Source organism: Pseudogemmobacter humi (genome assembly GCF_900609055.1).
Lineage (GTDB): Bacteria > Pseudomonadota > Alphaproteobacteria > Rhodobacterales > Rhodobacteraceae > Pseudogemmobacter > Pseudogemmobacter humi.
In genome coordinates, this window is the sequence record NZ_UXAW01000034.1 from 1 (window position 1) to 111,663 (window position 111,663).

Consider the following 111,663-nt stretch of genomic DNA (forward strand, 5'->3'; position numbering starts at 1 on the left):
GAAATTCGTTGTAAGGATGGGATGCCATCACTAAAGTATGTATAGAACGTGATTATGGCTGTATGTCAATCACCACCCCCCGGTCTGCTCTGCCCGCACAGCGGCGGAGGGTGCGGATTTGTGACGATATTTTCGGAAAATCCGCCGGGACCACCCCGGGCCGCAGCCTTGAAACCGCGATTTCGTGTCTCTCGCCAAAAGCAACACAACAAATGGAAACACTCCCGCGATAGTGGCTGGAAGATGGAAGCAATCCTGAGCAAAGATCATCCGCGCCCGCCCTGCGAGCGGACGGGCGATATGTTGAAGTGGCGCAGCCAACAGGGCACTGTCCTGCCGCAACCCGAAGGAGCCTGATGTGATTCCTGCTCAACGAGAGCGTCCCCACGCCGGAGCTGCGGATAACGACCCTCTGGCGCTGCTTGCGGCAATCCTGGCCACCGACAGCCGCGGCACGATCGTCTTTTCCGCCAAAGGGGAATTGCTGCTGGCCAATGCCGCCGTGGGCGCGGCGCTTGTGGCGCAGTGGCATGGTTTCGGATCCTCTGCCGACTGGGCCCGGGCCCGCGATCAGGCCCGGCGGACGGGCAGCGCGCCGGTCGCGCTTACGCCGGGTCTTTCGGGCGAGCTGAGCCTTGTCGCCCCCGACGACTCCCAGGCCGGGTGGTATCTGCTGCGTCTGGCCGAAGATGCGGGCGAAAGCGAAGCGGCCCTGCGCGCGGGGCGGATCGCGGCCATGGCGCATGATCTGCGCGCGCCGCTGCAATCGCTGATGATCGCGGCGGATACCCTGGCCGGGCAGCCGGGCGGCGATGCCCGCGCGGCAGAGATCGGCGCGCTGGCGCAACTGGCGCTGGATCAGATGCGCAATCTGCTGGAAACCGCGCGGATGGACGAGGTTTCGGCCCATGTCGAGCCGGTCGAGACCTTCGATCTGACTGCGCTGGTGCGGGACATGGCGCGGCTTCTGGATCCGATCTGCCGGCGCAGCGACAACCATATCGTGCTGGAAATCCCCGAGCGGCCGCACTGGCACCGCGGCGCCCCGCATCTGATCCGCGCGGTGTTGCAGAACCTGATCACCAATGCCAACCGCTTCAACATGAACGGGCCGGTGACGGTGCGGCTGCGGCTGGATCCCTCGGAAAGCGAGGCCGAACCCGTGGTCACGCTGGAGGTCGAGGATGTCGGCCCCGGGTTGTCGGACGCCGAGCGCCAGCTTCTGCTGAAGCCGCGCCGCAGCCTGTCTCCTTCGGCCAGCGCCGGCGGCTATGGGATGGGCCTTGGCATCGTGTCGCGCGCGGTCTCACGGCTGCGCGGCAAGATCACCGCCGAACCCGGAGAGGAGCGCGGCACCCTGTTTCGCATCTCTTTCCCGCTGGGGATCGCGCAGGGGCCCGACGACACCGCGGCCCCCGCAGCCGGCAATCCGGTCAGTCTGGCCGGGCTGAAGATCCTCGTGGTCGAGGACAATCCGGTCAACCTCGCGATCCTGTTGCGCACGCTTGCCGATGCCGGGGCCGGAGCCGAAGGCGTGACCAGCGGTCAGGATGCGCTGAACCGGATCACCGCCACCGGCAGCGGTTTCGATCTGATCCTGCTGGACATCACCCTGCCCGATATCGACGGGATCGAAGTGGCCCGGCGGGTGCGCGCGGCCGAGACCGGCGACGAGTCCATCCTGATCGTCGGGCTGACGGCGCATGTCCGTGCGGTCGTGCATGGTTCGGGCCTTGCCGCCGGGATGAATCACATCCTGATCAAGCCGGTCAGCCCGTCGGAACTCCGCCGGGCGTTGCGCGCGCTGTGGGACGGTGTGCGCCCGCGGCAGCAGGATCATAAACAGGGGCGCGAAGTCGATATGATGCTGAACGAGAGGCTGGTCGAGGAACTGGTGGACGAAATGGGGCGCGAGGCCTCGCTGTCCTTCATGCGCCAGGCGCTGGCCGAGGCGCGCGAAGTGCTTGCCGTCTTCCGTTCGGGCGGAGACGATGCGCATATCCGCCACCGCATCCATTCGGCGATCGGCTCGGCCGGGCTAACCGGGCTGGCCGGGGTGGAATACGGGCTGCGGCGGTTGCAGGGCGATGCCCGCGCGGGCACCCGCAGCGACGAGGCGGCGGCGCTGGCCGCCGATATGATCGACAAAACCGGCGCACAACTGGAAAAGCTGGCCTCGGCCGCGGGCTGACGGCCGGGGCGTCGGCGGCTCAGCCGTCGCCCTCGTTCTCGGGCCGCGAGAAGAACTCGTCCGCCAGCCCCTTGAGCTGGGCGAAGCTGAGCGGCTTTTCCAGCGCGTAATTGGCGCCGGCCTCTTCCAGATCGCGGCATTCCGAGCCCATGGTCGAGGCGGTGATGCCGATGATCGGCAGATCCTTGTCGGTCCGGCGGATCTCGCGCACCAGTTCGCTGCCAACGAGACCGGGCAAGAGCTGATCGACCACCAGCATGTCGTATTGGTTGGCCCGGAACATCGCCAGCCCGTCGTCGCCGGTCTCGGCCCAGTCCACCTTCTGGAACAGTTTTCGCAGCCGGGCGCAGGTGATCTCGCCCACCAGCTTGTTGTCTTCGACCAGCAGCACGCTGCGGCTGGCATAGGCGGGGGTTACGTCACTCATCGTTGCGTTTTCCTGTTCTGCGTTGCGGGACGCCTGTTCCGCCCGCGCCGGATGGGTCAGGACGAACCTGCACCCCTTGCCGTCGCTTTGCAGAACCAGATCGCCCCCCATCAGCCGGATGGCCTTGCGGGCCGTGTAAAGTCCGAGGCCCGGGCGTTCCTCGGGGTTTTCGCCGCTGGTCTCGAACGGCTCGAAAATCCGGCGCCGGTGCTGTTCCGCGATCCCGACCCCATTGTCCGAGACCTGCCAGGTGACGGTCAGCTCGCCCCCGCTTCCCTTCATGACCAGGGCGCTGAGAACCACATCGGTGCCTTTGGAATGCACGATGGCATTGTGAACCAGCTTGGACAAGGCGATGAACACCCGGCTGTAATCGCAGCGGATCGACAGATCGCTGTGTTCGCTGGGGGCGGTGTGGATCACGATGCCGTTCGCCTCGGCGGCCGGGCGGAAGATGTCCAGGATCTGCTGCGAGATTTCCCGCACCGTAAAGCCGCCGCCGGCGCTCTGGCCGCCCTCGGCGCCGCTGCCGGCGCGCAGATCGTCGAGAATGGCGACGATGCGTTGCAGCGTCTTGTCGAAACTGGCGCTGACATCCTGCCAGTCCATGCCGGATTGCAGTTCCTCGGCCAGCATCGACAGGATGGCAATCGGTGTGCGCAATTCATGCGAGGCGATGGACAACAGCCTTTCCTCGCGCAGGACCGCCTCGCCCAGCAGTTTCTCGTAGCGCGCCAGGCGGGCGGCCAGCGCCTCCTCGCGGCGCAGCCTGACCAGTGCCAGCCAGGCGGTGGGGGGATCGTTGCGCAGGACATGGGCCTCGAACGTCTCTACCCGGGCCGCGTTCGTCTCGTCCTTCACCGTCAGTTGCAGGCGGACCGGATCCTCGCCCGCCTGCCCGGTCTGAAGCGCCTGGAGCAGATCGAGCACGCCGGAAAAGGCGGAATCGCGGAAAAGCTCGGCGAAGCTGGCGCTGTGATCGAAGCCGAGCGAGCGCCCCGAGCCCTGGGGGAAGCGCATGATCCGTTCCTCCAGGTCGAGCTGAACGATCCAGCAGCCCGCGGCCTCGTGGAAGCGCAGCGTCGCCTCGGCCGGCGGGGTGCCGATGCGGGTGATCGGATCGCCGCCGGGGACGCGCCGGTTGCCGCTGATCAGCACGGTTAGCATCAGGGCGACGGCGATGGCCTGGGCTCCGGCCACCGCCTGCGAAGCGGTGACGGCGAAGGCCAGTGCGGCGCCGGCCAGCGCCATGCCAAGCCCCATCAGCAGCGGCGGCTGGCGGATCAGCACGGTGCAGATCATCGTTCCCGCCAGCAGCAGGATCACGGCCGCGCCGGTCGTGCCGAGCACGCTGATGGCCGGAACGGTCTCGATCACGGCAGTCGCCGCCAGTGCGGCCACCGCCGCCAAGAGCGGCAGCGAGGCCGGGGCCGGATCCTGCGCCGGGTCCTGGAGCGCGGCCAGACCCTGAAGCAGCAGGCTGGCGGCGGTCAGGGCGTATAGTGCGCCAAGCAGCGGCGCGACCGGCGGCGCAGGGACGACACCCTGCCCCGTCAGCAAGGGCAGGGCGGATGCGGTCAGCCAGAAGCCCCCGCCCAGAATGATGCCCGCCAGTACCAGATGCGCGGGATGCGACAGAATCCGCGGATCGGTGTCGCTGCGCAGGCGCAGCAGATGCCGTGCCGCGCGGCAAAGCGCGGCAAGCCCGGCCCCGGCGACCCAGGCCAGCGCCACGGCCAGCGGGCTGACGGTTTGCACCGTCACCGCAGGGGGCCAGAACAGGCCCGACATCAGCGGCATCCCCGGCAGCAGAAACAGACCGAGGCCCGAGGCAAGCAGGAATGGCGTGGAGCTTCGCCCCGGCGTGGCGGCATGCAGTTCGGCCAGCACCAGATGGACCGCCACCGACCAGATCAGCGCGGCCAGAGGCATCGCCTCGCCCAGCCCCATCCCCGGAAACCCGCTCAGCACAAGCTGCGCCCCGAAGGTCGGGATCAGCACCGCGCAAAGCGCGGTCACGATGCGAAAGGTGTGGCGGGCGGATCGGATGGCTTGGGTTGGCATGGCCGGTATTTTCTTCGCGGATCAGAACGAGGTAGCGATGCGGTATACCGCCGGCGCCAGAAGCAGGATCAGCAGCGGGGGCACGGTGAACATCATCGTGCCCAGGGTCATCTTCGTCGGCAGGACATTCGCGCGCTCTTCGATCTTGCGCACCCGCCGGTCGCGCAGATCGGCGGCGAAAACCCGCAGGGTCTGGGCGATCGGCGTGCCCATCGAGGTGGATTGCACGATCACCGAGGCAAGCTGGCGCAGATCGTCGTTGTCGGTCTCCTGCGCCATCTTCAGCCAGGAATCCTGGCGCTCGGCCCCGGCCGCCAGCGCCTCGGTCAAAGCGGTGAAGCGGGCGGCCAGATCGGGATGCACCGGGCGCAGTTCGTCGGCGACCCGCATCACCGCCATATCGGTGGATTGCCCGGCCTCGACGCAGATCAGCATGAAATCCAGCGCATCAGGCAGCGCCAGCTCGATCCGCTTCATATAGGCCGCGCGGCGCTTGTCGATCACCACCACCGGCAGGAAATAGCCCATGACGCAGACGATCAGCATGACGCCAAGCCGGAAGGGCGGCGCAAGTTCCTCCAGCGCGGGCACGAGGCGGATCAGGATCAGCCCGGCGATCAGCCCGGCCAGCGCGCATCCCGCCTTGGCATAGAGAAACAGCCGCACCGCCGCCGGATGCTGGAATCCCGCCTGATACAACTGCTTGCGCAGTTCCGATGCGGCGGGCTGTTCGTCGGCCGAGACCAGTTGCAGATCCGGCGCGGCGGATTTCTTCCGCCCTGCCCAGGCCGAGGCGGGCGCGCGCTGGACGATCACCAGCGCCAGCGCCAGCATCAGGGCCGAGGCGATGAAGCCCCCCAGCAGAAGCCAGGCGCTCAGGGCCGTCATGCTGCACCCGCCTTTCGGATCATTCGATTTTCACCAGCCAGCGCATGAACAGGATATTCAGCGTCAGAAGCCCGCCCACCACCGCCAGCATCGGCAGAAAAAACGGCTTGTCGGAGATCTCTTCGAAATAGCCGGGGTTGATCGCCAGCAGCATGGTGGTGGCCAGCAGCGGGAAGAAGGACAGGAAGCGGCCCGACCATTTGGCCTCGGCGGTGATCGAGCGCACCTTGCGCCGCATCTGCTGGCGCCCGCGCGCGATGGCGCAGAGCCGTTCGATCACCTCGGCCAGATTGCCGCCGGATGCCGACTGGATCGAGACGGCGGCGGCGAAGAAACGCAGGTTCTGGTTCTGGCAGCGTTCCGCCATATCGCGCAAAGCCCGGACCGGATCCTGGCCATAGCTGATCCGGCGCGAGGTCTCGGCGAATTCGTCCGACAGGGGGGCGGTCAGCTCCTGCCCCACCGACTGGATGGCCGAGGCGACCGGCAGGCCGACCCGGAGCGAGCGCACGATCATGTCCAGCGCCTCGGGCACGGCGTCGTCGATTGCCGCCAGGCGGCGCCGGAAGCGCAGCCCGGCCCAGAAACGCCAGATCACGGCCGAAACCAGCAGCCCCGCCAGCGCCCCCAACAGAAGATTGGTGCCGGTGGCGGCATTGGCCAGGATCGCGACCAGCGTCGTCACCGACAGCACCAGCACCAGAGTGATCCGGCGCATCTCGGTGCCGAAAGCGGCCAGATTGTCCCGCCCCGGCGCCACCTTGATGACCCGCGCCCACCAGCGGGGCGGATCCTCGCGCCGCAGCGCCTGCTGCCCGGCGGCGCGGTCGCGGTCCTCGGGGCCGGCGGTTTCGACCGAGCCCGAGAACCGCCGGATCACCGCCCGTTGCAGCTTGCGGTAATTCTCGGACAGCGCCATCCCTGCGGCGGCGGTCAGCAGCAGCAGACCGAAGCCGAGCATGAGCGAGAGGATATGCGACAGCACCATCGCCTCAGATCCCGTAAAGATCGGCGGGCAGGTTGATGCCCCAGCGGCGGAAGCGGTCGGAATAAGCAGAGCGCACGCCCGAAGCGGCGAAATGGCCTTCGACCTTTCCGTCGGGGGCCACGCCGGTGTGCTCGAAGAAGAACAGCTCCTGCATGGTCAGCACATCGCCCTCGCAGCCGGTGATCTCGGTGATCGAGGTGATCTTGCGGCTGCCGTCCTGCAACCGGCTGACCTGGACGATCAGATTGACCGCGCTGGCCACCTGGCGGCGCAGCGCGCCGAGCGGGATCTCGATCCCGGCCATGGCGACCATGTTCTCCAGCCGGCTGGTGGCGTCGCGGGCGGAATTGGCGTGGATCGTGGTCATCGAGCCGTCATGCCCGGTGTTCATCGCCTGGAGCATGTCGATCACCTCGTCGCCGCGGGTCTCGCCCACGATGATCCGGTCGGGCCGCATCCGAAGCGCATTGCGCAGGCAGTCGCGCTGCGTCACCGCGCCCTTGCCTTCGATGTTCGGCGGCCGGCTCTCCATCCGCCCGACATGGGTCTGTTGCAGCCGCAGCTCGGCGGTGTCCTCGACGGTGATGATCCGCTCGCGCTTGCCGATATAGGCCGACAGCGCGTTCAGCAGCGTGGTCTTGCCCGAGCCCGTGCCGCCCGAGATGATGACGTTCAGCCGGCAGGCCACGGCCGCGCGCAGATAGGTCGCCATCCGGTCGCTGAGCGCGCCGAGGAAGGTGAGCTGGTCGAGGCTGAGCTTGTCCTTGCGGAACTTGCGGATCGAGACCAGCGTGCCGTCGAGCGCGATCGGCGCGATCACCGCATTGAGGCGCGAGCCGTCGGGCAGCCGCGCATCGACATAGGGCGTGGATTCGTCCAGCCGCCGCCCGACCGAGCCTACGATCTTTTGCAGGATCCGCCGCAGATGCGCCTCGTCCTGGAACTGCACGTCGGTCAGTTCCAAAAGCCCGCCCTGCTCGACGAAAACCTGCTCGGGCCCGTTGATCAGGATGTCGGAGACGGTTTCGTCGTTGATCAGGATCTCCAGCGGGCCAAGCCCCATCACCTCGTAATACAGATCCTCGACCAGCCCGTCGCGGTCCGAGCGGCTGACGGCGATGTTCTGCCGCGGAATCAGGTTCTTCAGGATGTTCGAGATCTCGGTCTTGATCTCGGCCTCGCTGGCCTGGATCAGCGCCGAAAGGTTCAGCGTCTCAAGCAGTTGCTGATGCGCCTGCTGGCGCAGCTCGGTCAGCTTGCGGCGGCGGTTGCGCGCGGCCCGGTTCTCGCCATCGGCCTCGGCTGCGGGCAGATCGGCGGGCAGGACGGGGCTGTCGGGCTTTGCCACGGCCGGATCGGCGGCCCTGTTCTGACGGAATTTGTCGAACATCAGGTGAGTCCTCCCACCGCGGCGGGCCGCTGGCCGGCATGTTCGCGCAGAAGCCGGGCCAGATCGCGGATCGCCAGCCGCAGCGGATTGTTCGGTGCGTGATCGGCCAGCGGCGTTCCGGCGTTGCAGGCTGCGGTGATTTCCTCGCCCGCCTCGGGCAGCAGTTGCAGAAAGCCCGGGCCGCAGCTTTTCGCGAATTCGTCGCGGGCCTCGCACCAGGCTTTGCCGGGTTTGCGCGGGGTGTGGTTCAGCAGCCAGAAAAGCCGGGTCGGCGCGATGGCTTCGGACCGGATCAGGTCGCGCAGCTTGGCCGCGTTCTGGGCCGAGCGCACATCCAGGGTGCAAAGCGCGAAAACCGCATCCGCCCCGGTAAAGGCGGCCTCGCTCCAGTCCAGGATCTGATGCGGCAGGTCCAGGATCACCAGATCGGCCTTTTCCCGCGCCAGCGCCAGGATGCGCCGCAGATCCGCGCCGGTGATGCCGTCCGCGGGCAGGATCTCGCCCGGTCCCGCGAAGACCAGAAGATTGTCGTCCCGCCGTTGCAGGCACAGATCGAAAGCCTCGGAATCCATCGTCGCGATATTGCGATAGGCGTCGAGCACCCGGGAATTGGCGGCAAGGTTCAGATAGGTGGCGACATTGCCGAACTGGAGGTTGAGGTCGATCAGGCAGACGCTGAGCTCAGGCATGTCGCGCGCCAGTTCCACCGCCAGATTGACCGCGAGCGCGGTTCCCCCCGCGCCGCCCGACAAGGGCTGGATCGCGAAGGTGCGGGCAGGGCCGGAAAGCGCCGCCGCCAGCGCCGTGGCCGGGGTCTCGGCGGGCTCCGCCGGTTCCGTCTGCGGCTGCTTTGCCGGGAACAGGCGCCGCCAGGAAAAGCCGCGCGCGGGCTTTTCCGTGCCAGACGAGGTTTCGGACGGCGCCGGGACCGTCGCGGCCGTCCTGAAGGGCGGGCCGTAAAGCACGGCGATCCCGGGATCCGGCTCCAGCCGCAGCCGCGATTTGGGCGGCAGCAGCACAGTGATCTTCGGCGAATGGCGTTTCGCCTCGGCGATGATGGCTCCGACCAGCCGCGGCGTCGCCTCTTTGCCCGCATCGGGTGCGATCACGATCTGATCGAAGGCGCCGCCATGATGGGTTTTCAGGAAATCGAACGCCTCGGCCAGGGTCAGATCGGTGCGCGCGGTTTGCCGGGGAAGCTGGGCGATCCAGGCCGAAAGCCGCAATACCGCGTCGATTCCGTCGCAGATCGAGCAGATCCGGCCCCCGTCCGCCGGTTCGGATGCGGCGCTTTCGCGGCCGTTCAGCATGGCACTTCCATCACCGAACGGCTGCCGGCGCGCACCACGGCCGTCGCGCAGGTCCTGCGCTCCTCACCGCCGGTGATGGTGGCGACCAGAGCGCCCGCGGGGCTGGCGGCAGAGCCGGAGGTGCCGCGCACCACCAGCGGCAGATCCTCAAGTTCGCCGGGTTCGAGCACCACTTCGCCGGTGGCGGTGTTGCGGCTGCCGTTCGCGGGCAGAATGTGGAAATAGCCGGTCTGGTCGGCCTGAAGCATCCGCAATGCCTCCTGTCGGGCTCCCTCAACGATCAGCTTGCCGCCGAGCGGCCCCTCGCCCGCCACGATGCCTTTCACCGCCGGATCGCCGGTTCCCCTGGACGCCGGCAGGGCAAGCACCCTGAGCGAGGCGCCGATCAGCCGGCTGTCGGTCAGCCCGCCGCCGAGGTTGCGGGTCCAGATCACGTCGACCTTGCTGCCCACCTGAAGCATCCCGTCGAAATCCGCTAGGTTGCGCGGGGCGATGGCGAAGGCGCGGGCATCGGCCGCCAGGATCAGCCCCGAGTCGTTCCCGCCGCCGGGCAAGGCCAGATCGCCGGCGAAGATCAGATCTCCCGCCGCGATATCGGTCAGGGCGACAAACGTGCCGGCTTCGCCCGGCTCGGGCAGCAGGGTCAGCACATTGGCGGGAAGGTAGTCGGCCGGAAGCCGCAGGCTGGTGAAATCCGCCGCCCGGATCACGGCGCCGCGCGCGATATCGGCTTTGGGCACCGGCACCGGCACGGTCTCGCCGAAGGCGCGCAGGCTGGTCCTGACGGCCGCAAGCTCGGTTTCCAGCGCGCGGGTGTAATGGAACGTGCCGAAGCCCGCGGCCAGTGCCAGCGCGATACCAAGCGATATCAGTGCGATGATCTTGAACCGCATGGATGCAACCCAGAGTTTAATGAGCGGGCCTAATCATCGCCTCCCCGCCCGACACCGTCAACCGCATCGGAGATGATGGTTTCAAGTTTAGTCGTGACATTCCGCGCGATGCTTCCGTTCAGGATGGCCGCAACCGTGGTGGCAAAGGCCACCACCGCCGCGGTCAGCACCACCCAGTCCACGGTAACCGCAGCGTTTTCATCCCGAAGGAAAGCAGCGGGAGCGAAACGAACGGGGCTTTTCACGCCTTCCTCCTGATGATCATGCGTCCAGGAGTGATTACACCCCTTTGTCGCATGATTACATCAAAAAGAGTATACCATACCCGCGGCGGTTACTGGAAAATCATAAAGCCTATGGGCTTGCCGGCCAGCCAGGCCTCACGCGCGGCGGCGTAATGGCGCAGAGTCGCGTCGATCTCGGCATCCGACATCATCCCCTGCAACATGGTGCGCGCATCCCGGCTGCGCCCGTCCAGCGCATAGGCGATGGCCATATTCGCCCGCACCGTATCTCCATGCGAGGGGTCGCGCAGCAGCTCCTCCATCAGCTTGATGCCGTTGCCGATGTCGCGCGACAGCACCTGCGACAAGGCGTAGTTGCTGAGCAGCGGGAAATTCGTCGGATAAGTCCGCAAGGCGCGGCGGTAAACCTCCTGCGCCTCGGTATGGCGGGACAGATAGTCCAGCGACACCGCCTTGCCGGTCAGCGCGGTCAGATTGTCACGGTCCAGCTTCAGCGCCTGGTCGAAATGCTCGATCGCGACCTTCGGATGCATTTCCTGAAGCGCCAGATTGCCAAGCTGGTTGTGCACCTCGGGATCGCGGCGGTTCAGCTCGCGCGCCCGGATCAGCGCATTCTGCGCCCGGCTGAACTGGCCCAGGGCGGTGTAGGATTTACCCAGCCCGATCAGCGCGGGAACGGATTTGGTATCCCGCGCGGCGGCAAGTTCGTAAAGACGGGCGGCTTCCCCGTAATCACCGATGGAATAGGCCGCCTCGGCCACCTGTCCGGTTTCCGAGGACTGCGGATTGTCCCCCGGCCCCGGCATGACGCAGCCGGCAAGAAACAGCGACAAACCCAGTGCCACCGCTGGCGCGACCCGGCGCGAACGCATTTTGCCCTCTTTCGCTTGGTGTAACGGGGGCACGATATCTCCTGTCGGCGGTAGGGTCTACAGGGGGATCAACCCTGGAGTGTTGCAGAACTGCCAGTCTAGTTCATACTCTAAAGAATTAACATACATACGAATGTTGATATTCTTTTACTTTAGTCTTATCAGCCCCACCGAAGCCTGCTGTGCCGCTGACGGTGGCATGCAGGAGGATTTGCGGGCCCGGCCCGGTTTTCCGGCGGATCTGCATCTTCGCCCGAAACCTGCCGGGCGATCAACCGGAGTAGTGCCGCCTTACTGCTTCGGGACTTGCTGTCGCCCTGTGCGACAGCTTTTTTTTTTGGCTGAGGGGGCCTCTTGGCAGGGGCCGTGCGCGGATGATATGGCATCAGGGAATCAGCCCGCAGCCCAGTGCCGCGACACCACTTTCCCGGGAGAATCGCGCAAATGGTTGAGATATTTACTGTTTCCGGCGGTCAGCAGGGGGATGCCACCCGTGCTGTTTCCAATGACATCCGTCTCTCCGGCCCCTCCGACGTGTATTTCGGTGCGGCGGCGGCGGGAATCGCCTATTACGAGAAATCCGGTTCCGACCTTCGGGTGACGCTGCTCGACGGCCAGGAGGTGATGGTCCGCAACTTCTTCGTAATCGGCGCGGACGGGGAATACAGCCGGCTGCTCGATGGCGGTGCGGGGGGCGAGGTCGAGGTCACCGGGCTGATTGCGCCCGAGCCCTTCATTCCGTCCGAGGCCGTGGTGCCTGCCGTTGCGGCGGTGGAGGACGAAAAACCCGTCGAGGTTGCGCCCACAGGCGCGCTGGCGGGCGGCGAAGAGATCGTCGCCGTTTCGGTCGATGGTGAGGCGCCCGCAGGTGGCGGCGGTGCCGCGGTCGGCACCTTCGGGGGGATGTCGCTGGATCGCGCGTTCTTCGGCGCGGCGATGATGCCGGTTATGGTGACGATGATCCGCGGCGGCGGTGACGACGACGCGACCCCCGTGCCGGTGCCACAGGCCCAGGCCGCGGCAGTGCAAGAGACGGTCGCCGAAGCGTCGGCGGATACGCCGATGGAGGCGGATACCGCGCTGCTGCTGGTCTCGATCTACGATGACGCCGCGCCGGCGGATACCGCGTCCGAAGCCGCTGGTTTCGCGCCGGAGGCCGCTGCGGATTCGTCCCTGACGGATTTCATCGCCTCGGGCTTCGATCTGACTTCCGCGCTGCTGGATGATCTCGCCATCCTTGCCATCGACGGATGAGCCGTCCGGGCGCTCTCATGTCCTTTGGCCCATTCCGTCTTGCCGGGATTCTGGCGTTGCTGCTGGCTGCGGGACAACCCGCTGCCGCCCAGTCGCTGAAAGAGGCGGTCCGGCTGGGGGCAGAGCGCGACCCGACCGTGGAATCGCTGCAACAGGCGGTGGCGCGCGAAACCACCAATATCGAGATCGCCAAAGACGGCAAACGCCCGCAATTCAGCGTCTCGGGCGCCACCAGCAGCACCGATGACGATCCGGCGCTGACCGTGACGGTCTCGCAGGTGCTGGTCGACTGGGGCCTGGTCAAAAGCCGGATCGCCGCCGCCTCGCATGCGCGGGTGAAGGTGGTGGCCGAGCTGAAGATGGCGGTCGAGGATCTGACGCTTCAGATTTCGGAACTCTATCTCGAACTGGAAATCCTCGATCAGAAGATCGCGGCAACCCAGACCTATATCGACTTCGCCACCCGGATCGAGGGTTTCTCGCGCAGCCGCGTGGCGGCGGGCCTGTCCGACAGCGCCGAGATCGCCCGCGCCCGGCTGGAGATCGCCCGCGCCGAACAGCGGATGGAGCAGTTGCGGGCCGACCAGATGATCACGCTCTCGCAGCTTGAGTTCATCCTGGGCAAGCCGGTCGCAAGCCCCGGCGTGCCGCCCGCGCTGTCGTTCACCGACCGTTTTTCCTCCAGCGCCAATGTGATCGCGGCCATCGTCATCGCTCCGGCCTATGTCGATGCGAAGGCCGATCTCGACATCGCGCTGGAAGGGATCAAGGCGGCCAAAGCCTCGAACAAGCCGAAGATCGTGCTCCAGGCCCAGGGCCGGCAGGATCTGACCGGCGGTCGCGGCCGCAGCGGCGCGATCGGGCTGACGGCGGGCGTCGATCTGAACAGCAGCTCCTTCAGCGGCCGTGCGGTGGTCGCCGCCGAGCAGGACCGCGCGGCGGCGGAATCACGGCTGAAGGCGGTAGAGCGCGATCTGCAAAACACCGTGCGGGTCTATGTCGAACAGATCCAGGTGCTGAAGGCCAATGAGGTCTCGCAGCGACGCCAGCTTGAACAGGCCCGCGAGGTGCTGGAGGCTTACGAACAGCAATTCGTGGGCGGCAGGCGCGAACTGATCGATCTGCTGACCACCGGCCGCGATCACTACGAAGCAGAAATCGACGAAATTGAGACATATAAAGAACGAAAATATACGGAATATGCTGCCGCACACTCCGTTGGTATGCTAGGCTCTCTTTTGTTTGAGGCCCGGCAGTAGAGACGGGCATAGAGTCTGCAACCGGAACGGGACCATGGCCGCCAGGGAAAACAGCGATCCGCTTGTTCTCGGACTGATCGAGATCTGCCGCGCGAACGGGATCGCGGCTTCGGCCGAGCGGCTGAGCGACGGGCTGCCCCGGGATGAGAACGGCCATCTCAGCCTGAACGCCACCGCCCGCGCCCTGCGCCGGGTGAACATGAGTTGCCGGATCGCCGGAGCCGACAGGCTGGATGCGATCCCGCCCGAGGCGCTGCCCGTCCTTCTGTTCCTGAAAGACGGCGCCACCGCGATGCTGGAGGCGCTGGAAGGCGAAAGTGCCACGCTGGTGCTGCCGCAGACCGGCGGCGGACGGGTGCAGCAAAGCCGGGCGGAACTGGCCGCCGCCTGGGACGGCCGCTTTCTCGCGTCAAAGCCGGTGGACGTGGTCTCTGCCCGGCTGGACGGGAGCGACCCCGACCGGCAGCACTGGATCCTCGGGCCGATCCTCGGCAATCTGACGATCTACCGCGATGTCTTCCTCGCCTCTTTCGTGGCCAGCCTGCTGGCGGTCTCGACGGCGATGTTCTCGATGCAGGTCTACGACCGCGTGGTGCCGAATCAGGTGTTCGACACGCTGTGGATCCTTGCCAGCGGCGTGGGCCTCGCCATCGCGCTGGAATTCGTGCTGCGGATGATGCGCGCCCGGCTGATCGACGTTTCCGGCCGCGATCTCGATCTGACGCTTTCGGCCCGGCTGTTCGAGCATGTCGCCAATCTGCGGCTGTCGCATCAGCCGCGCTCGACCGGGGTCTTCGCCAACCAGGTGCGCGATTTCTCGACCGTGCGCGAATTCTTCACCTCGGGCACCGTGGCGGCGATCTGCGACATTCCCTTCGTGCTGATCTTCATCGGCATCATCGCCTTCATCGGCGGGCCGGTGGCGCTGGTGGTGCTGGTGGGCGGCGTGCTGATGATCGGGCCGGGGCTGCTGATGCAGCGCAGCCTGGCGAAAGCCTCGCGCCAGAACACCCGCGAAAGCGCGGCGCTGAACGGTCTGCTGCTGGAGACGGTGTCCAATCTGGAAACCGTCAAGGCGGCCCGGGCCGAGGGGCGGCTGCACCGCGCCTATGTGCAACTGACCGCGACCATGGCCGAAACCGCCATCAAGGCGCGCGAGCAGACGACGTTCCTTGGCCAGATCTCGGCCTCGACGCAGCAGCTCTGCTACGGGCTGGTTGTGGTGGTCGGCGTCTATCAGATCGCGGCGGGCAGCATGACCACCGGCAGTCTGATCGCCTGCACGCTGCTGACCAGCCGGACGCTGGCGCCGCTGGCGCAGGTGGCGGGGCTGCTCGCGCGCTGGCAACAGGTGCGCGCGGCGATGGAGAACCTCGACAACATCATGGAAATGCCGGTCGAACGCCCGGCCGACCGCCATTACCTGCGCGCCTCGGACATCCGTGGCGCCTATACGGTCCAGGACGTGACCTACGCCCATGACAAAGAGGGCGGCCAGGTCCTGAACATCCACGCCCTCTCGGTGCGACCGGGCGAGCGGATCGCGCTTCTGGGCGGCAACGGCGCCGGGAAGTCCACCTTCCTGCGGCTGATGGCGGGGCTGACCGATCCGGCGGGCGGAACCATCCTGCTCGACAACCTGGCGCTGGCGCAGATCGACCCGATCGACCGGCGCCGCCAGATCGGCTATCTGCCGCAGACCGCGGCTTTGTTCCAGGGCACCCTGCGCGAGAACCTCTTGCTCGACCATGGCCTTCACAGCGACGAGGAACTGTTCGAGACGCTGGACGCGGTGGGTCTGGGCCGCCACGTGCGCAAACATGTGCGCGGGCTGGACATGCAGCTTTACGGCAATGCCAATGTATCGGGCGGCCAGCGCCAGGCCATCGGGCTGGCGCGGATCATCCTCCAGGATCCGCGGGTGGTGATCCTGGACGAGCCGACCTCGGCCTTCGATCACGCGACCGAGCAGCATGTGGTGCAGTTCCTGAAGACCTGGCTCGAAGGCCGCACCGCGATCATCGCCACCCACAAGCGCGAGCTGCTGGCGCTGACCGAGCGCGCGGTGGTGCTGAAGGACGGCGCTGTCGCCCATGACGATGCGCTCGGCAAGATCATGGAACTGGCGCGCGCCACGGCCACCCAGCAGGTGAAGGCGGTGAAATGAGCCAGACCGATTTCAGCCCCGACTACCTCGACGGCAGTTTCCGCCGCAGATCGCTGATCACCGCGCGCCGCACCGTCTGGCTGGTGGCGGCCTCGCTCTTGGTGGCGCTGCTCTGGGCGGCCATCGCCCAGATCAACGAGATTACCCGCGGCGACGGCACCGTGATCCCCTTGCGGCGGATGCAGACGATCCAGAGCCTCGAAGGCGGCATCCTCTCGGAACTTCTGGTGCATGAGGGCGATCTGGTGAAAGAGGGCCAGATCCTCGCCCGGATGGATGCGACGCGGTTCCGCTCGGCCTGGCTGGAGACCCGGGCCGAGATCGACACGCTCCAGGCCGAAATCGCCAGGCTGGAGGCCGAGGTGATGGAAAGCGACACCATCGTCTTCGACGGCGCCGACAGCGATCTGCGTGCCAACGAGCAGCGCCTGTTCAACGCGCGCCGCACCAAGCTGAACGAATCCATCGCCGCCGCCGAGGCCGAACGCGCCGCCATCGTGGCCCAGGTCGAGATCACCGCGCCCCTGGCCGAACAGGGCTCGGTCAGCAAGGTCGATCTTCTGCGCCTGCGCCAGCAGGAGGCCGCCCTTCAGGGCCGCATCAGCGAATTGCGCAACAATTACGTACAGGAAGCCTACAGCGATCTGGTGGCCAAGAAGGGCCGTTTGGTCGCGCTGGAGCAGCAACTGATCCAGAAACAGGACCAGCTCGACCGGACCGAGATCCGCTCGCCGGTGTCGGGGCGGGTGAACACCGTCAAGATCACCACGCTCGGCGGCGTGGTCCAGCCCGGCGAGGCGATCATGGAGGTCACCCCGGTCGACGACCAGCTGATGATCGAGACGAAGGTCTCGCCGCGCGACGTGGCCTTCATCGCGCCCGGGATGCCTGCCAGCGTGAAGATCACCGCCTATGATTTCTCGATCTATGGCGACCTGCGCGGCACGGTGACCCAGATCAGCGGCGACACCGTGGAAGAGGAAACCGTGAACGGCGTGCAGGCTTTCTACCGCGTCATGGTGACGACCGAGAAAAGCTATCTCGAACGCAATGGCGAGCAGCTGCCGATCCGGCCCGGCATGGTCGCCCAGGTCGATATCGAATCCGGCACCCGGTCGGTGCTGAGCTACCTCACCCGGCCCATCCTGCGGGCCCGGTTGCGTTGAGGTTGTTGCGCAAACAACTACGGGTGGTATTGATGGGTTATGAGCCTCGGGCGGAAGCGCCCGGGAGGGAAGGAATGAACTGATGCCCGGGAAGATTATCGCCGCGCTGGCGCTGTTCCTTTTGCTGTCGCTGGCCGGTCTGACCGAGGCGCAGCAGGTCTGGAGCGTGGGGCGCGGCAAGCTGGAGCTGAACGTCACCGAAGCCAAGTTCATCAAGCTGGAACAACCTGCCACGGCGGTGTTCCTGTCCAACCCCGCTGTGGCCGAGATCGACCTGCAATCGGCGCGATATCTTTACATCGTCGGCCGCAGCATCGGGGAGACCAACCTTTTCGTGCTGGGCGAAAACGACGAAGAGATCCTCAGCACCACGATTTCCGTCGGCATCGACGCCGACCGGCTTGCCGCCGCAGCGAAAAGTTCGGTCAGCGGCGGCTCGGTTTCTGTCAGCACGGTCGAGGGTGCGGTTTTCCTCAGCGGCCGGGTGCGCAGCGAAGACGATGCGGCGACCGCAGGCGATGTGGTGGCGGCGCTGCTTGGCGAAAATGCGGTGATCGTCAACCGGCTTGAGGTCGAAACCGCAGCCCAGGTCAATCTGCATGTGCGCATCGCCGAGGTGTCGCGCTCGATCAGCGAAGACCTGGGGATCAGCCTGTCCGCCTCCAGCAGCAACGGGCGGCGCAGTTTCACCCCGCCCGCCTCCGCCGGTGGCGGGTTCGAGATCAGCATCGGCAGCGGCTCGCGCAACGTCAATCTGGTGCTGGATGCTTTGGCGAAGAACGGGCTCGTCACCATCCTGTCCGAGCCCAATCTGACGGCCCGCTCGGGCGAGACCGCGACCTTCCTCGCCGGCGGGCGCTTTCCCTATCCAAGCGAGAACGACGAGGGCAAGGTCAGTTATCAGCTCGAACCGATCGGGGTAGAACTGGAATTCACCCCGACGGTGTTCGATCAGAACAAGATCCGGCTTAAGATCGACACGCGGGTGCGCGACATCGACCCCGCCACTTCGGTCGATGCCGCGGTGCCCGCCCTGTCCGAGCGCAGCGCCACCACCACGGTGGAACTGGGCAGCGGCCAAAGTTTCGCCATCGCAGGCATGTTCCATACCGACAGCGTGCAGACGCTGAGCGGTCTGCCGGGGCTGGTGAACCTGCCGATCATCGGCGCGCTGTTCCGTTCGTCGAAGTTCGCGCGCGGCGAGACCGAACTGGTGATCATCGTCACCCCCTATCTGGTCGAGCCGACCAGCCCCGACAATCTGCGCACCCCCGTCGATGGGGTAAGGCCGGTCTCGGGCGGGATCGAGCAGATGGTGACGGGCCAGATGTCGAAAACCATCCGCCCGGGCGAAAAGGGCCAGTCCAAAGTCCGGCGCGGCGGATTTCTTCTGCAATAGGACAAAGCGGTGAGCCAGAGACTGACGAGAATCCTTTTGCCGCTGATGGCCGCGGTTCTGCTTGCGGCCTGCGCGGCCGACCGGCCCCTCGTGCCCACCGAACGGATCAGCCCGCAGACGCATGAGGCGGTGCTGTCCTATTCCTTCCTGTCCTGTTCCGCCGAGATCGGCGCCGCCGAGCAGAAGCGGATCCGCGACTTCCTGAACCGCCTCGGACTGACGGCGCAGGACAGGCTGGTGGTCTCGGTGCCGAAGAACCGGCTGCCGGCCCGCGATGCCGAACGCAGGCGCACGCTCAGCCAGATCTTCGCCGCCTGGCCCGCGCAGGTGCGTTTCGTTCAGGACGAGGATTTCCGCGAACTGCCGCAGTCCGAACCCACCGGCATCATCCGCGTCGTGCGCACCCATGGCGTCGCGGTGCATTGTCCCGATGGCCAGGGGGCGACCGGCTGCGCCGGGGCGCATAACCTGGCCGCAATGATCGCCCATCCGGCGGATACGTTCATGCCCGCGCACGGGCGGCGCTATCTGCCCGCTTCCGGAGCCCGGCCATGACAGAGCGGATGCGGCGGTTCCTTCGGCCCGAGGAGGGGGCGGTGACGGTGGAATTCGTCATCATCTTTCCGCTTGTCCTGCTGCTGTTCTTCCTGATCGTCTTCGCCAGCATGGGGATCTCGACCGCCAGCGATGTGCAGCAGGTGGCGCATGAACTCGCGCGTCAGTCGATCGGGCGGCTCAGCCGCAGCGCGCCGGTGGAGGATGTCTGTCAGGATCTGGCCTCGGATACCGCGCTGATGAACCATCTGGTGGACCAGAGCCTGCTGCTCAACCCGGCGAAACTTGCGGTGCAGCCCTGCCCGACCATGCCCACGGCAGATGGTTTCGTGACCGTCACCGTCACCTATAATTTCGCGGGCAGCCTGGTTCAGGCACTGGGCAAGAACTTCGGGCTCAATCTGGGGATCATCACCCGAAGCTCGACGGTCAAGCTCTGACGCTCAGAGCGCCAGCTTGCCCGTGCAGGAGAAATCGTGAACCACCAGCTCGGCCGGGAGGATCTGAACACCCAGGATCTGCAACAGCCCCATCACGATCCCGTCGAGCGCGCCCGCCAGCAGCGACAGAACCGGCACCAGCACCAGATTGGTGATGAGGCCCAGCACAGAATTGAGCAGGATGTTCAGCAGCGGCCCGAGCAGGCCGCCAAGCAGCGTCACCTTGATTTCCAGCCCGTTGATCAGTTGCCGGACGGCATCGCGCAACGGCGCGAACAATGAGGTCAGGCCGACCGTCACCCCGTCACCCGCCAGAAACTGCTGATGGCTGATCGCCACCCGTTGCGGTGTGCCCACCAGGTTGCGCCCGGCCAGGTGCGATTCGATGGTGATGGACACCAGCCCGCGCAGCGCGGCCGAGATATGGCTGTCCACCCGGCTTTGCAGCACCCGCGCCGAAAGCCCCAGATCCGCGAGACTGGGGGTGACGGTGAACTCGGCCAGGGTCTGGCTGCCGGTGGCATTGCAATACAGTTTCTCGGGCACGGCCCGAGCCCGGATCGCGCCCAGATCGAGATCGAGGCCGATCAGCGTCGGCAGACCTGCGGCGCCCAGATCCACGACATCCGCACTCACATCGACATTGGCCTGTTCGATCGTCGCTGCGGGTAGGGGGGAATCGCTCATCCGCGCGACCACCGTCACCGGCTGCGACAACAGACCCACCGTCAGACCGACATTCGCCACCGGCCCGAGATTGAGGCCCAGACCGATTGTGAGCCGCTCGTCGTCGGGCAGCTTCGCCCCCGCCAGCCCCAGCATCGCGGTCACCAGATCCAGCGCGTTCACCGAAATATCGGGCAGCACGTCGCCGATATGCGCCTCGGCCAGCCCGGGCGACAGTTTCAGCAGATCGCCAAGCCGCAGCGATGCCGGTGCGGAACCGGTCCCCACCGGCGTCAGCAGGCTGCCGAGCGGGTCCAGCCCCAGAAGCGAGCTCAGCCGGATCGGCGCGTTCAGCACATCGTTGAAGGTCACGAGCCCGGCGTCGATCCCGAGGTTCAGCGCCTCGGCCCCCAGACCGAGCAGGTTGTTCAGCCCGACCCGCGCATCGGCCAGCCCGCGGTATCCGGCGACATGGGTGGCCAGCCGCAGCCCCAGCACGTTTTGCAACAGCGGATCCAGCATCGAACGGCTGGTGTTCACGCTCAGCAGCGAATTGCGCAGGGAAAAGACGATGATGTCGTTCTGCACAGCCACCGCGGCGCGGCGGATGGTGATGTTCTCGTCTTGCAGCACCGGCCGCAAGAGCAGCGGCGAGAAGGGCGAGGGCACCTTCACCCGCACCGCATTGCTGCCCACCGGATTGTTCTGGTTCGGATGCGGCGTGAATATCCCGTCCTCGGGATCGTAGCTGCCCAGAAGAATGTCGGTGTCGGCCAGAGTGATCTCGCCATAGCGGTCGTTGCGCACGACCACCGCGCGCGCGGTGCTGCGCACCTTTGCCACGTCCGGCAGATACCGCGCGGCGCTTTGCGCCGCCAGGTCGGCCTGAGACTGCACATAGCGCTTTTGCGCGTTCAGCAGCGTCACATCGGTCGCAAGGCCCCCGATCAGCAGTAAAAGCGGAAACATGATCACGAAGAACACCGTGACCGCGCCCTGACTGTCGCGCAGAAAACTTGTGAAAGGCCGGGCTTTGGTCATGTCATTCTCGTCAGGGCGGCATGTTCCGGAGGCGGATCGCCCCCCGGATGAGTCATTCCAGGATAGGATGTATACAAAAGATGGCAAGAATCGGGTGCGCGCAACATCCGGTTGCGATATCACCCTGTTTGTCGTGATTCCGTCCGGCGTTTCCTGTCTCAGCTGCCACTGAGGAGATCAAGACTTGGCTGCCCGTCTGCTCCGGCAACATGCGTTGCCCGTTTCCGTCTTTTTTGCCGCTGCGGGTTTCGCCCTGACCGGCGGGCTTCAGGCGCGCACCTATAATGCGGTCGAAGTGCGCGGCGCCCAGTTCATCCCGCAGGAGAACATCACCGCCGCCTGCGAGATCGTCCCCGGCGTCAGCTACACCGCCGGAGACATGCGCGCGGTGCAGGATTGTCTGATGAACAGCGGCCAGTTCCGCAGCGTCCGGGTCGCGGGCGAGGGCGAGACGCTGGTCGTCTCGGTCGAGGAACTGAACGACCGCCCCGGCCGGATCGAACTGGGTCTCGCTTATGACAGCCGCGACGGCGCCGCCGCCAGCATCTATTTCGAGCGCTACAACCTGTTCCCCGGCACGTTCGGCGCGGTCGAGCTGAAATTCTCCGAAGAGGTGCGGTCGATCCAGACCCATCTCTATACCGCCGACGCCTTCGGCAATGTCGATTTCGGCCTCGATACCGGATTGCGCACCACCGAATACGGCGATCAGGGCTTCACCACGAAGCGCGCCCTGATCGAGCCCTATCTCGCCTGGCCGTTCGACAACGGCGCCCGGGCCGAGTTCGGTCTGGGCTACCGCCGTGACGAGATGTCCGACGTGGTGCCGGGCGCCAGCGCGCTTTTCAGCACCGAGGCCGGCGTGGTCGATGCGCCTTATATCCGCATCGGGCTGAGCTATTCCGGCAACCCGGCCGAGAGTGGCGGCGGCGGCCTGGTGACCGGGCTCTCGCTGTCGCTGGACCAGTATTTCTGGGGCCTCGGCACCGATCAGCGCACCGCCGAGACCCGGGTCGAGGCCGATGCGCGGTTCGCGCTGTCGGACAATACCTCGTTCCTCGTCAGCCTGCGCGGCGGGTTGGTTTCGGCCGAAAGCGGGCAGAGCACCCGGGCGGTGGACCGCTTCTTCATCGGCGGCGCTGATTTCCGCGGCTTCGCCCCGCGCGGCATCGGCCCGAAGGACGGCAATTACTTCGTCGGCGCCAACAAATATTACGTCACCAGCCTGGAATTGCAGCGCGAGATCGATGAGATCCTGGGCACCGAGCCCCGCGTGGGCCTGTTCGCCGATGTCGGCTCGGCCTGGGGGCTGGACGATACCCTCGGCGGCACCATCGACGACAGCCGCCAGATCCGCAGTTCGGTCGGCCTGTCGCTGACGCTGGACATCGGCTCGGTCCCGGTATCGCTGTTCGTGGCGAAGCCGGTGGATTCGCTGCCGACCGATGACCGGCAGAGCTTCGGCGTCAGTTTCAGCACGTCTTTCTGAACCTGATTGCCCGCCCGTTCAGAACACCGATGGCTAAGCCATCGGTGTTTTTCTTTGCGTGCCGCCCAGGTGGCTGCCACGAAAATACCTTATTCTAAAGATTGTTTTGCCAACTAAAGTATGTATTTAATGAGCCATACCCATTGTTGGATGGAGGCCGTGGTGTTCAGATCCTGGCAGTCGCACGAGGCGCCGAAAACCATGCCGGACTCTGCTCTGGTGGTCCGCGTTCCCCCGCGCGACGATCCTCCGGCGGCCGAGGCGATGAGCCTCAAGGCCGACCGGCTTATCGACGCGCCGCTGTGCCCCAAGGGGCTGATCCTGATGTGCGGCGAGATGGGCAGCATGTCGCGCGATCTGTCGGAATGGGCAGACCGGATGCGCGCCGTGGTGATGGTGGTGTCGGAAAAGCGCATGACGATGGACTGGCTGCGCGAATACGCGCCGCGGCTGGATTTCATCCTGGTCGACTCGGATTACCTGGGCGACACCGAGACGACGATCGACTTCTGTCTCCAGGTGCGCCGGGCGGTGCCCTCGCTGCCGGTGGTGCTGGTTTCCAGCGAGGTGCGCTCGCATGATTTCACCTGCGAGCGGATGATGGCCTGCGACGTGACGCTGAAGCCGCCCTTGTTGCAGACCGCGCTGACCATGGGCGTGCAGGCGGCCTATCAGAACAACGAGTATTACAACAGCGCGCTGGCCTGATCAGACCAGTTTCAGATCCCGCGCGGTGATCACCGCCTGGGTGCGGTTGCTGACCCCCAGCTTGCGGCAGATCGACTTGACGTGCATCTTGACCGTGGCCTCGGCGAGCTTCAGCTTCTCGCCGATCTCGCGGTTGGGCTTGCCGTCGGCCAGTTCGTTCAGCACCGAGATCTCCCGCTCGGACAGCGGCGAGACGAAGGCGTTGCGGGCCTTTTGCTCCTGCATCAGCTCCAGCGGGAAATAACGCTCGCCCGCGGCCATGAAACGGATCGCATTGGTCAGGCTTTTCATCGAGGTGGTCTTGGGAATCACCCCCGCCGCGCCGTGTTTGGTCATTTCCTCGACCACGCGCGGCGTCGGCCCGCCGGTGATGATGCCGACCGGGCGGCCGCTGTTCATCTCGGCGATCTGTTTCAGGGTCTCGACCCCGTGCATGCCGGGCATGTCCAGATCCAGCAGGATCAGATCGAAACTGCCGTTCTTCTTCAGCTGCTCGACGGCGCCATCGACCGATACGGCCGTGCTGAGTTTGATGTCGGGCGTGTGTTCCAGCACCATGCCGATGATTTCAAGGATCAGCGTGTGATCGTCGGCGATCAGCACGTGAAGGTCAGGGGCCGTGGGGGGTGCATCCGTCATCGCGCTGTTCTGTGCCCTGTGCTCTTCGGCATGTCGTAACTAAATAAATTCAACGTAAAGAATGTCGTCCAAATGTCGGCACTGTCAAGACATCCGGGCAGGCGGGCAAGCCGAAGGCGGGCCTGATCCGCACCGGAGTAAGGCGAAGCCAGACCTTCGGCCGCATGACGTGCAGCCCGGGGCGGCTGACCTGTCCGTTCGTCTGGCGCTCCGGGTCAAAGGTCGGTGGGTCATTCCGAAGCCGTGGGGGTGACCCGCACCTTGTCGATGGCGCGGCCGTTCATCGCCACGATCTCGAAGCTCAGCCCGTCGAAAACGGTTTTCTCCCCCTCGACCGGCATATGGCCGAGCCGCCACAGGATATAGCCCGCCAGTGTCGAATAGCGCTCGGTGTCGTCCTCAAGATCCGCTTGCAGCAGTTGCGAGGCGCGGCGGATGTCGATCCAGCCGTCCAGCAGCCAGGACCCGTCCTCGCCGCGTTCCTCGGTCAGCGGATCCTCGTCCTCGTCGGGGAAATCGCCGGCGATGGCCTCCAGCACGTCGGTCGGGGTGACGATCCCCTCCAGCGAGCCGAATTCGTCGACGATCACCGCAAGCTGCACCGGCGAGCGGCGAAGCTGCTCCATCATCCGCAGCACCGAGACGCTTTCATGCAACACCAGCGGCTCGCGCACCGAGCGTTCGGGGTTGATCTTCCCCTCGGTCAGCAGGTCGCGCATCAGATCGCGCGCCAGCGCCACGCCGGTGAAATCGTCCAGGTTGCCGCGCCCCACCAGAAAGCGCGAATGCTTCTGATCGAGGATCTGGTCGCGGATCTTCGCCTCGTCGGCATCGAGGTCGATCCAGTCGATCTCGTTGCGCGGGGTCATCACCGAGGTGCAGGGCCGGTCGGTCAGGCCAAGCACGCCCTGGATCATGTCTTTCTCCTCGCGCGCGAACAACTCCTGCTCGGCGGCGCGGTCGGCGATCACATCGGCGGTGCCGCCCAGATCCACCTCGCCGCGCTTGCCGCCCAGAAGGCGCAGCACCGCCTCGGCGGTGCGGTCGCGCATGTCGCCCGAGGTGATGTATTTCTCGCGGTTCCTGCGGCCGATCTGGTTCAGCGCCTCGATCCCGACCGAGAAGCCGATGGCGGCATAGAGATAGCCTTTGGGGATATGGAACCCGAACCCTTCGACGATCAGCGAGAAGCCGATCATCATCAGGAAGCCGAGGCAGAGGATCACCACCGTCGGATGGCGCGAGACGAAGGCCATCAAGGATTTCGCCATCAGGAGCATCACCGCCATGGCGACGATCACCGCGATATACATGATCGACAGATGCTGAACCATGCCGACCGCGGTGATCACGCTGTCGAGCGAGAATACCGCATCCAGCACCACGATCTGCAAGAGAACCTGCCAGAAGGCGACCTGGACCACGCCGGTCTGCTTGCGGCTCTGGTGGCCCTCAAGCCGTTCGTGCAACTCGACCGTGCCCTTGAACAGCAGGAACAGCCCGCCGAAGATCAGGATCAGATCGCGCCCCGAGAAGCCGTGGCCGAAAATGCTGAACAGGTTTGTCTGAAGCGTGACGATCCAGGCGATCGAGGCCAGCAGGATCAGCCGCATCCCAAGCGCGAGTCCAAGCCCGGTGATCCGCGCCCTGTCGCGCTGATGGGCGGGCAGCTTGTCGGCCAGAACCGCGATAAACACGAGGTTGTCGATGCCCAGCACGATCTCAAGCACGATCAGCGTGGCAAGACCGGCCCAGGCGGCCGGGTCGGACATCCATTCAAAGAACACGGGTTCTGGCTCCGGAATGAGAAAGCCGCGCGGGCAGGGGCGCCGCGCGGCGGAAAAGGCATGGGGCTGTGACGGCCGCAAAGGGGCCGGATCGCCGGTTCAGGAAAAGAGAGGGCGGGCGCGCAGCCCTACATCGGCTGGCGGGACCGGCACTTTCGCCGGGATCTTCCGCCGCGGCGGCAGGTGCGGGGCGTTCTGCGCGCGGGCGGGCGCCGGGCATGGCCGCAGGTGCCGGAGAGGCTCCGGTCTTTCTGCTGCATAAGCTGCCGTCGCCGCGTTGCACCGTTTCACCATGTTTCGCCGGCAGCACCGGCATGTCGGGGAAATATATTCGCCATCCCGGCCTGCCCGCAACCCTTTCGGGAAGAGGAAGTTCCCGCGCCGCGATGGAAAAGGGGGCCGCTGGCCCCCTTTCCGGTCAGTGCGAGGCCGAGGCCGATGGCCCGAACTGCCGTTCCACATCGCGTTTGTGCAGCGCGAAGGACGCATCCGAGCGCGAGATCAGCGTGTAGAACATCGGCACCACGAACAGCGTGAACAGCGTGCCGATCAGAAGCCCGGTGAAGATCACCAGACCCATTGCCTGCCGCGCGGCGGCGCCCGCGCCGTCGGCGATGATCAGCGGCACCACGGCCAGCGCCATGGCGGCGGTGGTCATCAGGATCGGCCGCAGACGGGTCTTCGCCGCCGCGACGATGGCCGCGCGGCGGGACAGCCCGTGCTCCTCGCGCTGCTGGTTGGCGAATTCCACCATCAGGATCCCGTGTTTGGTGATCAGCCCGATCAGGGTGATCAGCCCCACCTGCGTATAGATGTTCAGGGTCGAGACCCCGAAATACAGCGGCAGGATCGCGCCGAAGATCGACAGCGGCACCGACATCATGATGACGAACGGGTCGCGGAAGCTCTCGAACTGCGCCGCCAGCACCAGGTAGATCACCACGATGGCCGCGCCGAAGGCCAGCAGGATCGTGTTGCCCTCGGATTTCTCCAGCCGCGACTGGCCCGAATAATCGACGAAGAAGCCGTCGGGCAGCACTTCGGCGGTGATCCGCTCCAGCTCGGCCAGCGCGACGCCGGTCGAAAGCCCGGGCATCGGCATCGCCTGAAGCGTGGCCGAGTTGAGCTGGTTGAACTGCTCGATCGAGGCCGCGCTGACGCCCGGGTTCAGCGTCACCACCGAGGAAAGCGGCAGCATCGCCCCGGTCGATGAGCGCACGAAGAATTCGCTCAGCCGCTCGGGGTTGTCGCGCCATTCGCGCGGCACCTGGGTGATGATGTCGTAGCTGTTGGAATCGCGGTCGAACTGCGCCACCGCACCGCCGCCGACCAGAAGGCCCAGCGTCGTGCCGATGTCGCTGACCGAGACGCCCAGATTGGCGGCGCGGTCGCGGTCGATGGTCAGCCGCACCTGGGGCGCGTCGAAGGACATGCTGTTCTGCACCACGATGAACATGCCGCTCTGCATGGCGCGGTTGCGGATCTCGTCGGCGATCTCGACCACGCGCTCGGGCGGATAGATGGTTTGCAGCACCAGCGCGATCGGCAGCCCGCCCCCCGCGCCCGGCAGCGAGGGCGGCGAGAAGACGTAGCTTTGCAGGCCCGGCGTGCCGTCCAGCGTGGCCTGGATTTCGGCCTGGATCTCGGCCTGGCTGCGGTCGCGCGCGGCCCAGTCCTTCAGCGCCCAGATGTAGAAGCCGGTGTTCGCCGCCCCGCCCATCCCGGCGACCGAGAAATAGGTCTCCAGTTCGGGGATGTCCTTGGTGCGGGTGGTCACTTCGTCGGCGAAGGCCTGGGTGTAATCCAGCGTGGCGTAGCGCGGCGCGTTCATCAGCGCGAACAGCGCGCCCTGGTCTTCCTCGGGCGCGAGTTCCGACGAGGTGTTGAGGAACATGAAGCCGGTGCCGCCCAGAAGCGCCACCACCATCAGGAAGGTGACGGGCCGATAGTCGAGCGACGAGGATACCCGCCGCTCATACCAGTTGGAAATCCCGTTCAGCGTGCGGTCGACGATCTTCTGGAACCGCCCCGGCTCGTCATGGCTGAGCAGCCGCGCCGACATGGTGGGGGTGATGGTCAGCGCGACCACGCCCGAGATGACCACCGACCCCGCCAGCGTCAGCGCGAATTCGGTGAACAGGGATCCCGTCAGCCCGCCGGTGAAGGCAAGCGGCGCCAGCACGGCGGCCAGCGTGATCGTCATGGCGATCACCGGGCCGGTGATCTCTTTCATGCCTTTGATCGCGGCCTGCGGCGGCGTCATGCCCTCGTCGATATGGCGGTGGATGTTTTCCACCACCACGATGGCGTCGTCCACCACCAGGCCGATGGCCAGCACCATGGCCAGCAGCGTCAGGAGGTTGATCGAATAGCCAAGCGCCAGCATCACCGCGCAGACCCCGATCAGCGACAAGGGGATCGTGATGATCGGCATGACCACCGAACGGAACGAGCCGAGGAACAGCAGGATCACCACCACCACGATCAGCACGGCCTCGGCGATGGTCTTGAACACCTCCCAGATCGAGGCCGAGATGGTCTCGGTGCTGTCGTAGACCATGGTGATGCTCATGCCGTCGGGCAGCGTTGCCTGAATGCCGGGCAGGGCCTCCAGCACGTTCGAGGCCACGTCGAGCTGGTTCTCGCCCGGGGCAGGGATGATGCCGATGAAGGTGCCGGGCTGGCCGCGGAAGGTCACGATCCCGTCCGGCTCGCCCGAGGCCAGTTCCACCCGCGCCACGTCGCGCAGCCGCACGGTGCCGTTCTCGCCCTGCATCAGCGGCAGTGCGCCGAAGGCCTCGGCGGTCTGGATGGTGGATTCCAGCGTCAGCGCATAGGCGAAATACTCGTTTTCGGTCTTGCCCGGCGCCGACAGGAAGTTCGAGGCGCGCACCGCCCCCAGCACCTCGGCCGGGGTCACGCCGCGCGCCGAGAGTTGCAGCGGATCCAGCCAGATCCGCATGGTGAACTCCTGGCCGCCCAGGATCTCCATCTGCGCGACGCCCTGGATGTTGGTCACGCGCGGGCTGATCACGCGCTCAAGATATTCGTTCAGCTGTTCGGACGACATATTGGGGTTCTGCACCGCCAGATACATCAGCGCGAACGTCATGCCAGTGCCTTTCAGGATCACCGGATCCTCGGCGTCCGAGGGCAATTGCCCGCGCACCTGGTTGACCTTGGACATCACCTCGGTCAGCGCGATGTCGGGATTGGCGCCCAGCTTCATCTGCACCGTCACCACCGAGGCCGAGGGCCGCGAGGCGCTGGTGATGTAATCCACGTTCTCGGTGGTCGAGACTGCCGCCGCGATGGGCGAGGTGATGAAGCCCTGGATCAGATCGGGGCTGGCGCCGGGGTAGATCGTGGTGACGGTGATCACCGATTCCTCGACCTCGGGATATTGCCGCACCGGCAGGTTGAACACCGAGGCAAGACCGAGGAACATGATCAGCGCGGCCAGCACCGTGGACAGGACGGGGCGGCGGATGAAGATTTCCGAAAAATGCATCGCGCGCGTCCCTTATTGGCCGGTAACGGTCAGCGGGACCGAATTGTCGATCGCCACCTTGCCGCCCGAGGTCAGCCGGTTCTGGCCCGAGGTGGCGATCCGGTCACCGGCCGAGATGCCCTCGGTCACTTCGATCCGCCCGCCGGCGCGGCGCCCGAGCTTGACGAAAACCTGTTCCACGATCAGTTCGTCCTCGGCCTCGCCGTCGCGGATCACGAAGATCGTATCGCCGTAAAGGGTAGAGCTGACGGCGGTCTGCGGCACGGCGATCACGCCGTCTTCCTGCGGCTGGTTGATGGTCACGCGCAGGAACTGGCCCGGAACGATCTGCCCCGAGGGATTGTCCACCTCGGCCCGGACCGAGACCATCCGCGTGTTCGGATCGACCCGCGGCTCGATCCCGATGATGCGGCCCTGGGCCGAAACGTCGCTGACCTCGCTGTAGACCGTGACCGGCCCGCCCATGGTCAGCGCCGCGAGCTGCTGCTCGGGCACCGAGAAATCCACCCGCATCCGCGACAGATCCTGCAAGGTGGCGTAGATCTGGCCGGGGGCGACATATTCGCCAACCTCGATCCGCGGAATGCCGATCTCTCCGGCGAAGGGCGCGGTCAGTTTCTTGCGGTCGAGCGCGGTCTGGCCCTGGGCCACCTGGGCGCGGGCGCTTTCGGTCTGGGCCGCAGCGCTTTCCGTGGCATTGGCCGCCCCGACGCCGCGGTCCTGCAAGGTCTGGGCGCGGTTCGCGTCGGCGATGGCGACCTGAAGCGCGGCTTCGGCGGCGGCCAGCGCGGCCTTCTCGCTGTCGTCGTCGATCTGCACCAGTTGCTGGCCTTCGGTCACGCTGTCGTTGGCGCTGAACATCACCTCACGCACCAGCCCGCCGGATTCGATGGCGAGATCCACGCCCTGGGCCGACAGCGCGGTGCCCACCGCGTCGATCCCGGGCTGCCAGGTCACCGGCTCTACCGTCTCGGCCGAGACGGGCACCGGCGGCGGCACCATTCCGCCCAGATATTGCGCGATCATCTCGTCGCGAAAGAATTTGAACCAGACGATCCCGCCCACGACGAGGCCCAAAAGAATGATCGCAATAATGAGCCGCTTGATCATCGATGTCTCCTGCTTCGCGGGCTTCCGGCGGCGTCATGACAATAGTCCGGCCGCAACCCGGCATAACTGAACTGGTCGGTTCGCTTAGTCAATGCTGCAAAGTTGCACACAGATCCTGGCATTTCCCTGAATAATGGATAGGGAAATGGCGGCAGATCACAAGCCCGCGCGTGCAATCGGCAAATCCATCCTCTTGATTTCAGCTTTTGCGCCATGTTAGCCCTTGGAAGTTCTCAGGGCGGGGTGAGATTCCCCACCGGCGGTGACAGCCCGCGAGCGCCTTTCTTCGGGAAGGGTCAGCAGATCCGGTGAAATTCCGGGGCCGACGGTATAGTCCGGATGAAAGAGAACCGCGTATGGAACGGGCCTGCCCGGTCATGCGTGGGACATGCTCTGGGACCTGACACGTTAACGCAACGGATAGGTTCCGAAATGACGACCAAAACTCCCCGTATCGCCTTCATCAAGGCAAGCTGGCACGCCGATATCGTCGATCAGGCGCTGGCCGGGTTCAACGCCGAGGCCGCAAAGCTGCTGCCCGGCGCGCAGATCGACGCCTTCGCGGTGCCCGGCGCTTTCGAGATGCCGCTGGTGGCGAAGAAACTGGCAAAGACCGGCAGGTATGACGCCATCGTCGCCGCCGCGCTGGTGGTGGACGGCGGCATCTACCGGCACGACTTCGTCGCCTCGGCCGTGGTCGACGGGCTGATGAACGTCGGGCTGGAAACCGAAGTGCCGGTGTTCTCGGTTTCGCTGACGCCGCACAATTTCCAGCCGGTGGATTCGCTGGTGAACTATTTCACCGATCATTTCGTGAAGAAGGGCGCCGAGGCCGCCCATGCGGTGAAGCAGATCCTCGACCTGGAGCCCTCGCTGGCCTGATCACGCCAGACGCAGGCGGTGGCGGTTTTCCAGCCTCGCTTGCGTCTGGTCCAGTTCCTGCTGCCGCCGCGCCTCGTCCCAGTGCAGCGCGGCGGCGGTCACGCGGGCGGCTTCGGCAAGGCCCGCCGCGCTCAGCCGCCCGGTCACCGCGAGGGCGGTGCGCCGCATCACCAGATCGTCCAGATGCACGACCTGCTCATGGCGCACCAGCCAGCCGAGCTCCTGAAGGCTATACTCCGGCGCATCCGCCAGCGGCGAGGGCGCCGCGCCCTCGGCCATCAGAACCGCGCGCGCGCCGCTGCCGTAGCGCGCCAGCAAGAGGGCGGCGCGTTCCTGGGTGGCGCCGGTCTCGCGCGCCGCCTGCGCCGCCCAGGCTCCGGGGTCGGCCGGATAATCCCGCCCGCCGCCGATCGGCAGGTCTTGCGTGGACACAAGCCGCGCGCGCCCCAGCCGGGTCAGCACCAGATCGGTCACCTCCTCGGCGAAACCGCGGAAGGTAGTCCATTTGCCACCCACCAGCGAGACGATGGGCCAGGACCGCGCCCCTTCGGGTTCCGCCACCGGGGCGGAATGGTCGCGGCTGATCAGCCCCACCGCCGTTCCGTCCGAGGCCGGCAGCGGCCTTATCCCGGAACAGGCATAGACGATCTGGTCCTGGCTGAACCGCAACCCCGGCAACAGCCCCGCCAGCGCCTGCATGAAATAGGCGATCTCGTCGTCTTCGCAGCGCACCTCGTCGGGGTTCGCCGCGCGGATGTCGGTCGAGCCCACCAGCGCCCGGCCGAGATAGTCGAAGACAAGGCAGATCCGCCCGTCGTCGGCTTCGAAATAGATCATCCGCCCGTTCAGCGCCCGGATCAGCCCGGGGTGGTCCAGGAGGATATGCGAGCCCTTGGTGCCGCCGATCAGCCTGGACGGCGCGCCGAGGGTCTCATTTACCCGGTCGATCCAGGGACCGCCTGCGTTGATCACGATCTTTGGTCGCAGCGCCAGTTCGCGGCCATCCGCTGCCCGCAGCCGCACCACCGATCCGTCGGTGCCCAACAGCTCTGCATGGTTCAGCGCCCGCGCGCGAGGTTCGGCGCGCAGCCCGTCCTGGATCAGCTCCAGCACCAGCCGCTCGGGCATCGAGACCTTCGCGTCGTAATAGGTGCCCGCCGCCACGATCCGCGGCGTCAGCGGCGGGATCTCCCGCAGTGCCCGCGCCCTCGACCACAGCTTGTGCTTCGGCATCACCCGGCGCCGCGCGCCGTGGATGTCGTAGATCATCAGCCCGATCTTGATCAGCACCGCCCCCCGGCTGCGCGGCGCCGTGGTCGAGCCGAAAAGCGTGCGGATCGCCGCCGGAATCCCCCGCAGCCAGGAAAAGATCGGGATCACCGTATGCAGCGGATGGACGGCATGGGGCGCGTTTCTCAGCAGGAGATTGCGCTCCAGAGTCGATTGCGCGACCAGGCCGAATTCGCCGGTCTCCAGATATTTGATCCCGCCATGGATCAGCCGCGACGGCGCCGCCGAAGTGCCGGAACCGAAATCGCCCTTGTCGGCGATCACCACCTCAAGCCCCTGTTCGCAGAGGTCGCGGAAGCTGCCCGCGCCGTTGATCCCGGCGCCGAGGATCAGCACGTCGATGTCTTTCACGTCAGTCATTTCACGGGCACCAGGGTCAGGGGAACACCGGCCTCGCGCAGTGCGCGGGCGGTGTCCTGGGGAAGCATGTCGTCGGTATAAACCGCGTCGAAATCTCTCAGCCCGGCAAAGCGGTGCAGCGCGACCCGGCCGAATTTGGAACTGTCGACCAGCAGCACCTTGCGCGCCGCCGCCCGCAGCATCGCCTGTTTGACGCGGGTGACGCGGGCGTCCTGGATCAAAGCGTCCAGGTCAGAGACGGCCGAGGCCGAACAGATCGCCAGATTGACCCGCAGCCCGGCCAAAGCATTCTCGCAAAGGTGGCCGATGAAGGCGTTGTAGGTCGGATGATAATCACCGCCGAGCGCGATCAGCTCCAGATCCGGTTGCCCGGCCAGGCGCTGCATCAGCCCGAGGCTGTTCGTCGCCACGGTCAGTGGCACCCGCCCCGGCAGGTGCGGACCAAGGGCCGCGGCGGTGGTGGAATCGTCGATCAGCACCGCCTGGCCCGGCAGAATCTCCGCCAGCGCGGCCCGCGCCAGCGCGGCCTTGGCCTGAGGCGCGCGGCTCTCGCGCCAGGAGAACAGGCTCTCATAGACGCCCGAGGGCTGGGCGCTGACCGCGCCGTGCAGCTTGCGCAACACGCCCTGGCGGGCCAGTTCCTCGACATGGCGGTGGATCGTCATCCGCGAGACGCCGAAGGCCATGGCCAGATCGTCGGTCCTGACCTCGCCGCGTTCGATCACATAAGCGGCGATTTCGTCGCGCCGGTTCATGTGCTTAAGCCCTCCAGCCGGGGCCAGAGCGGGGCCATCGCCTGCGCGATCTCGCAATGCAGAGCGTAGCGTTTCGCCATATCCGCGCTGCGGGCGGGATCGGGCCGCCAGGTCCGCCCGAGCGCGGCCAGATCGCGCGGGTCGGCGGTCGGGCTGTCGAACAGCCCCACGGCCGCACCGGCGCAAAGCGCCGCGCCCCAGGCGGCGGGCTCTTCGGTTTCCGTCACCGTGACCGGCATGGCCAGCACATCGGCGAAGACCTGGGCGAACAAAGGATTGCGCGAAATGCCCCCGGTCAGCATCGCGGTTTCCGGGCGGAACCCCTCGCGCAGGGCATCGACATGCAGGCGGTGGTTGAAGGCGATCCCCTCGATCACCGCCCGCAGCATGTCGCCGCGGTTGTGCCAGCCGCGCAGGCCGAGGAACCCCGCCGAGGCCCCCGCGCCATGCGGCGAGCCGAACAGATAGGGGTGGAACATCAGGCTGGAGTCCCGCCCGAAAGCCGCTTCGATTTCGGGCGTCACCACGGCGTGGAAGCTCTCGCCCGCCGCCTCGGTCCGGGCGCGGTCCTCGCCGCAGAGCGTATCGAGGAACCAGTCGTAATTCGCTGCCGAGGCGGGCGAGATCGCCATGTTGTTCCATTCGCCGCGCCTGAGCCCGTTGCGGCAGAACCAGCGCGGGTCGGTCTGCGGGTGCCCGGAAACCGTCTCGTTGATCGAATAGGTGCCGGCGACGATGGCGACCCGGCCCTTGCCGTGCCCGCCGATCCCGAGCGCCGAGGCCGTCACGTCATGCAGCCCGGCGACCACCGGCGTGCCCGCCCGCAGCCCGGTCAGCGCGGCGGCGGCTTCGGTCACATGGCCGACGATCTCATCGGGCCGCGCCACCTGGGGCAGGGACAGGGCGCCGAGGCCGTAGAGCGGCAGGATGTCGGGGTGGTAATCCTGGCTGGTGACTTCGGTGAAAGAGGTGCTGGCCTCGGTCAGATCGGTGCCGATCGTGCCGGTCAGGCAGTAACGCAGCCAGTCTTTGCAGGCGAGAACATGCGCGATGCGGGCGAACCGCTCCGGCTCGTTGTCCCGTATCCAGGCCAGCAGCGCCGCCGGGGCCGAGGCATGCGGCATCTGCCCCGTCAGGGTCAGCGCCCGCGCGGCAGTCCCGTCCGCCGCCCACAGATCCGCAACCGCCCCCGCCCGGCTGTCGAGCGAGAGGATGCCGTTTCCGAGCGGCGCGCCCTCGCGGTCCAGCAGATAAAGCCCGTCGCCATGGGCGGTCGCCGCCACCGCCACGATGTCGCCAGCGCGGCCCGAGTTTTCCAGCGCCTCGGCCACCGCTTCCGCCGTCGCGCGCCACAGCGCCGCCATATCGCGCTCGACATGATGCGGGCGAGGCATGATCTGCGGCAGCCGCCGCCGCGCCACCGCAAGCGCCCGGCCGGTGGCGTCGAACACCACCGCCTTGGTCACGGTCAGCCCGTTGTCGATCCCGAGAAGGCAGGGGGTGGCAGTCATGGCGCGCTCCGTCATCCGACGAAGTTACCATTGCATGATGTTAAATTAACATCAACTGGCGTTACAATCTTCTTCCGCAGGCACCGGCACCACCTGCAATTTCACCCCGGTCTGCCGCATCTGGTCAAGGATCCGGGGCGGCACGCCCTCATCGACGATCACCAGGTCGAAATCGCGCAAAGGGCACATCGAATGCAGCGCGCGGCGGGCGAATTTGGTGTGGTCGGCCAAAAGGATGCGCCGCGCCGCGCTGTCGAACATGGCGCGTTTGGTCTCGACCATTTCGGGGCTCTGGTGGAAGGCGAGCCCGTCGGTGATCGCCGCCATCGACATGAACACCAGATCCGCGCGCAGCCGGCGGATCTCGGCCGTCGTCACCGGCCCCATGAAAGCGTTGCACCAGGAATGGAACTGCCCGCCCAGACCCAGAAGCGAGATGTCGGGCGTGGCCTTCAGCGCGTTCATCAGCGTCAGCGAATTGGTGATCGCGGTCAGCGGCACGCGCTGCGCCAGATGCGGGATCATCTGCAACACGGTGGTGCTGTCGTCGAAGAACGCCGACTGGCCGGGCTCTATCGCGCTGGCCGCCGCCGCGGCGATGGCGCGTTTCTCGGCCGACTGGCGGCTTGTGCGGTAAACGTCGCTGGCCTCGATCAGGCTGGTGGGCGCGGCCGAGACCACGCCGCGCGTCTTGCGCAAAAGCCCGCGGCTGGCCAGTTCGTCCAGGTCGCGATGCGCGGTCATCAGGCTGATGCCGAAGCGTTCGGTCAGATCCTCGATGCGGATCGTGCCCTCGGCCATCACGGTTTCGGCGATCATCTGGCGCCGGGCGATCTGGCGCGCATGGCGGCTGTCGGCCGGAAGAATGTCTGCCGCCAGCCGCGGCTCGGGCTGGTCGGTCGATAGCCTGCTGTCGGACATGAGGCGCCTCCCGGGTGCGGGATAGAGCATTTCGCCGGAAACGCAACGCCGCCTTCATGCGGGCCGCGAGAGGGGGCGGGCCGGGGTCTCCGGCCCGCCCGCAGGGATCATTCCGACAGAACGAACGGGGCGGTGTATTTGTCCACGTTCTCGGCGGTGATCAGCAGGCAGTCGAACAGCTGCTTCTCGGTCGCCGCGCCGGTTTCGCCGGTCTTGATGAAATTGTCGGCCTGGCGCACCGCCTCGGCCGAGAAGATGGCGACGGGTTGCAGCACGGTATATTGCATCTCGCCGGCCTTCACCGCTTCGACCGCATCGGGCGAGCCGTCGAAGCCGCCGACCTTGACCTGCTCCAGCTTGCCCGCCTCTTTCAGCGCGGCGATGGCGCCAAGCGCCATTTCGTCATTGCCAGAGATCACGCCGATGATGTCGGGGTTCGCCTGCAAGAGCGACTGCATCTTCTGGTAGCCCTGGGTGCGGTCCCAGTTGGCGACTTCCTGGCCCTTCTTCACCAGGTCGGGGTATTGAGTGATGACGGTCTCGTAGCCGTTCGAGCGGGTGGCGGCGTTGTTGTCCGCCGGATTGCCGAACAGTTCGACGAAATTGCCGCTGTCGCCGACCGCCTCGACCCATTGCTGCGCGCCAAGCGCCGCGCCCTGGGCGTTGTTCGAGACGAGCTGCGCCTTGGCGAGGCCCTCCTGGTTGATCTCGGCATTCACCAGGAACACCGGGATTCCGGCGTCGACCGCCTTTTTCACGGCGCCGATCGAGCCGTCGGCATTGGCCGGGTCGAGGATGATCGCCACCGATTTGTTGGTGATCGCGGTGTCGATCAGGGTGCTTTCGGTATTGGTGTCGCCTTTGTGCGACGAGACATTGGCGGTATAGCCCAGCTCTTCGGCGGTGGCTTTGGCGACTTCGCCCTCGGTGAACCAGTAGGGGTTCGCCGGATCGGTGACGATGATCGAGATCAGCCCATCGGCCGAGGCGGCATAGGCCATCATCGGCAGCGCGGCGGCGGCGCCCATCAGCGCGCGGCGGGTCAGTTTAAGCATTCGGATCTCCTCCCTGGGGTTGCGAAATGCGGGGTCTTGCTGTGTCCGCCCGGGGCGTGGCCCGGACGGGGAAGTCCGGGGGTCACGCCTTGCGCGCGCCCTTGCCGTATTGGATCGAGTTCATCAGCACCGCGAGCACGATCACCGCGCCGGTGAACACCGTCTGCCAGTAGGACGACACGCCGACGATCACGAGACCGGCCGACAGAAAGCCGATCACGAAGGCGCCCAGCATGGTGCCCAGCACCGTGCCGCGCCCGCCGGTCAGCGCCGCCCCGCCGATCACCACCGCGGCGATGGCGGTCAGCTCGTAGGTGGTGCCCGCGGTCGGCCCGGCCGAGGTGAGCTGCGACGACAGCACCAGCCCGGCGATGGCCGAGAGCACGCCGGAAAGCGTGTAGACCGTGATCTTCACCCGCCTGACCGGCACGCCCGACAGTTCCGCCGCGCGCTCGTTCCCGCCCGAGGCGTAGAGCCAGCGCCCGAAGGCCGAGCGGCTGAGCATCGCCCAGGCGATCATGGCGCAGGTGAACAGCACGATCACCGAGATCGGAATCCCCCACAGCCGGTTGAAGCCCAGCCAGTTGAAGCCGGTGTTCCCGAGTTCGGCCTTGCCCGAAAGGTTGTTGTAGGTCAGGCCGTTGGTCATCAGGAGCGCCACGCCCCGGGCGACATACATCACGCCCAGAGTGGCCACGAAAGCGGGCACCCGGAACCAGGCGACCAGCACGCCGTTCACTGCGCCGACAAGACCGCCAAGCGCGCAGGTCAGCACCACCACCGCCCAGACCGGCGGATAGAGGATGACGCCCATCGCCTTCACCTCGACGCCCTGCATCATCGCGCCCGCCACCACGCCGCAAAGCGCAAGGATCGAGCCGACCGACAGGTCGATGCCGCCGTTCAGGATCACCAGCAGCATCCCGATGGCCAGAAGCCCGTAGATCGCCACCTGGCTGGCCATGATCAGGAAATTCGGCAGCGTGAAATAGTTCGGCGACAAGAGCGAGAACACCAGGACGATGGCGATCAGGGCAAAGAAGGCGCGGCCTTCCAGCAAAAGGCGCAGCAGGCTGAACCCTTCGCCTTTGGGGGCGCTGGCAGGGGCCGGGCGGGTGTGGGACTGGTCCGACATGAATGGTTTTCCCTGAACTGCTGTCTCAGGCCGCGTGCGCTTCGCCCGAGGCGGCCATGATCATTTCCTTGCTGGCGCTGGCGTCGAATTCGGCCGAGATCCGGCCCTTGTGCATGACGATGATGCGATGCGCGATGGACAGGCACTCGCTGACTTCCGAAGTCGTATAGACCACGGCAAGGCCCTGTTTCGCGCCCTCGGCCAAAAGGCGGAACACCTCGGCCTTGGCGCCGATGTCGATCCCGCGCGAGGGCTCGTCCAGCAAGATCACCTTCGGCTTCGTCGCCATGATCTTGCCGATCACCACCTTCTGCTGGTTGCCGCCCGAGAGCGAACCGATGGGCGCATTGCCGCCCGGGGTCTTGACCGTCACGTCGCGGATCGTGTCGCGGATCAGCTTCTGCTCGGCCCGGCGCGAGGTGAAGATCCCGCGGGTGAAGGCGCGGATCGAGGCGAGCGAGAGATTCTGCCCGACGCTCATCGTCTGCACCAGGCCGTCGCGCTGCCGGTCTTCGGGCACCAGCGCCAGCCCACGCGCGATGCGCTGGGCGATGGAGAGATGCGAAATCCCCGCGCCTTCCAGCTCGATCCTCCCCGAGGCGGCGCGCAGCCGACCGGCGAGGGTCTCCATCAGCTCGGTCCGGCCGGCGCCCATCAGCCCGTAGATGCAGACCACCTCGCCCGCGCGCACATCCAGCGACAGATTGTCCACCACATTGTAGGGATTGCCGCCCGGATCGGGCAGTACCAGGTTCTGCACCGACAGCGCCACCTTGCCGAACTCATATCCCGAGGGCGGCGCGCCAAGGTCGTAATTCTCGCCCACCATATTGCGGACGATCCAGTTCAGGTCGATCTGATCGCGCGGCGCCCAGGCGGTCATGGTGCCATCGCGCAGCACCACGGCGTGATCGGTGATCTGGAGCGCCTCTTCCAGGTGGTGCGAGATATAGACGATGGAGACGCCCTTCGCGGTCAGGTCGTTGATCACTTTGAACAGCACCTCGACCTCGGAGGCCGACAGTGCCGAGGTCGGCTCGTCCATGATCAGGATCCGGCTGTCGACCGACAACGCCCGGGCGATTTCCACGATCTGCTGCTGGCCGAGGCGCAGATCCTCGACCGGGGTCAGCGGGTCGATGTCCTCCTCAAGCCCGGCCATCAGCCTGCGGACCTGGGCTTCCTCTTCGGCGTAGTTCACGCCGGTCGGCCCCATGATCTCGCGCCCCATGAAGATGTTGTCGCGCACCGAAAGGTTCGGCGCGAGGCTCAGTTCCTGGTGGATGATCGAGATGCCCAGATCGCGTGCATGGGTCGAGTTCTGGAACGTCACCGGCTGGCCGTCGAGGATGATCTCGCCCGACGAGGGCTGGATCACCCCGGACAGGATCTTCATCAGCGTGGATTTCCCGGCGCCGTTCTCGCCGAACAAGGTGGTGACCTGGCCGCGGTGAATGTCGAAATTCACCCCCTTCAGCGCATGGACCGCGCCGTAGGATTTCGCCACGTTGCGCGCGGCAAGGACGACCTCTCTTGCATCCGGGCCCGCCATGTCACTGCACCGTCACGCGGACCGGGGTGACCAGCCACATCTTCGGATTGATCAGCCGGAAGGCGCCGGTCACTTCCAGCGTCTTGCCGGCAAGGGCCGCGGTGTCGATCCCGTCCAGCACGGCGGCCTTCATCGCGCGGTTGATGCCCGAGCCCGCGTCCTGATATTCGATCTGGTTCTTGAAACTGCCGAAGGCGATGTCGCCCGGCGCGTCGCGCAGATCGGTGCCGTTGATCGCCGGCCCGGTTTGCAGGCGGACGCGGATGTCGTCGGGCAGGCCCTCGACCTTCATCTCGTAGACGCCGGATTTCACCTCGCCCGCGGTGCCGGTGAATTTCACCATCATGATCGCGCCGGTGGTCGAGGCGGTGCCATAGGCTTTCGCCGCCGCATCCTTGTCGGCCAAAGCGGCGGGGCCGAGGGTCAGCGCGTCCACGGCTTTCGCCTCGACGAATTCCTGGATGCGCGGAAATTCCTGCTGGCCGTAAGTGTCGGGCGAGAACGCCTGCTGGCGCACATCGGCCTCGGATCCGATCCGTACCACGGTGGTGTCGAGCGCGATTGCGGCCAGAACGGCAAGGATCAGCCCGCCGGTGATCAGGAGGCCGCGGCGGGATTGTGCCGGGCGCATAGCGGTTTCTGTGGACTGGCTCATGCGGCGAACCCCGATGCGATGCGGAAAAGGCCGACGGGTGCGGCGGCGGCACAAGGCAGGCGATCCTGTGGCACGGTCCTTCTCCTCCCCTTCGCGATCCGTCCCTGCACGCTCCTCAACGCGCCGGCGCATGGGCCGGGGGATTCGTCGCCTCTGTCGATCCAATTGTGATAGGATAGTGATATATTGCTCGTCAAGTAAGATATGAAATGACGGCTTCTTGGGGCAGAGGGGCGCTTGCGGTCGCCCTGCGGCGGGGCGATTCGGCATGGTGGCCGACTCGGAAAGATCCACGGCGTCCGGAAGAGGCCTGTTCGCGTAACAGGCTTAAAAACATGAAATAAAATACAGATCCAGCCGCGGGTTCCGCGGGGCGGAATTGTCTCTCGATCACGGCAGGATCGCTCAGCATCTGACCTCATTTTAACTGAAATAATTTTCTGTGTCCGTAAAATAATTCATTCACTGTGCGATAGTTGTGTTATATATCCCCGGGGGAAGAGCGGGAGGCTGCCGGTGGCCGGAACGGACATTCTGATCGGAATCGACGCGGGCACTTCGGTGATCAAGGCGGTGGCCTTCGATCTGGCCGGGCGGCAGCTTGCCAGCGCCGCGGTGCCGAACCGCTACACCACCGGGGCCGACGGATCGGCGACTCAGCCGCTGGCGCAGACCTGGGACGATTGCGCGCAGGCGTTGCGGATGCTGGGCGAAAAGGTCGAAAGCCTCGCCATCCGCACCGCCGCGCTGGCGGTGACGGGGCAGGGCGACGGCACCTGGCTGGCCGGGAAGGGCAACGCGCCGGTGGGCGACGCCTGGCTCTGGCTCGACGCCCGCGCCGCGCCCACGGTGGGCGAACTCGCCGCGCGGCAGGCCAACCGCGCCAGGTTCGAGGCGACCGGCACCGGGCTGAACACCTGCCAGCAGGGCAGCCAGATGGCGCATATGCGCGCGCACCGGCCCGAGCTGCTTGAGGCCGCCGAAGTGGCGCTGCATTGCAAGGACTGGCTCTATCTGAACCTTACCGGGGTGCGGGCGACCGATCCTTCGGAGGCCAGCTTCACCTTCGGCAATTTCCGCAACCGGCAATATGACGGCACGGTGATCGCCGCCCTGGGGCTGGAAGATCAGCGCCACCTGCTGCCCCCGATCGTCGAGGGCACCGAAATCACCCATCCGCTGACGCCGGAGGCCGCGCGCGAGACGGGTCTGCGGGCCGGAACGCCGGTCAGCCTCGGCTATGTCGATATGGTGATGACCGCGCTGGGGGCCGGGGTCTATGGCGGCGGGGGCAGGGACGTGGCCTGTTCCACCGTGGGCTCGACCGGGGTGCATATGCGCGCGGTGCGCTGGCAGGAGGTGCATCTGAACGCCGAAGGCACCGGCTATGTGATCTGCCTGCCGGTGCCGGGCGTCGTGACCCAGGTGCAGACCAATATGGCGGCGACGCTGAACATCGACTGGGTGCTGAACCTTGCCGCCGACGTGCTGAAGGGCTTCGGCCAGGACGCCGGCCCGCGCGATCTGGTCGGCCATATCGACCGTTGGCTTGTCGCCAGCCGCCCGGGGCAGATCGTCTACCATCCCTATATCTCCGAGGCGGGCGAGCGCGGCCCCTTCGTCAACGCCCGGGCCCGCGCGGGGTTCACCGGCCTGTCGCAGGCCCATGGCTACGCAGATCTTCTGCGCGCGGTGGCCGAGGGCCTGGGCCATGCGATGCGCGACTGTTACGCCGCCATGGGCCGCCTGCCGGGCGAGTTGCGGCTGACCGGCGGCGCGGCACGCTCGGCCGCTTTGCGCGGGATCTTTTCGGCCAGCGTGAACGCCCCGGTCCGGGTCTCTGCGCGCGAAGAGGCAGGCGCGGCGGGGGCGGCGATGATGGCTGCGGTTGCCATCGGCGCTTACCCGGACATGGACGCCTGCGTCGCTGAATGGGTGCTGCCGCTTCTGGGCGAGGCCGAGCCGCCCGACCCCGCGCTGGTCGCGGCTTACGACCGGATCTTCCCCGCCTACCGGGCCGCGCGCGAGGCGCTTCCCCCCGCATGGGACGCGCTCGCCACGGCCCGCCGCACAGGAGACTGACATGGAAACCATCGACCTTTTCGTGATCGGAGGCGGCATCAACGGCGCCGGTGTCGCGCGCGACGCGGCGGGGCGGGGGCTTTCGGTGGTGCTGGCCGAGAAGGACGACCTGGCCGAGGGCACCTCTTCGCGCTCGGGCAAGCTGGTCCATGGCGGGCTGCGCTATCTGGAATATTACGAATTCCGCCTGGTGCGCGAGGCGCTGATCGAGCGCGAGGTGCTGATGAACGCCGCGCCCCATATCATCTGGCCGATGCGCTTCGTGCTGCCGCATTCGCCGCAGGACCGGCCTGCCTGGCTGGTGCGGCTTGGCCTGTTCCTTTACGACCATCTGGGCGGGCGGAAGAAACTGCCCGGCACCCGCACGCTGAACCTGCGGCGCGACCCCGAGGGGGCGGCGATCCTCGACCAGTTCCCGAAGGGGTTTGAATATTCCGACTGCTGGGTCGATGACGCGCGGCTGGTGGTGCTGAACGCGCTTGGTGCTGCGGAAAAGGGCGCGCTGGTGCTGACCCGCTCGCCCGTGGTCAGCGCGGTGCGCGAAGGTGGCGCCTGGACCGTGACCACCCGCGACTCGCGCAGCGGGCAGGAGCGGGTTTTCCGCGCCCGCTGCGTGGTGAACTGCGCCGGGCCCTGGGTCTCGGACGTGATCGGCCGGGTTGCGGGCTCGAAATCCAGCCGCAACGTGCGGCTGGTCAAGGGCAGCCACATCATCGTGCCGAAATGGTGGGCCGGGCAGAACGCTTATCTGGTGCAGAACCACGACAAACGGGTGATCTTCATCAACCCCTATGAGGGCGACCTGGCGCTGATCGGCACCACCGACATCGCTTACGAGGGCCGGGCCGAGGAGGTGACGGCGGACGAATCCGAAATCGACTATCTGATCGCCGCGGTGAACCGCTACTTCAAGGAAAAGCTGCGGCGCAGCGACGTGCTGCACAGCTTCTCGGGCGTGCGGCCCTTGTTCGACGACGGCAAGGGCAACCCCTCGGCGGTGACGCGGGATTACGTCTTCGATCTGGATGAGACCGACGGCGCGCCGCTTCTGAACATCTTCGGCGGCAAGATCACCACTTACCGCGAACTGGCCGAGCGGGGGTTGCACCGGCTGAAACGCATCTTTCCGCAGATGGGGCCGGACTGGACCGCCCGCGCCCCGCTGCCTGGCGGCGAGATCCCGGGCGCCGATTACGAGAGCTTCGTGAACGCAAGCCGCGACGCCTTCCCCTGGATGCCGCGCGCTTTGGTGCAGCATTACGCGCGGCGCTACGGCGCGCGGATGAAGGATCTGGTCGGCGGGGCCGCTTCGCCGGACGGTCTGGGGCGGCATTTCGGCGGGCTGTTCTACGAGGCCGAGGCGCTTTATCTGATCGAAAAGGAATGGGCGCAGACGCCCGAGGACATCCTCTGGCGCCGCACCAAACACTATCTGCATCTGAGCCCCGCCGAGCGCCAGGCCTTTGCCGACTGGCTCGCTGCCCGCCCTGCCGCCGCCTGAGGACGCCATGAAGCTGACCCTTTCGCTGAACACCAACCCGCTGGTGAACCGCTTCGCCGAGCCCGCCGATCTGATCGACACGGTGGCGCGGCAGATCCGCATCCGCGATCTGCAACTGACGCATGAGTTCATCAACCCGTCCTGGCCCGCCCCGGTGATCCGGCGGCTGACCCGCGACATGGCGCAGGCGCTGGCCCGCACCGGGGTGCGGGTGACGAGCGGAATGACCGGGCCTTACGGGCGGCTGAACCACTTCGGCCACCCCGACCGCGACGTGCGGCGCTATTATGTGGACTGGTTCAAAACCTTCGCCGATATCACCGCCGATCTGGGCGGGCACTCGGTCGGCACCCAGTTCGCGATCTTCACCTATAAGGATTACGACGACCCGGCGCGGCGCGAGGACCTGATCCGCATCGCCATCGACTGCTGGGCCGAGGTCGCCGAACACGCCAAAGCCGCCGGGCTGAAATACGTCTTCTGGGAGCCGATGTCGGTCGGCCGCGAATTCGGCGAGACCATCGCGGAATGCCTCGCGTTGCAGGACCGGCTGACGGCGGCCAATATGGCGGTGCCGATGTGGATGATGGCTGATATCGACCATGGCGACGTGACCAGCCAGAACCCCGACGATTTCGACCCCTATGCCTGGGCGCGGGCGGTGCCGAAAGTCAGCCCCATCATCCACATCAAGCAAAGCCTGATGGACAAGGGCGGCCACCGCCCCTTCACCGCCGAATTCAACGCCAAAGGCCGGATCCAGCCCGCACCGCTGCTGGCCGCGCTGGCCGAAGGCGGCGCCACTGACAACGAGATCTGTCTCGAACTCAGCTTCAAGGAGCGCGAGCCGAACGACCGCCAGGTGATCCCTCAGATCGCCGAGAGCGTGGCTTTCTGGGCGCCCCATATCGACACCGGCGTGCAGGATCTGCATATCTGACCGCCCCGTCACGGAAGGACCGCCATGCCGCCGCGCCCCCCTCTCGACCCCGAGGAAAGCCTCGCCATCCGCGCGGCCTGGCTGCATTACGCGGGCGGTCTGACGCAAGGCGCCGTGGCGAAGCGCCTCGGCCTGCCATCGGTCAAGACCCACCGGCTGATCGCGCGGGCGGTGACCGAGGGCGTGGTCAAGGTATCGATCGACGGCGACATCATCGAATGCGTGGAGCTCGAAGACCGGCTCTGTCAGCTTTACGGGCTGGAAAGCTGCGAGGTCGCGCCGGATCTGGGCGAAGAGGGGCTGCCCTTGCGCGCCCTTGGCCTCGCCGGGGCGGCCTTCCTGCGGCGCGAGATCGAGCGCGGCGAGCATGAGGTGATCGGTCTGGGCCACGGCCGGACCCTCGCCGCAGCCGTGCGGCAACTGCCGCGGTTCAGCGCGGGCGAGGTGCGCTTCGTCTCGCTTCTGGGCGGGCTGACGCGGAATTACGCCGCCAATCCGCATGATGTGATGCACCGGCTGGCGGAAAAGACTGGTGCGCGCGCCTATGTTCTGCCGGTGCCGTTCTTCGCCCGCTCGGCCCAGGACCGGGCGGTGCTGCTGGCCCAGCCGGGGGTGCGCGAGATCTTTGACATGTCGGCGGCCGCCGGGCTGAAATTCGTCGGCATCGGCACCGCGGATTCCGGCGCGCAACTGGTCGCGAGCGGCATGATCGAGCCGCGCGAGATCGAAGAGATCACCGCCACCGGCGGCGTGGGCGAGATGCTCGGCCATTTCTTCGACGCGAGGGGGAGGGTGCTTGAAACCACGCTGACCGCGCGCACGCTGGCCGTTGATCTGGGCGGCGCGGGCCGCACCGTCGCCGTGGCGGGCGGCGCGGACAAGACCGCCGCCATCCGCGCGGTGCTGCAAAGCGGCCGGCTGAGCGGGCTGATCACCGACGAGCCGACCGCGCGTGCGCTGGTCGCACAGGAAGAGGGATGACGATGGAACCGAAGATCTGGGTGGGCACCAACTGGAAGATGCACAAGACCTTCGCGCAGGCGAAACGCTTCGCCGAGGGGCTGCTGGCCGCGGATAAGGATCACGATCCGCGCATCCAGCGCTTCATCATCCCGCCCGCGCTTTATGTGCGCGAGATCAAGGCGATGCTGGCGGGCACCTCGGTCATGGTCGGCGCGCAGAACATGCATTGGGCCGATGAGGGCGCCTATACCGGCGAAATCTCTCCGATGATGCTGAAGGATGCCGGGCTCGATATGGTCGAACTCGGCCATTCCGAACGGCGCGAGATGTTCGCGGAAACCGACGAGGGCGTGGGCCTCAAGACCGAGGCCGCGGTGCGCCATGGGCTGATCCCGCTGATCTGCATCGGCGAGACTTTGGCCGACCGCGACTCGGGCCGCGCCGACGAGGTGCTGGCCGCCCAGACCCGCGCCGCGCTGGCGAAGCTCTCGCCCGAACAGCGCCAGGCCCGCATCCTGCTGGCCTATGAGCCGGTCTGGGCCATCGGCGCGAACGGCATCCCGGCAACGTCGGATTACGCCGACGCCCGCCAGGCCGCGATCATCGCAGTCGCGCAGGAGGTGACGGGCCGCCGTCTGCCCTGTCTTTACGGCGGCTCGGTCAATCCGGGCAATGCCGAAGAACTGATCCAATGCCCGCATATCGACGGGCTTTTCGTCGGCCGCTCGGCCTGGGAGGTCGAAGGCTATCTGGGCATCATGGCGCAATGCGCCGCCAAATTGTGAGGGTGAGACGATGAAACTGGCGATTGCGGGCGACAGCGCGGGCGAGGGCCTGGCGAAGATCCTGGCCGACCATCTGAAAGGCAGATACGAGGTCTCCGAGGTCTCGCGCACCGAGGCCGGGCCGGATGCGTTCTACGCCAACCTGTCGGACCGGGTGGCGAGCGGGGTGGCGAGCGGCGCATACGACCGCGCGATCCTTGTCTGCGGCACCGGGATCGGCGTCTGCATCGCGGCGAACAAGGTGCCGGGCATCCGCGCCGCGCTGACCCATGACACCTATTCCGCCACCCGCGCGGCCTTGTCGAACGACGCGCAGATCATCACCATGGGCGCGCGGGTGATCGGCCCGGAACTGGCGAAAGCCATTGCCGAGGCCTGGCTGGCCGAAACCGAAAACTTCGATGCCGCCGGCAAATCGGCGGGGAACGTCCAGGCCATTGACGCGGTGGACGCCAAATACAACAAGCGCTGAACGCCAGCGCAAAGGAACCGCCATGCTTCGCCTGCCCGCCGACCGCGCGCCCGAGGGGGCCACCCTGCAAGACCATCTGGCGGGCAGGGCGGGGCCGGTCGCGGTGATCCGGGCTTTTGCCGCGGCGCTGCCGGGGATCGCGGCCCGGCTGGCGGCGGGGCGGCTTTACGGCGACCCGGCGGCGACGGTGGGCATCAACGACAGCGGCGACAAGCAAAAGGCGATGGATGTCGCCGCGCATCACTATGTGCTCGGCCTGCTGAAGGATGCGGGCGTGGCGCGGGTGCTGTCGGAAGAGGCCGACGAGGTGACAGAGCTTGATCCCCAGGGCGCCTGGGATGTGGCGATGGACCCGATCGACGGCTCGGGTTCCATCGGCATCGGCGCGCCTCTGGGCCTCTTCTTCGCGGTCTTTCCGGCCGGGGCGGGTTTTCTGCGTTCGGGGCGCGAGATCGTCGCGGCGGGCTATGCCTCTTTCGGCCATTCGCTGGATTACGGCTTCTCGCTGGGGGACGGCGTGGACCTTTTCGCCCATGACCCGGCGGACGGCGCCTTCCGCCTGACCCGCGCGGGCGTGCGGCTGAAACCCCAGGCCTCGACCATCGCTTACAACGCCTCGAACGAGCGGCATTGGGAGCCCGGCCTCCAGGCCTGGGCGCGGGATCTGCGGGCGGGAAAAGACGGCCCGCGCGGGCGCGATTTCAACATGCGCTGGCTGGCGGCGGCGGCCGGAGAGCTGCACCGCATCCTGCTGGAAGGCGGCGCCTTCCTCTACCCCTCTGATCTCCGCAAGGGTTATGCGCGCGGCCGGCTGCGCACGCTTTACGAGGCGTTTCCCATCGCCTTCCTGATCGAACAGGCAGGGGGCCGCGCGACCGACGGGCGCAGCCGCATCCTCGACCGTCTGCCCGAGGCTTTGCACGAACACACGCCGCTGGTGTTCGGCGCGGCGGATGAGGTGGAGCAGGTCGCGCGCTATCTGGCCTGAGGCTCAGAACACCGACCAGCCCATCCGGTGCGACAGCATCTCCAGTGCCTCGATCCCCAGCAGGGAATTGCCCTGGCCGTTCAGCCCCGGCGACCAGACCGCGACCGAGGCCACCCCGGGCACCACCGCGAGGATCCCGCCGCCGACGCCGCTTTTCGACGGCAGGCCGACGCGATAGGCGAAATCGCCCGAGCCGTCGTAATGGCCGCAGGTCATCATCAGCGCATTGATCCGCCGCGCGCGCTCGGGCGAGACCACGCTGCGCCCGGTGGCCGGATTGCGCCCGCCATTGGCGAGGAAGGCCCCCGCGCGCGCCAGTTGTGCGCAACTCATCGTTACCGCGCAATGGTGGAAATAGACCCCGAGCACGTGGTCCGGCGGGTTGTTCAGATTGCCACAGGAATAAAGGTAATTCGCCAGCGCGGCATTGCGATGCCCGGTCGCCTTTTCTGCCCGAGCCACCGCCGGATCGGCGGCCACGCTTTCGTCATCGGCGACGAAACGCAGGAACCGCAGGATCTCGCCGATGGTCTCGCGCGGCGCACGGGCGCGCGACAGCAGCGCATCGGCGACCACCAGCGCACCGGCGTTGATGAACGGATTGCGGGGAATGCCGCGTTCGTGCTCCAGCAGAACGATGGAGTTGAACGCATCGCCCGAAGGCTCGCGCCCGACCCGGCGCCAGAGCGAATCCCCCGCCATCCCAAGCGCCAGGGTCAGGGTGAACACCTTGGAAATCGACTGGATCGAGAACGGCATCTCTGCCTCGCCCGCCGCGAAAAGCCGGTTGTCGGTCAGCGTGACGGCGATGCCGAAATGCGCGGGGTCCACCCGCGCCAGCGGCGGGATGTAGTCCGCCGGCTGCCCGCGTTCGCTGCGCGACTGAAGCTCGGCCGTGATCTCTTGCAGCGCGGTTTCAAGCTCTGTGCCATCGACCGCGGCGCCGTTCTGGGCGGGGGTGTGCGTCATGCGCCGAGGCTGCTGCGCCCGGCCCGGCAAAGCAAGCCCGAATAGTGGCGGAAAGTCGGGGTTTTAATTTCTAGAATCCCCCGTGCCGACGCCGGTTAAACCCGATCTTAAGCACGGCAAAGCTTTCCTGATCCCTGCGACGGGCGAGGGAATGGGGCCTGCTGACCCCGCCGCATCAGGTGGAAAAGGGGTTCAGTCATGATCGGTTTCATGGCCCGTCTGCGGGCGTGGAGTCTTATGTCCGTCGCTTGTGTTGCGATGGTTTGCGGTATCGGTGTCGAAAGGGCAGAGGCCCAGGCCCGCCCGCTGGTGATCCGCAGCGATCCGGGCGGTCTTCTGGGCGCGCGCAGCAAGGAGATCCGCCGGCTGCGCGCCAGCGGCGAGCGGGTGGAGTTGCGCGGCACCTGCAATTCGGCCTGCACGATGTATCTGGGTCTTGCGAATGTCTGCGTCGACCGCCGGGCGAGCTTTGGCTTCCACGGTCCCAGCTGGTATGGCAAGGCGCTGCCGCCCACCCAGTTCGAGCACTGGTCGGTGGTGATGGCCGACAGCTACAAGGAGCCGCTGCGAAGCTGGTTCATGAACACCGCCCGCTACGAGATCCGCGGCCATATCCGGCTGAGCGGGGCGGAACTGATCCGGCTTGGCTATGCGGAATGCTGACTGGCCGCTCTTCCGCCCTTACGGGCGTCATCGCTGAGCGAAGAGGTCCGTAAGGACCGATGAGCGGCCCGCCTCAGCCGGGGGTGAAATTCACCGCCCGGCGATAGGCGCGCTGGCCGTAAAGCAGCGCGGCGGGATCATCGGACAGCACGACCGAAGTGACATGACCGATGAAGATGTGATGCGTCTCCCAGTAGAGTGCCGTGGCGAGGCGGCATTCAAACACCGCCGTCGCGCCGCGGATCATCGGCTGGCCAAGCCCCCCGGGTTGCCAGGGTGCGTGATCGAACCGCTCGGTATGGCTGGCCAGCCCGCTGCGTCCGGCAAAGAGATCGGCGATCTCCTGCTGGCCCTCGTGCAACAGATTGGCGCAGAAGGCGCGGTTCTTCAGGATCGCGCTGGCGGTGGAACTCTGGTGATGGATGCAGGCCAGCAGCGAGGGATGTTCGCCATCCGCCGAGACCGAGGTCAGCGAACTGATCGTCACCCCGAAACGCCCGGCCTCGCCATCGGTGGTGGCGACGGCGACGAAGGTGGCCGCGCGGCTCATCCCCTCGACAAAGCAGCGGCGCAGTTCGGCATCCATGTCAGGCTCCTGTGTCAGCTCTCGCCGGGCTTCCTGCCGGTGTAGTCGCGCCAGCGCGGGCGTTCCAGCCGGAATATGTCATGGCTGCGGACGTAATCACTGCCGTAAGACCGCCCGATCAGATCCAGCTTCGGTGTGTCGATATGGCCGCGCGTGGCATCTTTCACGCAATCCTCGGCGATATGCACCGCCAGAACCTCGCCGATGAACAGCATCTGCGCCGGGCCGGTCTCGATCCCCTGCATCAGCCGGCATTCCAGCGCCACCGGGCTTTCCGCGATGCGGGGCGGCGCGACCCGGGCCGAGGGTGCGCCCGTCAGCCCCGCCAGCGCGAGTTCATCCACCCCTTCGGGCGCGTCGATCGAGGTCAGGTTCATCGCCCCGGCCAGTCGTTCCGGCACCAGGTTCACCACGAATTCGCGGGTTGCGAGAATGTTGCGCGCGGTATGTTTCAGCCCGCCAGAAGCATCCGGCGTGATCCCAAGCGCGACCGTGGGCGGCGTATGCCCCATGACGTTGAAGAAACTGAACGGTGCCGCGTTGATGCCGCCGCCCGCGCCGTGTGTCACCACCCAGGCGATGGGGCGCGGCACGACCGTGGCGGCCAGAAGTTTGTAGGTGATGTCGGGCGCGGTGGCGGCAAGATCGAACAGCATCGGCTCAGCCTCCGGTTCCGCGCTGATGCGCCAGCGCCGCGATAAGGTCGGTGCGGGTCACGATCCCGACGATCCGTTCGCCTTCAAGCACCGGCACCGCCTCGTTCGGCCCCTCGGCCAGCAAGGGCAACAGCGCCGGCATCGCCGCCTCGGGCGGCAGATGCGGCACGGTTGCGTCCATCACCTCGGCGGCGCGGACGGTCTGGCTGCCGCGGCGGCCCAGAAGCCCGCCGAGCGCCAGGACGAAGCGGCGGCCGCTGCGGTCGGCCTCTTGCTGGCCGCGCCGGATCAGATGGATCTGGAAGATCACGCCGCGATAGCGCCCCTCGCGGTCCACCACCGGAAGCGAGGTGAAACCGCGCTGCCGGAAGATCCCGGCCACTTCGGTCAGCGGGGTTTCGGGCCGCACGGTGACCAGATCGCGCGACATGATCTCGGCGCAGCTCACCCCATCGGTGTGATGCTTCGAGGCCAGCAACTCGGCGGCGGCGATCAGCCGGGCCAGATCCTCGACGCCGATGTTCGCGCTCTGCCGGAATTCCTGCAAAAGCCCCGCCAGTTCCTCGCGCGAGACGCCCAGCCGGTCCAGCGCGCGGGTGTCATGGGTGCCCTGGGCGTTCAGATCGGCGGGCTGGCGGAACGGATAACGGCGCCCGGTCAGCCGCGACCAGACTGTGGCCACCAGGATCAACGCCACTGTGCCCAGCCCCACCGGCGCCAGCACGAACCACGGCCCGAGCGCATGGACCGCATCGGGCGACAAGGCCGCGGTCAGCGCCACCGCGCCGCCGGGTGGGTGAAGCGCGCGGCAGACGATCATCGCAAACAGTGCCAGCGTCGCCGCCAGCGCGATCCGCAGCCCCGGATCGTCGGTCAGCAGCACCACCGCCACCGCCGCGACGGCCGAGACGCAATTCCCCGCCAGCGCCGACCATGGCTGCGCCAGCGGGCTGTTCGGGATGGCGAAGACCAGCACCGCGCTGGCCCCGAAGGGCGCGATCAGAAAGAGGCCAAAGGCCGCTCGTTGCGCATCGGTTTCCAGAAAGGCCAGCAGCACCAGCATCCCCGCCAGCATCCCGCCGGCGGCCCGCAAGGCCTCGGTCCAGCCCGGAAAGCCGATCGCCGGCCCGATATGCCTGAGGAACTGCCGCATTCCATTCTCCGCTGTTTCGCGCGCCAGACTGCCGTTTCAGCGCGCGAGGGCAAGCAGCCCGTCGCAATCAAGATGGGTTTCCATGTGATCGGCCAGACGGTCAAGAATTTGTTCCACCCGCGCGTCGTACCGCAGAACGGAATTCCCGGCGCCGAAGTCGCCAAGCCAGGCCCGGCGAAAGCCGTCCGCCGCGAACAGCCCGTGCAGATAACTGCCCTCGACCCTGCCGTCCGCCGAGCGCGCGCCCTCGGGCCTGCCGTCGAGCCAGGCGAAGGGCCGCGCGCAATCGGGGCCGGTGGTGACGCCGATATGGATCTCGTAGCCCTGCACCGTCAGCCCGGTCGCGGCATGCTGCGCCTGAACCCGCGCGAGCCGCTTGTCGCCCTGCATCACCGTGGTCACGTCGAGCAGACCAAGCCCCGGCGTCTCGCCCGGCGGCCCCTCGATTCCCCCGGGATCGGCGACCGAGCGGCCCAGCATCTGATAGCCGCCGCAAAGCCCGAGGATCCGCCCGCCGCGTCGGTGATGCGCGATCAGGTCGATATCCCAGCCCTGCTGGCGCAGGAACGCCAGATCGCCGCGCGTCGATTTGCTGCCCGGAATCACCACCAGCGCGGCATCGCCGGGGATCGGCTGGCCCGGCAGCACCATTTGCAGGTTCAGCTCCGGCTCCATCTTCAACGGGTCGAGATCGTCGAAATTCGCGATCCGGCTGAGCGCGAGGCAGGCCACCTTCACCGGCCCGTCGCCCGAGGGCGCCAGATCCAGCGCATCCTCGGCGGGCAGAAGCCGCGCGTCGGGAAACCACGGCAAGACGCCGAAGCCGCGCCAGCCGGTACGCGCTTCGATCATCCGGTAGCCGTCGTCGAACAGGCTGGGATCGCCCCGGAAACGGTTGATCAGAAAACCCGCGATCTGCGCATTGTCGGCCGGGTCGAGCACGGCCTGCGTTCCGACGATCTGCGCGATCACCCCGCCACGGTCGATGTCCCCCGCCAGCACCACCGGCACATCTGCTGCGACAGCAAAACCCATATTGGCGATGTCGCCCTTGCGCAGATTGACCTCGGCCGGGCTGCCCGCGCCCTCGACGATCACCAGATCGACCTGGGCTTTCAGACGCTGAAAGCTCTGATGCACCGAGGCCGCGATCTTCGGCTTAAGACCCGCATAATCGCGCGCCCGGACCGAGGTCAGCCGCTTGCCCTGCACCACCACCTGGGCGCCGGTATCGGTCTCGGGCTTCAGCAGCACCGGGTTCATGTCGCTGTGCGGCTCCACCCCGCAGGCCAGCGCCTGCAAGGCCTGGGCGCGGCCGATCTCACCGCCGTCCACGGTCACCGCGGCGTTGTTCGACATGTTCTGCGGCTTGAACGGCAATACGCTTAGCCCCCGCCGCCGCGCCACCCGGCACAGCCCGGCGACCAGCAGCGACTTGCCGACATTCGAGCCGGTGCCCTGGATCATCAGCGCCTTCACGGGCCGACCCCGCGGGAAAGAAGAAGGGGGCCCTGCCCCCGTCGCGTTCCGCGACTCCCCCGGGGTATTTGGGTCAGGATGAAAACCATGGCAGCAAAACTGCGCCGCGCCTCGGGCCGCTTACGCGGGGGAGACGCGGCGCTTTCACTCTGGGCGGTCATCGGGATCCCTCCCTGTTCCGCCAGCCCGTTCTGACATGAGTCGGTTAACATAAGGTTGCTTTCATTCTGGCGAAAATATCCCGGGGGAGTCGCGGAACGCGACGGGGGCAGGGCCCCCATACCCGGTTTCAGAACTCCACCCCGGCCTGGGCTTTGATCCCGGCGCGGAACGGATGTTTCACCATCGCCATCTCGGTCACCAGATCGGCGGCCTCGATCAGTTCCGGCTTCGCGTTGCGTCCGGTCAGCACCACATGGGTCATCGGCGGCTTTTCGTCCTTCAGAAACGCCAGCACCTCGCCGAGGTCCAGGTAATCGTAGCGCAGAGCGATGTTGATCTCGTCGAGCAGCACCATGCGGTTCCTCTCGTCGCGGATCAGCTCTTTCGCCTTTTCCCAGGCGCGGGCGGCGGCGGCGCGGTCGCGCTCCAGGTCCTGGGTCTCCCAGGTGAAGCCCTCGCCCATGGTGTGGAACTGGCACAGATCGCTGAAATTGTTCAGGAGCAGATCGCGCTCGCCGGTCGACATCGCGCCCTTGATGAACTGCACCACGCCGCAGGGCATGTCATGGGCGATGCAGCGCAGGATCATCCCGAAGGCGGACGAGCTCTTGCCCTTTCCCGGCCCGGTATGGACGATGATCAGCCCCTTCTCGCCGGTCTTCTCCGCCATCATCCGTTCGCGCGCGGCCTTGATCTTCGCCTTTTTCGCGGCGTGGCGGGCGGCCTCGCCGCTCCCGTCGCTCTCGCTTGTTCTGTCGCTCATCCTGGCCTCGCTTGACATTGCGGCGCTGTGGTGGCTTGGCTGTCGCCGGTGCTGGTTCCTGCCATACAGCAGGCCAAGAGGGAATGCGACAGGCCCGTCCGGGCCGAAGCGCAGCCGCCCCCGCGACCGTGACCGGAAAGGTCGCCCAACCGCCACTGGCCCGCAAGGGCTCGGGAAGGCAGGGCGCCCGCTGGGCCATCAGGCCCCGAATCCGCAAGCCGGGAGACCTGCCAGCGCCCGCCGCCCGCCCCTGGCGCAAGCGGCATGATCCGAAACCGGCGGCCCGGGGGGTGCCGCAGTCCGGGCATGTCGGCCGCCGCCGCCCTGCATCGAGGCTGTTCCCCTGTCGCCCGCCAAGCCGCGCCGGAGGGGCCGATGGCTGAGGAAACCGGGCTGGTGGTCTGCACCACCTGCCGCCTGCCGGGCGCGGATCCCGCCGCCCCGCGCGACGGGGCGCGGCTTTCCGCCGCACTGAGCGCGCATGGCGTCGCGCATCTTCAGCAGGAATGTCTCTCGGCCTGCGCGAACGGCTGCGCCGTCGTGCTGCGCGGCCCGGGCCGCTGGACCTATGTCCAGGGCGGGCTCGACCCGGATCTGCATCTGGAGGATCTGATCGGGATGATCCGCGCCTATGCCGCTGCGCCCGATGGCGTGGTGCCCTGGCGCACGCGCCCCGAGGTCATCCGCAAGAACACCATTGCCCGCATCCCGCCCATGGAGGCCTGACATGTCGCTCGAAAAAACCCCCGTCACCGTGATCACCGGCTTTCTCGGCGCGGGCAAGACCACGCTGATCCGGCATCTGTTGCAAAACCCCGGCGGGCGGCGGCTGGCCGTCCTCGTCAACGAATTCGGCGATGTCGGCGTGGACGGCGATCTGATCCGCGACTGCGCCGACGCCAACTGCCCCGAGGCCAATATCCTGGAGCTTACCAACGGCTGCATCTGCTGCACCGTGGCTGATGAGTTCATTCCCTCGATCGAAAAGCTGATGGCGCTTGATCCGCGCCCCGACCATATCGTGATCGAGACCTCGGGCCTCGCGCTGCCCAAGCCCTTGCTGAAGGCCTTCGACTGGCCCGATCTGCGCTCTAAGATCACCATCGACGGCGTGGTCGCGGTGGCCGATGCCGAGGCCGTCGCGGCGGGCCTGTTCGCGCCCGATCCCGCCCATCCGGGCACCGAGGCCGATCACGAGACGCCGCTCTCGGAAGTGTTCGAGGATCAGATCGCCTGCGCCGATATCGTGCTTTTGTCGAAAGCCGATCTCGCGGGCGAGGCGGGGCTGGCGAAGGCGCGCGAGGTGATCGCAACTGATGCACCGCGCGCCCTGCCGATGCTGCCGCTGACCGAGGGCGTGATCGACGCCCGCGTGGTGCTGGGGATCGGTGCGGCGGCCGAGGACAGTCTCGACGCCCGCCCCTCGCATCACGACGGCCATGACGATCACGATCACGACGATTTCGACACCGTGGTGGTGGATCTGCCCGAGCAGACCGACCCCGAGGCGCTGGCCGCCCGGGTCGCGGCGCTGGCCGCCTCGCAGAACATCCTGCGGGTCAAGGGCCATGTCGCGGTGGAGGGCCGGCCGATGCGCCTCCTGATCCAGGCCGTGGGCAGCCGCGTGCGCCATCAGTTCGACCGGCCCTGGGGCACGGCGCCGCGCCGCTCGCAACTGGTGGTGATCGCCGAGAAGGGCAATGTCGATGCCGCGGCGGTGAAGGCGGCGCTGGCCTGAGATGCACGTCCTCTTCCGCGAAAGCCATGGTCTCGACGAGGCCGACATCCCGCGCGATCTGGGGCAGACGCCCGCCGATCTCGTGGTGCTGTCGTTCTCGGACAGCGACCTTGGGGCTTTCGCGGCGGGCTGGCGGCGCGGGCGCGAGACGCTGCCCGCGCTGCGGCTGGCGAACCTGTCGGCGCTGACCCATCCGCTCTCGGTCGATACCTGGATCGAGCGGACGCTGAGGGGCGCGAAAGGCGTGCTGATCCGGCTGATCGGCGGGGTGAACTACTGGGCTTACGGGGTGGAGCAGGTCTCGCGCGTGGCCCGCGCGGAAGGAATCGCGCTGGCGCTGTTGCCGGCGGACGGCCGCCCCGACCCGGCGCTGGATGCGGCCTCGACCCTGCCGGTCTCGACGCTCCGCCGGCTGACCGGGCTGTGTGAGGCGGGGGGCGCGGTCGCGGCCCAGGGCGCGCTGGCGCAACTGGCGCTTGCGGCGGGGCTTTACGCCGGGCCGGTCCCGGGGGCCAAGCTGCTGCCCGAATTTGGCCTCTGGCATCCCGGGCAGGGGCTGGTCCAGGCCCCGCCCGGGGGCGAGGCGCCGCTGGTCGTCATCCCGTTCTACCGCGCCTGGGTCGCGGCGGGCGATACCGGCGGCATCGAGGGGCTGATCCGGGGCTTTGAGGAGGCCGGTTTCCGAGCCGTGGGCGCCTTCGTTCCCAGCCTGAAAGACGAATCCGCCGCCGCCTGGCTGCGCGCCGCTTTGCCCGCGCTCGCCCCGGTCGCCGTGGTCAATACCACCGCTTTCTCTGCCCGCGCGGCCGAGGGCTCGCCGCTCGACGCCGCCGGGGTGCCGGTGTTCCAGGCGATCCACGCCACCGCCCCGCGTGAGGCCTGGGCAGGGGCGGAACGCGGGTTGTCGCCCGCCGATCTCGCCATGCATGTCGCGTTGCCCGAGGTCGATGGCCGCATCCCCGCCGGGGTGATCTCGTTCAAGGAAGCGGCTCTGCGCGACCCCGATCTGCAATTCGCGCGCCAGAGCCATGCCGCCGACCCGGAACGCATCCGGGCCACCGTGGCACGGGTCGCCGCCTGGCACCGACTGGCCAGCCTGCCCGCCGCTGCGCGCCGCGTGGTGCTGGTGCTCTCCACCTATCCCGGCAAGGCGCATCGCATGGCCCATGCGGTGGGGCTGGACGCGCTCGCCTCGGCCGGGGCGATGATGGAAGATCTCACGGCGGCCGGTTTCGCCACCGCCCCCGGCGCGGCGCTGGACCAGGCGCTGCAAGAGGAAACCCTCGCCTGGCCGCTGCCCGATTACCGCCGCGCGCTGGCCCTGCTGCCCGGGCCGCTGCAAACCGCCCTGCGCGAGACCCATGGCGCGCCCGAGGACGATCCGGCGATCCGGGCGGGCACCTTCCGCTTCCGCGCCACCCGCCGCGGCAATCTGATCGTCGCGCTGCAACCCGAGCGCAGCCCCGGCCCGGACCGCGAGGGCGAATATCACGACACCAGCAGGGTGCCCTGCCACGGCTATGTCGCCTTCTACCTGTGGCTGAAACAGCAGGCCGATGCGCTGGTCCATATCGGCGCCCATGGCACGCTGGAATGGCTGCCCGGCAAGGCGGTTGCCCTTTCCGCCACCTGCTGGCCCGAGGCGCTGATCGCGCCCATCCCGGTGATCTACCCCTTCGTCGTCAACGACCCGGGCGAGGCCGCCCAGGCCCGCCGTCGCCTCGGCGCCGTCACCCTTGGCCATCTCACCCCGCCGCTTGCCGTCTCCGGGATGCCCCCCGCCCTGGCGCGGCTGGAGCGTATGCTCGACGAATACTCCACCGCCGACGGGCTCGACCCGGCGCGGCGCGACCGGCTGATTGCCACCATCCGCGATGAGGCCCAGGCCGCCGGGGTAGAGGCTGATCTCGACATCCCCCCCGACGCTTCGCCCGCCGAGGCCATCCCGAGGATCGACCGCTTCGTCTGCGACGTGAAGGAAAGCCAGTTCGGCGAGGGTCTGCATATCTGGGCGCGCGGTACTCCTGTTCACCTTGATCCAAATACCCTCGGGGGTCCGGGGGCAGACAGCCCCCGGCCGCCGATGCAGGGCGATCCCGCCTCCATCACCGCCGAGCGCGGGGCGCTCATCGCAGCCCTCTCCGGCAAGCCCGTCGCCCCCGGCCCCTCCGGCTCGCCGTTCCGCGGCCGCGCCGATGTGCTGCCGACGGGGCGCAACCTCTACGGCACCGATCCGCGCGCGGTGCCTTCGCGCGCGGCCCATGCCCAGGGGGTGAAGCTCGCCGAAGAGCTGATCCGCCGCCATCTCCAGGACCAGGGCGACTATCCGCGCGGGCTGGTGCTGAACCTCTGGGGCTCGGCCACGATGCGCACCGCGGGCGAGGAATTCGCCATGGCGCTGCATCTCGCCGGGGTAAAGCCGGTCTGGGATGAGGGCTCGGACCGCGTCAGCGGCTATGAAATCCTGCCGCTCGCGCTTCTCGACCGGCCCCGGATCGAGGTCAGTTTGCGGGTTTCTGGCCTGTTCAGAGACGTTTTTCCCGATCTCGCCCGGCTGTTCGACGCGGCCTGCGAAAGCCTCGCCGCCCGCGACGAGGCCGCCGACATGAACCCCTACACCGCCGCCCTGCGCGGGCCGCGGGTCTTCGCCCCGGCGCCGGGCGGCTACGGTCTCGGCATTGCCGAGGGGCAGTTCGGCGAGGACGCCCGCCGCGCCGCGGGCGAGGCCTGGCTGGCGGCTTCCGACCATACCGCCGCGGGTGAGCCCGCGCGCGAGATGCTGGAGGCGCGGCTGAGGGCCTCGGACGCTTTCGTCCATGCCCAGGACATGCCCGAGACCGATCTCTTGCTCGCCATGGATTACGCCGCGCATGAGGGCGGTTTCGCCGCCGCGATGGAGCGGATCGGCGCTTTGAGGCCCGCGCTCTACCATCTCGACGCCACCCGCCCCGACCAGCCGCGTGCCCGGACCCTGGGCGAGGAAATCGCCCGCGTCACCCGCGCCCGCGCTGCCAATCCGGTCTGGTTGCGGTCGATGACCCGCCACGGCTTTCGCGGCGCGGCCGAGATCGCGGCGACGCTCGACCATCTGGCGGCTTTCGCCCATCTCGCCCGGGTGGTGCCCTCGCATCTGTTCGACCTCTATCATGAGGCGACTTTGGGTGATCCGGCGATCCGCGACTTCATGGCGGCGGCAAATCCCGGCGCGCTGGCCGCGATGGAGGATTGCTTCCACGCGCTGGAAGGCGCAGGTCTGTGGTCAAGCCGGTCCAACTCCCGCGCGGCAGGTGTGCGATGAGCGGCATGACCAAAGGCTGGTGCCCCGGAGCGCTGCGCCCGATGATGTCGGGCGACGGGCTGGTGGTGCGTGTGCGCCCGCATGGCGGCAGGATCACCGCGGATCAGGCGCTGGCACTGGCAGATCTGGCGGAAGCGCATGGCAACGGGCTGATCGACCTTGGTTCGCGCGCGCATCTGCAACTGCGCGGCGTGGGCGAGGCGGGCCTGCCCGCGCTGCATGGGGCTTTGCGCGACCTTGGTCTTTTGGACGAGGACGCCGATACCGAGGCGCGGCGCAATATCCTCACCACGCCCCTGCACCGACCCGGCGACGAGACCCTGGCTTTGGTGGCGGAACTGGAAGCCGCGCTGCGCGATGCTCCGGTGCTGCCGGCGAAATTCGGCTTTGCGGTGGATACCGGACCGGCCTCGGTGCTGACCGGCGATTCCGCCGATATTCGCATCGAACGGGCGGAATCGGGCCTGATCCTGCGCGCCGACGGGATGGAGGCCGGCGAAAGGGTGACGGCAACGACTGCCGTGCCCCGCGCGATGGACCTGCTCGGCTGGTTCCTCGGCCAGGGCGGTGCGGGGCGGATGGCGCGGCTTATCGCTTCGGGGCAAAGCCCCTCGCTCTGCGCTGGTTCCCCGCCGCTGAAAGGCGCGGCGCTGAAACCGGGGCCTTGCGAGGCGGGGCTGTGCCTCGGCCTGCCGTTCGGCCAGATGCGGGCGGCGACCCTGCGCGCGCTTGCGCTTGCGCCTTTGCGGCTGACGCCCTGGCGGATGGTGGTGCTGGAGGGCGTCGCGGATGTCCCGCAGCATCCGGGGCTGATCGCCGATCCGGGGGATCCGCTTTTGAACGTCTCGGCCTGCACCGGCGCGCCGGGCTGCACCTCGGCCGGGGCGCCGACCCGCGATCTGGCGCGCAGGCTGGCGCCGCTGGTGCCGGCGGGCTGCCATCTGCATGTCTCGGGCTGTGCCAAGGGCTGCGCCCATCCGCAGCCCGCGCCCCTGACCCTGACCGCCAGGGACGGTCTGTTCGACCTGATCGAGAACGGCGCCCCCGACGCCCTGCCCGCTCTGCGCGGGCTTTCCCCCGACACCATCCCCGACCTGTTGCGAGGCCGATTTGCTCCATAGTTACGAAACCGACGGCGCGGCGATCTACACCGCCTCTTTCGCCACCATCCGCGCCGAGGCCGATCTGGCCCGCTTCACCCCCGAGGAAGAGGTGGTCGCCGTCCGCATGATCCACGCCAGCGGCATGGTGGAGCTGGCGCCGCATATCCGCTTTGCCCCCGGTTTCGCGGTGAAGGCCCGCGCGGCGCTGGAGGCCGGGGCGCCGGTGCTGTGCGATGCGAGAATGGTCAGCGAGGGCATCACCCGCGCCCGCCTGCCCGCCGGGAACGCGGTGATCTGCACGCTCCAGGACCCTGCGGTGCCGGAGCTGGCCGCGCGGATCGGCAACACCCGCTCGGCCGCGGCGGTGGAGCTGTGGCGCCCGCATCTGGAGGGCGCGGTGGTGGCGATCGGCAATGCGCCGACAGCGCTGTTCCACCTTCTGAACCTGCTGAAGGATCCGGCCTTTCCGCGCCCCGCGGCGATCATCGGCTGCCCGGTCGGCTTCATCGGCGCGGCGGAATCGAAAGCGGCGCTGGCGGCGGACGATCCCGCGCCCTGGTGCGTGGTGGACGGGCGGCTCGGCGGCTCGGCCATCACGGTCGCGGCGGTGAACGCGCTGGCGAGCCGGAAGGAATGAGCGTGACGGGTAAGGTGATCTGCATCGGCCTCGGCCCCGGCGACCCCGAGCTGATGAGCCTGCGCGCGCACCGGCTGCTGACCTCGGCCCGGGTGGTGGCCTATTTCCGCAAGGCGGGCAAGACCGGCCAGGCCCGGCGCATGGTCGAGGGGCTGATCCCCGGGGACGCCGAGGAATGGCCGATGGAATATCCGGTCACGACCGAGATCCCCTTCCAGGACCCGGCCTATAACGCCGCGCTCGCGCCGTTCTACGAGGAATGGGCGGCGCGGCTGGCGGCGGCCACGGCGGGCGGCAATGTCGTGGTGCTGTGCGAGGGGGACCCCTTCCTCTACGGCTCGTTCATGCACCTGCACTCGCGCCTGCCCGAGGGAATGGCCGAGGTGGTGCCGGGCATCCCCGGTATGGTCGGCTGCTGGAACGCGACCGGCCGGCCGATCACCTGGGGCGACGATGTGCTGACCGTGCTGCCCGCGACCCTGCCCGAGGCGGAACTGTTCCGCCGGGTGGCCGATACCGATGCGCTGGTGGTGATGAAGATCGGCCGCAACCTCGACCGGCTGCGGCGTGCGCTGGCGGCGGCGGGGCGGCTGGAGGACGCCTGGCTGGTGGAACATGGCACCATGCCTGCGGAAAAGGTGCGCCGGCTGGGCGATGTGGAGGGCGAGGCACCCTATTTCTCAATCGTCATCATCCATGGCCGGGGGCGTCGGCCATGACTGCGGACGAAGAGGCGGGGGCCCTGCCCCCCAGTCCATCGGTTCTTGAACCGATGGCGAACACGATGGACTACCCCCGGGGTATTTCGGTCAGGATGAAAGGCTGGATCGTCGTCGCCGGGCTGGGGCCGGGCGCGGAGGCGCTGGTGACGCCGGAGGTGTCTGCGATTCTGGCCGCGGCGACCGATGTGATCGGCTATATCCCTTACGTCGCGCGGGTGCCGGACCGGGAGGGGCTGGTGAAGCATGCCAGCGACAACCGGGTGGAACTGGACCGCGCCCGCCACGCGCTGGAACTGGCGGCCTCGGGGCGGCGGGTGGTGGTGGTGTCTTCGGGCGATCCGGGGGTGTTCGCCATGGCCTCGGCGGTGTTCGAGGCGATGGAGGCGGGGCCTGCGGACTGGCGCGAGCTGGATCTGCGGGTGCTGCCGGGGATCACCGCGATGCTGGCGGCGGCGGCGGCGGTCGGTGCGCCTCTGGGGCATGATTTCTGCGCGATCAATCTGTCTGACAATCTCAAGCCTCTGGATCTGGTGCTGAAGCGTTTGCGGCTGGCAATTGAGGGTGATTTCGCGATGGGGTTCTACAATCCGCGCTCGCGTTCGCGCCCCGGGCAGTTCGACCGGGTGCTGGAGGTCCTGCGCGAGGGCTGCGAGCCGGAGCGGCTGGTGGTGCTGGCGCGGGCGGTGTCTACCCCGGAGCAGAGCGTGACCGTGTTGCCGCTGGCCGATCTGCGGGCAGAGATGGTGGATATGCGGACCATGGTGATCCTGGGCTCGTCGCTGACGCGGCGGGTCGGGCGCTTCGTCTACACCCCGAGGTCGGCATGAAGCCAGGCGAGCACATCCTCCGGGCTGGCGGCGGTGGGCGCCTCGGGCAGCCGGGGCCGGTCGATCATCACCACCGGCAGGCCGAGATCGCGCGCGGCGGTCAGCTTGGCGCTGGCGCCCGCGCCGCCCGCGTTTTTCGCGACGATCATCTGAATGCCGTGGCGCTGCATCAGCGCGCGGTCCGAGGCCGTGTCGAACGGGCCGCGGGCGATCTCCAGCGTGACCTGCGGCAGGGGCAGGCTGCTGACCGGCGGATCGACGAGGCGCAGAAGGTAGTGATGCTGCGGCCGGGCGGCGAAGGGCGCCAGATGCTGGCGGCCGATGGCGAGGAATATCCGCCTCGGCGTCTCGCCGGTCGCCTGCACCGCCTCGGCGATGTCGGGCACCGGGGTCCAGGCGTCGCCCGGGCCGGGGCGCCAGGCCGGGCGCTCCAGCCGGATCAGCGGGACGCCGGTCTCCTGCGCTGCCAGGGCGGCGTTCGTGCTCATCTGCGCGGCGAAAGGGTGGGTGGCGTCGATCAGGTGGCTGATGCGATGGGTGCGAAGGTATCCGGCCAGCCCCTCGGCCCCACCGAAGCCGCCGGTGCGCACCGGCACCGGCTGCGCCCGCGGGCTTTCCACCCGGCCCGCATAGGACAGCACGGCAGAGAGCCCGGCCCCGGCCACCAGGGCGGCAAGACGGCTGGCTTCGGTCGTGCCGCCGAGGATCAGCAGCCTGGGGGTATCGCGCATGGGTGAGTGGCTTTCCATCATCGGTATCGGCGAAGATGGCCCGGCGGGCCTGTCGGAGGCAAGCCGCGATGCGCTGGCGGCGGCCGAGGTCGTGTTCGGCGGGCCGCGGCATCTGGCGATGATCGCGCACCCCGACAAGCGCGCATGGCCGGTGCCGTTCTCGCTGGCGCCGCTGCTGGCGTTGCGCGGGCGGCGGGTGGCGGTGCTGGCCTCGGGCAATCCGTTCTGGCACGGGGCAGGCGGCAGCATCGCGCGGCAGATCGGCCCCGGCGAATGGCGCGCTTTTCCGGCGCCTTCGGTCTTCTCCCGCGCGGCGGCGCAGATGGGCTGGCGGCTGGAGGAGACCCCCTGCATCGGTCTCCATGCCGCGCCTCATGAGCGGCTGCGCCCGCATCTGGCGCCCGGCCAGCGGCTGATCGTCACCCTGCGCGACGGCGCCGCCCCGCAGGCGCTGGCGGAATGGCTGGCGGAGATGGGGTTCGGCGCGAGCCTTGTCACCGTGCTGGAACGGCTGGGCGGGCCTTCGGCGCGGATCCGCGCCACCCGTGCCGATGGGTTCGATCTTGCAGACATCACCGCGCCGGTCGCCGCCGCGATCGAGGTCGCCGGGGCGGGGCGGGTGCTGACCCGGGCCTCGGGCCTTGCCGACGATTTCTTTGAACATGACGGCCAGATCACCAAACGGCCGGTGCGGGCGCTGGCGCTCTCGGCGCTGGCGCCGCGGCCGGGCGAGATGCTCTGGGATCTGGGCGCGGGCTCCGGCTCTGTCGGGATCGAATGGCTGCTTGCGCATCCGGCGATGCGCGCGGTGGGGGTGGAATCCGACGCCACCCGCGCGGCGCGGGCGCGGGCGAATGCCGCGCGCCTCGGCTGCGACCGGCTGGAGATCCGCGAGGGCCGGGCGCTCGACGTTCTGCCCGCGCTGCCCAGGCCCGATGCGGTCTTTGTCGGTGGCGGGATGGAGGAGAACCTGCTGAATGCGCTCTGGGCCTGTCTGCCCGGCGGGACGCGGCTGGTGGTCCATGGTGTGACGCTGGAGACCGAGGCGCTGCTGGCGTCCTGGCATGGGGCGAAGGGCGGTCAGATGCTGCGGATCGAGCTGGCCGAGGCCGCGCCTCTGGGGCGGCGGCGGGGCTGGAAATCCGCCTATCCGGTGGTGCAATGGAGCGTGACGCGATGATCGCGGGCATTGGGTTCCGCGAGGCGGCAGGGGCGGAGTCGATCCTCGACGCGCTGCGGCGCGCAGGCGGCGCGGATCTGCGCGACCTCGCGCTGCCCGTGCGCAAGGCGCGCCATCCGGCGGTGCTGGCGCTGTCCCGGCAGGGCTTCCGCATCCATCCGGTGACGGCGGAGGATCTGACCCGCGCCGTCACCCTGACCGACAGCGCCGCCGCCCGTGCGGCCCATGGCACCGGCAGCGTCTCGGAAGGCTGCGCTTTGGTGGCCTGCGGGCCGGGCGCGCGGCTTCTGGCGCCGCGCAGCATATCGGGCGACGGGCTGGCCACCGCCGCCCTGGCCGTGAAAGGAAAGAACGAATGACCGTCCATTTCATCGGGGCCGGGCCGGGGGCGCCCGATCTGCTGACCCTGCGGGGGCGCGATCTGATCGCCGCCTCGCCGGTCTGTCTTTACGCCGGTTCGCTGATCCCCGAGGCGGTGCTGGCCCATTGCCCGCCGGGGTGCCGGATCGTGAACACCGCGCCGATGGACCTCGACGCGATCATGGCCGAAATCGCCGCCGCGCATCAGGCGGGCGAGGATGTGGCGCGGCTGCATTCCGGCGATCTCTCGGTCTGGTCGGCCATGGGGGAACAGCTTCGCCGCCTGCGCGAGGCCGGAATCCCCTATAGCGTGACCCCGGGCGTGCCGTCTTTCGCCGCCGCCGCCGCCGCGCTCGGGGTAGAGCTGACCCTGCCGGGCCTTGCGCAAAGCGTGGTGCTGACCCGCACCCCGGGCCGCGCCTCGGCGATGCCCGAGGGCGAGAACCTCACCGCTTTCGCCGCGACCGGGGCGACGCTGGCGATCCATCTCTCGATCCACCGGCTGGAGGAGACCGCGGCTGAGCTGATCCCGCATTACGGCGCGGATTGCCCGGTGGCGGTGGTCTGGCGCGCGACCTGGCCCGACCAGCGGCTCGTGCGCGGGACGCTGGCGACCATCGCCACCGAGGTCGGCGACAGCATGGAGCGCACCGCGCTGATCCTCGTCGGCCCGGCGCTCGGGCAGGAGGGGTTCATCGACTCGAGTCTTTACTCCACCGATTACGACCGGCGCTTCCGCGCGGGCCGGGCCGACGCCGTGAAGGTGAAACCATGACCCCGGGCCTGATCATATCGGCGCCGCGGTCGGGTGCGGGCAAGACCACGGTGATGCTGGGCCTGTTGCGCGCTTTGGCCGAGGACGGCGTGGCGGTGCAGCCCTATAAATGCGGCCCCGATTACATCGACCCGGCCTTTCATCTGGCGGCCTGCGGGCGGGCCTCGTTCAACCTGGACAGTTGGGCGATGCAGCCGGGCCTCCTGGCCGCGCAACTGGCGCGCGGCGGCGAGATGGCGCTGGCCGAGGGCTCGATGGGCCTGTTCGACGGCGTGGTCTATCCGGGCGAGGCCGGAACCGGCGCCAGCGCCGACATCGCCGCGCTGACCGGCTGGCCGGTCGTGGCGGTGCTCGATGTTTCCGGCGCGGCGCAGACCGTGGCGGCGCTGGCGGCGGGGATGGCGGCCTGGCGGCCCGATGTGAAACTGGCGGGCGTGATCCTGAACCGCGTCGCCTCGGCCCGGCACGAAAGGCTTTGCCGCCTCGGGATGGAGAGCGCCGGTCTGCCGGTGTTCGGCGCGCTGCCCCGGCGCGGCGATCTGACCCTGCCCGAGCGTCACCTCGGCCTCGTCCAGGCGGTGGAGCACCCGGATCTGGACGCCGCCATCGCGCAATATGCCGCCTTCCTGCGCGAACATACCGACCTTGCCGCCCTGCGCGCCGCCGCAACCGCCAGGACAGTGCCGGGCGCACTGCAGCAGCCAAAGCCCCCGGGTCAGCGCATCGCCATCGCGCGGGACGAGGCGTTTTCCTTCACCTATCCGCATCTCTTAAGCGCCTGGACCGCGCAGGGGGCCGAAATCCTGCCCTTCTCGCCGCTGGCCGACGAGGCCCCGGACCCCACCGCCGATCTGTGCTGGCTGCCCGGCGGCTACCCGGAACTGCACGCGGGCCGCCTCGCTGCGGCGGGGCGTTTCCTGACCGGGTTGCGGTCCTTCGCGCAGACGAAGCCGGTCCACGGCGAATGCGGCGGCTACATGGTTCTGGGCGAGGCGCTGATCGACGCCAAAGGCACCCGCCACGCGATGGCGGGGCTTCTGGGCCTCGTCACATCCTACGAGAAGCGGAAGATGCACCTCGGTTACCGCCTTGCGGAACTGGCCGCGCCGCTGCCGGGCCATGCGCCGGGCGCGCGGCTGCGGGGGCATGAGTTCCACTATTCCACCATCCTTGCCCAGCCCGACCCGCCGCTCGCGCGCGTCCTGGATGCCGAAGGCACGGCGGTGCCCGAGACCGGCTCGCACCGCGGCAGGGTCAGCGGCACCTTCTTCCACCTGATCGGAGAGGCGTCATGAACGGCTTCGTCAGTTTCGTCTCCTCGGGGCCGGGCGATCCCGAACTGCTGACCGTCCGCGCCGTGAACCGGCTGCGCGAGGCCGAGGTGGTGCTCTATGACGATCTGTCCTCCGGACCGATCCTCGATCTGGCGCCCACTACCGCGGATCTGATCTCGGTCGGCAAACGCGCGGGCCGCGCCTCGCCTCGCCAGGATCACGTCAGCCGGCTGCTGATCGACCATGCCGCGACCGGACTGAAGGTGGTGCGGCTGAAATCCGGCGATTCCGGCATGTTCGGGCGGCTGGAAGAAGAAATCACCGCCCTGCGCGCGGCCGGGATCGGCTATGAGATCGTGCCCGGCATCACCGCGCCCTCGGCCGCCTGCGCCGCGGCGGGGATTCCGCTGACGCGCAGGCTGAACGCGCGGCGGGTGCAGTTCGTGACCGGCCACGACGTGACCGGCGCCCTCCCCGAGGGGCTGAACTGGACCGCGCTGGCCGATCCCCAGGCGGTGACGGCGGTGTTCATGGCGCGCGCGACCTTCCCGGCGCTGGCCGAACGGCTGATGGCCCATGGCCTTGCGCCCGGGACCCCCACGCTGATGGCGCAGGGTGTCTCGACCCCGGCGCAGAGCTTCCGGCGCGACACCCTGGCGGGGCTGGCCGCGCATCTGACGGATGCCGCCCCCGATCCGGCGCCGACGCTGATCCTTTACGGCGCGCTGGCGGAATGATGCTTGCTTGACCCGGCCCCCGCGCGCTGTCACTGTCGGGGCGCGCAAGGTGCCGGGGACGATCTCCGGCATGGGAACAGGGTGGGTGCAAGCCCCAACCCGACCGCCCCCGCGACTGTGAGCAGCGAGCCGACCGCCGGGCATCCACTGTGGCCATAAGCCATGGGAAGGAGGGCAGAGGCAGCGACCTGCGAGTCAGGAGACCGACCTTCGCGCAGATGCAACCGCCGTCGGGGATGACGGCCAGGAGGTTATCCATGTCCACCCTTACCCGGGCCGACGGCACCGTATCGGTTTCGCTGGCAAATATCGTGATCGTCGCGCTGGTCGGGGCCGCGCTGGTCTTCGTCGCCGGTCTCGCCCAGTCGGAAACCCTGCATGACGCCGCCCATGACGTGCGTCACGCGGTCGGATTCCCCTGCCACTGACATGCTGCAAAGATTGCTGACCAGCGCATTGATCGCTGGCGCTGCCGCGGGGCTGATTGCCGCCCTGTTGCAGCTTGTCTTCGTGCAGCCGGTGCTTCTGCATGCCGAACTCTACGAGGGGGGCGAGCGCACCCATTTCGCAGCCGCGTCAGAACATGATCACGGCCACGGCGAAGAGGCCGCCCCGGATGAGGGCGAAGCCCCCGCCGAAGCTCCCGCCGCGGAAGCGGCCGGCCACGATCACGCCGATGCGGGCGAGATCCCCGGCATCGGCTTCGACGCGCCGCGCGACGGGCTGTCGGTGCTGTTCTCGATCATGGTCTATGCCGGTTACGGTCTGATCCTGGTCGCCGCCATCGCGCTGGCCGAGAACGCGGGGCACCGCGTCACCGCGCGCCAGGGCCTCCTGTGGGGGTTGGCCGGTTACATCGCCGTGCAACTCGCGCCCGCGGTGGGGCTGTCGCCGGAACTGCCGGGCATGGCCGCCGCCGACATCAACGCCCGCGCGGTCTGGTGGGTGGCGACGGTGATCGCCTCGGCGGTCGGGCTCTGGCTGATCGCCTTCGGCAAGGGCTGGGGCGCCTGGATCCTCGCCATCGTGCTGCTCGCCGCGCCCCATGTCATCGGCGCGCCGCATCCGCATGAGTTCACCGGCCCGACGCCGCCGGAACTGGCCGCGCAATTCGCCGGCCGCGCGCTCGGCGTCGGTCTGGCGGTCTGGGCGCTGCTCGGCCTGTTCGCGGCCTCGCTCTGGAGCCGCGGCCGCACCGCGTAAGACACCGGCCCCGGCGGCTCAGCCCGCCGGGGTCCGCCGCAGGATATAGATATCCATGATCCAGCCATGTTCGGCCCGCGCCGCCTCGCGCGCGGCCAGGATCCTCGGCCCGGCCTCGCTCAGCGGCCCCCGGTCGGTGATCTGCCCGCTCATCCCGACATAGGCGCCCCACCAGATCTCCACCCCCTCGGGCGGCACGGTCTGGAAGGCGCAGCCGCCGTCCAGCATGACGACCAGCGTGTCCACCCCCAAAGGCCAGCCGTCCTCGCGCAGCCGCCGCCCGGTGGTCACCAGAAACGGCGCCCCCAGATCGTTGAGCGGAATGCCATGCGCCGCCGCCAGAACCTGGGGCGACATGATTCCCGGGATCACCCGCACCCGCAATTCCATCCGCCGCGCCAGCCGTTCCGCGATACGCAAAGTGCTGTCGTAAAGCGCCGGATCGCCCCAGACCAGCAGCGCCACCCGTTCCGCGCCGCCCGCATCAGAGATCGCGGCCGTCCAAGCCCCGGCGATCGCATCATGCCAGTCGTTGACCCGCGCCAGATAGGACGGATTGGCCGGATCGCGCACCGGCATGGCAAAGCCCCGGATCCGCACCGCCGGATCGGTCAGAACATCGGCGCAGATCCGGCGGCGCAATTCGGCCAGATCGGCCTTGTCCTCGCCCTTTTCGGGGATCAGCACCAGATCCACCGAGTTCAGCGCCTTCACCGCCTCCAGCGTCAGGTGATCCGGGTTGCCGGTGCCGATCCCGATCAGAAGAAGGTCCATCCCGCGCTCCGCTGTTTTCCGCGCCAGAAATCACCCCGAGGGGCGAAAGAAAACCCCTGCCGCTTTCATCCTGACCCAAATACCCCCGCCGGAGGCCTCCCGGCGCAGCCGGGACCACTTACCCTTTCAACTCGGCACTGATCCGCACCGGCCCCGTCGCGCCGCGCAGCTTGGCGCGGTAGATCACCACGCCTTCCACCACACGCATCACATAGGTGCGGGTCTCGGCGAAGGGGATGGTTTCCACCCAGTCCACCACATCCACATCCGCCCGCCGCGGATCGCCGAATTCGGTGATCCAGCGCCGCGGCCGCCCCGGCCCCGCATTGTAGCCCGAGGCGATCATGGCGATCGACGGCCCGAACTCTTCGACCATCTTCGCCAGATAGGCCGCGCCGACCTGAGTATTGAACGAAGGCTCGTAAAGTTTCGACAGCGCGTATTCGAGGCCCAGATCCTTCGCCATCCGCTCGGCGGTTTCCGGCAGCACCTGCATCAGCCCGCGCGCATTGGCCGAGGACCGCGCTATAGGCTCGAACTCGCTCTCGCGGCGCGAGATGGCCAGCGCCAGCGCCCGGCTGACTTTCAGCCCGTCCGGCACCAGATCGGGCACCGGGTAATAGGGCCGGGGCAGGATCGCGCCGCGCTCGGCCGCCTGTTTGGCGATCACCAGCGCGATATGCGGCTCGTTCATCTCAAGCGCCATCTCGGCCAGCTGCGCCAGTTCGGCGCTGCTCAGGCTTTCCGAGAGGTGCAGCAGGAAGCGTTTCCCCTCGGGCCGGTTCCCCGCCGCCAGCAGCAGCCGCCCGGCCTCCAGCACCGAAGACCCCGCGAAACCCGACTGCCGCCAGCCCGCGGCCGGGGTCTCGTTCAACAGCGCCGGGTCAAGGTCCAGCCCCAGCCTCTCCGCCGCCAGCAGCCCGTAATAGGCGGTCTGATGCTTTGCCGCCGCGCGGTAATGCGCCAAAGCCTGATCCTGCCGCCCTGCCGCCTCTTCGGCGCGGCCCTGCCAGTAATCGGCGCGCGCGACCGAGATCGCGGTGGTCACTTCGGCGCGCAGATGGCCGAAATGTTTCAGCGCGGTCGCGGGGTCGTTCAGCCGCCGCAGCGCGATGAACCCGGCCAGGAACTCCAGATCGACGTAAGAAGAGCCGCGCGTCAGCCCATGGCCCGCCGCCACCCGATAGGCTTTCTGCGCCTCGCCCTGGCGCATCAGCCAGCGCGCCAGCAGCGCGCGCCGCGCGGTCCAGGCCTCGGGGCGGCCCAGTTTATCAGGCGCGACCGACAGGATCAGCTCCGCCGCCTCGGGGTAAAGATCGCGCCGCATCCGCCAGATGAACCGCTCATAACCCAGACCCGGATCGGATTTCAGCGAATCGGGCACCCTGGCCAGAATCGCATCGATGCCCTTCTCGTCGGCGCGCAGCGCCAGCCGCGCCTCGGCCAGCAGCCGCAGATCCGCGCTCACCCGTGGCAGCATCCGCATCGCCTCGGGGCGGCGGCCCTCCCAGAGCAGGGTGTCGAGCCGCAGCGGATGCACCATCGCCACCGCCTCGGGCATCAGCGCGATGAGCGTCTCTTCCTCGGCGGCGGTGAAGCTGAGTTCGGCCCAGGCCCGCATCGCCTCGGTCTCGGCCATAGCCATCTGGCCGAGCGCCTTATGCGCGCCGACCAGCGCGATGGCGCCCCTGGCGGTCTGCGGCGGGTAATCCTTGAACCAGGCCGTTACCCGCGCCGGCGTCTCGGACCGCGCCACCGCCTCTTCGCCCTTCTGGCGCAACAGCGCGAGGCCGGGCCAGTCGCCGCGCCGCGTAAGAAACGCCTCGTAATCCCCGAGCCTGCCCTCGCCTTCGCGCAGCCAGGACCAGATCACGAAGTCGCGCCCCACGCCTGCGGGCGCCGCCTCCAGCGCCGCCTGCCAGTCTTTCGTGCGCAGCAGTTCCAGTGCGGTTTTCATCGCCTGCACCTGATCGGCGCGGGCGGGCAGGGGCAGGAGCACGAGGGCGAGGATCAGCAAGCGGAAGACGAGGCTCATGGCGCGGACTGTGCCAAAGCCCCCCTGCCGCCACAAGGCACGATCCCGTCAGCAGGTGTCCGACAGCACCGCTTGGCAAGGCCCTTGCGCGACTGTAAGGAAGGCCCGTTGCACCCAGGGGCCGATCCGCCCCCAGACGAGGAGACGCGTGCCATGATCCAGGGGTCGATTCCCGCGCTGGTGACGCCGTTCAAAAACGGCGAGCTGGATATGGATACGCTCAGGAAACTCGTCGAATGGCAGATCGAACAGGGCACCACCGGGCTGGTTCCGGTGGGCACGACCGGCGAAAGCCCGACGCTCAGCCATGAAGAACACGAGGCGGTGGTCGAGGCGGTGGTGAAATTCGCCGCCGGCCGGGTGCCGGTGATTGCGGGCGCGGGCTCGAACAACACCGTCGAAGGCATCCGCCTGATCCGCCATGCCGAGAAGGTGGGCGCCGACGCGGCCCTGGTGGTGACGCCCTATTACAACAAGCCCACGCAAGGAGGGCTGATCGCGCATTACCGCGCGGTGCACGATTCCTGCAATCTGCCGATCATCATCTACAATATCCCCGGCCGCTCGGTCGTCGATATGACGCCCGCCACCATGGGCGAACTGGCGAAACTGCCGCGGATCGTCGGCGTCAAGGACGCCACCGGCAAGATCGAGCGGGTCAGCCAGCAGCGCGCCGCCTGCGGTGCGGATTTCATCCAGCTTTCGGGCGAGGACGCCACCGCGCTCGGCTTCAACGCCCATGGCGGCACCGGCTGCATCTCGGTCACGGCGAATGTCGCGCCGAAGCTCTGCGCCGAATTCCAGGCGGCGACCCTGCGCGGCGACTACAAGGCCGCGCTGGACTATCAGGACCGGCTGATGCCGCTGCATGAGGCGATCTTCCTGGAGCCGGGTGTTGCCGGGGCGAAATACGGCCTCTCGCTTCTGGGCCGCTGCACGGAAGAGGTGCGCCTGCCGCTGGTGGGCCTGACCGATGCCACCAAAGAGCGCATCCGGGCCGCCATGGTTCATGCCGGTCTCCTCTGAGCGACAAATTCCTTCAAAGGAATTTGCAAAAATCTTTGAAGATTTTTGCGTGGCGCAGTTGTGAGCGCGCCGCTCTCTCCCGATCTGCGCGGCGCCGCGCTGATGACGGCGGCGATGGCCGGTTTCGCCATCGAGGATCTGTTCATCAAACGCGCCGCGCTCAGCCTGCCGGTGGGGCAGGTCATGGTGCTGATGGGCTTTTCCGGCGCGCTGGTCTTCGCGCTGATGGCGCGCGCCAGGGGTGAGGCCGCCTTGCCCCGCGTCTTCCTCTCGCGGCCGATGCTGATCCGCTCGGGGTTCGAGATTTCCGGGCGGCTGTTCTACAGTCTCGCGCTGGCGCTGACGCCGATGTCGGCCACGGTTGCCATCCTTCAGGCGACGCCTCTGGTGGTGCTGGCCGGCGCGGCGCTGATCTTCGGCGAGCAGGTCGGCTGGCGGCGCTGGTCGGCGGTGATCGTCGGCTTCATCGGTGTGCTGATCGTGCTGCGTCCGGGGGCCGAGGGCTTCTCGGCGCTGTCGCTGCTTGCCGTGGCCGGGATGCTGGGCTTTGCGGGCCGCGATCTCGCGACCCGGGCCGCGCCGCAAAGCATGTCGAACCGCCAGCTTGGCACTTTGGGCTTTGCCATGCTGGGCTTTGCCGGGGTGATCGTCCTCGGCTTCACCGGCGAGGCGCATATCCCCGACCTGCGCGAGGCCGGGCTGGTGCTGGGCGCCACCGTCTTCGGCGTTGCCGCCTATAACGCGCTGACCGCGGCGATGCGCACCGGCGATGTCTCGGCGGTGACGCCCTTCCGCTACACGCGGCTGATCTTCGCGATGATCCTCGCGGTGCTGATCTTAGGCGAATCCCCCGATGCGGCGACGATCCTCGGCAGCGCGATCATCGTGGTCAGCGGCCTTTACACCCTTCTGCGCGCGCGCCGGAAAGCCCTGCGTTAAGGGCTGCGCCTTTACTCGCGCCCGGGCATCGCCTATCTCCTGCGGGTCATGATGAAGAAATCCGATCCCAATTCAAAGCTGATCGCCGAAAACCGCCGGGCGCGGTTCGATTATCATATCGAAAGCGACCTTGAGGCCGGGATCGTGCTTCAGGGGTCCGAGGTCAAAAGCCTGCGCAATGGCGGCTCGAACATCGCCGACAGCTACGCTTCGGTCGAAGGCGGCGAGTTGTGGCTGATCAACGGCTATATCGCGCCCTACCGACAGTCGAACGCCTGGGACAGCCATGAGGAACGCCGCAAGCGCAAGCTGCTGGTCTCAAAGCGCGAGCTTTCGCGGCTCTGGAACGCCACCGCGCGCGAGGGGATGACCATCGTGCCCCTGCGGATGTATTTCAACGACCGCGGCATGGTGAAGCTCGCGCTCGGCATCGCCAAGGGCAAGAAGCTGGCCGACAAGCGCGAGACCAGCGCGAAACGCGACTGGGAGCGGCAGAAGGCCCGGCTCCTGAAGCAGAACGGCTGAAGATCTGGTGGCTGCGGCCTGAGCGAATACAACATTTGCCAGGATGGGAAGGATAGGGCACCATTCCCCCTGCCCGGATCATTTCTTTCGACCCATGATGCCGGGTGTAAAGCCGGATGAAAAACGGCAGTCACAGAGGGACGAATGACATGGAACTGATCATTCAGCTGGTCGCGGGCCTTGTGGGCGGCAATGCCGCCGGGGCCGCGTTGAAGAACCTGAACCTCGGGCCGGTGCTGAATTCGGTCATCGGGCTGATCGGCGGTCTGGGCGGCGGGCAGCTTCTGTCGATGCTGGGCGTGGGCGGTGCCGGAGAGGCGGCCGCCGCGGCCTCGAATCTCGACATCGCCTCGATCGTGCAGAGCGTGATCGGCGGCGGCGCGGGCGGCGGCATCCTGGTCGCCATCGTCGGCGCCATCAAAAAAGCCATGGGAAAGTGATCTGACCCTCGCAGGAACAGCCCCGCCCGCGCAGACCCCGCGGGCGGGTTTTTTGTTGCGCAGGCGGGGCCGACGGGCCGGGCGGAGGCTTGCGCACAAGGCTGGGCGGGCTATAGGACGGTGACCGTCCCGTGACCCCGAGGCCGCCATGCCGCTGACCCCCTCTCCGAATGACGATCCGAAAACCCTCGTCTCGACCGACTGGCTCGGGCGGCATCTGAAGGATCCAGATCTGCGGCTGCTGGATGCCAGCTGGTATCTGCCCGACGCGGGGCGCGACGCAAAGGCGGAATACCTGGCCGCGCATATCCCCGGCGCGCGGTTCTTCGATATCGACGAGATTTCCGACCACCGCTCGAATCTGCCGCATATGGCGCCGCCGATCGAGAAATTCATGTCGCGGATGCGCGCGATGGGGGTGGGCGACGGCCATCAGGTGGTGGTCTATGACGGCTCGGGCCTGTTCTCGGCCGCCCGCGTCTGGTGGCTGTTCCGGCTGATGGGCAAGACCGATGTCGCGGTCTTGGACGGCGGTCTGCCGAAATGGCGGGCCGAGGGCCGCGAGACCGAGGATCTGCCGCCGGTGATCCGCGACCGCCACATGACCGTGCAGCGCCAGAACCACCTGGTGAAAGACGTGACCCAGGTCGCCCATGCCGCCAAGCTGAAACAGGCGGTGGTGATCGACGCCCGCGCGCCTGCCCGCTTTGCCGGCGAGGCGCCCGAGCCGCGCCCCGGCCTGCGCGCGGGCCATATCCCCGGCGCGCGCAATGTGCCCTTCGGTGCGGTGCTGAACCCCGACGGCACGATGAAAGACCCCGCCGCTTTGCGCCGGGTGTTCGAGGCGGCCGGGGTCGATCTGACGAAGCCCGCGATCACCAGTTGCGGCTCGGGCGTGACGGCGGCGGTGCTGGCGCTGGCGCTGGAACGCATCGGCCACCGCGACTGGTCGCTCTATGACGGTTCCTGGACCGAATGGGGCATGTATGAGGATCTGCCGGTCGAAACCGGCCCGGCCCGGTGAAACTGGCTCTGTAAGGCCCTGAAAGGGCGAATGAGGGGAAAATGCTTGAGGCTCTGAACCCGCAGCCGCAGGATAAGATCCTGCAACTTCTGGCCATGTTCCGCGAGGACAAGCGGGCCGGCAAGATCGACCTCGGCGTCGGGGTCTACAAGGACGCGACCGGGCTGACCCCGGTGATGCGCGCCGTCAAGGCGGCGGAAAAGAAGCTGTGGGAGAGTGAGACCACCAAGACCTACACCGCCCTGGCCGGAGAGCCGGCCTATAACACTGCTATGCAGGGGCTGATCCTGGGCGAGGGCTATGCGGATCGCGCGGCCTCGATCTCGACCCCGGGCGGCACCGGCGCGCTTCGTCAGGCGCTGGAGCTGATCCGGCTGGCGCGGCCCCAGGCGAAGATCTGGCTCTCGGCGCCGACCTGGCCGAACCATCCTTCGATCGTGAAATTCCTCGGCCTTCCGATGGCGGAATACCGTTACTTCGACGTGGAAGGTTCGGGGCTGGATTTCGCCGGGCTGATCGAGGATCTGGGCCGCGTCGCCGAGGGCGATGTGGTGCTGCTGCACGGCTGCTGCCACAACCCGACCGGCGCCAATCCGACCCCGGCCCAGTGGGACGAGATCATCGCGGTGCTGAAGGCGAAGAAGGCCATGCCGCTGGTCGATCTGGCCTATCAGGGCTTCGGCGACGGGCTGGATGCGGATGCCGAAGCCACCCGCAAGGTGGCCGCGGCCTTCCCGGAAGTGCTGATCGCCGCGTCCTGTTCCAAGAATTTCGGCATCTATCGTGAGCGGACCGGCATCCTGATCGCGCTGACCTCGCCCGAGCGCAAGGCGGTGGTCCAGGCCAATCTGAACTTCCTGAACCGGCAGAATTACAGCTTCCCGCCCGACCATGGCGCGCGGCTGGTGACGATGATCCTGGAAGACCCCGCGCTGCGCGCGGAATGGGTGGTCGAGCTGGAGGAGACCCGGCTCAACATGCTGAACCTGCGGGTGCAGCTGGCCGAGGAACTGCGCAAGGCCACCAATTCGGACCGTTTCGACTTCGTGGCGCATCATCGCGGCATGTTCAGCCGCCTCGGGCTGAGCGAGGCCCAGGTGAACCGCCTGCGCGAGGAAAACGCGATCTACATGGTGGGCGATTCGCGCATCAACATCGCCGGGCTGAACCGGGAAACCGTGCCGCTGCTGGCGAAGGCGATCGCCGCGGTGCTGTGAGCGGTCGCTTCTGACTGCTGGCGGAAGCGGGGGTTTCACACCCCCGCACCCCCGTGGGGTATTTCCATCAAGGTGAAAGACAAGGTGCGGTCGGTTCCGGGCGCCTGTTGTGGGCATCCGGCGCGAAGAATACGACGCGGCGCTAAGGGCGGACGCCCGGGTCAGTTGATCCCGAGCGCCTCGCGCACTGCGCGGTCGATCTCTTCCTGGCGGCGCGCGTCGGGCATACCCTGTTCGGTCGAGCCGCCCTGGTAGACCGGGGCGTTCGAGCCGTCGAAATAGGGCACTTCCTCGGGCAGGATCGGCCGCTCGACCCCGCCGATATCGGGCGAGGGGGCGAGGCCCCCGGTGCCCGAGACCGTGTTGGGAGGGATCTCTTTCGGCAGGGGCTGTGCGGCCACGCCTTCGTTGATGCGCACCATCACCTCGCGCCAGATGTCGGCGGGCAGGCCGCCGCCGGTCACCCCGGTCAGCGGGCGGTTGTCGTCGTAGCCGAGCCAGACCCCCACCACGTAATCGGCGGTGAACCCCACGAACCAGGCGTCGCGCGCCGAATTGGTGGTGCCGGTCTTGCCCGCCGCCTCGCGGTCGGGAAGCCGGGCGCGGGTGCCGGTGCCGCCGTTGATCACCTCGCTCATCATATAGATCAGCGCATGGGCGGCGCGTTCCGAGATCACCCGTTCGCCGATGCCGCCGCCCTGGCCAAACAGTTCTTCGTCCTCGCCCTTCAGCTTGAGCGCGCGCAGCCCGTAGGGCGTGACCGACGAGCCGCCGTTCAGGATCCCGGCATAGGCGCCGGTCATCTCGATCAGCGTCGATTCCGAGGCGCCGAGCGCCAGCGCGGGGCCGTCGGCCATCTTCGAGGCCACGCCGAAATCGGTAGCGACCTTTTTCACCAGATCGCGGCCCACCAGTTCCGAGATCTTCACCGCCGGGATGTTGCGGCTTTCGGCCAGAGCCTGGGTGAGAGTGATCATCCCCTTGAATTTGCCGTCGTAATTCTTGGGGCTGTAGGGGCCCGAACCGGGGACGTTGATCGTATAGGGGCTGTCGTCGACGTAATCGAGCGGGCTGTAGCCCAGATCCAGCGCCACCGCATAGACGAAGGGTTTGAACGAGGATCCGGTCTGGCGCAAAGCCATGGTCGCGCGGTTGAAATCGCCCGCCCTCGGGATCGCGCGTCCGCCGACCATGGCGCGCACGGCGCCATCCGCGCTCATCACCACGATAGCGGCCTGGGCGGTGGAGCCCTCCTTGACCTTGCTGTCGAACACATGGGCCAGCGCTGCCTCGGCCTGGGCCTGGATCCGCTGGTCGAGCGTGGTCTCGATGATCACATCCTCGGTGGTGTCGCGGGCGAGGTAGTCGGGCGTGGTCTCCATCACCCAGTCGGCGAAGAAACCGCCGTTCCGCTGCCGCGCGGCCTCGGACAGTTGCGCCGGATTGCGCCGCGCCTCATCGGCCTCGGCTTTGGTCAGATAGCCCTGCTCCTCCATCAGCCCGATCACCACATTGGCGCGGTTCTGCGAGCGTTCCAGATTGGCGGTGGGCGCCAGCGCCGAGGGCGCCTGCAACAGACCGGCCAGCATCGCCGCCTCGGCCGGCGAGACATTGGCGGCGGATTTGCCGAAATAGCGCTGCGCCGCGGCCTCGAAGCCGCGCGCCCCCGCGCCCAGGTAGGCGCGGTTCATGTAGATCGTCAGGATGTCTTTCTTGGAATATTTCAGCTCCATCGCGATGGCATAGGGCACTTCCTTGATCTTGCGCCGGATGCCGCCGCCGCGGCAGTCGTTCTCGTATTCCGCCTCGGATTTCCACTGCGCCGGGTCATAGGCCACGCCAAGGCACAGAAGTTTCGCCACCTGCTGGGTGATGGTCGAGCCGCCGTTGCCCTGGAAGGCGCTGCGCCCCTCGGCCAGGTTGATGCGGATCGCGCTGGCGATGCCGCGGGGCGAGACGCCGAGGTGATAGTAGAAGCGCTTGTCCTCGGTGGCGACGATGGCGTCGTGCAGATGCTTTGACACATTGTCGACGGTGATCTGGCCGCCGAAGGTCTCGCCCCGCCAGGCGAAGACCTTGCCGTCGCGGTCGAGCAGCGTGACCGAGCCGCGGGCGCGGCCGTCGAGCAGAGAGTCCACCGGCGGAAGCTGGCTGTAGAAGTAAAAGACCACGCCGCCCACCACCATCGTGGCCACGGCGGTGACGCGCCAGAGCACGCCCCAGACGATGCGCCAGAAGAACAGAAGCGTGCCCGCGATGAAACCATGCCGCCGCCGCGGACGGCGCGGTTTCGGGTCGGGTTTGCGCTTTTTCGGCGGCGGCGCCGCTTTGGCCTTCGGCTTCGCGCCGCCGGCCGGATAACGCCTGTCTGCCACAAGGGGACGCTTGCCCCCGCCACTCGTTGCCATTGCCTGACTGTCCGCTTTCGTCGCGTGTTCTCGTGTAATGGCGGGCAACATAGCCTGCTTTCCCGCCAATGCGAAGGCCGGGCTCCCGCGATTCGAATCCCATCGGTGCCCAAAATCCGGGCAGTCGGCGGCGATTATGCGCAATTTCTGCCATCGCAGCATGTCCGGCCGGTCCGGCGCCCGCCGTTTTCTTGTGCTGCACCTGCGAAATCCCGCCTGATTTCCCCGGGAACCCGCCGGCCACGGGATCCGCGAGAGGCGAAAGGGGACAGATGTGAAACTGATCATTGCAGCACTCAAACCGTTCAAGCTCGACGAGGTGCGCGAGGCGCTGACCACGATCGGCGTGCGCGGAATGATGGTCACCGAGATCAAGGGCTTCGGCCTGCAATCGGGCCATACCGAGATTTATCGCGGGGCCGAATATGCGGTGAATTTCGTGCCGAAGGTCCGGCTTGAGATCGTCGTGCCCGATGCGCTGGCCGACCAGGTGGTCGACACCATCGCCCGCACCGCCGGAACCGGCAAGATCGGCGACGGCAAGATCTTCGTGCTCGATGTCGAACAGGCCGTGCGGGTGCGCACCGGCGAGACCGGCGACGACGCGATCTGACAAAGACCCAGGGAAGGGGAAATCACCAGATGAACAAAATCACGAAATTCGCTGGCCTGGCGGCGCCTGCCGCGCTGTTCGCCGGCCTGCCCGCCTGGGCCCAGGAGGCGGCCGAAACCGTCGAAGAGATCGTCGAAGCCGCGCCCGCGCCTGATACCGGCGACACCGCTTGGATGATGGTCTCGACCGTCATCGTGCTCTTCATGATCTTTCCGGGGATCGCGTTGTTCTACGGCGGGCTGGTGCGCACCAAGAACATGCTGTCCTTGCTGATGCAGACCACGACCATCGCCGCGATGATGATGGTGGTCTATGTGGTCTACGGCTATTCCTTCGCCTTCGGCGGCGGCGAGGGGCCGTATTTCGGCGGTTTCGGCAAGCTGTTCCTTGCGGGCGTAACCCCCGACAGCCTGGCGGGCACCATACCGGAATATGTGTTCATCGCCTTCCAGATGACCTTCGCCAGCATCACCCCGGTGCTGATCATCGGCGGCTTTGCCGAGCGGATCAAATTCCGCGCCGCGCTTCTGTTCAGCCTGCTCTGGGCGACGTTCGTCTATTTCCCGGTGGCGCATATGGCCTGGGATGCGAATGGCCTCTTCTTCGGCTGGGAAGTGTTCGACTTCGCCGGCGGCACGGTGGTGCATATCAACGCCGGGATCGCGGCGCTGGTCGGCGCGATCTGCGTCGGCAAGCGCATCGGCTACGGCAAAGAGAACATGACGCCGCATTCGCTGACCCTGACCATGGTGGGCGCTTCGATCCTGTTCGTCGGCTGGTTCGGCTTCAACGTCGGCTCGGCGCTCGGCGCGGGCACGCTGGCGGGGCTGGCGATGATCAACACCTTCACCGCGACGGCGGGCGGCATCATCGGCTGGATCCTGGTCGAGGCGGTTTTGCGCGGCAAGGCGTCGATGCTGGGCGCGGTCTCGGGGATGATCGCGGGCCTCGTGGCCATCACCCCGGCGGCGGGCGTGGTCGGGCCGGTCGGCGCGATCTTCCTCGGCGCGATCGCCTCGGCGCTGGCCTACTGGTTCGTGGCGGTGGTGAAGATCAAACTCGGCTATGACGACAGCCTCGACGTGTTCGGCATCCATGGCATCGGCGGCATCACCGGCGCCATCGGCGCGGGGATCTTCTGCGCCCCGGCGCTTGGCGGCCAGGGCTTCGCAGGCGAGCGCGGCATGGGCGAGCAGCTGTTCTACCAGGTCGCGGCGGTGGGGATCACCATCGTCTGGTGCGCGGTGGTCTCGTTCATCCTGTTCAAGGTGGTCGGTGCGCTGACCGGCGGGCTGCGGGTCACCGCCGATGCCGAACGCGAAGGGCTCGACCTTACCTCGCACGGCGAACGCGCCTATCATTACTGACAGGCTGCACGACAGGCGAAGGCCCGCCGGAGACGATCCGGCGGGCCTTTCTCATGAAACGAATGCCGCTTTCATCCTGACCCAAATACCCCCGCCGGAGGCATCCCTGGCCTGCCAGAGGCGCTTACGCCTTTTTCAGATCCTCGATCAGCGCGTCGATATTGCCCTTGCGCCGGTCCAGCATGGCACCGATCTCGGTGCGCTCGGAGGCCAGCATGTTCACGCCTTCGATGATGATGTTGAAGAACAGATTCCTGCCGCTCTTGTTCGAGACATGCCAGCGCACCTCGAACGGCGCCTCGCCCTTCAGATGCGCGGTCGAGATCACCTCGAAATAGCTTTTCAGCGGCCGCGCGCCGGTCACTTCGATCTTGCCGCCGATGAATTCGCGGAAGCGGCGGCCGTATTTGCGGCTGATATAGCCCTGGAAGGCCTGGGTATAGGCTTTCATCTGCCCGTCCGAGGCCGAGCGCGCCGCGTTCCCCAGCGTCGAGCGCGCGATCTGCGGCACATCGGCGTAGCGCACGAACAGCTTCTCGAACTCGGGATACATCTGCTTTTCCGAGCGGCCCGAGTTGATGATCGCGTTGATCTCGCCCACGGCCTTGTCGATCAGCGCCCGCGCTTCGGCGTCGTTCAGCGCGAAGGCAGGCGCGGCGCCAAGCGCGGCGGCGGCGGCAAGGCCCGTGCCGAGGAAACAGCGGCGCGAGAGGCCGGAAACGATTTTACCAGGCATGTCAGTCCTCGTAGGGGTCGATGAAACCGTCGTCATAGGGGTCGATGAAACCGTCATCCGCCCCCCCGTCGGCACCGCCGCGCACCTTCGCGATCTCGTGCCGGCGGTTCTGAAGATACAACAGCCGAAGCTGCGCATAGCTGTCGGCGCTCTCATATAGGATGGAATCGACCGTATCGGAATAACGGTAGCGATCATTTAGCCGTGAAAGCGCCTCGATCCCCAGGGTTGCGGTCTCGTCGTCGCCGTCGAAGACATTGCCCACCGGGTTCATCGCCAGATCGACCGCGAAGCCCACCGTGTCGCGCAGCGTCGACGGCCCTTCGACGGGCAGTTCCACATAGGGGCCTTCGCCCACACCCCAGACCGCCAGCGTCTGGCCGAAATCGGCATCGGTCTTCGGCATGCCCAGAACCGAGGCCACGTCGACCAGCCCGCCCAGCCCGGCGGTGGCATTGACCGCAAAGCGCAGGGTATTGGTCGCCGCCTCGCCGATTCGGGCCTGAAGCACCTGGTTGATCACCACGCCCGGCAGATCCAGCGTATCGGCCACGTTCGAGACGCCCTGGCGCACCGGCCCCGGGACCACGGTGCCATAGGCTTTTGCCGCGGGCCGCACCAAAGCGGTGTCCAGCCCCTTGTTCAGCCCGTGGATTCCGCGGTTCACCGGCTCCAGCGGATCGTTGATGCCGTCCTGCGCCGGCCCCCGGGCGCAGCCCGACAGCGCGGCCAGCGCAAGGCTCAGGGCGATGAGGCGGCCGCAACGGTCGCGGATCGTGGGGGCAGGGGTCATGACTGAAAACTCGGGCGCGCTCGGGACTGGTTTTCACGCTTTTTTCGTGAATTGAAGGTCAGGATTACGGCCTGGCAAAGCGCAAGACAACACGCATTCGTTATGCGATGTTGCGACTGGCGGGCTTTGGCCATGGCGGCGTATTTCGGAGCGTGGAATTGAAGAAAGACATCGGCCATCACGGGCGGGGCGAGCTTGCCGCGGTCAGATCCCTGTCGCGAGGCGCGCTGATGGCGGCGTTTCTGTTCTCGGTCTTCGCCAATCTGCTGATGCTGACCTCGCCGCTCTATATGCTGCAAATCTACGACCGGGTGCTGTTGTCGCGCTCGGAGCCCACGCTGCTGGCGCTGTCCCTGCTGGCCTGTTTCCTGTTTCTGGTCATGGGGCTGCTGGATCACGCCCGGGGCCGCATCCTCGCCCGGATCGGCGCCCGTTTCCAGGAGGCGCTGGACCGGCGGGTGCTGTCGGCCTCGTTCCGGCGGCTCTCGGTCGTGCCGGGCGACGGCGCCGCGCGCACGGCGCAGGGCGATCTTGAAACCATCGCCCGGTTCTGGGCCTCGCCTCTGCTGCAATCGCTGCTGGATCTGCCCTGGACGCCGGTCTTCATCGCGGCGCTGTTCATCTTCCATCCCTGGCTTGGCTGGTTCGCGGTGGCCGCGTCGCTGTTGCTGATGGCGCTGGCCTGGGCCAACCAGTCCGGCACCGATCAGATCACGCGCGAGGCGACGCTGGCCGGATTCGCCGCCGAGCGTCAGGCCGAGAATCTCAAGGCGGAATCGGAACTCGTCCGTTCCCTCGGGATGAGCGGCAGCGCCTTCGCCCGCTGGTATGGTCTGCGCCGCGAGGCCTTGGCGAAAGGCATGACGCTGGCCGACACCGCCGGCAGCTATCAGGTGCTGACGAAAACCCTGCGGATCTTCCTGCAATCGGCGATCCTCGGGCTGGGGGCCTGGCTGGTGCTGAGGGGTGATCTTTCGGCGGGGGCGATGATCGCGGGCTCGATCCTTCTGGGCCGCGCGCTGCAACCGATCGAAGGCGCGATCAGCCAGTGGCCGATGATGTCGCGCACGCGGGCCGCGCGCGAGCGGCTGGTGAAACTGCTGGACGATGCCCCGGCCGAGCCCATGCGCACCGCTTTGCCGCGCCCCGCCGCGAATATCGAGGCCAGCGGCCTGACCGTGGTGCCGCCGGGCGACAGCCGCCCGGTGCTGCGCGGCATCTCGCTGCGGGTCGGGCCGGGTCAGGCCATCGGCGTGATCGGGGTCTCGGGCTCGGGCAAAAGCTCGCTCGCCCGCGCGATCTGCGGCGTCTGGCCACCGGCGGCGGGCCATATCCGGCTCGATGGCGCCACGCTTGATCAGTATGAGCCGGACGTTCTGGGCAGCTACATCGGCTATCTGCCGCAGCGGGTCACGCTGTTCGACGGCACCATCGCCGAGAACATCGCCCGGCTCGATGCCTCGGCCGAGCCGGAGAAGATCGTGGCGGCGGCCAGGAAGGCGGCGGTCCACGATTTGATCCTGCGGCTGCCCGCGGGCTACGACACCCAGGTCTCGACCATGGGAGGCCAGTTGTCCGGCGGGCAGATCCAGCGCATCGGCCTTGCGCGGGCGTTTTACGGCGATCCGGTGATCCTGGTGCTGGACGAGCCGAACTCGAACCTCGACAACGACGGCTCGATGGCGCTGAACCACGCCATCCGCCAGGCCAAGCAGGACGGCTGCGCGGTCTTCATCATGGCGCATCGCCCGGCGGCGATCCAGGAATGCGATCTGCTGCTGGTGATGAAGGACGGCATGGCCCAGCATTTCGGCCCGCGCGACCAGGTGCTGCGCGAGGCGGTGAAGAACGCGGGCGACATCGCGCGGCCGATCAACGCCGGTTCCATCCAAGGGGGCGTGTCATGAGCGCGAGCCGTCCGCTCTGGTCGATCCGCCGCCCGCTGGTGCTGGGCTTTCTCGCGCTGTTCGCGCTGATCTTCGGCTTCGGGATCTGGGCCGCGACCGCCAGCCTGTCGGGCGCCATCGTCGCCCCGGGCCAGATCGAGGTCGAACAGAACCGCCAGGTGGTGCAGCATCCCGACGGCGGCGTGGTCGCCGGGATCGAAGTGACCGAGGGCCAGAGGGTCCAGGCCGGCGACGTGCTGATCCGGCTGGACGGTGCGCTCTTGTCGACCGAACTCGCCATCGTCGAGGGCCGGTTGTCCGAGGCCATCGCGCAGCGCGCCCGGCTTGAGGCCGAGCGCGACGGCGCGGCGCGGCCGGTCTTTCCGCCGGATCTCGTCGCCGAGGCCGGGGCCAGCCCCACGGTGCGCGATCAGATCGACGGACAGCTCGGCCTGTTCGACGCGCGCCTTGAGGCGGCGGAAAAGGAGGTGGAGCAGCTCAACCGCCAGATCGAACAGATCCGCGCCCGGATCACCGGCATCGACGCCCAGGCCGAGGCGATCCGCATCCAGCTCGACCTGATCCGCCAGGAGCTGGTCAGCCAGAAGACCCTGCTGGACCGCGGCCTCGCCCAGGCGGCCTCGGTCCTCGCGCTGCAACGCGAGGAGGCGCGGCTTCTGGGCCAGACCGGCGATCTGATCGCCAACCGCGCCCAGGCCGAGGAGCGTATCACCGAGATCGAACTGTCGATCGGCGCCATCAGCCTGCGCCGCCGTGAACAGGCCGCCGACCAGCTGCGCGAGATCGCGCCGCTGGAACTGGAACTCGCCGAACGTCGCCGGGGGCTGCGCGAACAGGTCGCGCGGCTGGATATCCGCGCGCCGGTGTCGGGGGTGGTGCTGGGCCTTGCGGTGACCACGCCGCGCGCGGTGCTGCGCCCGGCCGAGGCGGTGCTCTACATCGTGCCGCAGGACCGGCCGCTGATGATCGCCGCCCGGGTTTCGCCCATCGACATCGATCAGATTCACACCGGCCAGGACGTGGAGCTGGTGTTCTCTGCCTTTTCCTCGCGCACCACCCCGCATCTGAAGGGCAAGGTGATGCTCGTCTCGGCCGATGCCTTCACCGACCAGACCGCGCATGTCAGCTTCTACCGGGTCGAGATCGTGCTGCACGCGGATGAGGCGGAAAAGCTGGGCGGGCTGGCGCTTTTGCCCGGCATGCCGGTCGAAGCCTTCATCCAGACCGGGGCGCAGACGCCTTTCGCCTATCTGATCAAACCCTTCGCCGATTATTTCAATCGCGCCTTCCGCGAAAGCTGACCTCACCTGACGCGGGGCAGGCGCTTGCCCCGCCCCCGGCCTTCTGGCAGGGTCCGGCCGAACGCACCGATCCGAAGGGAAAGCCCATGTCCATCGAAGCCCGTCTCGCCGAGCTTGGCATCACCCTGCCCGACGCCCCCGCGCCGGTCGCCAATTACGTCGGCTTCGTCCAGACCGGCAATCTCGTCCATGTCTCGGGCCAGATCAGCCAGAACGAATCCGGGCCGATCAGGGGCAAGCTGGGCGCCGATCTGTCGGTGGAACAGGGTGCCGAGGCCGCGCGGCGCTGCGCCATCTCGCTGCTGTCGCAGGTCAAAAAGGCGTGCGGCGGCGATCTGGGGCGCGTGGTGCGGCTGGTGAAACTGACCGGCTTCGTCAATTCCACCCCGGATTTCACCGACCAGCCCAAGGTCATCAACGGCGCCTCGGATTTCATGGTCGAGGTGCTGGGCGACAAGGGCCGCCATGCCCGTGCCGCGGTCTCGTCGAACTCGCTGCCGCTCGGCGTCGCGGTCGAGATCGACGCGATCTTCGAGATCGCCTGAGCGCCGCCATGGCCCGCGTCCCCCTGCCGCCCGGCTTCCTGCGCCTGCCGCTCGCGCATCGCGCGCTGCATGACCGCGCGGCGGGGGTGATCGAGAATTCGCCCGCCGCGATCCGCGCCGCCATCGCCGCGGGCTACGGCATCGAGATCGACCTGCAACTGTCGCGCGACGGCGAGGCGATGGTGTTCCACGACGACGGGCTCGACCGGCTCACCGCCGCGACCGGCCCGGTCAGCGCCCTGAGCGCGGCCGGGCTGACCGCCCTCACGCTCAGGGGCAGCGAGGACCGCATTCCGACGCTGGCCGAAGTGCTGGACCTGGTCTCCGGCCGGGTGCCGCTGCTGATCGAGCTGAAGGACCAGACGCTCGCCATGTCCGAAACCGACGGCCGGCTTGAGGCCGCCACCGCGCGCCTGCTGGCGGATTACCGGGGTGAGGTGGCGGTGATGTCCTTCAACCCCCATTCGGTGGCGCATATGGCCCGGCTCGCGCCCTCGGTGCCGCGCGGGCTGACCACCTCGGCCTGGGACCCCGACGAGTGGGCGCCGCTCGACCCCGCCACCTGCGCGCGGCTGCGGGAAATTCCGGATTACGCAAGCAGCGAAAGCAGCTTCATCAGCCACGAAGCCGCCGACCTGCCCCGCCCGCGCGTCGCCGAACTGAAAGCCGAAGGCGCGGCGGTGCTGTGCTGGACCATCCGCTCGCCCGCGGACGAGGCCTGTGCGCGCCGTATCGCCGACAATATCACCTTCGAGGGCTACGCCGCGCCGATCCCGGCCTGAGCCCTTTCCCTTCGCCCCGCGGCCACATAGCCTCGGCGCAAAGCCAGCGGAGCCAGGATGCCGGACTTCGTTCTTCTCGACAGCCTGACAGAGATCACCGCCGCCGCATGGGACGCGCTGGCGGCGCCGGAACAGGCGACCGGCCGGCCGCTCGACCCGTTCACCACCCACCGCTTCCTCATGGCGCTGGAACAGTCGGGCTCTGTCGGCCAGGGCACCGGCTGGCTGCCGCGCCCCTTGGTGCTGCGCGAAAACGGCGAGGTGCGCGCCGCGCTGCCGCTCTATGTGAAAACCCACAGCCAGGGCGAATATATCTTCGACCATGGCTGGGCCGAGGCCTTCCAGCGCGCGGGCGGGCGCTATTACCCCAAGCTCCAGGTCGCGGTGCCCTTCACCCCGGCCAGCGGTCGGCGCTTCCTCGGCCCCGAGGCCCTTCGCGCCGATCTGGCCAGCGCCGCCATCGGCCTCGCCGCGGGCAACGATCTGTCCTCGCTGCACATCACCTTCTGCACCGAAGCCGAGGCCCGGGCGCTGGCCGGGCATGACGGCCTTCTCCACCGTGTCACCAGCCAGTTCCACTGGCTGAACCGCGGCTACGGCGATTTCGCGGATTTCCTCGCCGATCTCGCCTCGCGCAAGCGCAAGACGATCCGCAAGGAACGCGAGACCGCCCGCGCCCATGGCCTGACCCTCCGCGCGCTGACCGGCGACGACATCCTGCCCGAGCACTGGGATGCGTTCTGGGCCTTCTACCAGGACACCGGCAGCCGCAAATGGGGCCGCCCCTATCTGACCCGTGCCGCGTTCGACGCCTTCCACGCCACGATGCGCAGCGACATGCTGCTGGTCATGGCCTTTGACGGAACCCGGCCGGTGGCGGGCGCGTTGAACTTCATCGGGCGCGACTGCCTTTACGGCCGCTACTGGGGCACCACCGGCGATTACCCGGCACTGCATTTCGAGCTGTGCTATTATCAGGCCATCGACTGGGCCATCGCCAACGGCTTGTCGCGGGTCGAGGCCGGAGCGCAGGGCGAACACAAGCTCGCCCGCGGCTATCTGCCGGTCGAGACCCATTCGCTGCACTGGATCGCCGATCCGGGCTTTCGCCGCGCGGTGGCGGATTACCTGCGGGCCGAGCGCGCGGCCACCGGCGAGGATATCGGGGTTCTGACCCGGTTCGGCCCGTTCCGGCGCGGCGGAGCGGAAAGCGGAGGAAAGGAAGAGGAATGCTGACCTTCTACACCAATCCGATGTCGCGCGGCCGCATGATCCGCTGGATGCTGGAGGAACTGGAAGAGCCCTATGAGACCGTGGTCCTCGGCTACGGCGCCGATATGAACGCGCCGGGCTATCTGGCGCTGAACCCGATGGGCAAGGTGCCCACCGTGGTGCTGGGCGAAACCGTCGTCACCGAGGTCGCGGCGATCTGCACCTGGCTCGCGCAGAAATTCCCCGAAAAAGGGCTGATGGCGCAGGACAGCGCCAGCTTCTACCGCTGGATGTTCTTCGCCGCCGGGCCGCTTGAGGCCGCGGTGACCAACACCTCCTTCGGCTGGAAACCCGAAGGCCCCGAGCAGGAGGGCCGCGCCGGCTACGGCAGTTTTGATCGCGTGGTGCGCACGCTCTCGGGGTACCTGGGGAACCACGACTATATTGCCGATGGTCGCTTCACCGCCGCCGATGTCTATGTCGGCAGCCAGGTCGGCTGGGGGATGCGCTTCGGCAGCCTGCCCGAAACCGATGCCTTCCAGGCCTATTGGAACCGGCTGAAAGACCGTCCGGCGCTGATCCGGGCGAATACCAAAGACGATGCGCTGATCTGACAAGGAAAGGCTTGAACCATGGCTGCCACCCTGCTGAGCGAAGACGAACGCAAATCCCGCCTGCCAGAACTCGAATCCACCGGCTGGCGCGCGGCCGAAGGCCAGGACGCGATCCGCAAGATCTGGAAATTCCGCAACTTTCCGGAAGCCTTCGCTTTCATGGCCCGCGCCGCGCTGGCGGCGGAAAAGGCCGACCACCACCCCGACTGGTCGAACCGCTACAATATCGTGGATGTGACCCTGACCACCCATTCCGCCAGGGGCCTCACCGCGCTCGACCTCGCTTTGGCCACGAAACTCGACAAATTCGCGCCAGGGGCCGAGGTGATCCGCGACCACGGTGCCGACATCCGCTGCCTCTGCGAGATCCGCGCCGAAAAGCCCTGATCTTCACCCTGACGCAAATACCCTCGGGGGGAGCTCATCGCGGCACGCGATGAGCCGGGGGGCAGACAGCCCCCCGCCTTCCTGAACCTCAGCCTTCCTGAACCTCAGCTTTGCTTACACTTCGGCCAGCAGCGCCTCGCCGCCCGAGATGTCGCATTGCCCGGGCGAGGCTTCCAGGTGCAGCACCTTCACCACCCCGTCCTCAGCCAGAAGCGCATAGCGTTTCGAGCGGCCGAACAGCCCTGCGGGCGGCACGTCGAAGGCCAGGCCGATGGCTTTGGTGAACCCGCCATCGGCGTCGGCAAGGAACGTCAGCCCGGCCGCCTTCGCGCCCGTCGAGTCCGCCCAGGCCGCCATGACGAAGGGATCGTTGACCGAAACGCAGATGATCTCGGCCACGCCCTTCTCGCGGAATGCCCCTGCGGTGCGGATGAAGCTCGGCACATGGGCATTGCTGCAGGTGCCGGTATAGGCGCCCGGCAGGCCGAAGATCACCACTTTGCGGCCCTTCAGCTTCTCGCCCAGTTCCACCGCTTCGGGCCCGCTGGCGCCGACCTGCAAGAGTTTCGCTGCGGGCAGTTGCGCCCCGACTGTGATTTCCGCCATTTCCGGTCTCCTCGCGCGTTGCGCCTGTTGCCCGCACGGTTATAGGCTCCGCCCCGGGGATGTTTCCAGAGGGAGTTCGGCCATGCGGGTCGTGATCGTGGGTGCAGGTCAGGCGGGCGCGGCGCTGGCGGCGAAGCTGCGCGCGCTCGGCCATCCGGGTGCGATCACCCTGATCGGCGACGAGCCTGCGCCGCCCTATCAGCGCCCGCCGCTGTCCAAGGCCTATCTGCTTGGCGAGATGGAGGAGGAACGCCTCTGGCTGCGCGCGCCCGAGTTCTGGGCCGACAACAACGTCGATCTGCGCCTCGGTCACAAGGTCGGGGCCATCGACCCGGCGGCGAAGACGGTGACGGTCGGCGGCGAGGCGATTCCCTACGACCAGCTTGCCCTGACCACCGGCTCGGCGCCCCGACGCCTGCCCGCGGTGATCGGCGGCGATCTGGGTGGCGTCTATACCGTCCGGACGCTGGCGGATGTGGACCGGATGCGCGCCGAATTCGCGCCCGGCCGCCGGGTGGTGGTGGTCGGCGGCGGCTATATCGGGCTGGAGGCGGCGGCGGTCGCGCGCAAACTCGGGCTTGAGGTCACGCTGATCGAGGCCGCGCCGCGCATCCTGAACCGGGTGGCCGCGCCGCAGACCTCGGATTTCATCCGCACCCTGCACCGCGACAAGGGCGTGACGATTCTTGAGGCGACCGGGCTGGAGCGCATCCTCGGCGAGACCCGCGCGGAAGGCGTGCGGCTCCTGGACGGGCGCGAACTGCCGGCGGATTTCGTGATCACCGGCGTCGGCATCACCCCGGGCACCGATCTCGCGGCGGCGGCGGGGCTGGTGCTCGACAACGGCATCGCCACCGACGAGATGGGCCGCACCTCGGACCCGTCCGTCTGGGCTGCGGGCGATTGCGCGTCTTTTCCCTGGCAGGGCGGCCGGATCCGGCTGGAATCGGTCGGCAATGCCATCGACCAGGCCGAGGCGGTGGCGGCGAACATGCTCGGCGCTGGCCAGCCCTACCAGGCGCGGCCGTGGTTCTGGTCGGATCAATACGATCTGAAGCTGCAAATCGCCGGGCTGAATACGGGTTACGATCATGTCGTGACCCGCGACGAGGGCGGCACCTCGTTCTGGTATTACCGCGGCGATAAGCTGCTGGCGGTGGATGCGATGGGCGATGCGCGGGCCTATATGGTCGGCAAGCGCCTGATCGAAGCCGGCAAATCGCCTGACCCCGAGGCGGTGCGCAGCGCGCCCGACCTCAAGGCGCTGCTGAAGTAAGGGCGAAAACATGCGGATCATCGGAGGCGCGCGGCGCGGGCTGCAATTGGCCGAGGTCGGCGCGGGCGATCAGGCCGCCCATCTGCGCCCCACCTCCGACCGGGTGCGCGAGGCGATCTTCAACCTGCTGATCAACGGCGGCTACGGCGATCCGGTCACGGGCGCGCGGGTGCTGGATCTGTTCGCGGGCACCGGCGCGCTCGGGCTGGAGGCATTGTCGCGCGGCGCCGCGCGGGTGGCTTTCGTCGATGACGGCGCTGCGGCGCGCGCGCTTTTGCGCCGCAATATCGAGAAGATGCAGGCCATGGGCACAACCGATGTCTGGCGCCGCGATGCGACCAGGCTCGGCCCGAACCGGGGGCCGGGCTATGGGCTGGTGTTCCTCGACCCGCCCTATGGCAAGGCGCTCGGCGAGGCGGCGCTGGCCTCGGCGGTCGAAGGTGGCTGGCTTGCCCCCGGCGCGCTGGTGGTCTGGGAGGAAGGCACCGCCCCCGCGCCGCCCGCGGGATTCGAGCCGCTGGATCAGCGCCGCTATGGCGACACATGGGTGACGCTCCTGCGCGCGCCGGGGTGACGTTACCGCTACCATCCGGCGGCGGCGCGTGTTATCCGCCCGCCCGGATGACCAAAGGAAGCGCCATGACCCCGCCCGCCGCCGTTCTGTTCGATTGCGATGGCGTGATCGTCGACAGCGAAGCACCGACCTTCCGGCTGCTGATCGCGGATCTCGCTGGCCACGGTTTTCCGCTGACCGTGCACGACCTGGAGACCGATTACATCGGCGGCACGGTCGAGGATGTGGGCAACCGCGTCCGCGCGCGCGGCGGGGTGCTGCCCGAAACCTGGGCCGCGGATTTTTACCGCAAGATGTATGCGATGCTGGCCGAAGGCGTGCCGCTGATGCCGGGCGTGCTGGAGGTGTTCGACCGGCTGGATGCGGCGGGCATTCCTTATGCGGTCGGCTCGAACGGCACGGATGAGAAGATGCAGATCACGCTTGGCGCGCGGGGGCTGTTGCCGCGGTTCCGCGCCGTGCTGTCGGGCCATGCCATGGGCAGGCCGAAACCGGCGCCCGATCTTTATCTGGCGGCGGCGCGGGCCTGCGGGGCCGAACCCGCGCGCTGCATGGTGATCGAGGACAGCCCTTCGGGGGCGCTCGCTGCGCTCGCGGCCGGGATCCCGTGTTGGGGCTTCGCCCCGCACGGGCCAGAGGCCGCACCGGCACGGGGCCTCGCTGCGCTCGGGGTGCCGTTGTTTCACGACATGGCGGAACTGCCCGGCCTGCTGGGGCTTTAAGGCTTTTCCGCCCGCAGCGCGGCCAGCACGTCGGGGCTGGCGTAGCCATCGGGCACCAGGCCCCGGGCCTGTTGCCAGGCCCTGACCGCTGCCACCGTCTTTGGCCCGACCCGGCCATCGACCCCGCCGGCGTCGAACCCGGCCCCGGTCAGGAGCCCCTGCACCTCTTTGCGTTCCTCCAGCGTCAGCGCCTGCCAGTGGCGCGGCCAGGATGCCGCAATCGCCGGGCCGCCCAGGATGCGGTCGGCCAGATGGCCGATGCCGATCACATAGGCGTCGGCGGGGTTGTAGCTCTCGATCACCTGAAAATTCGGCCAGATCGCGAAAGCCGCGCCCGAGGCACCGGCGGGCAGCAGGATCGACACGCTGTCGCCCTCCGGCAATGTGCCCCCGGCCATGGGCCGCACCCCGAGCGCGCGCCAGCCTTCGGCGGGTTTCACCACCCGCTCCGAGGTTTCGGCATAGTCGAAGCCCTCGGGCAGGCGCACTTCCATCCCCCAGGGCGCATCCTTCACCCAGCCGTGGTGGCGCAGGTAGTTGGCGGTCGAGGCCAGAGCATCGGCGGGATCGTCGCTCCAGATACCCCGCCGCCCGTCGCCGTCGAAATCCACCGCGAATTCGGCCCAGCTTGTCGGCATGAACTGGGTGTGGCCCATGGCCCCGGCCCAGCTTCCGCGCATCGCCGGGCGCGCGACCTCGCCCGCGTCGAGGATCTTCAGCGCCTGGATCAGCTGATCGGCGAAGAATTCCGCCCGCCGCCCGTCATAGGCCAGCGTCGCCAGCGCGCTGATGGTGTCGGTGTCGCCCCGCCAGGTGCCGAACGAGGTTTCCAGCCCCCAGACCGCCAGCACGATCTCATAATTCACGCCGTATTCGGCCTCGATGCGCTCCAGCAACTGAGTGTGTTCCGCCAGCGCCTCGCGGCCCATGCGGATGCGCTCGTCGGAGACCGCGATGTCGAGATAATCCCAGATCGTTTTGGTGAATTCGGTCTGGTTGCGGTCGCGGCGCACGACATCGGGCAGGAACTCGGCGCTGCGCATCTCGCGGTCGTAGACCGTGGCCGGGATGCCCGCGGCGAGCGCGGTCTCGCGGAACGCGCCCACCCATTGGCGGAAGCCGGCGGCGGATTCGTCCTCGCGCCCTTCGGTCATGCTGCCCTCCGGTTCGGGGACGGTCTGCGCCGCCAGCGGTGTGGCGGCGAGGGTCAGCGCCAGAATCAATCCCCGCATCATTTGCGCCTTCTGACCACGCGCCGCTTCGCCGCCTTTTCGGCGGCAGCCTTGCCCAAAGCGCGGCGCGGCGGCTTGCCCCGCCCGCGCGCCGCCCGGCCCGAGGGCAGCGGGCGGTCCTCGATTTCCACCAGTTCCAGCATCAGCCCGCCGGTCACCGGCACCGCCTCGGCCAGCCGGACGGTGACCTTCTGGCCGATGCCGATGGTCAGGCCGGTGTCCGATCCCATCAGGGTCTGGCTGTCGGGGTCGTGATGGAAGAACTCGCGCCCGACCTCGCGGATCGGCACCAGCCCGTCGGCGCCGGTCTCGTCCAGCTTGATGAACAGGCCGAAGCGCTGCACGCCCGAGACGCGGCCGGTAAAGGTCGATCCCACCCGGTCCGAGAGATACGCCGCCAGGTAGCGGTCCACCGTATCGCGCTCGGCCGCCATGCTGCGGCGCTCGGCGTCCGAGATCAGCTTGCCGGTCTCTTCCAGGTTCTCGATGTCGAAATCCGAGAGCCCGTCCTTGCCCAGACCAAGCCCCCGGATCAACGCGCGATGCACGACCAGATCGGAATAGCGCCGGATCGGGCTGGTGAAATGCGCGTAATTTTGCAGCGCCAGCCCGAAATGCCCGAAATTCTGCGGCGCGTAATAGGCCTGGGTCATCGAGCGCAGGGTCGAGATGTTGATCAGCTCGTCGAACTCGCTGCCCTCGGCCTGGCGCAGAAGGTTGTTCAGATGCGAGGTTTTCAGCACCTGACCCTTCGCCAGCGTGAAGCCCGAGGCCTGGGCGACCTCACGTAAAGCGTCCAGCTTCTCGGGGCTGGGCTCTTCATGCACCCGGTAAAGCAGCGGGTGGCGCAGGCGTTGCAATTCCTCGGCCGCGGCGACATTGGCCATGACCATGCATTCCTCGATCAGCCGGTGCGCATCGAGCCGTTCCTTGAAGGCGACCGAAAGCACCTTGCCCTCGTCCGAGAGCAGGATCTGCCGCTCGGGCAGGTCCAGATCCAGCGGCTGGCGCAGGCTGCGGCCGCGTTTCAACGCCTCGTAGCAGGCGTAAAGCGGGCGCAGCACCGGATCGAGCAGCGGTTCGGTCACGGCATCCGGCTCGCCATCGACGGCGCGCTGGACCTGGCCGTATTCGAGGCTGGCCTTCGAGCGCATCATCCCGCGCATGAAGCGGTGGCTGATCTTGCTTCCCGAGGCATCGATCCGCATCCGCACCGCCATGCAGGGCCGGTCCACATGTTCGTGCAAAGAGCAGAGATCGCCCGACAGCATATCGGGCAGCATCGGGACCACCCGGTCGGGGAAATAGGTGGAATTGCCGCGCCGCCGCGCCTCACGGTCGAGCGCCGAGCCGGGGCGGACGTAATGCGCCACATCGGCGATGGCGACCCAGAGGATGAAGCCGCCCGGATTGCCCGGCTCGGTATCGGGCAGCGCCAGCACCGCATCGTCGCGGTCGCGCGCATCGGCCGGGTCGATGGTGACGAGGTTCAGATCGCGCAGATCCTCGCGGTGCTCCATCGTCACCGGGGGCGGGTTGTCGGCCTCGGCCATGGCCTTGTCGGGGAACTGGTCGGGGATGCCGTGCTGGTGGATCGCGATCAGGCTGACCGCGCGCGGCCCGGCGGGATCGCCGAGGCGCGCGGTGATCTTCGCCTGCGGCAGGCCGAGGCGGCGGTTGCCGATGGATTCGCCCTCGACCAGTTCGCCGTCGCGCGCGCCCATGTCGTCCTCGGGCCGGACGCGCCATTCCTTGTCCTGGCCCTTGTCGATCGGCAGGATACGCCCGCCTTCCGATCCCTTGCGGAACACCCCCAGCACCTTGAGCGGGTTCGAGCCGATCCGCCGGATCAGCCGCGCCTCGTAAGCGTAATCGTCGAGATCCACTTTTGAGAGCCGCGCGAGGATGCGGTCGCCCGCCGCCAGCGCCGGATCGCCCTTCTTCGGCACGATCAGGATGCGCCCGGCGTCCGGGTCGACGCCTTCCTCCATCGCCTCGGCGAACAGATCGCCGGCGGGATCGGGCGGCAGCACCTTCAAGAGCGCCACCGGGGGCAACTCGCCCCTGGCCTGGAACCGGCGCGATCTTTTCGCCAGATCGCCCTCGGCCTCCATCTCGCGCATCAGGCGTTTCAGCTCGGCGCGGTCCTCGCCTTTCAGCCCGAAGGCCTTGGCGACATCGCGTTTCGAGGACAGGCCGGGATTGTCGGTAATCCACTGGCGGATCTGGTCTTTGGTGGGAAGCGGGTTCATGATCGCAGACCTAACACGCCCCGGGCCTTGCGGGAAGCGGCAGCCTTACGGGGCGGCGCCTTCTGCCAGGTCGGGAAAACAGGAGCACCGCATGGCCCGCGCCCCCGCGCCAAAGACCCCGGAAGAGGAATTCCTGCTGCCGCTGGCGCAACTTGCCCTGCGCCAGCCCGAGATCGAGGCGCTGGTGTTCTGGGGCGGCGAGGGCTGGAGCGCGGAGCCCTCCGAGGTGCTGGAAAGCGAAGAGATCGCCTTCTGGGCCGAGGGGCTGTTGCCCGAGGGTTTCGCGCTGGAATGGCGGATCATCGCCGCGCCGGACGGCAAGACGCCCGGCCATATCCGGCTATATGCCTGGGAGGCGGGCGATCCGCCGCCGCCCGGGGCCGGGGTGCTCTCGTCGGCGCGCTGGCCGCGCTAGCCGCGCGGTTTCGCGCCGACGAAAACGTAATAGCTGCCGCCCTCGCCTTCGATCACGGCCAGCCCCATCTCGGTGATCTGCGGGTTCAGAAGATTGACCAGATGGCCGGGCGAATTGCTCCACAGCCGCGCCGCCGTTGCCGACGAGGGCGGTTGGCTGCTGCGGGCGACATTCTCGGTGGCGGTGGAAAGACCATAGCCCACGCTGCGCAGCCGGGTTTTCAGCGTCGAGCCGTCCGAGCCGCGATGGCCCATGAAATTCCGCCCCGCCATGTCGCAGGCATGTGCGGTGGCCGCCTTTTCCAGCGAGGCCGAGGGCCGCAGCGGTTTCAGCCCGCGCGAGGCGCGCAGATCGTTCACCCAACTGGTGAATTCGGCATGGATAGTCTGGCGCTGCGCTGGCCGTTCGCAGGCCAGGGCCGGGAAGGCAAGCGCCAGGCCGAGCGCCGCGACAGCACAGGAGAGGAAGGATTTTTGCATGGCAGCCTCTGATCTGGTCGGCGGGAGCCGCCGCCGCAAGGCCGGCAGGAGCGGGCGCGATGCGGGGGCGGCGGCTTTCCGCTGTCGCATCCGAATCGAGCCGCAGTAAGGCGCCTGAATGAAAAAACCCGGGCCATCCGCCCGGGTTTTCCTCAATTCGGCGGAAAGCCACTCAGCGGTGGTCGTCTTCGTCCTCGTCCTCGTCTTCGTCCTGGCCGCCCGCGGGCAGCGAGAAGAAGCTCTCGGCGTCCGAGAAGTCCTTGGATTCGTTCGCGTCCTTTTCTTCCTCGCCGCCGAAGACCTCAAGCCCGGTCGGATCCTCGCCGACGCGGGCCTTCGGCTCCATCCCGAGGCTCTGCTCGGTGGAAACCAGCTTGCGGCGCTCGTCGTCCGACATGACATGGCCCTCGGCCGCCTTGCGGCGCACCGCCTGCTGCACGGCGGCGTCGAGTTCCGACTGGCGGCACAGGCCAAGCGCCACCGGATCGACCGGGGTGATGTGCTGGATGTTCCAGTGGGTGCGCTCGCGGATCGACTGGATCGTGGGCTTGGTGGTGCCGACCAGCTTGCCGATGGCGCCGTCCGACAGTTCCGGGTGGAACTTGACCAGCCAGAGGATCGCCGCCGGGCGGTCCTGGCGCTTCGACAGGGGCGTGTAGCGCGGGCCGCGGCGCTTTTCCTCGCCCACGGCGGCGGCGTTGAACTTCAGCTTCAGCTTGTAGAGCGGGTCTTTTTCGCCGCGCCCGATCTCGACCTGGTCGAGCTGGTTGTTGGCGATCGGGTCGAACCCTTTCACGCCGCCGCCCACGTCGCCATCGGCGATGCCCTGAACCTCAAGCTCGTGCATGCCGCAGAAGTCGGCGATCTGTCGGAAGGTCAGCGTCGTGTTGTCCACCAGCCAGACGGCGGTCGCGCGGGCCATGATCGGCTTCGTCATAAGACTTCCTTTCAGCTTCTGCCCGACGCGGCGGGCCGGCCTTTACAAATCTCTCCCGGGCCGGGAAAACGGCTGCGGGCCTGGCCCGCGGTTCTCCGATGTCGGGGAATCCCTTGCCGTATAGTGCGATTCCGGGGGAAGGGAAAGTGAAATTGAAACGGGTGGCCGCCTGGCTCACGACACTGTTCCTGCCCGCCGCCGCGCTGGCCGGGGACGGGAAACCGGGCGATTTCGACTATTACGTCCTGTCGCTGTCCTGGTCCCCGGCCTGGTGCGCGCAAGAGGGCGACGCGCGGGCCGATCCGCAATGCGACCGGGGCCGCAGGCACGGTTTCGTCTTGCACGGGCTGTGGCCGCAATACGAACAGGGCTGGCCGGACTATTGCCGCACCACCCACAACGACCCCACCCGGGCCGAGACCGCCGCTATGGCCGATCTGATGGGCGGGGCGGGCTATGCCTTCCATCAGTGGAAGAAGCACGGACGCTGCTCGGGCCTTTCCCCCCGCGACTATTATGCCACCGCGCGCCGCGCCTTCACCGGCGTCACCATCCCGCCGGTTTTCACGAAGATGACGAAGACGCTGAAAGTGCCCGCCGAGGTGATCGAGGGCGCCTTTCTCGAATCCAATCCTGGGCTGGAGCGCGACCAGATCACCGTCACCTGCAAAGAGGGCATGATCCAGGAGGTGCGGATCTGCCTGACCAGGGATCTGGAGCCGCGCCGCTGCGGATCGGACACGATCCGCGATTGCCGTCTGAAAGACGCGGTGCTGGAAGCCCTGCGCTGATCCGGGGGCGCAGGGTGCCTCCCGCGCGGCGCTCAGCCCTGTTCGACCTTCATCACGATCTTGCCGATATGGCCGGGCGCCTCGATCCGCTCATGGGCTTTCGGCGCGTCGCGCAGCGGGAATTCGCTGTCGAGCACCACTTTCAGCGCGCCGCGCGCGATCATCGGCCAGACCTCGCGCTCGACCTCGGCCCCGATCCGGGCCTTGGCGATCTCGCTTTGCGGGCGCAGGGTCGAGCCGGTGATCGTCAGCCGCCGCATCATCACCTCGGCGAAGTTCACCTCGGCCTTGGCGCCTTGCAGGAAGGCGATCTGGACGATCCGTCCCTCATCCGCCAGCGCCTTGATGTTGCGCGGGATATAGGATCCGCCCACCATGTCGAGGATCAGATCCGCGCCGCCCAGCTTGCGCATCTCGGTCACGAAATCCTGGGTGCGGTAGTTGAAGGCGGCCTCGGCGCCCAGATCCTCGCAGACGCGGGCTTTCTCATCGGTGCCGGCGGTGGCGAAGACGCGCGCGCCGAGCGCGCGGGCGATCTGGATCGCGGTGGTGCCGATCCCCGAGGTGCCGCCGTGGACGAGAAATTTCTCGCCCGCTTTCAGCCCGCCGCGCATGACGATGTTCGACCAGACGGTGAAACAGGTCTCGGGCAGGCAGGCCGCCATCTTCATCGACATGCCTTTGGGCACCGGCAAAGCGTGGGTCTCGTGGCAGACCGCATATTCGGCATAACCGCCGCCCGGAAGCAGCGCGCAGACCTTGTCGCCGATCTTCCAGCGGGTGACGCCCGGCCCGGTCTCGACCACGGTGCCCGAACATTCCAGCCCCGGCAGCGGCGAGGCATCGGCAGGGGGCGCATAGGCGCCGGCGCGTTGCAGCGCGTCGGGGCGGTTCACCCCGGCATAGGCGACCCGGATCACGATCTGGCCATGGCAGGGCACCGGCACCGGCAGCGAGCAGGGTTGCAGCACGTCGGGGCCGCCGGGGGCGACGATCTCGATGGCCATCATCGTGTCGGAAAGGGTCATGGGCTTATGCTCCGGCGGTCTGGGTCAGTCAGGGCGGGGACCGGCGCGGTCCTGTCCCGGCAGGTCTTCGGCGATGCGGGGCGGCCGGATCCGGTCGAGGACTTTCAGCGGCCCCGCCATCAGTGCCTTGCCGAGCGGGTTTTTGGCAAGCGCCGCCTTCGCTTTCTCGAACCGCATCACGCCTTCGATCCGGCGGTCGAGGAAATCGCGCACCGCCTGGTGGCCGCTGCTGTCGTCGCCCAGCCAGTAAAGCACCGTGGCGCCATAGACCGCCGAAAGCGTGGCGCGCTTGGTATACCAGTTCACATCATCCGATGTGTCGCCAAGCGCGGTCCAGATCGCATCCGCGGTGCCCCAGATCGCCCGCGCGCCCGCCGCCGAATGCTGCGGCAGCGCGAAAAGCGTGGTGCCGCGCTGCACCGCCTCGCGGTCGGAAACCTCCAGCCGCAGCATCACCGCCCGGGCGATCCGGTCGCGGAACCTGAGCGCGGCGAGGTCTTCTTCGGCCAGCCGCCGGATCATCTCGCGGTCGCCCCGGGCGTGGTAGGCCAGCGCCAGATCGACGCCGCCGCGCGGGAACAGCGCATGGGCGAGCCCCGGCTCTACCCCCGAATCGGCTATGGCTGCACGCAAAGTCGCCCCCGACCAGCCGTCGAAGGCCACATGCGGAAGCGCGGCTTCCACCAGTTTTTCCCGCACATCCGACGCTTCCATCGCTGCCTCCCGACCGCACGGTCCTTGTCAAGGTGGACAGGGACGCCCCCCTCTGCTATGGGGCGCGGGCCTGCACAAATCATGTGCAACTCTAGCTTAGGAAGGTGGTGACAACCACATGCAGGTCAGCGTCCGCGACAATAACGTCGAACAGGCCCTTCGGGCCCTGAAGAAAAAGCTCCAGCGCGAAGGCGTTTTCCGCGAAATGAAGCTCAAGCAGCATTTCGAGAAACCGTCGGTCAAAAAAGCGCGTGAGCAAGCCGAGGCGATCCGCCGTGCGCGTAAACTCGCGCGCAAGAAGGCGCAGCGCGAAGGCGCGCTCTGAGCTTTTCGCCCGCAAGGGCGAGGCGTTCATGCGAACACTGGGGCCGCAAGGCCCGGACAAGTCAGCCCCCGCCCGCAAGGCCGGGGGTTTTCTTTTGCTTTCCCTGGCTCGCGTTTTCCTTGTTCCGCGGGGCGGTTCTGCGCCATGCTCGGCCCCGGAGAGCACGCAGGGAGGTGCGGATGAAAATCGGTTGCCCGAAAGAGATCAAGCCGCAGGAGTTCCGGGTCGGCATGACCCCGGATGCCGCGCGCGAGGCGGTGGCGCGCGGCCATGAGGTGCTGATCCAGACCGGCGCGGGCCTCGGCGCGGGATTCGCCGACGAGGATTATCTGGCGGCCGGTGCCCGGATCGCCGCCGATGCGGCAGAGGTCTTCGCTGCGTCCGGGATGATCGTGAAGGTCAAGGAGCCGCAGCCCGCCGAGCGGCGGATGCTGCGCGAGGGGCAGCTTCTGTTCACCTATCTGCACCTGGCGCCCGACCCGGAACAGACCCGCGACCTGCTGGCCTCGGGCGTGACCGCCATCGCCTATGAGACGGTGACCGACGCCCGTGGCGGGCTGCCCTTGCTCGCGCCGATGTCAGAGGTCGCCGGGCGGCTGGCGCCCCAGGTGGGCGCATGGGCGCTGCAAAAGGCCAATGGCGGGCGCGGGGTTCTGCTGGGCGGCATCCCCGGGGTGCGGCCGGCGAATGTGGTGATCATCGGCGGCGGCGTTGTGGGCACCGCTGCCGCACGGGTCGCGGTGGGGATGGGGGCGAATGTCACCGTGCTGGACCGCTCGGTCCCGCGGCTGTCCTACCTTGATGACATCTTCATGGGAAAGCTGACCACGCAATATGCCAGCGGCGCGGCGGTGGCCGATCTGATCCGCAGCGCGGATATGGTGGTCGGCGCGGTGCTGGTGCCGGGCGCGGCGGCGCCGCGGCTGATCAGCCGGGCGCAGCTTGCCACCATGCCGCCGGGCGCGGTGCTGGTCGATGTGGCGATCGACCAGGGCGGCTGTTTCGAGACCAGCCACGCCACCACCCATGAGGCCCCTGTCTACGAGGTCGACGGCATCCTGCATTACTGCGTGGCGAACATGCCCGGCGCGGTGGCGCGCACCTCGACCCAGGGCCTCGGCAATGCGACTTTGCCCTTCCTGCTCGCGCTGGCCGACAAGGGCTGGCGCCGCGCCTGCGCCGAGGATCCGCATCTGCTGAACGGGCTGAACACCCATGCCGGGCGGCTGACCTATGCCGCCGTGGGCGCGGCGCTGGATCTGCCGGTGATCCCGGCCAGCGAGGCGCTGGCGCTGTAAGCGAAAAGCCCGCGGGGGGCTTCCCCGCGGGCCTGCTGTCCGGCTGGCGCGTTGCGCTGGCGGTCAGAGTTTGCTCGTTTTCAACTCGGTCAGGATCTGTTGCAGCAGTTCCGCTTCGGTCGGCGCTGCCGGGGCGGCGGGCTCGGGCTCTTTGGGTTTGCGGCCCAGTTCGCTGGCGCGGTTCACCGCCTTGACCAGCAGGAAGACCACCCAGGCGATGATCAGGAACTTGATGACGGCATTGATGAAATTGCCATACATGAACTTCGCATCGCCGATGCCGACGCTGAGCGCCGAGAAGTCGATCCCGCCGACGAAGATACCGATCAGCGGGTTGACCAGATCGTCCACCAGCGAGGTGACGATGGCGGTGAAGGCGGCGCCGATGATGATACCGACCGCCATGTCGATGACGTTGCCTTTGGAGATAAACGCCTTGAACTCATTGAGCATCGCTCTGTTCCTCTGTTCTGGCCGGAATGGGTTTCCCGGTCCTGTCATTTGCTGCGCGCACAGGCGCGCCGGAAATATCGCACAGATCTGAAGGCTTACCCAGGGGGAATTTTCGGCTATCCCATTCAGGAGCCCTCGCAGGAGTCAGACATGACCGCGCTTTCCGATTTTCCGATCACCCGCCGCTGGCCGCCGCGCAACCCTCGCGCGATCCAGCTTTACTCGCTGCCGACGCCGAACGGGGTGAAGGTCTCGCTGATGCTGGAAGAGACCGGATTGCCCTATGACGCGCATCTGGTGGATTTCGGCAAGAACGACCAGTTGACGCCGGAATTCCTGTCGCTGAACCCCAACAACAAGATCCCGGCGATCATCGACCCCGAGGGGCCGGACGGCCAGCCGCTGCCGCTGTTCGAAAGCGGGGCGATCCTGCTGTATCTGGCGGAAAAATCGGGGCAGTTCCTGCCCGAAGCGGAACGCTGGCAGGTGATCCAGTGGCTGATGTTCCAGATGGGCGGCCTTGGGCCGATGTTCGGCCAGCTTGGCTTTTTCCACCATTTCGCCGGGAAAGAGATCGAAGATCCCCGCCCGAAGGAACGCTACCGCGCCGAGGCGGAGCGGCTTCTGAAGGTGCTCGATGGTGCGCTGGAAGGCCGGGACTGGATCGCGGGCGACTACACGATCGCCGATATGGCGATCGGCCCCTGGCTCAACGCTTTGCGCAACTTCTACAAGGCCGCCGATCTGGCGGGCTGGGGCGCGCTGCGCCATGTGCCGGGCTATCTTGAGCGTTTCCTCGCCCGCCCGGCGGTGCAGCGGGCGATGAACATTCCGGCCAGGGGCTGAGGGGGAACCCCCTCAGATCCCGTTCTTCCAGGCGTCGATGGCGGTGATCGCCTCTTCGGCGGTCTCGACGATGCTGAACAGCGCCAGATCCTCGGGGCTGATCACGCCCGCATCGGCAAGCTGCTGCCAGTTCACCACCTTTTCCCACCAGTCCCGGCCGAACAGCAGGAAGGGGATCGGCTTCATCCGCCGGGTCTGGATCAGCGTCAGGCTCTCGAACAATTCATCCATCGTGCCGAAGCCGCCGGGGAAAACCACGATCGCCGCCGCCCGCATCAGGAAATGCATCTTGCGGATGGCGAAATAGTGGAAGTTGAAGCACAGATCGGGCGTGACGTAAGCGTTCGGCGCCTGTTCGTGCGGCAAGACGATGTTGAGGCCGACCGACTGCCCGCCCGCATCCGCCGCACCGCGGTTGCCGGCCTCCATCACGCCCGGGCCGCCGCCGGTGACGATCACCCATTTGCGGCCGTAGCTCTCCAGGCTGCGCTCGGTCATGATCCGGGCGAATCGCCGCGCCTCGTCGTAATAGGGCGACAGATCGGCCAGAACCGCGGTTTTCGCCGCATCGCGGTGTTCGGGCGCCGGGATGCGTGCGCCGCCGAACATCACCACGGTGCTTTCCACGCCGCGCTCGTCCATCACCATCTGCGGCTTCAGCAGTTCCAGCTGCAACCGCACCGGGCGCAACTCCTCGCGCGTCATGAAATCCTGGTCGGTGAAGGCCAGCCGATAGGCGGGCGCGCGGGTCTGCGCGGTATCCGGTATCCGGTCGGCGGCCTCGATGTCCTGCGTGCTGTCGCGGAACGGATGATTGCGCGGTTCGTCCTTCATGGCCTCTCCCGGATTGCGTGAGCTTTTCGCAAGGCTTATAGCCCGGGGAACCCGAGCGAAACCCGTCCAGAGGAAATCCCCATGTCGAACGCCGCGCTGGAAACCGCCATCGAAGCCGCCTGGGAGGCGCGCGACACGATCACGCCGGCCACCAAAGGCGAGACCCGCGACGCCGTAGAGGCCACGCTCGATGCGCTGGACAAGGGCGTGTTGCGGGTGGCCGAGCGTCAGGCGAGCGGCAAATGGCATGTCAACCAATGGGCCAAGAAGGCGGTCCTGCTGGGCTTTCGCCTGAAGGATATGGAGGTCCAGACGGGCGGCCCGCAGGGCGGCACCTGGTGGGACAAAGTGGACAGCAAATTCGCCCATTGGGGCGAGGCGCAGTGGCAGGCCGCCGGTTTCCGCGCGGTGCCGACCTCGGTGGTGCGCCGTTCGGCCTATATCGCGAAGGGCGTGGTGCTGATGCCCTCGTTCGTGAACCTCGGGGCCTATGTCGATGAGGGCACCATGGTCGACACCTGGGCCACGGTGGGCTCCTGCGCGCAGATCGGCAAGAACGTGCATCTTTCCGGCGGTGTCGGCATCGGCGGCGTTCTGGAGCCGATGCAGGCCGGACCGACCATCATCGAGGACAACTGCTTCATCGGCGCGCGCTCCGAAGTTGTTGAGGGCTGCATCGTGCGCGAGGGCGCGGTCCTCGGCATGGGCGTGTTCATCGGCAAATCGACCAAGATCGTCGACCGCGAGACCGGCGACGTGATGTATGGCGAGGTGCCGGCGGGCTCGGTCGTGGTGGCGGGCTCGATGCCGTCGAAGGGCGGGATCAACCTTTACTGCGCGGTGATCGTGAAGAAGGTCGATGCGCAGACGCGCTCGAAAACCTCGATCAACGAGCTGCTGCGGGACTGAACGCAAATTTCTTCAAAGAAATTTGCAAAATCCTTCGAAGGATTTTGGGGGCGCGAGATGGCTGAAGACGAGAAAAAGGAAAAGCGCCCCCAGCAGGTCTATACTCTGGTGGTCGAGGTCGGGCGCAAGGCGGGCGACGGCCTGCCCGACAAGGCCACCGGCGCCGCGCTGATGTGCTATGCCTCGGGCGTGGACGAGGCCGAGGCGGTGCGCGAAACCGTCGCGATCCTGAAAGAGGCCGATCTGGCGCCGCTGGAGGTCCAGGGTCTTGGCACGCTCGACGAGCGGCAGAAGGCCGGGGAAGAGATCGGCGCGGAAGAGATCGCGCTGATGGAGCGCGCGCTGGCCGAGAATTCGGTCGTCGTGGCGCAGATGACGCCGTTCTACGATTAGGCCGGTCTGCCTTCGGACCGGCGTCGGATGCCTCCGGCGGGGGTATCTGGGTCAGGATGAAAGCGATCAGCGCAAAGCGCGGCCCTTGATGATCGCCTCTTTGCCGAACCGGGCGCGGATCGCATCGGCGGCGCGCTCGGCGGCGGCGCGGCGGCTGGCCTCGGGGTCCAGCAGGTCGGGCGAGCGGTCGGCCTCGGTTCCGGGGCAGAGGTCGGCGATGCCGACACCTATCAGCCGGAACGGGCCGGGGGTGCCGCTGCGGTCCATCATCTCGCGCGCGGTGCGGTAGATCCGGTCGGCCAGCCGGGTCGGATCGCCAAGCGCCTGGCGGCGCGAGATCAGCTGGAAATCTCCGCGTTTCAGTTTCAGCGTGACGGTGCGTCCGGCCAGATCCTTCGCCTTGGCCCGGTCGGCGACCTGTTCCGCCAGCCGCCAGAGATGGCCGTCCAGCAGGTCGGCATCGGCGGTGTCCTCGGAGAAAGTGGTTTCCTTCGAGATGGATTTCGGCACCGCGTCGCGGCTGACGCGGCGGCGGTCCTCGCCGCGCGCCAGATGCCAGAGCCGCTCGCCCATCTGGCCGAAGCGGGCGATCAGATCGGCCCGCTCCCATCTGAGCAGATCGGCGATGGTGCGGATCCCCGCGGATTCCAGCGCCGCGCGGCTGGCGGTGCCCACGCCCCAGATGATGCCCACCGGCTTTGGCGTCAGGAAGGCGCGGGTCTCGGCGCGGCCGATCACCGAGAACCCGCGCGGCTTGTCCAGATCCGAGGCGATCTTGGCGAGGAATTTGTTGTGCGACAGGCCGACCGAGCCGGTGACGCCGATCTCGTCCTCCATCCGTTTCGTCAGCCGCGCGAGCAGCACGGCGGGCGGGGCGCCATGCAGCCGCGCGGTGCCCGAGAGATCGAGGAAGGCCTCATCCAGCGACAGCGGTTCGATATCGGGGGTCAGTTCCTCCATCAGCGCGCGGATCCGGCGGCTGACCTCGGCATAGACCTGCATCCGCGGCGCGATCACCACCGCCTCGGGGCAGAGCGCGCGGGCCTGGAACATCGGCATCGCCGAGCGCACGCCCCTGATCCGCGCGAGGTAGCAGCAGGTCGAGACCACGCCCCGGGTGCCGCCGCCGACGATCAGCGGCCGGTCGCGCAGGTCGGGATTGTCGCGCTTCTCGACGCTGGCGTAAAAGGCGTCGCAATCCATATGGGCGATGGAGAGCGCCTCCAGTTCCTCATGCGCGACCACGCGGGGGCTGCGGCAGGCGGGGCATCGCGCGCCGGCGGTAAAGCGGGTCAGGCAGTCGCGGCACAGGGCGGGCATGATACCGATCATATCCCGGCGAGGCGCGGGTGAACAGATGCCCGGTGCTATACAGGGGCGCGAAAAGCGTGTAGAGCCGCGGCAGGCCTGAGCGTTCCGGGGCCGTCGCCGGGGAGGGCGCGGCCGGGGCAAGTGGGCCTTTTTCTTTTGGCTCACGAGGGGGCATGGCCCCCGGACAGGACGAATCATGGATATGGAAGATCTGGCCGCGCCGCTGAAGGCGGCGCTGGCGGCAAAGGGCTATTCGCAGCTGACCCCGGTGCAGGAGGCAGTGCTGGCGCCCAATCTGATCGGGCGCGACCTGCTGGTCTCGGCCCAGACCGGATCGGGCAAGACGGTGGCCTTCGGCCTTGCCATGGCGCCCGAGGTGCTGGGCGGGATGGATGTGCTGCTGCCCGCCGAGAAGCCCCTCGGCCTCGTGATCGCGCCGACGCGTGAACTGGCGCTTCAGGTGCAGCGCGAGCTGGTCTGGCTTTATGCCGATGCGACCGTGGCGTCCTGCGTGGGCGGGATGGATTACCGGACCGAGCGGCGCGCGCTGGATCGTGGCGCGCATCTCGTCGTCGGCACCCCGGGCCGGTTGCGCGACCACGTCGAGCGCGGCTCGCTCGATCTGTCGGAACTGCGGGCGGTGGTGCTCGACGAAGCCGATGAGATGCTCGACATGGGCTTTGCCGAGGATCTGGAGTTCCTGCTGGCGGCCGCGCCCGAGGAAAAGCGGGTGCTGATGTTCTCGGCCACGGTGCCGAAAGAGATCGCGACGCTGGCCGCGACCTATCAGAAGGATGCGCGGCGGGTCGAGGTGAAGTCCGAGGCCAGCCAGCATGCCGACATCGAATATCGCGCGATCTCGGTCGCGAACCGCGACAAGGAGCCGGCGATCTTCAACCTGTTGCGCTGGTATGACGCCCAGGTCGCCATCGTCTTCGCCAAGACCCGGGCCAATGTGAACCACCTGCATGCGCGGATGGTGAACCGGGGCTTCCCGGTGGTGGCTTTGTCGGGGGAGCTCTCGCAAAGCGAGCGGCTGCATGCTTTGCAAGCCCTGCGCGACGGGCGGGCGCGGGTCTGTATCGCAACCGACGTGGCCGCGCGCGGCATCGACCTGCCGGGGCTGGATCTGGTGATCCACGCCGATCTGCCGACCAATCATGACACGCTGCTGCACCGCTCGGGCCGCACCGGGCGCGCGGGGCGCAAGGGCACTTCGGTTCTGGTGGTGCCCCAGGCCGAGTTCCGCAAGGCGAACCGGCTGCTTCAGGGTGCGAAACTGGTCGCCGAATGGGGCAAGGCGCCGGGGGCCGAGGAATTGCAGATGCGCGAGGACGAGCGGCTGATGGCCGATCCGGCGCTGTCCGAAGCGGCCGGGGATGAGGCCGGGATCGCCGCGGATCTGCTGGAGGCGCATGGGCCCGAGGCCATCGCGGCGGCCTTCGTGCGGCTCTGGCGCGCCGGGCGCTCGGCGCCCGAGGAACTGGCCGAGGATCTGCCGCCCCCCGCGGCGCTGCCGCCGCGCGAGCGGGGCGAGTTCGGACCCGCGGTGTGGTTCCGGCTGTCGGTCGGCCATACCGGCCGGGCCGAGGCGCGCTGGCTGTTGCCGAAGATCTGCGATGCCGGCGGGATCTCCAAAGACGGGATCGGCGCGATCCGGGTGCAGCAGGAGGAAACCTTCGTCCAGATCGCCGAGCCGCTGGCCGGGCGGTTCAAGGATGGTGCCGAGATCGAGCAGGGCCTGGTCATGCACCGGGTGGACGAGGCGCCGGACTTCGGCCCGAAAGGCCGGGTCGCCGGGCCGCGTCCCGAGCGTGGTGAGCGTCCCGAGCGCGCGCCGCGCCGCGAGGGGCCGAAAGCGCCTTACAAGCCGAAGCCCTCGCGTTTTGCCGATGAGGATGAGGCGGCGCGTCCTGCGCCTGCCGAGCGCAAGCCCTGGGCGCGGCGCGAGGACGATGCCCCGCGTCCGGCCTCGGCGGAAGGCGGCAGAAAGCCTTGGCCGCGCAAGCGCGACGAGACCGAAGAGCGAGCGCCCCGGGCGCGTCGCGATGAGGGCGACGACAGGAAGCCGCGCTGGTCTCCGACCGCAGGCGAGCGTCCGGCGCCGAAATCGGCAGGCTACAAATCGCATGACGGTGACAGGCCCGCCCGGGCGGCGGGCTACAAGAGCCATGCCGCCGGAGGCGCGCCGCGGTCGCGCGAGGATTACGCGCCGAGGGACTCTGATGCCCGCCGCCCCCGCGCCGAGGGCGGCGCGGAAGGCCGGCCCTTCGTGAAACGCGAGGGCGCGAAACCCGCGGCTCCGCGCAGCGCCGGGGCGAAGAGCCATGGCGCGAAACCCGCGGGCAAGGGATTCGCGGCGAAAAAGCCCTTCGCGAAACCGGCAGGCAAGCCTGCGCCGGCGCGGACCGATGCGCGCGACACCTCGAAGCGGTTCGTGCCGCCGAAGAAGCCCCGGGCCTGAGCGCGGGACGGCTGGCGGCGCATGGGGGGCCAGCCCCCCATACCCCCCGGGGTATTTCGGTCAGGATGAAAGGGAGAGGTCAGGCGCTGTGCACCGGCTGGCCTTTGAAGAGCGTCAGCAGGACTTTGGTGTCCGAGATCTTTGTGGTCGGGCAGGCGAAGATGTCCTGGTCCAGCAGGATCAGATCGGCCGAGAAACCGGGTGAGAGTCTGCCGGTGAAGGTTTCGCGCCAGCAGGCGCGGGCGGCCTGGGCCGTGTAGCCCTCGACGCATTCGGCGACGGTCAGCGCTTCGTCTGGCAGGAAGGGCGGGCCGGGGGTCTCGGCCTGCCGCGCCTGGCGGGTGATGGCGGTCTCGATGATCTCGAACGGGTTCAGGGTCGAGACCGGCCAGTCCGATGACAGGCAGAATCCTGCGCCCTGATCCAGCATCCGGCGGAAGGCGTAGGTGAGGAGCAGCCGCTCCGGCCCGATCATGTCGAGCGCGATGTCGGGGATCTTGGGATCGTAACGCGCCCAGAGCGGCTGGATATTCGCCATTCCGAGCGCAGCGAGGTGCGCGAAATCCCCGGGCGCCGTCAGTTGCAGATGGGCGAGCTGATGCGCCGCGGGCCAGGCGCCGTTCGCGGCCCGCGCGGCCTCCAGCCCGTCGAGCACGCGGGTAAGCGCCGCATCGCCGATCACATGGGCATGGATCTGGAACCGCGCCGCGTCCAGCGCCGTCATCAGCGCGACCGTCTGGTCCTGGCTGAACATGCAGGGCGCGTTGCCGCCCTGTGCGTCGGCATAGGGCGCGTGGCAGGCGGCGGTCCGGTTCTCGAACACGCCATCCATGAAGAATTTCGCCGATTGCACATGGAAATCCGGCCCCGGATGGGCGGCGCGCAGCGCGGTCAGCCTGGCGAGCGCGGTCTCGGGCGTGTCCTGCGGTGCGATCCGCGCCGCGCCGGTCACGCGCAGGGTAAGGTCGCCGCGTGCGACGGCCATGGCGTAGATCCGCGCCTCAAGATCGGTGATGCAGGGATCGAGCACGCCGGTGATCCCATGCGCATTGGCATGGGCCTGGCCCGCGCGCAGCCCTTGCAGGTGATGGGCATCGCTGAGGTGCGGCAGGCGTGAGAGCGCCATCGGGATCGCCTCTTCATGCAGCATCCCGGTGGGCCGGCCCGATGGGTAACGGACGATATGGCCGTTCGGGGGATCAGACGTTCCGGGGCCGATCCCGGCCATAGTCAGCGCGGCGGTGTTCAGGCAGGCGTTGTGAAAGCTGGAATCGTAAAGCACCGCCGGGCGGCCGCCGGTCGCGGGGTCGATCGCCTCGGCGGTCAGATCGGCGTCGGTGAAGATCCCCGGCTGCCAGCCCGCGCCGAGGATCAGGGGCAGGTCGGGCGTCCGCGTGGCGTGGGCCGCCACCCGCGAAAGCAGATCGGCGAGGTTCACGGCTTCATACAGCGGCGCGGCGGTGGCCAGATCGGTGCCGCCGGACAAGAGATGGATATGCGCGTCCTGGAAGCCGGGCAGCACCAGGGCGCCATGGGCGTCGATCCGTTTCGCGCCTTTGGGGGCCAGCGCGGCGATCTCTTCGGTGGTGCCGAGCGCGGCGATGCGGCCGTCCCGGATCAGCAGCGCCCCGGCCCTGGGGCGGACCGGGTCCATGGTGCGGATCCGGGCATTGGTGAGGATTGTGGCGCTCATGGCGTGGGCTCGTGGGTGGGCCAGTCGTCGGCGGGCAGGACGTAAGCCTGGGCGCGGGTGTCGCGGGTCCAGGCGTAGAGCGCGAGGAAGGGCTGGGCCCCGGTCAGCGTGGCATGGGGGCGGTGCGGCGGGTTCCAGACCGGC

The 111,663-nt window shown here is 67.7% G+C and carries 104 protein-coding genes and 3 riboswitches (1 of these 107 only partly in view); of the genes, 59 read left to right on the forward strand and 45 right to left on the reverse strand.

Annotated elements, in window-relative coordinates; all coding sequences use genetic code 11:
* Nucleotides 1-358: 358 nt before the first annotated feature.
* Nucleotides 359-2,191 carry a response regulator gene (locus XINFAN_RS02665; RefSeq protein WP_124084954.1) on the forward strand — a complete coding sequence of 611 codons (1,833 nt, stop codon included), beginning with the start codon at nucleotides 359-361 and terminating at the stop codon, nucleotides 2,189-2,191.
* A gap of 19 nt (nucleotides 2,192-2,210) precedes the next feature.
* On the opposite strand, the gene XINFAN_RS02670 is transcribed toward XINFAN_RS02665, so the two are convergent.
* The 8 genes from XINFAN_RS02670 to XINFAN_RS02705 all read right to left on the reverse strand — a co-directional run bounded on the left by XINFAN_RS02670 (nucleotide 2,211) and on the right by XINFAN_RS02705 (nucleotide 11,268).
* Entirely contained in the window at nucleotides 2,211-4,682 is a 2,472-nt protein-coding gene (locus tag XINFAN_RS02670; protein ID WP_124084955.1) for an ATP-binding response regulator, read from the reverse strand.
* Nucleotides 4,683-4,703: 21 nt separating this feature from the next.
* Nucleotides 4,704-5,570: a type II secretion system F family protein gene (locus XINFAN_RS02675; protein WP_124084956.1), complete on the reverse strand. Its 867-nt coding sequence runs from the start codon at nucleotides 5,568-5,570 to the stop codon at nucleotides 4,704-4,706.
* A gap of 19 nt (nucleotides 5,571-5,589) precedes the next feature.
* Nucleotides 5,590-6,558, reverse strand: coding sequence for a type II secretion system F family protein (locus tag XINFAN_RS02680; protein WP_124084957.1), 969 nt, complete (start codon nucleotides 6,556-6,558; stop codon nucleotides 5,590-5,592).
* A gap of 4 nt (nucleotides 6,559-6,562) precedes the next feature.
* The gene (locus XINFAN_RS02685) at nucleotides 6,563-7,948 is read right to left on the reverse strand and encodes a TadA family conjugal transfer-associated ATPase (RefSeq protein ID WP_124084958.1); all 1,386 of its coding nucleotides are present in this window, start codon (nucleotides 7,946-7,948) and stop codon (nucleotides 6,563-6,565) included.
* Nucleotides 7,948-9,258: a CpaE/TadZ family protein gene (locus tag XINFAN_RS02690; RefSeq protein ID WP_124084959.1), complete on the reverse strand. Its 1,311-nt coding sequence runs from the start codon at nucleotides 9,256-9,258 to the stop codon at nucleotides 7,948-7,950. The genes XINFAN_RS02685 and XINFAN_RS02690 overlap by 1 nt, the downstream gene beginning before the upstream one ends.
* The gene (locus XINFAN_RS02695) at nucleotides 9,252-10,151 is read right to left on the reverse strand and encodes a CpaB family protein (RefSeq protein ID WP_124084960.1); all 900 of its coding nucleotides are present in this window, start codon (nucleotides 10,149-10,151) and stop codon (nucleotides 9,252-9,254) included. The genes XINFAN_RS02690 and XINFAN_RS02695 overlap by 7 nt, the downstream gene beginning before the upstream one ends.
* A gap of 29 nt (nucleotides 10,152-10,180) precedes the next feature.
* Entirely contained in the window at nucleotides 10,181-10,396 is a 216-nt protein-coding gene (locus tag XINFAN_RS02700; protein WP_124084961.1) for a hypothetical protein, read from the reverse strand.
* A gap of 89 nt (nucleotides 10,397-10,485) precedes the next feature.
* A complete protein-coding gene (locus XINFAN_RS02705) occupies nucleotides 10,486-11,268 on the reverse strand; it encodes a tetratricopeptide repeat protein (RefSeq protein WP_124084962.1) in 783 nt (260 codons plus the stop codon).
* A 444-nt stretch (nucleotides 11,269-11,712) separates the two neighbouring features.
* Here XINFAN_RS02705 and XINFAN_RS02710 point away from each other — a divergent pair, with 444 nt between their 5' ends.
* The 7 genes from XINFAN_RS02710 (at nucleotide 11,713) to XINFAN_RS02740 (ending at nucleotide 19,508) form a co-directional block, all read left to right on the forward strand.
* Entirely contained in the window at nucleotides 11,713-12,522 is an 810-nt protein-coding gene (locus XINFAN_RS02710; RefSeq protein ID WP_124084963.1) for a BapA/Bap/LapF family prefix-like domain-containing protein, read from the forward strand.
* 17 nt (nucleotides 12,523-12,539) lie between these two features.
* Nucleotides 12,540-13,781 carry a TolC family protein gene (locus XINFAN_RS02715; RefSeq protein WP_160144521.1) on the forward strand — a complete coding sequence of 414 codons (1,242 nt, stop codon included), beginning with the start codon at nucleotides 12,540-12,542 and terminating at the stop codon, nucleotides 13,779-13,781.
* Between the two features lie 34 nt (nucleotides 13,782-13,815).
* Complete coding sequence (locus tag XINFAN_RS02720) at nucleotides 13,816-15,948, forward strand: type I secretion system permease/ATPase (protein ID WP_124084965.1); 2,133 nt, start codon at nucleotides 13,816-13,818, stop codon at nucleotides 15,946-15,948.
* Nucleotides 15,945-17,114 carry a beta-barrel domain-containing protein gene (locus XINFAN_RS02725; RefSeq protein WP_124084966.1) on the forward strand — a complete coding sequence of 390 codons (1,170 nt, stop codon included), beginning with the start codon at nucleotides 15,945-15,947 and terminating at the stop codon, nucleotides 17,112-17,114. The genes XINFAN_RS02720 and XINFAN_RS02725 overlap by 4 nt, the downstream gene beginning before the upstream one ends.
* An 82-nt stretch (nucleotides 17,115-17,196) precedes the next feature.
* On the forward strand, nucleotides 17,197-18,513 hold the full coding sequence (locus tag XINFAN_RS02730; protein WP_124084967.1) for a type II and III secretion system protein family protein: 1,317 nt from the start codon (nucleotides 17,197-17,199) through the stop codon (nucleotides 18,511-18,513).
* A 9-nt stretch (nucleotides 18,514-18,522) separates the two neighbouring features.
* Nucleotides 18,523-19,068, forward strand: a complete 546-nt coding sequence (locus XINFAN_RS02735) for a CpaD family pilus assembly lipoprotein (protein ID WP_124084968.1) — start codon at nucleotides 18,523-18,525, stop codon at nucleotides 19,066-19,068.
* Nucleotides 19,065-19,508: a TadE/TadG family type IV pilus assembly protein gene (locus XINFAN_RS02740; protein WP_124084969.1), complete on the forward strand. Its 444-nt coding sequence runs from the start codon at nucleotides 19,065-19,067 to the stop codon at nucleotides 19,506-19,508. Before XINFAN_RS02735 ends, XINFAN_RS02740 begins: the two co-directional genes overlap by 4 nt.
* Before the next feature lie 3 nt (nucleotides 19,509-19,511).
* Here the strand turns inward: XINFAN_RS02740 and XINFAN_RS02745 are convergent, their stop codons facing one another.
* Entirely contained in the window at nucleotides 19,512-21,215 is a 1,704-nt protein-coding gene (locus tag XINFAN_RS02745) for a pilus assembly protein TadG-related protein (RefSeq protein WP_124084970.1), read from the reverse strand.
* 184 nt (nucleotides 21,216-21,399) lie between these two features.
* On the opposite strand from XINFAN_RS02745, the gene XINFAN_RS02750 reads away from it, so the two are divergent.
* Entirely contained in the window at nucleotides 21,400-22,704 is a 1,305-nt protein-coding gene (locus tag XINFAN_RS02750; protein WP_124084971.1) for a BamA/TamA family outer membrane protein, read from the forward strand.
* 129 nt (nucleotides 22,705-22,833) lie between these two features.
* The gene (locus XINFAN_RS02755; RefSeq protein WP_124084972.1) at nucleotides 22,834-23,412 is read left to right on the forward strand and encodes a hypothetical protein; all 579 of its coding nucleotides are present in this window, start codon (nucleotides 22,834-22,836) and stop codon (nucleotides 23,410-23,412) included.
* Here XINFAN_RS02755 and XINFAN_RS02760 read toward each other — a convergent pair whose 3' ends face one another.
* The 4 genes from XINFAN_RS02760 to XINFAN_RS02775 form a co-directional block, all read right to left on the reverse strand.
* Nucleotides 23,413-24,051 (reverse strand): response regulator transcription factor, encoded by a 639-nt coding sequence (locus tag XINFAN_RS02760; protein WP_124084973.1) that lies wholly within the window; start codon nucleotides 24,049-24,051, stop codon nucleotides 23,413-23,415.
* 230 nt (nucleotides 24,052-24,281) lie between these two features.
* Entirely contained in the window at nucleotides 24,282-25,838 is a 1,557-nt protein-coding gene (locus tag XINFAN_RS02765; protein ID WP_124084974.1) for a TerC family protein, read from the reverse strand.
* A gap of 418 nt (nucleotides 25,839-26,256) precedes the next feature.
* The gene (locus XINFAN_RS02770) at nucleotides 26,257-29,349 is read right to left on the reverse strand and encodes an efflux RND transporter permease subunit (RefSeq protein WP_124084975.1); all 3,093 of its coding nucleotides are present in this window, start codon (nucleotides 29,347-29,349) and stop codon (nucleotides 26,257-26,259) included.
* Between the two features lie 12 nt (nucleotides 29,350-29,361).
* Complete coding sequence (locus XINFAN_RS02775; RefSeq protein ID WP_124084976.1) at nucleotides 29,362-30,459, reverse strand: efflux RND transporter periplasmic adaptor subunit; 1,098 nt, start codon at nucleotides 30,457-30,459, stop codon at nucleotides 29,362-29,364.
* 225 nt (nucleotides 30,460-30,684) lie between these two features.
* Nucleotides 30,685-30,814: riboswitch (FMN riboswitch) on the forward strand.
* Nucleotides 30,815-30,891: 77 nt separating this feature from the next.
* On the opposite strand from XINFAN_RS02775, the gene XINFAN_RS02780 reads away from it, so the two are divergent.
* Nucleotides 30,892-31,341, forward strand: coding sequence for a 6,7-dimethyl-8-ribityllumazine synthase (locus XINFAN_RS02780; RefSeq protein ID WP_124084977.1), 450 nt, complete (start codon nucleotides 30,892-30,894; stop codon nucleotides 31,339-31,341).
* Here the strand turns inward: XINFAN_RS02780 and XINFAN_RS02785 are convergent, their stop codons facing one another.
* The 8 genes from XINFAN_RS02785 to XINFAN_RS02820 form a co-directional block, all read right to left on the reverse strand.
* Complete coding sequence (locus tag XINFAN_RS02785; RefSeq protein ID WP_124084978.1) at nucleotides 31,342-32,991, reverse strand: glycerol-3-phosphate dehydrogenase/oxidase; 1,650 nt, start codon at nucleotides 32,989-32,991, stop codon at nucleotides 31,342-31,344.
* A complete protein-coding gene (locus tag XINFAN_RS02790) occupies nucleotides 32,988-33,746 on the reverse strand; it encodes a DeoR/GlpR family DNA-binding transcription regulator (protein ID WP_124084979.1) in 759 nt (252 codons plus the stop codon). Before XINFAN_RS02790 ends, XINFAN_RS02785 begins: the two co-directional genes overlap by 4 nt.
* Nucleotides 33,743-35,257: an FGGY-family carbohydrate kinase gene (locus XINFAN_RS02795; protein ID WP_124084980.1), complete on the reverse strand. Its 1,515-nt coding sequence runs from the start codon at nucleotides 35,255-35,257 to the stop codon at nucleotides 33,743-33,745. The genes XINFAN_RS02790 and XINFAN_RS02795 overlap by 4 nt, the downstream gene beginning before the upstream one ends.
* 51 nt (nucleotides 35,258-35,308) lie before the next feature.
* On the reverse strand, nucleotides 35,309-36,178 hold the full coding sequence (locus tag XINFAN_RS02800) for a DeoR/GlpR family DNA-binding transcription regulator (RefSeq protein ID WP_124084981.1): 870 nt from the start codon (nucleotides 36,176-36,178) through the stop codon (nucleotides 35,309-35,311).
* Between the two features lie 107 nt (nucleotides 36,179-36,285).
* Nucleotides 36,286-37,233, reverse strand: coding sequence for a D-ribose ABC transporter substrate-binding protein (locus tag XINFAN_RS02805; RefSeq protein ID WP_124084982.1), 948 nt, complete (start codon nucleotides 37,231-37,233; stop codon nucleotides 36,286-36,288).
* Nucleotides 37,234-37,315: 82 nt separating this feature from the next.
* The gene (locus XINFAN_RS02810; RefSeq protein WP_124084983.1) at nucleotides 37,316-38,368 is read right to left on the reverse strand and encodes an ABC transporter permease; all 1,053 of its coding nucleotides are present in this window, start codon (nucleotides 38,366-38,368) and stop codon (nucleotides 37,316-37,318) included.
* 25 nt (nucleotides 38,369-38,393) lie between these two features.
* Nucleotides 38,394-39,920: a sugar ABC transporter ATP-binding protein gene (locus XINFAN_RS02815; protein WP_124084984.1), complete on the reverse strand. Its 1,527-nt coding sequence runs from the start codon at nucleotides 39,918-39,920 to the stop codon at nucleotides 38,394-38,396.
* A gap of 1 nt (nucleotide 39,921) precedes the next feature.
* On the reverse strand, nucleotides 39,922-40,575 hold the full coding sequence (locus XINFAN_RS02820; RefSeq protein WP_124084985.1) for a DUF2291 family protein: 654 nt from the start codon (nucleotides 40,573-40,575) through the stop codon (nucleotides 39,922-39,924).
* A gap of 516 nt (nucleotides 40,576-41,091) precedes the next feature.
* Between XINFAN_RS02820 and XINFAN_RS02825 the strand changes: the two genes are divergently transcribed.
* From XINFAN_RS02825 to XINFAN_RS02855, 7 genes are read left to right on the forward strand one after another with little or no spacing between them, the layout of a single operon-like run.
* Nucleotides 41,092-42,657, forward strand: coding sequence for an FGGY-family carbohydrate kinase (locus tag XINFAN_RS02825; RefSeq protein WP_199286347.1), 1,566 nt, complete (start codon nucleotides 41,092-41,094; stop codon nucleotides 42,655-42,657).
* A gap of 1 nt (nucleotide 42,658) precedes the next feature.
* Nucleotides 42,659-44,158: a glycerol-3-phosphate dehydrogenase gene (locus XINFAN_RS02830; RefSeq protein ID WP_124084987.1), complete on the forward strand. Its 1,500-nt coding sequence runs from the start codon at nucleotides 42,659-42,661 to the stop codon at nucleotides 44,156-44,158.
* Between the two features lie 7 nt (nucleotides 44,159-44,165).
* Nucleotides 44,166-45,098, forward strand: a complete 933-nt coding sequence (locus tag XINFAN_RS02835) for a sugar phosphate isomerase/epimerase family protein (RefSeq protein ID WP_124084988.1) — start codon at nucleotides 44,166-44,168, stop codon at nucleotides 45,096-45,098.
* A 24-nt stretch (nucleotides 45,099-45,122) separates the two neighbouring features.
* On the forward strand, nucleotides 45,123-46,079 hold the full coding sequence (locus tag XINFAN_RS02840; RefSeq protein ID WP_124084989.1) for a sugar-binding transcriptional regulator: 957 nt from the start codon (nucleotides 45,123-45,125) through the stop codon (nucleotides 46,077-46,079).
* A complete protein-coding gene (locus tag XINFAN_RS02845; RefSeq protein WP_124084990.1) occupies nucleotides 46,076-46,846 on the forward strand; it encodes a triose-phosphate isomerase in 771 nt (256 codons plus the stop codon). The genes XINFAN_RS02840 and XINFAN_RS02845 overlap by 4 nt, the downstream gene beginning before the upstream one ends.
* A gap of 10 nt (nucleotides 46,847-46,856) precedes the next feature.
* Entirely contained in the window at nucleotides 46,857-47,318 is a 462-nt protein-coding gene (gene derI / locus XINFAN_RS02850) for a D-erythrulose-4-phosphate isomerase (RefSeq protein ID WP_124084991.1), read from the forward strand.
* A gap of 22 nt (nucleotides 47,319-47,340) precedes the next feature.
* Nucleotides 47,341-48,306 carry a class 1 fructose-bisphosphatase gene (locus XINFAN_RS02855; RefSeq protein WP_124084992.1) on the forward strand — a complete coding sequence of 322 codons (966 nt, stop codon included), beginning with the start codon at nucleotides 47,341-47,343 and terminating at the stop codon, nucleotides 48,304-48,306.
* A gap of 3 nt (nucleotides 48,307-48,309) precedes the next feature.
* Here XINFAN_RS02855 and XINFAN_RS02860 read toward each other — a convergent pair whose 3' ends face one another.
* The gene (locus tag XINFAN_RS02860; protein ID WP_124084993.1) at nucleotides 48,310-49,275 is read right to left on the reverse strand and encodes a glutaminase; all 966 of its coding nucleotides are present in this window, start codon (nucleotides 49,273-49,275) and stop codon (nucleotides 48,310-48,312) included.
* 237 nt (nucleotides 49,276-49,512) lie between these two features.
* On the opposite strand from XINFAN_RS02860, the gene XINFAN_RS02865 reads away from it, so the two are divergent.
* On the forward strand, nucleotides 49,513-49,938 hold the full coding sequence (locus XINFAN_RS02865) for a hypothetical protein (protein ID WP_124084994.1): 426 nt from the start codon (nucleotides 49,513-49,515) through the stop codon (nucleotides 49,936-49,938).
* A 73-nt stretch (nucleotides 49,939-50,011) separates the two neighbouring features.
* Here XINFAN_RS02865 and XINFAN_RS02870 read toward each other — a convergent pair whose 3' ends face one another.
* From XINFAN_RS02870 to cobO, 5 genes are all read right to left on the reverse strand, one after another.
* A complete protein-coding gene (locus XINFAN_RS02870) occupies nucleotides 50,012-50,524 on the reverse strand; it encodes a flavin reductase family protein (protein ID WP_124084995.1) in 513 nt (170 codons plus the stop codon).
* 14 nt (nucleotides 50,525-50,538) lie between these two features.
* On the reverse strand, nucleotides 50,539-51,180 hold the full coding sequence (locus tag XINFAN_RS02875; RefSeq protein WP_124084996.1) for a flavin reductase family protein: 642 nt from the start codon (nucleotides 51,178-51,180) through the stop codon (nucleotides 50,539-50,541).
* Between the two features lie 4 nt (nucleotides 51,181-51,184).
* Entirely contained in the window at nucleotides 51,185-52,333 is a 1,149-nt protein-coding gene (locus XINFAN_RS02880) for an HPP family protein (RefSeq protein ID WP_124084997.1), read from the reverse strand.
* 36 nt (nucleotides 52,334-52,369) lie between these two features.
* A complete protein-coding gene (locus XINFAN_RS02885; RefSeq protein WP_199286348.1) occupies nucleotides 52,370-53,812 on the reverse strand; it encodes a cobyric acid synthase in 1,443 nt (480 codons plus the stop codon).
* Between the two features lie 289 nt (nucleotides 53,813-54,101).
* On the reverse strand, nucleotides 54,102-54,737 hold the full coding sequence (gene cobO, locus XINFAN_RS02890; protein WP_124084998.1) for a cob(I)yrinic acid a,c-diamide adenosyltransferase: 636 nt from the start codon (nucleotides 54,735-54,737) through the stop codon (nucleotides 54,102-54,104).
* A gap of 35 nt (nucleotides 54,738-54,772) precedes the next feature.
* A riboswitch (cobalamin riboswitch) is annotated at nucleotides 54,773-54,986 on the forward strand.
* A 126-nt stretch (nucleotides 54,987-55,112) separates the two neighbouring features.
* Between cobO and XINFAN_RS02895 the strand changes: the two genes are divergently transcribed.
* The 7 genes from XINFAN_RS02895 (at nucleotide 55,113) to cobJ (ending at nucleotide 63,062) form a co-directional block, all read left to right on the forward strand.
* Nucleotides 55,113-55,463 (forward strand): DUF1636 domain-containing protein, encoded by a 351-nt coding sequence (locus tag XINFAN_RS02895; protein WP_124084999.1) that lies wholly within the window; start codon nucleotides 55,113-55,115, stop codon nucleotides 55,461-55,463.
* Nucleotide 55,464: 1 nt separating this feature from the next.
* Complete coding sequence (gene cobW / locus XINFAN_RS02900) at nucleotides 55,465-56,475, forward strand: cobalamin biosynthesis protein CobW (RefSeq protein ID WP_124085000.1); 1,011 nt, start codon at nucleotides 55,465-55,467, stop codon at nucleotides 56,473-56,475.
* A gap of 1 nt (nucleotide 56,476) precedes the next feature.
* Nucleotides 56,477-59,773 (forward strand): cobaltochelatase subunit CobN, encoded by a 3,297-nt coding sequence (gene cobN, locus XINFAN_RS02905; RefSeq protein WP_124085001.1) that lies wholly within the window; start codon nucleotides 56,477-56,479, stop codon nucleotides 59,771-59,773.
* The gene (gene cobG / locus XINFAN_RS02910; RefSeq protein WP_124085002.1) at nucleotides 59,770-60,894 is read left to right on the forward strand and encodes a precorrin-3B synthase; all 1,125 of its coding nucleotides are present in this window, start codon (nucleotides 59,770-59,772) and stop codon (nucleotides 60,892-60,894) included. The genes cobN and cobG overlap by 4 nt, the downstream gene beginning before the upstream one ends.
* On the forward strand, nucleotides 60,884-61,513 hold the full coding sequence (locus XINFAN_RS02915) for a precorrin-8X methylmutase (protein ID WP_124085003.1): 630 nt from the start codon (nucleotides 60,884-60,886) through the stop codon (nucleotides 61,511-61,513). Before cobG ends, XINFAN_RS02915 begins: the two co-directional genes overlap by 11 nt.
* Nucleotides 61,510-62,232, forward strand: coding sequence for a precorrin-2 C(20)-methyltransferase (locus XINFAN_RS02920; protein ID WP_124085004.1), 723 nt, complete (start codon nucleotides 61,510-61,512; stop codon nucleotides 62,230-62,232). Before XINFAN_RS02915 ends, XINFAN_RS02920 begins: the two co-directional genes overlap by 4 nt.
* Before the next feature lie 95 nt (nucleotides 62,233-62,327).
* Nucleotides 62,328-63,062 carry a precorrin-3B C(17)-methyltransferase gene (gene cobJ / locus XINFAN_RS02925; RefSeq protein ID WP_124085067.1) on the forward strand — a complete coding sequence of 245 codons (735 nt, stop codon included), beginning with the start codon at nucleotides 62,328-62,330 and terminating at the stop codon, nucleotides 63,060-63,062.
* On the opposite strand, the gene XINFAN_RS02930 is transcribed toward cobJ, so the two are convergent.
* Nucleotides 63,041-63,793 carry a cobalt-precorrin-6A reductase gene (locus XINFAN_RS02930; protein WP_124085005.1) on the reverse strand — a complete coding sequence of 251 codons (753 nt, stop codon included), beginning with the start codon at nucleotides 63,791-63,793 and terminating at the stop codon, nucleotides 63,041-63,043. The genes cobJ and XINFAN_RS02930 overlap by 22 nt on opposite strands.
* Here XINFAN_RS02930 and cbiE point away from each other — a divergent pair.
* The 7 genes from cbiE (at nucleotide 63,792) to XINFAN_RS02965 (ending at nucleotide 69,322) form a co-directional block, all read left to right on the forward strand.
* A complete protein-coding gene (gene cbiE, locus XINFAN_RS02935) occupies nucleotides 63,792-64,973 on the forward strand; it encodes a precorrin-6y C5,15-methyltransferase (decarboxylating) subunit CbiE (protein WP_124085006.1) in 1,182 nt (393 codons plus the stop codon). The genes XINFAN_RS02930 and cbiE overlap by 2 nt on opposite strands.
* Nucleotides 64,970-65,332, forward strand: a complete 363-nt coding sequence (locus XINFAN_RS02940) for a cobalamin biosynthesis protein (protein WP_124085007.1) — start codon at nucleotides 64,970-64,972, stop codon at nucleotides 65,330-65,332. Before cbiE ends, XINFAN_RS02940 begins: the two co-directional genes overlap by 4 nt.
* Nucleotides 65,329-66,108: a precorrin-4 C(11)-methyltransferase gene (gene cobM / locus XINFAN_RS02945; protein ID WP_124085008.1), complete on the forward strand. Its 780-nt coding sequence runs from the start codon at nucleotides 65,329-65,331 to the stop codon at nucleotides 66,106-66,108. The genes XINFAN_RS02940 and cobM overlap by 4 nt, the downstream gene beginning before the upstream one ends.
* The gene (locus tag XINFAN_RS02950; RefSeq protein WP_124085009.1) at nucleotides 66,105-67,403 is read left to right on the forward strand and encodes a cobyrinic acid a,c-diamide synthase CobB; all 1,299 of its coding nucleotides are present in this window, start codon (nucleotides 66,105-66,107) and stop codon (nucleotides 67,401-67,403) included. Before cobM ends, XINFAN_RS02950 begins: the two co-directional genes overlap by 4 nt.
* Nucleotides 67,400-68,119 (forward strand): uroporphyrinogen-III C-methyltransferase, encoded by a 720-nt coding sequence (gene cobA, locus XINFAN_RS02955; RefSeq protein WP_124085010.1) that lies wholly within the window; start codon nucleotides 67,400-67,402, stop codon nucleotides 68,117-68,119. The genes XINFAN_RS02950 and cobA overlap by 4 nt, the downstream gene beginning before the upstream one ends.
* Before the next feature lie 27 nt (nucleotides 68,120-68,146).
* Nucleotides 68,147-68,345: riboswitch (cobalamin riboswitch) on the forward strand.
* A 31-nt stretch (nucleotides 68,346-68,376) separates the two neighbouring features.
* Nucleotides 68,377-68,547 (forward strand): CbtB domain-containing protein, encoded by a 171-nt coding sequence (locus tag XINFAN_RS02960; protein WP_354002119.1) that lies wholly within the window; start codon nucleotides 68,377-68,379, stop codon nucleotides 68,545-68,547.
* Between the two features lies 1 nt (nucleotide 68,548).
* On the forward strand, nucleotides 68,549-69,322 hold the full coding sequence (locus XINFAN_RS02965; protein WP_124085012.1) for a CbtA family protein: 774 nt from the start codon (nucleotides 68,549-68,551) through the stop codon (nucleotides 69,320-69,322).
* Between the two features lie 18 nt (nucleotides 69,323-69,340).
* Here the strand turns inward: XINFAN_RS02965 and cobF are convergent, their stop codons facing one another.
* Nucleotides 69,341-70,096 (reverse strand): precorrin-6A synthase (deacetylating), encoded by a 756-nt coding sequence (gene cobF / locus XINFAN_RS02970; protein ID WP_124085013.1) that lies wholly within the window; start codon nucleotides 70,094-70,096, stop codon nucleotides 69,341-69,343.
* Nucleotides 70,097-70,214: 118 nt separating this feature from the next.
* The gene (locus XINFAN_RS02975) at nucleotides 70,215-72,131 is read right to left on the reverse strand and encodes a lytic transglycosylase domain-containing protein (RefSeq protein WP_124085014.1); all 1,917 of its coding nucleotides are present in this window, start codon (nucleotides 72,129-72,131) and stop codon (nucleotides 70,215-70,217) included.
* Between the two features lie 153 nt (nucleotides 72,132-72,284).
* On the opposite strand from XINFAN_RS02975, the gene dapA reads away from it, so the two are divergent.
* The 6 genes from dapA to XINFAN_RS03005 all read left to right on the forward strand — a co-directional run bounded on the left by dapA (nucleotide 72,285) and on the right by XINFAN_RS03005 (nucleotide 77,302).
* Nucleotides 72,285-73,157 (forward strand): 4-hydroxy-tetrahydrodipicolinate synthase, encoded by an 873-nt coding sequence (gene dapA, locus XINFAN_RS02980; protein WP_124085015.1) that lies wholly within the window; start codon nucleotides 72,285-72,287, stop codon nucleotides 73,155-73,157.
* A gap of 60 nt (nucleotides 73,158-73,217) precedes the next feature.
* Nucleotides 73,218-74,096, forward strand: coding sequence for a DMT family transporter (locus XINFAN_RS02985; RefSeq protein WP_267898345.1), 879 nt, complete (start codon nucleotides 73,218-73,220; stop codon nucleotides 74,094-74,096).
* Between the two features lie 48 nt (nucleotides 74,097-74,144).
* Nucleotides 74,145-74,621, forward strand: coding sequence for an SsrA-binding protein SmpB (smpB, locus tag XINFAN_RS02990; protein WP_124085016.1), 477 nt, complete (start codon nucleotides 74,145-74,147; stop codon nucleotides 74,619-74,621).
* 149 nt (nucleotides 74,622-74,770) lie between these two features.
* Nucleotides 74,771-75,061, forward strand: a complete 291-nt coding sequence (locus tag XINFAN_RS02995) for a hypothetical protein (protein ID WP_199286349.1) — start codon at nucleotides 74,771-74,773, stop codon at nucleotides 75,059-75,061.
* A gap of 148 nt (nucleotides 75,062-75,209) precedes the next feature.
* Complete coding sequence (gene sseA, locus XINFAN_RS03000; RefSeq protein ID WP_124085018.1) at nucleotides 75,210-76,085, forward strand: 3-mercaptopyruvate sulfurtransferase; 876 nt, start codon at nucleotides 75,210-75,212, stop codon at nucleotides 76,083-76,085.
* A gap of 41 nt (nucleotides 76,086-76,126) precedes the next feature.
* Nucleotides 76,127-77,302 (forward strand): amino acid aminotransferase, encoded by a 1,176-nt coding sequence (locus XINFAN_RS03005; protein WP_124085019.1) that lies wholly within the window; start codon nucleotides 76,127-76,129, stop codon nucleotides 77,300-77,302.
* Nucleotides 77,303-77,463: 161 nt separating this feature from the next.
* Here the strand turns inward: XINFAN_RS03005 and XINFAN_RS03010 are convergent, their stop codons facing one another.
* Complete coding sequence (locus XINFAN_RS03010; RefSeq protein WP_124085020.1) at nucleotides 77,464-79,710, reverse strand: transglycosylase domain-containing protein; 2,247 nt, start codon at nucleotides 79,708-79,710, stop codon at nucleotides 77,464-77,466.
* Nucleotides 79,711-79,984: 274 nt separating this feature from the next.
* Between XINFAN_RS03010 and XINFAN_RS03015 the strand changes: the two genes are divergently transcribed.
* Entirely contained in the window at nucleotides 79,985-80,323 is a 339-nt protein-coding gene (locus XINFAN_RS03015; protein ID WP_124085021.1) for a P-II family nitrogen regulator, read from the forward strand.
* Between the two features lie 29 nt (nucleotides 80,324-80,352).
* The gene (locus XINFAN_RS03020) at nucleotides 80,353-81,690 is read left to right on the forward strand and encodes an ammonium transporter (RefSeq protein WP_124085022.1); all 1,338 of its coding nucleotides are present in this window, start codon (nucleotides 80,353-80,355) and stop codon (nucleotides 81,688-81,690) included.
* Nucleotides 81,691-81,814: 124 nt separating this feature from the next.
* On the opposite strand, the gene XINFAN_RS03025 is transcribed toward XINFAN_RS03020, so the two are convergent.
* Both XINFAN_RS03025 and XINFAN_RS03030 read right to left on the reverse strand, forming a co-directional pair.
* Nucleotides 81,815-82,426: an MlaC/ttg2D family ABC transporter substrate-binding protein gene (locus XINFAN_RS03025; protein WP_124085023.1), complete on the reverse strand. Its 612-nt coding sequence runs from the start codon at nucleotides 82,424-82,426 to the stop codon at nucleotides 81,815-81,817.
* Between the two features lies 1 nt (nucleotide 82,427).
* Entirely contained in the window at nucleotides 82,428-83,219 is a 792-nt protein-coding gene (locus XINFAN_RS03030; RefSeq protein ID WP_124085024.1) for an MlaA family lipoprotein, read from the reverse strand.
* A gap of 158 nt (nucleotides 83,220-83,377) precedes the next feature.
* On the opposite strand from XINFAN_RS03030, the gene XINFAN_RS03035 reads away from it, so the two are divergent.
* The 7 genes from XINFAN_RS03035 to XINFAN_RS03065 all read left to right on the forward strand — a co-directional run bounded on the left by XINFAN_RS03035 (nucleotide 83,378) and on the right by XINFAN_RS03065 (nucleotide 89,967).
* Entirely contained in the window at nucleotides 83,378-85,126 is a 1,749-nt protein-coding gene (locus XINFAN_RS03035; protein ID WP_435530839.1) for a type I secretion system permease/ATPase, read from the forward strand.
* Nucleotides 85,123-86,427: an HlyD family type I secretion periplasmic adaptor subunit gene (locus XINFAN_RS03040; RefSeq protein WP_124085026.1), complete on the forward strand. Its 1,305-nt coding sequence runs from the start codon at nucleotides 85,123-85,125 to the stop codon at nucleotides 86,425-86,427. The genes XINFAN_RS03035 and XINFAN_RS03040 overlap by 4 nt, the downstream gene beginning before the upstream one ends.
* 86 nt (nucleotides 86,428-86,513) lie before the next feature.
* Nucleotides 86,514-86,972, forward strand: a complete 459-nt coding sequence (locus XINFAN_RS03045; protein WP_124085027.1) for a RidA family protein — start codon at nucleotides 86,514-86,516, stop codon at nucleotides 86,970-86,972.
* An 8-nt stretch (nucleotides 86,973-86,980) separates the two neighbouring features.
* The gene (locus XINFAN_RS03050) at nucleotides 86,981-87,754 is read left to right on the forward strand and encodes a glycerophosphodiester phosphodiesterase family protein (RefSeq protein ID WP_124085028.1); all 774 of its coding nucleotides are present in this window, start codon (nucleotides 86,981-86,983) and stop codon (nucleotides 87,752-87,754) included.
* Nucleotides 87,755-87,811: 57 nt separating this feature from the next.
* Nucleotides 87,812-88,990 (forward strand): GNAT family N-acetyltransferase, encoded by a 1,179-nt coding sequence (locus XINFAN_RS03055; RefSeq protein WP_124085029.1) that lies wholly within the window; start codon nucleotides 87,812-87,814, stop codon nucleotides 88,988-88,990.
* Nucleotides 88,984-89,580: a glutathione S-transferase family protein gene (locus XINFAN_RS03060; protein WP_124085030.1), complete on the forward strand. Its 597-nt coding sequence runs from the start codon at nucleotides 88,984-88,986 to the stop codon at nucleotides 89,578-89,580. Before XINFAN_RS03055 ends, XINFAN_RS03060 begins: the two co-directional genes overlap by 7 nt.
* Nucleotides 89,581-89,598: 18 nt before the next feature.
* Nucleotides 89,599-89,967: a 4a-hydroxytetrahydrobiopterin dehydratase gene (locus tag XINFAN_RS03065; RefSeq protein WP_124085031.1), complete on the forward strand. Its 369-nt coding sequence runs from the start codon at nucleotides 89,599-89,601 to the stop codon at nucleotides 89,965-89,967.
* A 114-nt stretch (nucleotides 89,968-90,081) separates the two neighbouring features.
* Here XINFAN_RS03065 and XINFAN_RS03070 read toward each other — a convergent pair whose 3' ends face one another.
* On the reverse strand, nucleotides 90,082-90,573 hold the full coding sequence (locus XINFAN_RS03070; protein WP_124085032.1) for a peroxiredoxin: 492 nt from the start codon (nucleotides 90,571-90,573) through the stop codon (nucleotides 90,082-90,084).
* An 82-nt stretch (nucleotides 90,574-90,655) separates the two neighbouring features.
* On the opposite strand from XINFAN_RS03070, the gene XINFAN_RS03075 reads away from it, so the two are divergent.
* The 3 genes from XINFAN_RS03075 (at nucleotide 90,656) to XINFAN_RS03085 (ending at nucleotide 93,145) form a co-directional block, all read left to right on the forward strand.
* Nucleotides 90,656-91,849, forward strand: a complete 1,194-nt coding sequence (locus tag XINFAN_RS03075) for an NAD(P)/FAD-dependent oxidoreductase (RefSeq protein WP_124085033.1) — start codon at nucleotides 90,656-90,658, stop codon at nucleotides 91,847-91,849.
* 10 nt (nucleotides 91,850-91,859) lie between these two features.
* Complete coding sequence (gene rsmD / locus XINFAN_RS03080) at nucleotides 91,860-92,423, forward strand: 16S rRNA (guanine(966)-N(2))-methyltransferase RsmD (protein ID WP_124085034.1); 564 nt, start codon at nucleotides 91,860-91,862, stop codon at nucleotides 92,421-92,423.
* Nucleotides 92,424-92,488: 65 nt separating this feature from the next.
* Complete coding sequence (locus XINFAN_RS03085; protein ID WP_124085035.1) at nucleotides 92,489-93,145, forward strand: HAD family hydrolase; 657 nt, start codon at nucleotides 92,489-92,491, stop codon at nucleotides 93,143-93,145.
* Here the strand turns inward: XINFAN_RS03085 and XINFAN_RS03090 are convergent.
* The gene (locus XINFAN_RS03090; RefSeq protein ID WP_124085036.1) at nucleotides 93,142-94,377 is read right to left on the reverse strand and encodes a lytic murein transglycosylase; all 1,236 of its coding nucleotides are present in this window, start codon (nucleotides 94,375-94,377) and stop codon (nucleotides 93,142-93,144) included. The two genes, XINFAN_RS03085 and XINFAN_RS03090, sit on opposite strands and share 4 nt — an antisense overlap.
* Entirely contained in the window at nucleotides 94,377-96,629 is a 2,253-nt protein-coding gene (gene rnr, locus XINFAN_RS03095) for a ribonuclease R (RefSeq protein WP_124085037.1), read from the reverse strand. The genes XINFAN_RS03090 and rnr overlap by 1 nt, the downstream gene beginning before the upstream one ends.
* Nucleotides 96,630-96,720: 91 nt before the next feature.
* Between rnr and XINFAN_RS03100 the strand changes: the two genes are divergently transcribed.
* Nucleotides 96,721-97,044 (forward strand): hypothetical protein, encoded by a 324-nt coding sequence (locus XINFAN_RS03100; protein ID WP_124085038.1) that lies wholly within the window; start codon nucleotides 96,721-96,723, stop codon nucleotides 97,042-97,044.
* Here XINFAN_RS03100 and XINFAN_RS03105 read toward each other — a convergent pair.
* Nucleotides 97,041-97,523 (reverse strand): CAP domain-containing protein, encoded by a 483-nt coding sequence (locus tag XINFAN_RS03105; protein WP_160144522.1) that lies wholly within the window; start codon nucleotides 97,521-97,523, stop codon nucleotides 97,041-97,043. The genes XINFAN_RS03100 and XINFAN_RS03105 overlap by 4 nt on opposite strands.
* A 172-nt stretch (nucleotides 97,524-97,695) precedes the next feature.
* Nucleotides 97,696-98,460, reverse strand: coding sequence for a DUF1013 domain-containing protein (locus tag XINFAN_RS03110; protein WP_124085040.1), 765 nt, complete (start codon nucleotides 98,458-98,460; stop codon nucleotides 97,696-97,698).
* Between the two features lie 152 nt (nucleotides 98,461-98,612).
* Here XINFAN_RS03110 and XINFAN_RS03115 point away from each other — a divergent pair, with 152 nt between their 5' ends.
* The gene (locus tag XINFAN_RS03115) at nucleotides 98,613-99,251 is read left to right on the forward strand and encodes a ribonuclease T2 family protein (protein ID WP_435530840.1); all 639 of its coding nucleotides are present in this window, start codon (nucleotides 98,613-98,615) and stop codon (nucleotides 99,249-99,251) included.
* Nucleotides 99,252-99,283: 32 nt separating this feature from the next.
* Here the strand turns inward: XINFAN_RS03115 and XINFAN_RS03120 are convergent, their stop codons facing one another.
* Nucleotides 99,284-100,279, reverse strand: coding sequence for an NAD(P)H-quinone oxidoreductase (locus tag XINFAN_RS03120; protein ID WP_124085042.1), 996 nt, complete (start codon nucleotides 100,277-100,279; stop codon nucleotides 99,284-99,286).
* A gap of 24 nt (nucleotides 100,280-100,303) precedes the next feature.
* Nucleotides 100,304-100,993, reverse strand: a complete 690-nt coding sequence (locus XINFAN_RS03125; RefSeq protein WP_124085043.1) for a COQ9 family protein — start codon at nucleotides 100,991-100,993, stop codon at nucleotides 100,304-100,306.
* A 118-nt stretch (nucleotides 100,994-101,111) separates the two neighbouring features.
* Here XINFAN_RS03125 and rpsU point away from each other — a divergent pair, with 118 nt between their 5' ends.
* Together rpsU and ald are read left to right on the forward strand one after the other, a co-directional pair.
* Nucleotides 101,112-101,318, forward strand: coding sequence for a 30S ribosomal protein S21 (rpsU, locus tag XINFAN_RS03130; RefSeq protein ID WP_082400860.1), 207 nt, complete (start codon nucleotides 101,112-101,114; stop codon nucleotides 101,316-101,318).
* 179 nt (nucleotides 101,319-101,497) lie between these two features.
* Nucleotides 101,498-102,616 carry an alanine dehydrogenase gene (ald, locus tag XINFAN_RS03135; protein ID WP_124085044.1) on the forward strand — a complete coding sequence of 373 codons (1,119 nt, stop codon included), beginning with the start codon at nucleotides 101,498-101,500 and terminating at the stop codon, nucleotides 102,614-102,616.
* A 63-nt stretch (nucleotides 102,617-102,679) separates the two neighbouring features.
* Here the strand turns inward: ald and mscL are convergent, their stop codons facing one another.
* Nucleotides 102,680-103,069, reverse strand: a complete 390-nt coding sequence (gene mscL, locus XINFAN_RS03140; RefSeq protein ID WP_124085045.1) for a large conductance mechanosensitive channel protein MscL — start codon at nucleotides 103,067-103,069, stop codon at nucleotides 102,680-102,682.
* A 150-nt stretch (nucleotides 103,070-103,219) separates the two neighbouring features.
* On the opposite strand from mscL, the gene XINFAN_RS03145 reads away from it, so the two are divergent.
* Nucleotides 103,220-103,915, forward strand: a complete 696-nt coding sequence (locus XINFAN_RS03145; RefSeq protein ID WP_124085046.1) for a glutathione S-transferase N-terminal domain-containing protein — start codon at nucleotides 103,220-103,222, stop codon at nucleotides 103,913-103,915.
* A 12-nt stretch (nucleotides 103,916-103,927) separates the two neighbouring features.
* On the opposite strand, the gene XINFAN_RS03150 is transcribed toward XINFAN_RS03145, so the two are convergent.
* Nucleotides 103,928-104,749 carry an LOG family protein gene (locus XINFAN_RS03150; RefSeq protein ID WP_124085047.1) on the reverse strand — a complete coding sequence of 274 codons (822 nt, stop codon included), beginning with the start codon at nucleotides 104,747-104,749 and terminating at the stop codon, nucleotides 103,928-103,930.
* Nucleotides 104,750-104,830: 81 nt separating this feature from the next.
* Here XINFAN_RS03150 and dapD point away from each other — a divergent pair, with 81 nt between their 5' ends.
* Complete coding sequence (gene dapD, locus XINFAN_RS03155) at nucleotides 104,831-105,658, forward strand: 2,3,4,5-tetrahydropyridine-2,6-dicarboxylate N-succinyltransferase (protein WP_124085048.1); 828 nt, start codon at nucleotides 104,831-104,833, stop codon at nucleotides 105,656-105,658.
* 57 nt (nucleotides 105,659-105,715) lie between these two features.
* Nucleotides 105,716-106,051, forward strand: coding sequence for a DUF8846 family protein (locus tag XINFAN_RS03160; RefSeq protein ID WP_124085049.1), 336 nt, complete (start codon nucleotides 105,716-105,718; stop codon nucleotides 106,049-106,051).
* Nucleotides 106,052-106,117: 66 nt separating this feature from the next.
* Here XINFAN_RS03160 and XINFAN_RS03165 read toward each other — a convergent pair whose 3' ends face one another.
* Nucleotides 106,118-107,371, reverse strand: coding sequence for a DNA polymerase IV (locus XINFAN_RS03165; protein ID WP_124085050.1), 1,254 nt, complete (start codon nucleotides 107,369-107,371; stop codon nucleotides 106,118-106,120).
* A 187-nt stretch (nucleotides 107,372-107,558) separates the two neighbouring features.
* Here XINFAN_RS03165 and XINFAN_RS03170 point away from each other — a divergent pair, with 187 nt between their 5' ends.
* Nucleotides 107,559-109,826 carry a DEAD/DEAH box helicase gene (locus tag XINFAN_RS03170; protein WP_124085051.1) on the forward strand — a complete coding sequence of 756 codons (2,268 nt, stop codon included), beginning with the start codon at nucleotides 107,559-107,561 and terminating at the stop codon, nucleotides 109,824-109,826.
* Nucleotides 109,827-109,905: 79 nt separating this feature from the next.
* On the opposite strand, the gene XINFAN_RS03175 is transcribed toward XINFAN_RS03170, so the two are convergent.
* On the reverse strand, nucleotides 109,906-111,519 hold the full coding sequence (locus tag XINFAN_RS03175) for an amidohydrolase (protein WP_124085052.1): 1,614 nt from the start codon (nucleotides 111,517-111,519) through the stop codon (nucleotides 109,906-109,908).
* Nucleotides 111,516-111,663, reverse strand: partial view of a dimethylsulfonioproprionate lyase family protein gene (locus XINFAN_RS03180; protein ID WP_124085053.1) — the 3' portion only. 707 nt of this gene lie beyond the right edge of the window; 148 of the gene's 855 nt are visible here — the last part of the coding sequence; its start codon lies off the right edge, out of view; the stop codon is at nucleotides 111,516-111,518. Before XINFAN_RS03180 ends, XINFAN_RS03175 begins: the two co-directional genes overlap by 4 nt.

Bases quoted from the DNA above. Each gene is read 5' to 3' on its own strand.
- derI (WP_124084991.1), top strand. From the start codon at position 46,857: ATGAAACTGGCGATTGCGGGCGACAGCGCGGGCGAGGGCCTGGCGAAG.
- XINFAN_RS02930 (WP_124085005.1), bottom strand. From the start codon at position 63,793: ATGCGCGATACCCCCAGGCTGCTGATCCTCGGCGGCACGACCGAAGCC.
- cobA (WP_124085010.1), top strand. From the start codon at position 67,400: ATGAACGGCTTCGTCAGTTTCGTCTCCTCGGGGCCGGGCGATCCCGAA.
- XINFAN_RS03020 (WP_124085022.1), top strand. From the start codon at position 80,353: ATGAACAAAATCACGAAATTCGCTGGCCTGGCGGCGCCTGCCGCGCTG.
- XINFAN_RS02795 (WP_124084980.1), bottom strand. From the start codon at position 35,257: ATGACTGCCACCCCCTGCCTTCTCGGGATCGACAACGGGCTGACCGTG.
- cobG (WP_124085002.1), top strand. From the start codon at position 59,770: ATGAGCGGCATGACCAAAGGCTGGTGCCCCGGAGCGCTGCGCCCGATG.
- XINFAN_RS03170 (WP_124085051.1), top strand. From the start codon at position 107,559: ATGGATATGGAAGATCTGGCCGCGCCGCTGAAGGCGGCGCTGGCGGCA.
- XINFAN_RS02865 (WP_124084994.1), top strand. From the start codon at position 49,513: ATGTCCGTCGCTTGTGTTGCGATGGTTTGCGGTATCGGTGTCGAAAGG.
- XINFAN_RS02715 (WP_160144521.1), top strand. From the start codon at position 12,540: ATGTCCTTTGGCCCATTCCGTCTTGCCGGGATTCTGGCGTTGCTGCTG.
- XINFAN_RS03075 (WP_124085033.1), top strand. From the start codon at position 90,656: ATGCGGGTCGTGATCGTGGGTGCAGGTCAGGCGGGCGCGGCGCTGGCG.
- XINFAN_RS03145 (WP_124085046.1), top strand. From the start codon at position 103,220: ATGACCGCGCTTTCCGATTTTCCGATCACCCGCCGCTGGCCGCCGCGC.
- XINFAN_RS02790 (WP_124084979.1), bottom strand. From the start codon at position 33,746: ATGAACCGGCGCGACGAAATCGCCGCTTATGTGATCGAACGCGGCGAG.
- XINFAN_RS02685 (WP_124084958.1), bottom strand. From the start codon at position 7,948: ATGTTCGACAAATTCCGTCAGAACAGGGCCGCCGATCCGGCCGTGGCA.
- XINFAN_RS02675 (WP_124084956.1), bottom strand. From the start codon at position 5,570: ATGACGGCCCTGAGCGCCTGGCTTCTGCTGGGGGGCTTCATCGCCTCG.
- XINFAN_RS03030 (WP_124085024.1), bottom strand. From the start codon at position 83,219: ATGACCCCTGCCCCCACGATCCGCGACCGTTGCGGCCGCCTCATCGCC.
- XINFAN_RS02960 (WP_354002119.1), top strand. From the start codon at position 68,377: ATGTCCACCCTTACCCGGGCCGACGGCACCGTATCGGTTTCGCTGGCA.
- XINFAN_RS03025 (WP_124085023.1), bottom strand. From the start codon at position 82,426: ATGCCTGGTAAAATCGTTTCCGGCCTCTCGCGCCGCTGTTTCCTCGGC.
- XINFAN_RS03010 (WP_124085020.1), bottom strand. From the start codon at position 79,710: ATGGCAACGAGTGGCGGGGGCAAGCGTCCCCTTGTGGCAGACAGGCGT.
- cobO (WP_124084998.1), bottom strand. From the start codon at position 54,737: ATGAGCGACAGAACAAGCGAGAGCGACGGGAGCGGCGAGGCCGCCCGC.
- XINFAN_RS02725 (WP_124084966.1), top strand. From the start codon at position 15,945: ATGAGCCAGACCGATTTCAGCCCCGACTACCTCGACGGCAGTTTCCGC.
- XINFAN_RS02860 (WP_124084993.1), bottom strand. From the start codon at position 49,275: ATGACGCACACCCCCGCCCAGAACGGCGCCGCGGTCGATGGCACAGAG.
- XINFAN_RS02815 (WP_124084984.1), bottom strand. From the start codon at position 39,920: ATGGCGGGCCCGGATGCAAGAGAGGTCGTCCTTGCCGCGCGCAACGTG.
- XINFAN_RS02755 (WP_124084972.1), top strand. From the start codon at position 22,834: ATGAGCCATACCCATTGTTGGATGGAGGCCGTGGTGTTCAGATCCTGG.
- XINFAN_RS03100 (WP_124085038.1), top strand. From the start codon at position 96,721: ATGGCCCGCGCCCCCGCGCCAAAGACCCCGGAAGAGGAATTCCTGCTG.
- XINFAN_RS02920 (WP_124085004.1), top strand. From the start codon at position 61,510: ATGAGCGTGACGGGTAAGGTGATCTGCATCGGCCTCGGCCCCGGCGAC.
- XINFAN_RS03050 (WP_124085028.1), top strand. From the start codon at position 86,981: ATGGCCCGCGTCCCCCTGCCGCCCGGCTTCCTGCGCCTGCCGCTCGCG.
- XINFAN_RS02840 (WP_124084989.1), top strand. From the start codon at position 45,123: ATGCCGCCGCGCCCCCCTCTCGACCCCGAGGAAAGCCTCGCCATCCGC.
- XINFAN_RS02770 (WP_124084975.1), bottom strand. From the start codon at position 29,349: ATGCATTTTTCGGAAATCTTCATCCGCCGCCCCGTCCTGTCCACGGTG.
- XINFAN_RS02710 (WP_124084963.1), top strand. From the start codon at position 11,713: ATGGTTGAGATATTTACTGTTTCCGGCGGTCAGCAGGGGGATGCCACC.
- XINFAN_RS03085 (WP_124085035.1), top strand. From the start codon at position 92,489: ATGACCCCGCCCGCCGCCGTTCTGTTCGATTGCGATGGCGTGATCGTC.
- XINFAN_RS02680 (WP_124084957.1), bottom strand. From the start codon at position 6,558: ATGGTGCTGTCGCATATCCTCTCGCTCATGCTCGGCTTCGGTCTGCTG.
- XINFAN_RS02670 (WP_124084955.1), bottom strand. From the start codon at position 4,682: ATGCCAACCCAAGCCATCCGATCCGCCCGCCACACCTTTCGCATCGTG.
- XINFAN_RS03005 (WP_124085019.1), top strand. From the start codon at position 76,127: ATGCTTGAGGCTCTGAACCCGCAGCCGCAGGATAAGATCCTGCAACTT.
- XINFAN_RS02835 (WP_124084988.1), top strand. From the start codon at position 44,166: ATGAAGCTGACCCTTTCGCTGAACACCAACCCGCTGGTGAACCGCTTC.
- XINFAN_RS03090 (WP_124085036.1), bottom strand. From the start codon at position 94,377: ATGCGGGGATTGATTCTGGCGCTGACCCTCGCCGCCACACCGCTGGCG.
- XINFAN_RS03165 (WP_124085050.1), bottom strand. From the start codon at position 107,371: ATGCCCGCCCTGTGCCGCGACTGCCTGACCCGCTTTACCGCCGGCGCG.
- cbiE (WP_124085006.1), top strand. From the start codon at position 63,792: ATGGGTGAGTGGCTTTCCATCATCGGTATCGGCGAAGATGGCCCGGCG.
- cobN (WP_124085001.1), top strand. From the start codon at position 56,477: ATGCACGTCCTCTTCCGCGAAAGCCATGGTCTCGACGAGGCCGACATC.
- XINFAN_RS02875 (WP_124084996.1), bottom strand. From the start codon at position 51,180: ATGCTGTTCGATCTTGCCGCCACCGCGCCCGACATCACCTACAAACTT.
- XINFAN_RS02820 (WP_124084985.1), bottom strand. From the start codon at position 40,575: ATGAGCCAGTCCACAGAAACCGCTATGCGCCCGGCACAATCCCGCCGC.
- XINFAN_RS03160 (WP_124085049.1), top strand. From the start codon at position 105,716: ATGGCTGAAGACGAGAAAAAGGAAAAGCGCCCCCAGCAGGTCTATACT.
- XINFAN_RS02785 (WP_124084978.1), bottom strand. From the start codon at position 32,991: ATGACTGACGTGAAAGACATCGACGTGCTGATCCTCGGCGCCGGGATC.
- XINFAN_RS02830 (WP_124084987.1), top strand. From the start codon at position 42,659: ATGGAAACCATCGACCTTTTCGTGATCGGAGGCGGCATCAACGGCGCC.
- mscL (WP_124085045.1), bottom strand. From the start codon at position 103,069: ATGCTCAATGAGTTCAAGGCGTTTATCTCCAAAGGCAACGTCATCGAC.
- XINFAN_RS02895 (WP_124084999.1), top strand. From the start codon at position 55,113: ATGGCTGAGGAAACCGGGCTGGTGGTCTGCACCACCTGCCGCCTGCCG.
- XINFAN_RS02810 (WP_124084983.1), bottom strand. From the start codon at position 38,368: ATGTCGGACCAGTCCCACACCCGCCCGGCCCCTGCCAGCGCCCCCAAA.
- XINFAN_RS02995 (WP_199286349.1), top strand. From the start codon at position 74,771: ATGGAACTGATCATTCAGCTGGTCGCGGGCCTTGTGGGCGGCAATGCC.
- XINFAN_RS03045 (WP_124085027.1), top strand. From the start codon at position 86,514: ATGTCCATCGAAGCCCGTCTCGCCGAGCTTGGCATCACCCTGCCCGAC.
- XINFAN_RS02975 (WP_124085014.1), bottom strand. From the start codon at position 72,131: ATGAGCCTCGTCTTCCGCTTGCTGATCCTCGCCCTCGTGCTCCTGCCC.
- XINFAN_RS03065 (WP_124085031.1), top strand. From the start codon at position 89,599: ATGGCTGCCACCCTGCTGAGCGAAGACGAACGCAAATCCCGCCTGCCA.
- XINFAN_RS02880 (WP_124084997.1), bottom strand. From the start codon at position 52,333: ATGCGGCAGTTCCTCAGGCATATCGGGCCGGCGATCGGCTTTCCGGGC.
- XINFAN_RS02805 (WP_124084982.1), bottom strand. From the start codon at position 37,233: ATGCTTAAACTGACCCGCCGCGCGCTGATGGGCGCCGCCGCCGCGCTG.
- XINFAN_RS02965 (WP_124085012.1), top strand. From the start codon at position 68,549: ATGCTGCAAAGATTGCTGACCAGCGCATTGATCGCTGGCGCTGCCGCG.
- rsmD (WP_124085034.1), top strand. From the start codon at position 91,860: ATGCGGATCATCGGAGGCGCGCGGCGCGGGCTGCAATTGGCCGAGGTC.
- XINFAN_RS02940 (WP_124085007.1), top strand. From the start codon at position 64,970: ATGATCGCGGGCATTGGGTTCCGCGAGGCGGCAGGGGCGGAGTCGATC.
- XINFAN_RS03125 (WP_124085043.1), bottom strand. From the start codon at position 100,993: ATGGAAGCGTCGGATGTGCGGGAAAAACTGGTGGAAGCCGCGCTTCCG.
- XINFAN_RS03120 (WP_124085042.1), bottom strand. From the start codon at position 100,279: ATGACCCTTTCCGACACGATGATGGCCATCGAGATCGTCGCCCCCGGC.
- cobJ (WP_124085067.1), top strand. From the start codon at position 62,328: ATGAAAGGCTGGATCGTCGTCGCCGGGCTGGGGCCGGGCGCGGAGGCG.
- XINFAN_RS02870 (WP_124084995.1), bottom strand. From the start codon at position 50,524: ATGGATGCCGAACTGCGCCGCTGCTTTGTCGAGGGGATGAGCCGCGCG.
- XINFAN_RS02705 (WP_124084962.1), bottom strand. From the start codon at position 11,268: ATGCGTTCGCGCCGGGTCGCGCCAGCGGTGGCACTGGGTTTGTCGCTG.
- XINFAN_RS03150 (WP_124085047.1), bottom strand. From the start codon at position 104,749: ATGAAGGACGAACCGCGCAATCATCCGTTCCGCGACAGCACGCAGGAC.
- XINFAN_RS02780 (WP_124084977.1), top strand. From the start codon at position 30,892: ATGACGACCAAAACTCCCCGTATCGCCTTCATCAAGGCAAGCTGGCAC.
- XINFAN_RS02950 (WP_124085009.1), top strand. From the start codon at position 66,105: ATGACCCCGGGCCTGATCATATCGGCGCCGCGGTCGGGTGCGGGCAAG.
- XINFAN_RS03105 (WP_160144522.1), bottom strand. From the start codon at position 97,523: ATGCAAAAATCCTTCCTCTCCTGTGCTGTCGCGGCGCTCGGCCTGGCG.
- XINFAN_RS02695 (WP_124084960.1), bottom strand. From the start codon at position 10,151: ATGCGGTTCAAGATCATCGCACTGATATCGCTTGGTATCGCGCTGGCA.
- XINFAN_RS02855 (WP_124084992.1), top strand. From the start codon at position 47,341: ATGCTTCGCCTGCCCGCCGACCGCGCGCCCGAGGGGGCCACCCTGCAA.
- rnr (WP_124085037.1), bottom strand. From the start codon at position 96,629: ATGAACCCGCTTCCCACCAAAGACCAGATCCGCCAGTGGATTACCGAC.
- smpB (WP_124085016.1), top strand. From the start codon at position 74,145: ATGATGAAGAAATCCGATCCCAATTCAAAGCTGATCGCCGAAAACCGC.
- cobW (WP_124085000.1), top strand. From the start codon at position 55,465: ATGTCGCTCGAAAAAACCCCCGTCACCGTGATCACCGGCTTTCTCGGC.
- XINFAN_RS03175 (WP_124085052.1), bottom strand. From the start codon at position 111,519: ATGAGCGCCACAATCCTCACCAATGCCCGGATCCGCACCATGGACCCG.
- XINFAN_RS03060 (WP_124085030.1), top strand. From the start codon at position 88,984: ATGCTGACCTTCTACACCAATCCGATGTCGCGCGGCCGCATGATCCGC.
- XINFAN_RS03055 (WP_124085029.1), top strand. From the start codon at position 87,812: ATGCCGGACTTCGTTCTTCTCGACAGCCTGACAGAGATCACCGCCGCC.
- sseA (WP_124085018.1), top strand. From the start codon at position 75,210: ATGCCGCTGACCCCCTCTCCGAATGACGATCCGAAAACCCTCGTCTCG.
- XINFAN_RS02745 (WP_124084970.1), bottom strand. From the start codon at position 21,215: ATGACCAAAGCCCGGCCTTTCACAAGTTTTCTGCGCGACAGTCAGGGC.
- XINFAN_RS02775 (WP_124084976.1), bottom strand. From the start codon at position 30,459: ATGATCAAGCGGCTCATTATTGCGATCATTCTTTTGGGCCTCGTCGTG.
- dapD (WP_124085048.1), top strand. From the start codon at position 104,831: ATGTCGAACGCCGCGCTGGAAACCGCCATCGAAGCCGCCTGGGAGGCG.
- XINFAN_RS02730 (WP_124084967.1), top strand. From the start codon at position 17,197: ATGCCCGGGAAGATTATCGCCGCGCTGGCGCTGTTCCTTTTGCTGTCG.
- cobF (WP_124085013.1), bottom strand. From the start codon at position 70,096: ATGGACCTTCTTCTGATCGGGATCGGCACCGGCAACCCGGATCACCTG.
- rpsU (WP_082400860.1), top strand. From the start codon at position 101,112: ATGCAGGTCAGCGTCCGCGACAATAACGTCGAACAGGCCCTTCGGGCC.
- XINFAN_RS02800 (WP_124084981.1), bottom strand. From the start codon at position 36,178: ATGTCCGACAGCAGGCTATCGACCGACCAGCCCGAGCCGCGGCTGGCG.
- XINFAN_RS02845 (WP_124084990.1), top strand. From the start codon at position 46,076: ATGACGATGGAACCGAAGATCTGGGTGGGCACCAACTGGAAGATGCAC.
- XINFAN_RS02690 (WP_124084959.1), bottom strand. From the start codon at position 9,258: ATGCTGAACGGCCGCGAAAGCGCCGCATCCGAACCGGCGGACGGGGGC.
- XINFAN_RS02740 (WP_124084969.1), top strand. From the start codon at position 19,065: ATGACAGAGCGGATGCGGCGGTTCCTTCGGCCCGAGGAGGGGGCGGTG.
- ald (WP_124085044.1), top strand. From the start codon at position 101,498: ATGAAAATCGGTTGCCCGAAAGAGATCAAGCCGCAGGAGTTCCGGGTC.
- XINFAN_RS02760 (WP_124084973.1), bottom strand. From the start codon at position 24,051: ATGACGGATGCACCCCCCACGGCCCCTGACCTTCACGTGCTGATCGCC.
- cobM (WP_124085008.1), top strand. From the start codon at position 65,329: ATGACCGTCCATTTCATCGGGGCCGGGCCGGGGGCGCCCGATCTGCTG.
- XINFAN_RS03070 (WP_124085032.1), bottom strand. From the start codon at position 90,573: ATGGCGGAAATCACAGTCGGGGCGCAACTGCCCGCAGCGAAACTCTTG.
- XINFAN_RS03040 (WP_124085026.1), top strand. From the start codon at position 85,123: ATGAGCGCGAGCCGTCCGCTCTGGTCGATCCGCCGCCCGCTGGTGCTG.
- dapA (WP_124085015.1), top strand. From the start codon at position 72,285: ATGATCCAGGGGTCGATTCCCGCGCTGGTGACGCCGTTCAAAAACGGC.
- XINFAN_RS03110 (WP_124085040.1), bottom strand. From the start codon at position 98,460: ATGACGAAGCCGATCATGGCCCGCGCGACCGCCGTCTGGCTGGTGGAC.
- XINFAN_RS02720 (WP_124084965.1), top strand. From the start codon at position 13,816: ATGGCCGCCAGGGAAAACAGCGATCCGCTTGTTCTCGGACTGATCGAG.